The organism is Nonomuraea sp. NPDC049028 (assembly GCF_043197735.1).
GTDB lineage: Bacteria > Actinomycetota > Actinomycetes > Streptosporangiales > Streptosporangiaceae > Nonomuraea.
The window spans coordinates 220,364-333,671 of sequence record NZ_JBICTR010000005.1 but is presented as its reverse complement, the minus strand read 5'-3'; the positions used below and the strand labels follow the sequence as shown (position 1 = coordinate 333,671).

102 protein-coding genes, 1 tRNA gene, 1 pseudogene and 2 riboswitches (2 of these 106 cut by a window edge) are annotated in these 113,308 nt (G+C 69.0%); of the genes and pseudogenes, 37 read left to right on the top strand and 67 right to left on the bottom strand.

Going from position 1 to position 113,308, the window contains the following annotated elements; all coding sequences use genetic code 11:
- On the top strand, nt 1-345 hold the end of the coding sequence (locus ACGFJ2_RS21110; RefSeq protein ID WP_357938868.1) for a DUF2293 domain-containing protein. The gene continues 699 nt to the left of window position 1, outside the view; only the last 345 of its 1,044 coding nucleotides appear in the window; its start codon lies beyond the left edge, outside the window; it ends in the stop codon at nt 343-345.
- An 11-nt stretch (nt 346-356) separates the two neighbouring features.
- Nucleotides 357-731 (top strand): MmcQ/YjbR family DNA-binding protein, encoded by a 375-nt coding sequence (locus ACGFJ2_RS21105; RefSeq protein ID WP_357938866.1) that lies wholly within the window; start codon nt 357-359, stop codon nt 729-731.
- Nucleotides 732-746: 15 nt separating this feature from the next.
- Here ACGFJ2_RS21105 and ACGFJ2_RS21100 read toward each other — a convergent pair whose 3' ends face one another.
- The 4 genes from ACGFJ2_RS21100 to ACGFJ2_RS21085 form a co-directional block, all read right to left on the bottom strand.
- Nucleotides 747-1,910, bottom strand: a complete 1,164-nt coding sequence (locus ACGFJ2_RS21100) for a serine hydrolase domain-containing protein (protein ID WP_393470594.1) — start codon at nt 1,908-1,910, stop codon at nt 747-749.
- A gap of 161 nt (nt 1,911-2,071) precedes the next feature.
- On the bottom strand, nt 2,072-3,265 hold the full coding sequence (gene kynU / locus ACGFJ2_RS21095; RefSeq protein ID WP_393470591.1) for a kynureninase: 1,194 nt from the start codon (nt 3,263-3,265) through the stop codon (nt 2,072-2,074).
- A gap of 4 nt (nt 3,266-3,269) precedes the next feature.
- Nucleotides 3,270-4,382, bottom strand: coding sequence for an ABC transporter substrate-binding protein (locus ACGFJ2_RS21090; protein ID WP_393470588.1), 1,113 nt, complete (start codon nt 4,380-4,382; stop codon nt 3,270-3,272).
- A gap of 70 nt (nt 4,383-4,452) precedes the next feature.
- The gene (locus ACGFJ2_RS21085) at nt 4,453-5,250 is read right to left on the bottom strand and encodes a 2-keto-4-pentenoate hydratase (RefSeq protein ID WP_393470585.1); all 798 of its coding nucleotides are present in this window, start codon (nt 5,248-5,250) and stop codon (nt 4,453-4,455) included.
- A 143-nt stretch (nt 5,251-5,393) separates the two neighbouring features.
- Here ACGFJ2_RS21085 and ACGFJ2_RS21080 point away from each other — a divergent pair, with 143 nt between their 5' ends.
- From ACGFJ2_RS21080 to ACGFJ2_RS21065, 4 genes are all read left to right on the top strand, one after another.
- On the top strand, nt 5,394-6,101 hold the full coding sequence (locus ACGFJ2_RS21080; protein WP_393470582.1) for a dienelactone hydrolase family protein: 708 nt from the start codon (nt 5,394-5,396) through the stop codon (nt 6,099-6,101).
- A 179-nt stretch (nt 6,102-6,280) separates the two neighbouring features.
- Complete coding sequence (locus ACGFJ2_RS21075) at nt 6,281-6,700, top strand: VanZ family protein (protein ID WP_358176170.1); 420 nt, start codon at nt 6,281-6,283, stop codon at nt 6,698-6,700.
- Between the two features lie 150 nt (nt 6,701-6,850).
- The gene (locus ACGFJ2_RS21070) at nt 6,851-7,603 is read left to right on the top strand and encodes a GntR family transcriptional regulator (protein WP_393470579.1); all 753 of its coding nucleotides are present in this window, start codon (nt 6,851-6,853) and stop codon (nt 7,601-7,603) included.
- A gap of 118 nt (nt 7,604-7,721) precedes the next feature.
- Nucleotides 7,722-7,961: a hypothetical protein gene (locus ACGFJ2_RS21065; RefSeq protein WP_357938852.1), complete on the top strand. Its 240-nt coding sequence runs from the start codon at nt 7,722-7,724 to the stop codon at nt 7,959-7,961.
- Nucleotides 7,962-8,325: 364 nt separating this feature from the next.
- Here ACGFJ2_RS21065 and ACGFJ2_RS21060 read toward each other — a convergent pair whose 3' ends face one another.
- Complete coding sequence (locus ACGFJ2_RS21060) at nt 8,326-9,399, bottom strand: hypothetical protein (protein WP_393470576.1); 1,074 nt, start codon at nt 9,397-9,399, stop codon at nt 8,326-8,328.
- A gap of 147 nt (nt 9,400-9,546) precedes the next feature.
- On the opposite strand from ACGFJ2_RS21060, the gene ACGFJ2_RS21055 reads away from it, so the two are divergent.
- On the top strand, nt 9,547-10,068 hold the full coding sequence (locus ACGFJ2_RS21055) for a gamma carbonic anhydrase family protein (RefSeq protein ID WP_357938848.1): 522 nt from the start codon (nt 9,547-9,549) through the stop codon (nt 10,066-10,068).
- On the opposite strand, the gene ACGFJ2_RS21050 is transcribed toward ACGFJ2_RS21055, so the two are convergent.
- Complete coding sequence (locus tag ACGFJ2_RS21050) at nt 10,040-10,942, bottom strand: hypothetical protein (RefSeq protein WP_393470573.1); 903 nt, start codon at nt 10,940-10,942, stop codon at nt 10,040-10,042. The two genes, ACGFJ2_RS21055 and ACGFJ2_RS21050, sit on opposite strands and share 29 nt — an antisense overlap.
- A gap of 62 nt (nt 10,943-11,004) precedes the next feature.
- Between ACGFJ2_RS21050 and ACGFJ2_RS21045 the strand changes: the two genes are divergently transcribed.
- Entirely contained in the window at nt 11,005-12,618 is a 1,614-nt protein-coding gene (locus ACGFJ2_RS21045; protein WP_358176173.1) for a hypothetical protein, read from the top strand.
- Nucleotides 12,619-13,102: 484 nt separating this feature from the next.
- Here ACGFJ2_RS21045 and ACGFJ2_RS21040 read toward each other — a convergent pair whose 3' ends face one another.
- From ACGFJ2_RS21040 to ACGFJ2_RS21010, 7 genes are all read right to left on the bottom strand, one after another.
- Nucleotides 13,103-13,384 carry a metal-sensitive transcriptional regulator gene (locus tag ACGFJ2_RS21040; RefSeq protein WP_080044376.1) on the bottom strand — a complete coding sequence of 94 codons (282 nt, stop codon included), beginning with the start codon at nt 13,382-13,384 and terminating at the stop codon, nt 13,103-13,105.
- A 29-nt stretch (nt 13,385-13,413) separates the two neighbouring features.
- Nucleotides 13,414-14,484: a glycosyltransferase gene (locus ACGFJ2_RS21035; RefSeq protein ID WP_357938842.1), complete on the bottom strand. Its 1,071-nt coding sequence runs from the start codon at nt 14,482-14,484 to the stop codon at nt 13,414-13,416.
- Nucleotides 14,481-15,278, bottom strand: coding sequence for a hypothetical protein (locus ACGFJ2_RS21030; RefSeq protein WP_358176176.1), 798 nt, complete (start codon nt 15,276-15,278; stop codon nt 14,481-14,483). Before ACGFJ2_RS21030 ends, ACGFJ2_RS21035 begins: the two co-directional genes overlap by 4 nt.
- A gap of 148 nt (nt 15,279-15,426) precedes the next feature.
- Entirely contained in the window at nt 15,427-17,526 is a 2,100-nt protein-coding gene (locus tag ACGFJ2_RS21025) for a (Fe-S)-binding protein (protein ID WP_393470569.1), read from the bottom strand.
- 115 nt (nt 17,527-17,641) lie between these two features.
- Nucleotides 17,642-18,232 (bottom strand): TetR family transcriptional regulator, encoded by a 591-nt coding sequence (locus tag ACGFJ2_RS21020; RefSeq protein WP_393470567.1) that lies wholly within the window; start codon nt 18,230-18,232, stop codon nt 17,642-17,644.
- On the bottom strand, nt 18,229-18,978 hold the full coding sequence (locus tag ACGFJ2_RS21015; protein WP_357938834.1) for a class I SAM-dependent methyltransferase: 750 nt from the start codon (nt 18,976-18,978) through the stop codon (nt 18,229-18,231). The genes ACGFJ2_RS21020 and ACGFJ2_RS21015 overlap by 4 nt, the downstream gene beginning before the upstream one ends.
- 11 nt (nt 18,979-18,989) lie before the next feature.
- Nucleotides 18,990-19,799, bottom strand: coding sequence for a sugar phosphate isomerase/epimerase family protein (locus ACGFJ2_RS21010; protein ID WP_393470565.1), 810 nt, complete (start codon nt 19,797-19,799; stop codon nt 18,990-18,992).
- Nucleotides 19,800-19,854: 55 nt separating this feature from the next.
- On the opposite strand from ACGFJ2_RS21010, the gene ACGFJ2_RS21005 reads away from it, so the two are divergent.
- The 5 genes from ACGFJ2_RS21005 (at nt 19,855) to disA (ending at nt 24,072) form a co-directional block, all read left to right on the top strand.
- Nucleotides 19,855-20,553 (top strand): class I SAM-dependent methyltransferase, encoded by a 699-nt coding sequence (locus tag ACGFJ2_RS21005; RefSeq protein WP_393470563.1) that lies wholly within the window; start codon nt 19,855-19,857, stop codon nt 20,551-20,553.
- Between the two features lie 182 nt (nt 20,554-20,735).
- Entirely contained in the window at nt 20,736-21,110 is a 375-nt protein-coding gene (locus ACGFJ2_RS21000) for a MerR family transcriptional regulator (RefSeq protein ID WP_357938828.1), read from the top strand.
- Entirely contained in the window at nt 21,107-21,412 is a 306-nt protein-coding gene (gene trxA / locus ACGFJ2_RS20995) for a thioredoxin (protein WP_357938826.1), read from the top strand. Before ACGFJ2_RS21000 ends, trxA begins: the two co-directional genes overlap by 4 nt.
- 118 nt (nt 21,413-21,530) lie before the next feature.
- Nucleotides 21,531-22,949, top strand: coding sequence for a DNA repair protein RadA (gene radA, locus ACGFJ2_RS20990; RefSeq protein WP_358176182.1), 1,419 nt, complete (start codon nt 21,531-21,533; stop codon nt 22,947-22,949).
- Between the two features lie 40 nt (nt 22,950-22,989).
- Nucleotides 22,990-24,072: a DNA integrity scanning diadenylate cyclase DisA gene (gene disA, locus ACGFJ2_RS20985; RefSeq protein ID WP_357938822.1), complete on the top strand. Its 1,083-nt coding sequence runs from the start codon at nt 22,990-22,992 to the stop codon at nt 24,070-24,072.
- A 53-nt stretch (nt 24,073-24,125) separates the two neighbouring features.
- Here the strand turns inward: disA and ACGFJ2_RS20980 are convergent, their stop codons facing one another.
- Complete coding sequence (locus ACGFJ2_RS20980) at nt 24,126-24,815, bottom strand: hypothetical protein (protein WP_357938820.1); 690 nt, start codon at nt 24,813-24,815, stop codon at nt 24,126-24,128.
- 78 nt (nt 24,816-24,893) lie between these two features.
- On the opposite strand from ACGFJ2_RS20980, the gene ACGFJ2_RS20975 reads away from it, so the two are divergent.
- Nucleotides 24,894-25,769 (top strand): A/G-specific adenine glycosylase, encoded by an 876-nt coding sequence (locus tag ACGFJ2_RS20975; RefSeq protein WP_357938818.1) that lies wholly within the window; start codon nt 24,894-24,896, stop codon nt 25,767-25,769.
- 60 nt (nt 25,770-25,829) lie between these two features.
- On the opposite strand, the gene ACGFJ2_RS20970 is transcribed toward ACGFJ2_RS20975, so the two are convergent.
- The 5 genes and pseudogenes from ACGFJ2_RS20970 to ACGFJ2_RS20950 all read right to left on the bottom strand — a co-directional run.
- Nucleotides 25,830-26,768 (bottom strand): sugar phosphate isomerase/epimerase family protein, encoded by a 939-nt coding sequence (locus tag ACGFJ2_RS20970; protein WP_393470559.1) that lies wholly within the window; start codon nt 26,766-26,768, stop codon nt 25,830-25,832.
- A gap of 316 nt (nt 26,769-27,084) precedes the next feature.
- A complete protein-coding gene (locus ACGFJ2_RS20965; protein WP_357938814.1) occupies nt 27,085-29,592 on the bottom strand; it encodes an ATP-dependent Clp protease ATP-binding subunit in 2,508 nt (835 codons plus the stop codon).
- Nucleotides 29,593-30,346: 754 nt separating this feature from the next.
- The gene (locus ACGFJ2_RS20960) at nt 30,347-30,679 is read right to left on the bottom strand and encodes an Lsr2 family protein (RefSeq protein ID WP_357653944.1); all 333 of its coding nucleotides are present in this window, start codon (nt 30,677-30,679) and stop codon (nt 30,347-30,349) included.
- Nucleotides 30,680-31,189: 510 nt separating this feature from the next.
- The gene (locus tag ACGFJ2_RS20955) at nt 31,190-31,678 is read right to left on the bottom strand and encodes an RDD family protein (RefSeq protein WP_357938812.1); all 489 of its coding nucleotides are present in this window, start codon (nt 31,676-31,678) and stop codon (nt 31,190-31,192) included.
- 108 nt (nt 31,679-31,786) lie between these two features.
- Nucleotides 31,787-32,266, bottom strand: a pseudogene (locus ACGFJ2_RS20950) (RDD family protein); the annotation flags it as partial.
- Between the two features lie 36 nt (nt 32,267-32,302).
- Here ACGFJ2_RS20950 and ACGFJ2_RS20945 point away from each other — a divergent pair.
- Nucleotides 32,303-33,187 carry a hypothetical protein gene (locus tag ACGFJ2_RS20945; protein WP_393471440.1) on the top strand — a complete coding sequence of 295 codons (885 nt, stop codon included), beginning with the start codon at nt 32,303-32,305 and terminating at the stop codon, nt 33,185-33,187.
- Between the two features lie 22 nt (nt 33,188-33,209).
- On the opposite strand, the gene ACGFJ2_RS20940 is transcribed toward ACGFJ2_RS20945, so the two are convergent.
- Nucleotides 33,210-33,767 (bottom strand): amino-acid N-acetyltransferase, encoded by a 558-nt coding sequence (locus ACGFJ2_RS20940; RefSeq protein WP_357653942.1) that lies wholly within the window; start codon nt 33,765-33,767, stop codon nt 33,210-33,212.
- 288 nt (nt 33,768-34,055) lie between these two features.
- A riboswitch (cyclic di-AMP (ydaO/yuaA leader) is annotated at nt 34,056-34,216 on the top strand.
- 5 nt (nt 34,217-34,221) lie between these two features.
- Here ACGFJ2_RS20940 and ACGFJ2_RS20935 point away from each other — a divergent pair.
- Complete coding sequence (locus tag ACGFJ2_RS20935) at nt 34,222-35,265, top strand: C40 family peptidase (protein ID WP_358176185.1); 1,044 nt, start codon at nt 34,222-34,224, stop codon at nt 35,263-35,265.
- Between the two features lie 63 nt (nt 35,266-35,328).
- Here ACGFJ2_RS20935 and ACGFJ2_RS20930 read toward each other — a convergent pair whose 3' ends face one another.
- Nucleotides 35,329-35,541 (bottom strand): LuxR C-terminal-related transcriptional regulator, encoded by a 213-nt coding sequence (locus ACGFJ2_RS20930; protein WP_357653940.1) that lies wholly within the window; start codon nt 35,539-35,541, stop codon nt 35,329-35,331.
- Nucleotides 35,542-36,118: 577 nt separating this feature from the next.
- Nucleotides 36,119-37,600 (bottom strand): bifunctional lysylphosphatidylglycerol synthetase/lysine--tRNA ligase LysX, encoded by a 1,482-nt coding sequence (gene lysX / locus ACGFJ2_RS20925; RefSeq protein ID WP_357938808.1) that lies wholly within the window; start codon nt 37,598-37,600, stop codon nt 36,119-36,121.
- Nucleotides 37,601-37,747: 147 nt separating this feature from the next.
- Here lysX and ACGFJ2_RS20920 point away from each other — a divergent pair, with 147 nt between their 5' ends.
- A complete protein-coding gene (locus tag ACGFJ2_RS20920) occupies nt 37,748-38,218 on the top strand; it encodes a hypothetical protein (protein ID WP_357938806.1) in 471 nt (156 codons plus the stop codon).
- Nucleotides 38,219-38,282: 64 nt separating this feature from the next.
- On the opposite strand, the gene ACGFJ2_RS20915 is transcribed toward ACGFJ2_RS20920, so the two are convergent.
- The 4 genes from ACGFJ2_RS20915 to ACGFJ2_RS20900 form a co-directional block, all read right to left on the bottom strand.
- The gene (locus ACGFJ2_RS20915; RefSeq protein WP_357938804.1) at nt 38,283-39,065 is read right to left on the bottom strand and encodes a type III pantothenate kinase; all 783 of its coding nucleotides are present in this window, start codon (nt 39,063-39,065) and stop codon (nt 38,283-38,285) included.
- 3 nt (nt 39,066-39,068) lie between these two features.
- A complete protein-coding gene (locus ACGFJ2_RS20910; RefSeq protein ID WP_393470554.1) occupies nt 39,069-41,591 on the bottom strand; it encodes an L-aspartate oxidase in 2,523 nt (840 codons plus the stop codon).
- Between the two features lie 116 nt (nt 41,592-41,707).
- Nucleotides 41,708-42,544, bottom strand: a complete 837-nt coding sequence (gene panC, locus ACGFJ2_RS20905; RefSeq protein ID WP_393470551.1) for a pantoate--beta-alanine ligase — start codon at nt 42,542-42,544, stop codon at nt 41,708-41,710.
- A complete protein-coding gene (locus ACGFJ2_RS20900) occupies nt 42,535-43,425 on the bottom strand; it encodes a DUF2520 domain-containing protein (RefSeq protein WP_357938799.1) in 891 nt (296 codons plus the stop codon). Before ACGFJ2_RS20900 ends, panC begins: the two co-directional genes overlap by 10 nt.
- A 247-nt stretch (nt 43,426-43,672) precedes the next feature.
- On the opposite strand from ACGFJ2_RS20900, the gene ACGFJ2_RS20895 reads away from it, so the two are divergent.
- On the top strand, nt 43,673-44,641 hold the full coding sequence (locus ACGFJ2_RS20895) for an SAM-dependent methyltransferase (protein ID WP_393470548.1): 969 nt from the start codon (nt 43,673-43,675) through the stop codon (nt 44,639-44,641).
- 97 nt (nt 44,642-44,738) lie between these two features.
- Here the strand turns inward: ACGFJ2_RS20895 and ACGFJ2_RS20890 are convergent, their stop codons facing one another.
- Together ACGFJ2_RS20890 and ACGFJ2_RS20885 are read right to left on the bottom strand one after the other, a co-directional pair.
- Nucleotides 44,739-45,929 carry a cytochrome P450 gene (locus ACGFJ2_RS20890; RefSeq protein WP_357938795.1) on the bottom strand — a complete coding sequence of 397 codons (1,191 nt, stop codon included), beginning with the start codon at nt 45,927-45,929 and terminating at the stop codon, nt 44,739-44,741.
- A gap of 9 nt (nt 45,930-45,938) precedes the next feature.
- A complete protein-coding gene (locus ACGFJ2_RS20885) occupies nt 45,939-46,664 on the bottom strand; it encodes a TerC family protein (protein WP_357938793.1) in 726 nt (241 codons plus the stop codon).
- A 102-nt stretch (nt 46,665-46,766) separates the two neighbouring features.
- A riboswitch (SAM riboswitch) is annotated at nt 46,767-46,882 on the top strand.
- A gap of 42 nt (nt 46,883-46,924) precedes the next feature.
- Here ACGFJ2_RS20885 and ACGFJ2_RS20880 point away from each other — a divergent pair.
- Nucleotides 46,925-48,211 carry an aminotransferase class V-fold PLP-dependent enzyme gene (locus ACGFJ2_RS20880; protein WP_393470545.1) on the top strand — a complete coding sequence of 429 codons (1,287 nt, stop codon included), beginning with the start codon at nt 46,925-46,927 and terminating at the stop codon, nt 48,209-48,211.
- Between the two features lie 82 nt (nt 48,212-48,293).
- Here ACGFJ2_RS20880 and ACGFJ2_RS20875 read toward each other — a convergent pair whose 3' ends face one another.
- Nucleotides 48,294-48,893: a DoxX family protein gene (locus tag ACGFJ2_RS20875; protein ID WP_393470542.1), complete on the bottom strand. Its 600-nt coding sequence runs from the start codon at nt 48,891-48,893 to the stop codon at nt 48,294-48,296.
- Nucleotides 48,894-49,013: 120 nt separating this feature from the next.
- On the opposite strand from ACGFJ2_RS20875, the gene ACGFJ2_RS20870 reads away from it, so the two are divergent.
- Both ACGFJ2_RS20870 and ACGFJ2_RS20865 read left to right on the top strand, forming a co-directional pair.
- Nucleotides 49,014-50,159 carry an NADH-quinone oxidoreductase subunit D gene (locus ACGFJ2_RS20870; RefSeq protein ID WP_357938789.1) on the top strand — a complete coding sequence of 382 codons (1,146 nt, stop codon included), beginning with the start codon at nt 49,014-49,016 and terminating at the stop codon, nt 50,157-50,159.
- Nucleotides 50,156-51,262 (top strand): acyltransferase, encoded by a 1,107-nt coding sequence (locus ACGFJ2_RS20865; protein ID WP_393470539.1) that lies wholly within the window; start codon nt 50,156-50,158, stop codon nt 51,260-51,262. Before ACGFJ2_RS20870 ends, ACGFJ2_RS20865 begins: the two co-directional genes overlap by 4 nt.
- A 54-nt stretch (nt 51,263-51,316) precedes the next feature.
- On the opposite strand, the gene ACGFJ2_RS20860 is transcribed toward ACGFJ2_RS20865, so the two are convergent.
- The 11 genes from ACGFJ2_RS20860 to dacB all read right to left on the bottom strand — a co-directional run bounded on the left by ACGFJ2_RS20860 (nt 51,317) and on the right by dacB (nt 61,030).
- Nucleotides 51,317-51,772 (bottom strand): DUF3180 domain-containing protein, encoded by a 456-nt coding sequence (locus ACGFJ2_RS20860; protein ID WP_357938786.1) that lies wholly within the window; start codon nt 51,770-51,772, stop codon nt 51,317-51,319.
- A complete protein-coding gene (gene folK / locus ACGFJ2_RS20855; RefSeq protein ID WP_357938784.1) occupies nt 51,769-52,272 on the bottom strand; it encodes a 2-amino-4-hydroxy-6-hydroxymethyldihydropteridine diphosphokinase in 504 nt (167 codons plus the stop codon). The genes ACGFJ2_RS20860 and folK overlap by 4 nt, the downstream gene beginning before the upstream one ends.
- A gap of 65 nt (nt 52,273-52,337) precedes the next feature.
- Nucleotides 52,338-52,703, bottom strand: coding sequence for a dihydroneopterin aldolase (gene folB / locus ACGFJ2_RS20850; protein ID WP_357938782.1), 366 nt, complete (start codon nt 52,701-52,703; stop codon nt 52,338-52,340).
- On the bottom strand, nt 52,693-53,136 hold the full coding sequence (locus ACGFJ2_RS20845; protein WP_214641971.1) for a nuclear transport factor 2 family protein: 444 nt from the start codon (nt 53,134-53,136) through the stop codon (nt 52,693-52,695). The genes folB and ACGFJ2_RS20845 overlap by 11 nt, the downstream gene beginning before the upstream one ends.
- Nucleotides 53,133-53,939, bottom strand: coding sequence for a dihydropteroate synthase (gene folP / locus ACGFJ2_RS20840; protein WP_357939745.1), 807 nt, complete (start codon nt 53,937-53,939; stop codon nt 53,133-53,135). Before folP ends, ACGFJ2_RS20845 begins: the two co-directional genes overlap by 4 nt.
- Before the next feature lie 187 nt (nt 53,940-54,126).
- Complete coding sequence (gene folE / locus ACGFJ2_RS20835; protein ID WP_357938780.1) at nt 54,127-54,705, bottom strand: GTP cyclohydrolase I FolE; 579 nt, start codon at nt 54,703-54,705, stop codon at nt 54,127-54,129.
- Nucleotides 54,702-56,699, bottom strand: coding sequence for an ATP-dependent zinc metalloprotease FtsH (gene ftsH / locus ACGFJ2_RS20830; protein WP_357938778.1), 1,998 nt, complete (start codon nt 56,697-56,699; stop codon nt 54,702-54,704). The genes folE and ftsH overlap by 4 nt, the downstream gene beginning before the upstream one ends.
- Before the next feature lie 225 nt (nt 56,700-56,924).
- Nucleotides 56,925-57,476 (bottom strand): hypoxanthine phosphoribosyltransferase, encoded by a 552-nt coding sequence (gene hpt / locus ACGFJ2_RS20825; protein WP_225293318.1) that lies wholly within the window; start codon nt 57,474-57,476, stop codon nt 56,925-56,927.
- 10 nt (nt 57,477-57,486) lie between these two features.
- On the bottom strand, nt 57,487-58,479 hold the full coding sequence (gene tilS, locus ACGFJ2_RS20820) for a tRNA lysidine(34) synthetase TilS (RefSeq protein WP_393470534.1): 993 nt from the start codon (nt 58,477-58,479) through the stop codon (nt 57,487-57,489).
- A 6-nt stretch (nt 58,480-58,485) separates the two neighbouring features.
- The gene (locus ACGFJ2_RS20815; RefSeq protein ID WP_357938774.1) at nt 58,486-59,562 is read right to left on the bottom strand and encodes a zinc-dependent metalloprotease; all 1,077 of its coding nucleotides are present in this window, start codon (nt 59,560-59,562) and stop codon (nt 58,486-58,488) included.
- A 46-nt stretch (nt 59,563-59,608) separates the two neighbouring features.
- Entirely contained in the window at nt 59,609-61,030 is a 1,422-nt protein-coding gene (gene dacB / locus ACGFJ2_RS20810; RefSeq protein ID WP_393470531.1) for a D-alanyl-D-alanine carboxypeptidase/D-alanyl-D-alanine-endopeptidase, read from the bottom strand.
- 72 nt (nt 61,031-61,102) lie between these two features.
- On the opposite strand from dacB, the gene ACGFJ2_RS20805 reads away from it, so the two are divergent.
- Nucleotides 61,103-61,594, top strand: coding sequence for an inorganic diphosphatase (locus ACGFJ2_RS20805; RefSeq protein ID WP_225293326.1), 492 nt, complete (start codon nt 61,103-61,105; stop codon nt 61,592-61,594).
- Nucleotides 61,595-61,599: 5 nt separating this feature from the next.
- Here the strand turns inward: ACGFJ2_RS20805 and ACGFJ2_RS20800 are convergent, their stop codons facing one another.
- The 5 genes from ACGFJ2_RS20800 to ACGFJ2_RS20780 all read right to left on the bottom strand — a co-directional run bounded on the left by ACGFJ2_RS20800 (nt 61,600) and on the right by ACGFJ2_RS20780 (nt 67,567).
- Complete coding sequence (locus ACGFJ2_RS20800) at nt 61,600-62,721, bottom strand: NlpC/P60 family protein (RefSeq protein WP_357938770.1); 1,122 nt, start codon at nt 62,719-62,721, stop codon at nt 61,600-61,602.
- Between the two features lie 57 nt (nt 62,722-62,778).
- Nucleotides 62,779-63,447, bottom strand: coding sequence for a hypothetical protein (locus ACGFJ2_RS20795; protein ID WP_357938768.1), 669 nt, complete (start codon nt 63,445-63,447; stop codon nt 62,779-62,781).
- 9 nt (nt 63,448-63,456) lie between these two features.
- Nucleotides 63,457-64,902 (bottom strand): hypothetical protein, encoded by a 1,446-nt coding sequence (locus ACGFJ2_RS20790; protein ID WP_393470526.1) that lies wholly within the window; start codon nt 64,900-64,902, stop codon nt 63,457-63,459.
- Nucleotides 64,903-65,070: 168 nt separating this feature from the next.
- The gene (locus tag ACGFJ2_RS20785) at nt 65,071-65,871 is read right to left on the bottom strand and encodes a hypothetical protein (RefSeq protein WP_393470523.1); all 801 of its coding nucleotides are present in this window, start codon (nt 65,869-65,871) and stop codon (nt 65,071-65,073) included.
- Between the two features lie 85 nt (nt 65,872-65,956).
- Nucleotides 65,957-67,567, bottom strand: coding sequence for an ABC-F family ATP-binding cassette domain-containing protein (locus tag ACGFJ2_RS20780; RefSeq protein WP_393470520.1), 1,611 nt, complete (start codon nt 67,565-67,567; stop codon nt 65,957-65,959).
- Here ACGFJ2_RS20780 and ACGFJ2_RS20775 point away from each other — a divergent pair.
- Nucleotides 67,544-67,825 (top strand): hypothetical protein, encoded by a 282-nt coding sequence (locus ACGFJ2_RS20775; RefSeq protein WP_393470517.1) that lies wholly within the window; start codon nt 67,544-67,546, stop codon nt 67,823-67,825. The genes ACGFJ2_RS20780 and ACGFJ2_RS20775 overlap by 24 nt on opposite strands.
- A gap of 15 nt (nt 67,826-67,840) precedes the next feature.
- Here ACGFJ2_RS20775 and ACGFJ2_RS20770 read toward each other — a convergent pair whose 3' ends face one another.
- The 3 genes from ACGFJ2_RS20770 to ACGFJ2_RS20760 all read right to left on the bottom strand — a co-directional run bounded on the left by ACGFJ2_RS20770 (nt 67,841) and on the right by ACGFJ2_RS20760 (nt 70,464).
- A complete protein-coding gene (locus ACGFJ2_RS20770; protein ID WP_393470514.1) occupies nt 67,841-68,281 on the bottom strand; it encodes a type II toxin-antitoxin system VapC family toxin in 441 nt (146 codons plus the stop codon).
- Nucleotides 68,274-68,486, bottom strand: a complete 213-nt coding sequence (locus ACGFJ2_RS20765; RefSeq protein WP_393470511.1) for a hypothetical protein — start codon at nt 68,484-68,486, stop codon at nt 68,274-68,276. The genes ACGFJ2_RS20770 and ACGFJ2_RS20765 overlap by 8 nt, the downstream gene beginning before the upstream one ends.
- A 436-nt stretch (nt 68,487-68,922) precedes the next feature.
- Nucleotides 68,923-70,464 (bottom strand): serine/threonine-protein kinase, encoded by a 1,542-nt coding sequence (locus tag ACGFJ2_RS20760; protein ID WP_393470508.1) that lies wholly within the window; start codon nt 70,462-70,464, stop codon nt 68,923-68,925.
- A 174-nt stretch (nt 70,465-70,638) separates the two neighbouring features.
- Between ACGFJ2_RS20760 and ACGFJ2_RS20755 the strand changes: the two genes are divergently transcribed.
- From ACGFJ2_RS20755 to ACGFJ2_RS20745, 3 genes are read left to right on the top strand one after another with little or no spacing between them, the layout of a single operon-like run.
- Nucleotides 70,639-71,808, top strand: a complete 1,170-nt coding sequence (locus ACGFJ2_RS20755) for a DUF4185 domain-containing protein (RefSeq protein ID WP_358176221.1) — start codon at nt 70,639-70,641, stop codon at nt 71,806-71,808.
- Entirely contained in the window at nt 71,805-72,818 is a 1,014-nt protein-coding gene (locus tag ACGFJ2_RS20750) for a DUF4432 family protein (protein WP_357938753.1), read from the top strand. The genes ACGFJ2_RS20755 and ACGFJ2_RS20750 overlap by 4 nt, the downstream gene beginning before the upstream one ends.
- Nucleotides 72,815-73,591 carry an SDR family oxidoreductase gene (locus tag ACGFJ2_RS20745; RefSeq protein ID WP_358176227.1) on the top strand — a complete coding sequence of 259 codons (777 nt, stop codon included), beginning with the start codon at nt 72,815-72,817 and terminating at the stop codon, nt 73,589-73,591. Before ACGFJ2_RS20750 ends, ACGFJ2_RS20745 begins: the two co-directional genes overlap by 4 nt.
- On the opposite strand, the gene ACGFJ2_RS20740 is transcribed toward ACGFJ2_RS20745, so the two are convergent.
- The 4 genes from ACGFJ2_RS20740 to ACGFJ2_RS20725 are packed head-to-tail and all read right to left on the bottom strand — an operon-like array spanning nt 73,588 to nt 76,193.
- A complete protein-coding gene (locus tag ACGFJ2_RS20740) occupies nt 73,588-73,971 on the bottom strand; it encodes a DUF6069 family protein (protein ID WP_393470503.1) in 384 nt (127 codons plus the stop codon). The genes ACGFJ2_RS20745 and ACGFJ2_RS20740 overlap by 4 nt on opposite strands.
- 23 nt (nt 73,972-73,994) lie before the next feature.
- Nucleotides 73,995-74,669 (bottom strand): VC0807 family protein, encoded by a 675-nt coding sequence (locus tag ACGFJ2_RS20735; protein ID WP_358176233.1) that lies wholly within the window; start codon nt 74,667-74,669, stop codon nt 73,995-73,997.
- Nucleotides 74,666-75,277, bottom strand: a complete 612-nt coding sequence (locus tag ACGFJ2_RS20730) for a TetR/AcrR family transcriptional regulator (protein WP_357938745.1) — start codon at nt 75,275-75,277, stop codon at nt 74,666-74,668. The genes ACGFJ2_RS20735 and ACGFJ2_RS20730 overlap by 4 nt, the downstream gene beginning before the upstream one ends.
- Before the next feature lie 55 nt (nt 75,278-75,332).
- Nucleotides 75,333-76,193, bottom strand: a complete 861-nt coding sequence (locus tag ACGFJ2_RS20725; RefSeq protein WP_393470500.1) for an oxidoreductase — start codon at nt 76,191-76,193, stop codon at nt 75,333-75,335.
- A 110-nt stretch (nt 76,194-76,303) separates the two neighbouring features.
- On the opposite strand from ACGFJ2_RS20725, the gene ACGFJ2_RS20720 reads away from it, so the two are divergent.
- The gene (locus ACGFJ2_RS20720; protein WP_357938741.1) at nt 76,304-76,909 is read left to right on the top strand and encodes a TetR family transcriptional regulator; all 606 of its coding nucleotides are present in this window, start codon (nt 76,304-76,306) and stop codon (nt 76,907-76,909) included.
- A 3-nt stretch (nt 76,910-76,912) separates the two neighbouring features.
- Here ACGFJ2_RS20720 and ACGFJ2_RS20715 read toward each other — a convergent pair whose 3' ends face one another.
- The 10 genes from ACGFJ2_RS20715 to ACGFJ2_RS20670 all read right to left on the bottom strand — a co-directional run bounded on the left by ACGFJ2_RS20715 (nt 76,913) and on the right by ACGFJ2_RS20670 (nt 101,011).
- Nucleotides 76,913-77,851, bottom strand: coding sequence for a hypothetical protein (locus ACGFJ2_RS20715; protein ID WP_393470498.1), 939 nt, complete (start codon nt 77,849-77,851; stop codon nt 76,913-76,915).
- A 171-nt stretch (nt 77,852-78,022) separates the two neighbouring features.
- Nucleotides 78,023-79,255 (bottom strand): enolase C-terminal domain-like protein, encoded by a 1,233-nt coding sequence (locus ACGFJ2_RS20710; protein ID WP_357938737.1) that lies wholly within the window; start codon nt 79,253-79,255, stop codon nt 78,023-78,025.
- Nucleotides 79,252-82,263, bottom strand: a complete 3,012-nt coding sequence (locus tag ACGFJ2_RS20705) for a hypothetical protein (RefSeq protein ID WP_393470495.1) — start codon at nt 82,261-82,263, stop codon at nt 79,252-79,254. Before ACGFJ2_RS20705 ends, ACGFJ2_RS20710 begins: the two co-directional genes overlap by 4 nt.
- Nucleotides 82,263-83,072 carry a carbohydrate ABC transporter permease gene (locus ACGFJ2_RS20700; RefSeq protein ID WP_393470492.1) on the bottom strand — a complete coding sequence of 270 codons (810 nt, stop codon included), beginning with the start codon at nt 83,070-83,072 and terminating at the stop codon, nt 82,263-82,265. The genes ACGFJ2_RS20705 and ACGFJ2_RS20700 overlap by 1 nt, the downstream gene beginning before the upstream one ends.
- Nucleotides 83,069-83,896 carry a sugar ABC transporter permease gene (locus ACGFJ2_RS20695; protein ID WP_358176239.1) on the bottom strand — a complete coding sequence of 276 codons (828 nt, stop codon included), beginning with the start codon at nt 83,894-83,896 and terminating at the stop codon, nt 83,069-83,071. Before ACGFJ2_RS20695 ends, ACGFJ2_RS20700 begins: the two co-directional genes overlap by 4 nt.
- Nucleotides 83,897-83,910: 14 nt before the next feature.
- Nucleotides 83,911-85,158, bottom strand: a complete 1,248-nt coding sequence (locus ACGFJ2_RS20690; RefSeq protein WP_393470489.1) for an ABC transporter substrate-binding protein — start codon at nt 85,156-85,158, stop codon at nt 83,911-83,913.
- Nucleotides 85,159-85,175: 17 nt separating this feature from the next.
- On the bottom strand, nt 85,176-85,877 hold the full coding sequence (locus tag ACGFJ2_RS20685; protein ID WP_357938728.1) for an FCD domain-containing protein: 702 nt from the start codon (nt 85,875-85,877) through the stop codon (nt 85,176-85,178).
- Nucleotides 85,878-86,002: 125 nt separating this feature from the next.
- The gene (locus ACGFJ2_RS20680) at nt 86,003-87,004 is read right to left on the bottom strand and encodes a T3SS effector HopA1 family protein (RefSeq protein WP_393470486.1); all 1,002 of its coding nucleotides are present in this window, start codon (nt 87,002-87,004) and stop codon (nt 86,003-86,005) included.
- 16 nt (nt 87,005-87,020) lie between these two features.
- Nucleotides 87,021-88,004, bottom strand: a complete 984-nt coding sequence (locus ACGFJ2_RS20675; protein WP_393470483.1) for a T3SS effector HopA1 family protein — start codon at nt 88,002-88,004, stop codon at nt 87,021-87,023.
- A gap of 11 nt (nt 88,005-88,015) precedes the next feature.
- Nucleotides 88,016-101,011: a hemopexin repeat-containing protein gene (locus tag ACGFJ2_RS20670; protein WP_393470480.1), complete on the bottom strand. Its 12,996-nt coding sequence runs from the start codon at nt 101,009-101,011 to the stop codon at nt 88,016-88,018.
- A gap of 131 nt (nt 101,012-101,142) precedes the next feature.
- Here ACGFJ2_RS20670 and ACGFJ2_RS20665 point away from each other — a divergent pair, with 131 nt between their 5' ends.
- The 4 genes from ACGFJ2_RS20665 to ACGFJ2_RS20650 all read left to right on the top strand — a co-directional run bounded on the left by ACGFJ2_RS20665 (nt 101,143) and on the right by ACGFJ2_RS20650 (nt 104,878).
- Nucleotides 101,143-102,126 (top strand): LLM class flavin-dependent oxidoreductase, encoded by a 984-nt coding sequence (locus ACGFJ2_RS20665; protein WP_357938721.1) that lies wholly within the window; start codon nt 101,143-101,145, stop codon nt 102,124-102,126.
- Nucleotides 102,127-102,355: 229 nt separating this feature from the next.
- Nucleotides 102,356-103,282 carry an ATP-binding cassette domain-containing protein gene (locus ACGFJ2_RS20660; RefSeq protein WP_393470477.1) on the top strand — a complete coding sequence of 309 codons (927 nt, stop codon included), beginning with the start codon at nt 102,356-102,358 and terminating at the stop codon, nt 103,280-103,282.
- On the top strand, nt 103,279-104,085 hold the full coding sequence (locus ACGFJ2_RS20655) for an ABC transporter permease (protein ID WP_393470474.1): 807 nt from the start codon (nt 103,279-103,281) through the stop codon (nt 104,083-104,085). Before ACGFJ2_RS20660 ends, ACGFJ2_RS20655 begins: the two co-directional genes overlap by 4 nt.
- Nucleotides 104,078-104,878: an ABC-2 family transporter protein gene (locus ACGFJ2_RS20650; protein ID WP_357938715.1), complete on the top strand. Its 801-nt coding sequence runs from the start codon at nt 104,078-104,080 to the stop codon at nt 104,876-104,878. Before ACGFJ2_RS20655 ends, ACGFJ2_RS20650 begins: the two co-directional genes overlap by 8 nt.
- Before the next feature lie 12 nt (nt 104,879-104,890).
- Here ACGFJ2_RS20650 and ACGFJ2_RS20645 read toward each other — a convergent pair whose 3' ends face one another.
- A complete protein-coding gene (locus ACGFJ2_RS20645) occupies nt 104,891-105,670 on the bottom strand; it encodes a DeoR/GlpR family DNA-binding transcription regulator (RefSeq protein WP_357938713.1) in 780 nt (259 codons plus the stop codon).
- A gap of 463 nt (nt 105,671-106,133) precedes the next feature.
- On the opposite strand from ACGFJ2_RS20645, the gene ACGFJ2_RS20640 reads away from it, so the two are divergent.
- From ACGFJ2_RS20640 to ACGFJ2_RS20625, 4 genes are all read left to right on the top strand, one after another.
- Complete coding sequence (locus tag ACGFJ2_RS20640; RefSeq protein WP_393470470.1) at nt 106,134-107,132, top strand: tagatose 1,6-diphosphate aldolase; 999 nt, start codon at nt 106,134-106,136, stop codon at nt 107,130-107,132.
- Nucleotides 107,133-107,147: 15 nt separating this feature from the next.
- Nucleotides 107,148-108,185: a class I mannose-6-phosphate isomerase gene (locus tag ACGFJ2_RS20635; RefSeq protein ID WP_393470467.1), complete on the top strand. Its 1,038-nt coding sequence runs from the start codon at nt 107,148-107,150 to the stop codon at nt 108,183-108,185.
- Between the two features lie 105 nt (nt 108,186-108,290).
- Nucleotides 108,291-108,416 (top strand): hypothetical protein, encoded by a 126-nt coding sequence (locus tag ACGFJ2_RS20630; RefSeq protein WP_357938707.1) that lies wholly within the window; start codon nt 108,291-108,293, stop codon nt 108,414-108,416.
- Between the two features lie 188 nt (nt 108,417-108,604).
- Nucleotides 108,605-109,042 carry a signal protein gene (locus tag ACGFJ2_RS20625; protein WP_393470464.1) on the top strand — a complete coding sequence of 146 codons (438 nt, stop codon included), beginning with the start codon at nt 108,605-108,607 and terminating at the stop codon, nt 109,040-109,042.
- A 19-nt stretch (nt 109,043-109,061) separates the two neighbouring features.
- Here ACGFJ2_RS20625 and ACGFJ2_RS20620 read toward each other — a convergent pair whose 3' ends face one another.
- Nucleotides 109,062-110,102: an NAD(P)-dependent alcohol dehydrogenase gene (locus ACGFJ2_RS20620; protein ID WP_393470461.1), complete on the bottom strand. Its 1,041-nt coding sequence runs from the start codon at nt 110,100-110,102 to the stop codon at nt 109,062-109,064.
- Between the two features lie 101 nt (nt 110,103-110,203).
- Here ACGFJ2_RS20620 and ACGFJ2_RS20615 point away from each other — a divergent pair, with 101 nt between their 5' ends.
- A complete protein-coding gene (locus tag ACGFJ2_RS20615) occupies nt 110,204-110,836 on the top strand; it encodes a TetR family transcriptional regulator (protein WP_357938701.1) in 633 nt (210 codons plus the stop codon).
- A gap of 92 nt (nt 110,837-110,928) precedes the next feature.
- Here ACGFJ2_RS20615 and ACGFJ2_RS20610 read toward each other — a convergent pair.
- From ACGFJ2_RS20610 to ACGFJ2_RS20600, 3 genes are all read right to left on the bottom strand, one after another.
- A tRNA-OTHER gene (locus ACGFJ2_RS20610) sits at nt 110,929-111,065 on the bottom strand.
- A 108-nt stretch (nt 111,066-111,173) separates the two neighbouring features.
- Entirely contained in the window at nt 111,174-111,905 is a 732-nt protein-coding gene (locus ACGFJ2_RS20605; protein WP_357938699.1) for a hypothetical protein, read from the bottom strand.
- 156 nt (nt 111,906-112,061) lie between these two features.
- A complete protein-coding gene (locus ACGFJ2_RS20600) occupies nt 112,062-112,862 on the bottom strand; it encodes an SDR family oxidoreductase (protein ID WP_393470458.1) in 801 nt (266 codons plus the stop codon).
- Between the two features lie 51 nt (nt 112,863-112,913).
- Here ACGFJ2_RS20600 and ACGFJ2_RS20595 point away from each other — a divergent pair, with 51 nt between their 5' ends.
- Nucleotides 112,914-113,308, top strand: the 5' portion of a protein-coding gene (locus tag ACGFJ2_RS20595) for a TetR/AcrR family transcriptional regulator (RefSeq protein ID WP_393470456.1). 196 nt of this gene lie beyond the right edge of the window; 395 of the gene's 591 nt are visible here — the first part of the coding sequence; it begins with the start codon at nt 112,914-112,916; the stop codon falls past the right edge of the window.

Below are 113,308 nucleotides of genomic sequence, written 5' to 3'. Positions count from 1 at the left end.
CTGCGCCGCCGCGAGCGCGACCGGGAGCGCCGGGCGGACCAGGACGTCGAATACCAGGCGCGGATGGCGGCCGAGATCGCCCGGCTCTTCCCCGGCTGCCCGCCCGCGCGGGCCCAGGAAGTGGCCGCCCACGCCGGTCAGCGCGGCAGCGGCCGGGTCGGGCGCACGGCGGCGGCCAAGGTGCTCGACGAGAACGCGATCACGCTGGCCGTGGTGGCCTCGATCCGCCACCTCGACACCGACTACGACCAGTTGCTCATGTCGGGGGTGCCGCGCATGGAGGCCCGCGAGCTGATCAGGGACCGGATCGACGCCAAGCTGGCCGAGTTCCGGCGCGTTGGGTAGCGTCCGTAGGCATGGATGACTGGCAGGACGTACGGGAGCGACTGCGGGTGTTCGCGCTCGGGCTGCCGGAGACGCACGAGGACCATCCGTGGGGCGAGACAGTCGTCAAGGTGAACAAGAAGGTGTTCGTCTTTCTCGGCATGGACGAGCAGAGCGAGAAGTGGGACCCGTCCTTCACCGTGAAGCTGCTGTCCGAGGCGCGCGGCCACGCGCTGACCGTCGAGGGAGCCGCCCCCAGCGGCTACGGGCTGGGCAAGGCCGGGTGGGTGTCGGTGCCGTTCCTGGCCGAGCTGCCCGAGACCGAGGTGCTGCTCGACTGGGTCGAGGAGAGCTACCGGGCTATCGCGCCGAAGCGGGCGATCAAGGTGCTCGACGGCGAGACCTGATCACCCGCGCCTGCCTCACTTGGAGAAGGCCGCCAGGGCGATGGCGAGGGCGCGCTGGTTCTGGCCGGAGCTCTTGGCGTCGGTGGAGTTGACCGAGTAGACGAGCGTGCGGCTCAGGTCGCGGGTGGCGCCGATGCCGGCCGCGCTGCCCCACCTGGCGCCGGTCTTGCCGTACGCCACGAGGCCGCCGGGCAGCTCCATCCTGGCCAGGCCCGAGGTGTAGACGGCGTCGCCCTTGCCGCCGTACGCCTTCACCGGCGGCACCGTGAACATCGGCTCCAGCTGCGCGGCGGGCACGACCTTGCCGCTGAACAGCGCCTTGACGAACTTCTCCAGGTCCGCGGTGGTGGAGATGAGGTCACCCGAGGCCCAGGTCGAGGTGACGCTGGTCGTGGTCATGTTCACCAGGTAGCCCGCGCCGTACTTGATCGCGTCGGGAAAGCCCTGGGGCACGGTCTGGTAGCCCTGGTTGTGCCTGCCCCGGATGCGGACCGAGGTGCCCGGCAGGTAACTGTCGGTCATGCCGACGGGCCGCAGGATCCTGGTCGTCACCTCGTGCTCGTACGAACGCCCGGTGATCTTCTCGATGAGCAGGCCGGCGACGAAGGTGTTGGTGTTCAGGTAGTGCTGCTGGCTGCCGGGCGTGAACTCGATCGGGTTCTCCACCGCCTTGGCGACGTACTCCTCGGGCGTCCACTTCTCGAACCGGGTGGCGTAGATGTCGGCGAAGTCATCGCTCACCTTGGGCGCGGGCAGCCCGCTGGTGTGGTTGAGCAGCTGGCCGACCTTGATCGCCGGGTAGTCGGCGGGCAGCAGGCCGGGCAGGTACTCCTGGACCGTGCCGCCGAGCGACAGCTTGCCCTCGGCGACGAGCTGGAGCACCACCGACACCGTGAAGGTCTTGGTGACGCTGCCCGCCCGGAACCGGGCCCCGGCCTTGGCGGGCCGCTTCGTCCGCAGGTCCGTCACGCCGGACACGCCCTGCCACGAGCCCGCCGAGCCGCTCACCCGTACGTCGGCCGCAGTGGCGTCGGCGGCGGGCAGGCCCTCGATGCTCTTCCGCAACGCCGCCGCGTTGATGGGCGGCACCCCCACCTCAGCCGCGGCCTGTGTACCCATGAAGGCCCCGGCTGTGAGGGCGGCCGAAAGGACGAGAGCGGCGGCATAGGTGCGCTTCATGGGATATCTCCAGGTGAGAGGCGGTAATTCGACTGCCTCAATCCTGTCGATCGCGCCCTCCGGCCGGATCGCCGACGCAGGCGATCTTCCGCCTCACTCCCGAGAGGGAGGCACTCGGCCGCTCAGGTGACTCGCTCAGGTGACTCGCTCAGGTGACTCGCTCAGGTGACCGCGAGCCGCTGGGCGTACTTCTCCTCCCGCCAGAGCTCCTTCTCCAGCACCTCGGCCAGGACGGCGGCGGCGTCGTACACGTCCACGAACCGGGTGTACAGCGGCGCGAAGCCGAAGCGGAGGATGTCGGGCGCGCGGAAGTCGCCGTGCACGCCCCGGTCGATGAGCGCGCGCATCACCGGATAGCCGTCGGGGTGGTAGAAGCTGACCTGGCTGCCCCGCTCGGCGGCCGCGCGCGGCGAGGCCAGCTCCAGCGAGTCGCCGACCAGGTCGATGAAGAGTGAGGTCAGCGCGACGCTCTTGGCCCGGACCTGGCGCATCGGCACCCGCTCCCACACGTCGAGCGCCGCCTCCAGCGCCGCGAACGACAGCACGTGCGGGGTGCCGACCGCGAACCTCCTGATCCCCTCGGCCGGCCGGAAGTCCCGCTCGAACGCGAACGGCTCCGCGTGGCCGTGCCAGCCGGACAGGATGTTCTCGGCGTCGGCCTGGTGGCGCGGGTTCACGTAGAGGAACGCGGGCGCGCCGGGACCGGCGTTGAGGTACTTGTAGGTGCAGCCGACCGCGAAGTCGGCCATCGAGACGTCCACCTCCATGGCGCCGACGCTGTGGCACACGTCCCACACCATCAGCGCCCCGGCCGCGTGCACCCGCTCGGTCACCGCGGCCACGTCGTGGCGGGCGCCGGTGCGGTAGTCGACCTCGGACAGCAGCACCACGGCCGCGTCGTCGAACCGGCCCTCGGCGAAGTCGCGGACCTCGTAGCCCAGTGTCCTGGCCAGCCCTTGGACCATGTAGTGGTCGGTGGGGAAGTTCCGTACGTCGGAGACGATCACCCGCCGGTCGGGCCGGAGCCGCGTCGCGGCCGCGACCGCCTGATAGATGGCGATCGAGGTGGTGTTGCCCACCACGACCTGGCCGGGGCCCGCACCGATGAGCGGGGCCAGCCGGTCGCCCGTGGTGAGCGGCTGGGCGTACCATCCCGCGTGGTTCCACCCGCCGACGAGGTGCCCGCCCCACTCGTCCTCGACGGCCTGCCGGACCCGTTCGGAGGTACGGCGGGGCAGCGCGCCGAGCGAGTTGCCCACCAGGTAGACGACGCCCTCGGGCAGCACGAACTCGTCCCTGAAGTCCCGCAGCGGATCCTCGGCGTCCAGGGCGAGGCAGCGGTCGCGATCCAGCACGCGATTACTTCCTTTCTGGGGGAATCGTGGCGATTACCCGATTGATTCCATTTTCATACCTACGCACGTACCAGTTCTGCACCGGATTGTGCGTCGTGGGGTCGAGCCGGAACGTGCCGCGCGGGCTCGCCAGGTCGCCCACCCGGCCGAGCGCCGTGGACAGGTCGCCACCCAGCGCGGCCGCCCGGTCGATGAGCCGCATGGCGTCCCAGCTCTGCAGCGCCACGGCCGACGGGTTCCGGCCCGTCTTGGCCTTCCAGGTGGCCACGAAGGCGGCGTTCTCGGGCGTGGTGAGCGCCGGTGAGTAGAGTCCGACGCTGGTCATCCCCTCGGCGTCGGCCCCGATGGCTTCGAGCACGTCCTCGTCGGCGAGGTTCTGGCAGGCCAGCAGGTCGATCTTGGTGTCATAGCCGAGCTGCTTGAAGGTCTTGGCGAACGTGACCGCCTCGCCGCCCGCGTAGAAGGCGTACAGGAGCTTGGCGTCCGGCGGGATGCGCTTGAAATAGGGCGTCAGATCCTCGCTCTTGCCGTACGGGGTGAGGATGCGCTTGAGCGGCTTGACCCCGTAGCCCTCGGTGAAGCCGTCGAGCGTCTCGGTGCCCCCCGAGTAGTCGGAGGCCATCAGCACGACCCCCGCCTTGCCGTACCGCTCGGCGGCGTACCTGCCCGCCGCGTAGCCGTGCGCGTGGTTGGTGAACGAGACCCGGAAGACGCCGGGCCCGCCCAGCTCGTCGGCGCCGGCGTTAGCGATCACCACCGGCGTGCCGGCCGCCTCCTTGACCACCGACACAGCGACCGGCGAGGCGAGCAGACCGGTGATCACGCTCACCCGATCGCGCGCGATGAGCGACCTGGCCTGCTGCTGCCCCTTCTCCGGGTTGCCCGCGTCGTCGGCGACGACCAGCGTGGCCGGTCTGCCGCCCAGCTTGCCACCGTGCTGGTCCAGGTAGAGGCGCATGGCCGCCTCCATGTCGTCGCCGAGCACGGCGTAGACCCCGGTCTGCGAGATGATCGCGCCGACCTTGAGCGTGGGATCCGGCTCCGACTCCAGCGTGGGCGAGACACCGCAGCCCGCCGCCATCAGCACCACCGCCAGTCCGAGGAGTGGCCCGCGCACCGGCGCTCCCCTCAAGCCCCGGGCCGGGAAGGACTCGGCAGCGCCCCCGGCTTCAAGACGGCGCGCGGCTTCATGAGGAGAACACCGCGCGGACCGACCCCAGGCCGTCGACGTGCGCCTCGAAGTCGTCGCCCGGCCCGATCGGCACGATGGGCCCGAGCGAGCCGGTCAGCACCACGTCTCCGGCCCGCAGCGCGCGGTCGGTCCGGCCGACCCGGCTCGCCAGCCATACGGCCGCGTTGAGCGGATGGCCCAGGCAGGCGGCGCCGGAGCCGGCCGAGACCTCCTGGCCGCCGCGCGTCATCGTCATCGCGGCCCCCCGCAGATCCAGGCCCATCAGGGAGACCGGCGTGTTGCCCAGCACGTACGCGCCCGCGGAGGCGTTGTCGGCGATCGTGTCGGCCAGCGTGATGTCCCAGTCGGCGATGCGGGAGTCCGCGATCTCGATGGCCACCAGCGCGAACTCCACCGCCCTGATCACCTCGGCCGCCGTGAAAGGCCCGCCGACCAGGTCACGGCCGAACACCAGCGCGACCTCCGCCTCGGCCCGCGGCTGCAGAAATCGCTCCACCGGGATAGGAAGCCCATCGAGGTAGGCCATGTCCGCGAAAAGCATGCCGAAGTCTGGCTCGTCGATGCCGAACTGCTTCTGCATCAGCGGGTTGGTGACACCCACTTTCCTGCCGACCACCCGCCGCCCCGCCTCCAGCGCCCGCCGCGTGTTGATCTCCTGTACGGCGTAGCCCTCGGCGGCGGTGCTGACCATGTCTCTGACGGGAGCGCACGGCTTGCCCGAGCGCGCGGCCTCGGCCAACCGGTCGGCCGCGTGGGCACGGGCGTCTACCGCCGCTGACCATTCGTCCTGCATCAGGCTGCTCCTTGGGTAGGCCGTGGAATGTCTCTAGCATCGTCTCCTCCGGCGGCTCCAGGCGCCATGCCGTACATAGCCGATCTGTGCCACACCGGCCCGTCTTGCTGCACAACTACCCGCGGATCGCCATCCTTGACTCCATGCAGAAGCGCACAGAACGCATCACGGCCCACGACGGCTCCTTCGACGTCCACGTCTGGCTGCCCGACAGCGGCAGCGGGCCCGGCATCCTGCTCATCCAGGAGATCTACGGCGTCGGGCCGTACATCGCGAAGGTGGCGGAGGAGCTGGCCGACCTCGGCTACGTGGTGGCCGCGCCCGACCTGTTCTGGCGGCTCCAGCCCAACTGGATCGGCGAGCACACCCCCGAGGGCACGGCCGCCTCGATCGAACTGGCCGGGCGCTTCGACGTCCCGCAGGCCGTGGCCGACTGCGCGCTCACCCTCGCCCGGCTGCGCGAACTGCCCGAGGTGAGCGGCGGCTGCGGGGCGCTCGGGTTCTGCCTGGGCGGCTCGCTCGCGTTCATGCTGGCCACCCAGACCGAGCTCGACGCCGTACTGTCCTTCTACGGCTCGGCCGTGCCCGAGGCGGCCGGGTTGATGGAGCGCATCAGCTCGCCTCTGCTGCTGGTGTTCGGCGGCAGCGATCCGTACATCCCGCGCGACCAGGTGGCCACGGTCGAACAGGCCGCGGCGGGCCGGGCCAACGTGCTCATGCACGTCGAGGAGGAGGCCGGGCACGCCTTCCACAACAGCGAGTCGCCGATGTTCCACCAACCGGAGCCCGCCGCACGGGCCTGGCAGGTCGCGCTCGCCTTCCTCGCCGACCACTTGCCCGCGCGCTCGTAGGCACCTATCCCGAGGGACAGGTTCCCGTACCTCGGGACGGCCGCCATCATGGTCCGATGGCTCGGACGTGGGATTTGTGGGGAACCGTCATTATTGCTGGTACCTTTGCGCTGCCATTGGCCGTACTGGCAATCTTGCTCCTCGCCCGTCACCGCGCCCGAGCGGGCCATCCGGCACCCGTGCGCACCGCCCTGGCCGACATCGGAATCGCCGTCGGAACGGCCCCCTGGGTGTGGATGATCCTCACTCCGGCAAGCGGTCAGAGCGGAGTCAGTCTCGTGCCGTTCAGGGACCTCGCCGACGTGCTCAGCGCCCCTTGGGAGACCGTGTTGGTGCAGGTGGGAGGCAATCTGCTGGTTTTCGCGGCGCTCGGCGCGCTGCTGCCCGTACGCACCGCGCGGCTGGCGTCGACGGCCCGCGTCGCCGCCGTCGCGGCCGTCGCGTCGATCACCGTGGAGGCCCTCCAGTACGGCCTGCGGCTGGGCCGTCTCTCCTCCATCGACGACGTGATCGTCAACACCGTGGGAGCCGTGCTCGCCGCGCTGATTACTCGCCGCTGGTGGGCGAGCCGAGTAGTGGCCGGGACCGTTCCAAGATAACGGTCCGCTGAAACCCCACCGACTTCACCACATGGGCATGATTCGCTCAAAAGAAGCTCGCGACCATCCCCCTTATCTGTGCGATCGTGGACAAGACGGGGCAAGTTCTCTGGAGACGCCATACGGGTTGGTGACAGAGGGTGGTCGAACGTGTCTGAAGTCCCGGTATCCCACGAACCCCCGATCTATCGACGCATCGCCGACGGTCTCCGCTCCCGGATCCTGTCCGGCGAACTGCGCGACGGGGATCGGCTACCGGGCGAGAACACGCTCATGGCCGACTACGGGATCGCCCGCGCCACCGCCAGGCAGGCGCTCGCCGTACTGATCAACGAGGGGCTGGCGGTACCGAAGCGAGGCTCGGGGGTCTACGTGCGACTGTTCAAACCGATACGCCGGCACGGCTCACGCCGGCTCTCCCGTGAGCAATGGGGTCAGGGCCGCACCATCTGGGACGCCGACACCCGCGGCCGGCCCTTCACCGTGGACGAGGTGGAGGTGGCGCGCGAGCGGGCGCGCGAGGAGGTCGCGGGCGTCCTCGAAAGCGGCGAGGTGTGGGTACGGCGGCGCCGCTACTCGGTCGACGCCCGGCCCGTGCAACTGGCCACGTCGTACTTCCCGGCCGGCCTGGTCGATGGCAGCGCCATCACCGCTCCCGACACGGGACCGGGCGGCGTGTACGCGCGGCTGCGCGATCTCGGCCTGCCACCCGCCCACTTCACCGAAGAAGTGCGCGCCAGGATGCCGGGACCGCGTGAGACCGGGCTGCTCGACCTGCCCGGCGGCACTCCGGTGATCGTGATCACCCGGACCGCCTACACCGCGAACGGCCAGCCCGTCGAGCTCAACGAGATGGTGCTGGACTCGGCGGCGTACGTACTTCAGTACGACTTCGACGCCTAGGTCAAGCAGAAATGTCAAGCGATAGGTTGACCTGTCCCTTGCGATCATTGCCTTCTCTAGAGATGTGACGCAGGCTTCAAGGAGATGGAACCTGCGCGGGTCCCGGAGGGATGATCAGATGTCCTTTGATCGGCATCTAGCCGACATCGCCCGGGAGTTCGCGCTGTGGACCATCTGGCGGAGCGACGCCGGCCGTTGGTGGGCCACGCGACATCACCCGCTCAGCGCCGCGCAGCGCGAGGCCGGGTGTGCGATGACCATCGACGCCGACGACCCGGAGAGCCTGCGCGAGCAACTCCGGGACCAGGAGAGCAGGGCCGACGAGCACGAGCCGCGAGCCGGTCCCGCGCCTCCGTGACAGCGTCGCGACGGACCGCTCCGGCGGTGCGCCGCGGACGCTCGCGAGCAGCCCGGTGCCGGGTCCAGCGACTCGGCGGCCCCGGCACCGGGCCCCCATAGGGGCCACGATCGCGGAAGCCTCCGACCCGATCGGGGGCGGGGGCTTCCGCCCGTGGGACGTGAAAAGGGCCCCGCCACATCGGGCGGGGCCCTTCGAGTTCGCCGGGCATCCGTTCTACCGCTCCCCCGTGGGGACCCCAGCCACTGTCTTCCGCCCCTGGAGGGGCATCCCTCCCAAGGGACCCCGGCCACCACGGGCCGTCACACCCGATCGAGACGGTCATGTGACGGACCGTGGTCACCGCATCAGCGCCAGCCGACGGCTACCGGCGGACGTCCGAGAGGCGGCCGATGATGTCGACGTCTGTGTCGTCGGAGACGGGCCGCTCGACCTCCGCCGTCCGCTCGGCCGGGTTGTCCTCGACGATGACCCGCACCTCATCCTGCGGCGTCGGAACGTGCTCCGGCTCGTGGACCTCCTGGAACTCCTGAACCTGGGCAACCTGGTCGACCTGCTGGGTCTCCTGGTCCTCCTGCGAAGCGGCCTCCAGAGCGGCGGGCTCGGGCGCGGTGGGCGGCTCGATGATGAGCGGGCCCGCCTTGCCCTCGGTCTGCATGAGGTCGCCGAGCACGGAGCTGATCTCGGTCAGCCTCCGTACGACCTCCGTGTGCGTGTTGCTCAGGTATTCGACGCGACGCCCCGCGTGCTCATCGAGCGAATCGGCCCGCTGCTGCGCCGACGCCAGCGTCGACTCGGCCTCGGCGCGAGCGTTCGCGAGCGTCCGCTCGGCCTCCGCGGTCGTGGACGCGACGAGCTGCTCGGCCTCCTGCTTGGCGGCCGTGAGCACGCTGTCGGCCTCGGCCCGCGCCTCGCGCAGGGTGTCCTCGGCTTCGGTGCGAGCGCTGGTCAGCTTCTCCTCGGCGTCGGCGCCCGCCTGGGCCAGCATGCGCTCGGCGGCCGCCGTCGCCTCGCCCACGCGCCGCTCCGCCTCCGACTGGGCGGAGGTGAGCATGTTGTCCGACGTCTCACGTGCCGAGGAGACCAGCCGGTCGGCCTCCGACTTGGCGGCGTCACGCACGCTGATGGCCTCGGCCTCCGCGTCCTCCTTCTTGGCGGCGGCCTCCTCCTCGCCCAGCCGGAGGATCTGCGCCAGCCTGGGGCTGAGGTCCTCGTAGCTCTGCGGCGCCTCCACCATGCGCCGTCTGGCCTCCGCCAGCTCGACACGGCCCTGTTCGGCCTGGTCGATCGCCCGCGCCAGCCGCTCTTCCAGATCTCGGACTTGGTTACGGGTACGGATCATGTAGTCGTGCACCTGACGGCGGTTGTAGCCGCGCATCACGACTTCGAAGGTGTCCTCTTGCATCAGATCGGGAATGCTCTCGTGCTGGTTTGTCATGGGGGTTACCTAAGGGTTTGCGTGAGGCGGGGGAAACCGGCGGCTTGTAAGGGTCTGGCGGCGAGACGTCAGGAATCGACTTTCCTGCCATCTGCCCACGTCCGCAACCGGAACACCAGACCTGGGGCGGGAATTACGATGTGACGGGTGTACATCGCAGCATTGGACAACGGAGCAGTCCCGGACATTCATCCCGAGGCGTACATCGCGCCGGGCGCCGTCGTGGTGGGCAGGGTTCGGGTGGGCCGGGCGTCCAGCATCTGGTACGGCTCCGTTCTCCGGGGTGACGACGAGCGGATAGAGATCGGCGAGGAGTGCAACGTACAGGATCTGTGTTGCCTCCATTCTGACCCAGGCGAGCCGGCGGTCCTGGAGCACCGGGTCAGTCTCGGCCACAAGGCCATGGTGCACGGCGCCCATGTCGAGGCCGGCGCGCTGATCGGCATCGGCGCGATCGTGCTCGGCGGCGCCCGCGTCGGCGCGGGCACCTTGGTCGCGGCCGGCGCCCTGATCGGTCCGGGCAAGAAGATCCCGGCCGGGGTGCTGGTCGCCGGGGTGCCGGGGAAGATCGTGCGCGAGCTCACCGACGACGACCGGGCGAGCTTCGCCCGCACGCCGGACAACTACCAGGCCAAGGCGCTCAGGCACCGGACGGCGTCAGCACTTTGATCAGGACGTCGTCCGGCACCGAGGCGGTGTTGAGCGCGTCCGCGTAGTCGGGCAGCTCAGGCCGGAGGAACCGGACGAAGTCGACGGTCATCTTGACGTCGGGCGTGCCCTTGACCTGCTGGGCGTTGCCCTTGGCGGGGTCCTTCTTGAGGGTGTTGTAGCTGTTCCAGTCGGTGTAGGCGGTCATGCCCCACTGCAGCACCTCGGGCAGCTGGGCCGGCCAGCGCTGGCCGACCTTCCAGGCGCCGCCGTCCTCCTTGTACAGGGCCACCGCGACGGTCCCGACCCTGGCCAGGACGAGCTCCACCCAGCCGGTCTTGACCTTGGCCTCCTTCGGCGCGGAACTGCCGTTCCTGGTGTACGTCATCTCCAGCTGGCCGCTCGTGTCGGCCGTGCCGGTGGTCAACGACAGCCAATTCGCGCTCCCGTACGAGTTGGGCACCCTGGCCATCAGGCCGCCGAGCGAGAACTTCCGCGTGGGCGTGGCGCCCTTCTTGCCCTCGACCTTGAGCCGCGCGTGCATGACGATGTCCCCGGCGAGCTCCTGGTAGACGAACGGGCCCCGGAAGCCGTCGAACCAGGCGGAAACCTTGGGCTCCAAATACAGCGAGCCCTTGGTGGTCGTACTGACATCGAGTTTGGCGATCCGATCGAGGTCCTTTTCGGTGTCGCTCAGCTTGCTCCACACCGCCAGATTCTTGGCGGTGTCGAACTCGTCCGACGCCGAGCCCACCTCTCCGCCGGGCTTGGGGGGTAAGGCCTCCTTCAGGGTCAGGACGCCGGGGCCGGTGGGGGACGGCTGCACCGAGGTGGCCGTACCGCACCCGGCGAGCGCACCCACGACCGACAGAACCCCTACTAGCGTTGCCCTCATAGCGGACATTCTGCCGGGTAAAGCCCGTTGTTGATTCAGATCGGACCAGTACGATGGCCGCCGTGCGGTCCTGGAATGCGTTCACCGCCGTCGAGGCGACGGTCCGCGCGATGGTCGCCGACCCGCGCTGGCCGGGCCTCCCCGTGCCCGATCGCGCCCAGGTGATAGCGGCCAGAGCCCTGGTGACGCCCGAAGGGGACCGGTGGCTGTTCGGGGCGCACGCGCGCTGGTATCTGCACGACCCAGCCGACGGCCGCTGGCACCTGTCGCCGCCGCCCAGGGACGCTCGTACGCGCGACGCCCGGCACCCCGCCGCGGTGCTGCCCGTCCGGGTGATCCCCCGAGGGCCGGACTTCGCCGCCGAGCCGGGCTCCACGCAGGCGTTCGTCGGCCCCGACGTGCCCGCCGGGCTCACCGATCAGATCCGGCAGCTGCTGCGGGCCGAGGAACGCCGGTCGGAGCGCGACTATCCGTTGAGCGCCTTCGACGCGATCTTCGCCAGAGACGTGCCGAGCACGGTCGCCGCGATCTGGGGAACGATCATGTGGTGCGCGTACGCGCCCGCCTTCGACGGCAACGAGCGGCTCATCACGGCCTTCGGCGAATACCTGCGGCGGCCGCTGCCCGGCGACGAGTGGGTGCGCTGGCTGCCCGCGCCGCCGCTGCTCGACCTCGTCACGCTCGTCTCCGAGCGGCTGCGCGCCGGGCACTCCCGCGCCGCGCTCCGGCTGGCCGCCACGATGGCCGACACGGCCCAGATCCTGCTGTCCGACCCCCGCTTCAGGCCGCGCGCGCTGGCGCTGCTCACGATGGTGGAGCCCACCCTCCGGCAGCCGCACCTCGACGACCGCGCGGCCCTGCGCGACGACCACACGGTAAGGCAGGCGTGGCTCGACCGGCTGCCGGAGCGGCTGGGCCGGGCGGCGCTGGTGGAGACCGACCCCGAGACGCACTTCCGCCACATGGTCTACGACCTGCTGGAGGCGCTGGACTTCACCACCGAGCCGTCCCGGGCGGCGGCGGCCTTCCTGGCGGACCTCTCCGACTCGCGGGGGCTGCTTCCCGGGTTCCTGGACCACCGGTTGCGGCGGGCGTACGAGGAGCTCGCCCGGGCGGGGCTGACGAACACGTCGGCGGCGGAGACCACCCAGCCCGAGGGCTTCCCCACGCAGGCGCCGTTGCCCTATCCATGGCGCGCCGGGCCGCCGGAGACGGGCGCCTACGCGGCCGTACCGAGGACGGGCGCGCACGCCATACCCGAAACGGGAGCTCACGCTCTCCCCGGAACAGGCGCGCACGCCGTACCCCAGACGGGAGCCCACGCCCTGCCAGGAACGGGCGCGCACGCCATGCCAGGAACGGGCGCGCACGCCATGCCCGAGACAGGGGCCCACGCGCTCCCTGGAACGGGCACACAGGGCGCGCAGGGGTCGCCGGGCTTCGGTGTGCCGCGGGCGTCTGAGGCGGAGCGGCCCGTGCGGGAGGGGCTGCGGGCGTCAGGCTCCGGTGTCGAGCCGCCCGATCGGGCGGCCGCGGCGGCCGTGCTGGGGGCCGCGTACGCCGTCGGGCTGGCGTGGGGCCGGGTCACAGGAGCACGGGTGCCGGAGCGCGGGTTCGCGGGAGCGGCGGCGCTCGTCCACCGCTTGATCCCCGAACGCGATGACTTCCCCTTCTAAACCACTAATACCGATATTTCACCCTAACCCCACCTATATCGTTCTAAGACTTGAGGCAACGCACCATTAGCTGAATTGTGATCTCGGATTGGGGAAATGATCCCCGTGGGGCTCAGGTGGCGTTGAAAGGAATGACTCCGATGGGCCATGTCGCCGGAAGGGCCCCCGCCGTAACCTCGTAGAGGGTGTGGGCTGCGGAAGGAAGGACGACGCGGTGGGGCACGACGACCTGGACTCTCGGGTCCACGACCGTGTCGCGTTGGACGAGATTGCGCTCTACGCCGAGGTGCTCACCGCCGTCGCTATCAGCGAGCGGCGGCTGACCTTGGACGAGCTCGACGACGCGCTCGGATTGCGGACTTCGGCGAGCCGCTGAAGACCATCACTAATGACCTAGTCCCGGATCCCGTGGGGTCCGGGACGGTCGTTTTTGGGGATGGTTAACCACGGCACAACATGACTAGTCAGTTGAGCCCGCCATCTCCTACGAACGGACGAGACGCGCGATCGCCGCTGACGCCTCTTTGACCTTCGCCTCCGCCTCGGGCCCGCCGGTGTTGATGGCGTCGGCCACGCAGTGCGAGATGTGCTCCTCAAGCAGCCCGAGAGCCACCGCCTGCAACGCCCGCGTCGCCGCGGACACCTGGGTCAGCACATCGATGCAGTAGGCATCATCGTCGACCATCCGCTGCAGGCCCCTGATCTGCCCTTCGATGCGCCTGAGCCGCGTCAGATATGCCTGCTTGTCTCCGCTGTACCCATGCATGCTCCTAAGGTACCCGGAAGCGGAATCACTCAGCGGAGGTCACTGATCAGTTTCTCCCACTGTTCGCCCACTCCAGTCGCCTCGTGCCGGATGGCCGTCTCCAGAGCGCCCGCCGCGAGCGAGCGGCGCCGGCGCTCGTCGTCGATCAGCGCGAGCAGCGCGGCCGCGAACATCTCCAGCCCGCCGTCGGCCGCCGGCACCAGCACCCCGTTGTAGCCGGTGGCCACGAACTCGTTCGGCCCCCTGGCGCCGTCGAAGGCCACCACCGGCACCCCGCAGCCCATGGCCTCCAGCACGGTCATGCCGAGATCGGCGGTGCTCGAGGTGTTGGCCACGATCGACGCCTTGGCGAACTCGCCCGCCAGGTCCGGCGTGACGCCCATGAAGTAGACGTGGTTGTGCAGGTCGAGCTCGCGGACGAGAGCGCGCAGCCGCCGCTCCTCGGGGCCGCCGCCGTACAGTCGCAGCTGCCAGTCCGGCCGCTTGTCGGCGATGGTGGCGAACGCCCGGATCAGCCTGTCGTACGCCTTGACGGGCTCCCAGCTGCCGCCCGCCGCGACGATGCGGTTGTCCATCCGCGAGCGCGGCCACGGGCCGTCGGGCAGGGCGTCCGGCACGGCGTGTACGGGCGTCCCCTCGCCCAGCAGGCTGCCCCATTCCTCCTGCGCGCTCTCCGTGGCCGTGACGACCGCGTCGAGACGCGGATAGAAGCGTTTGACGGGTCCGGGTATCGCCGGGTTCGTCCACTCCCGGGCGAGCTTGAGCGTCTCCCGTGGCGCGTGTCTGGCCGCCTGGACGCTCAACCCCGGCCTGGTGGTGATGAGGACATCGGTCTTGAGGCCGCGCAGCACCCGCCAGAGCGCCACCTCGGTGCGTACCTGCCCCCTTGGCAGCAGGTGCCTGACGCCGGGCCGGACGTCGACCACGGGGCGCAGAGCCACCTTCGGGCTGACGGGGAAGAACGGCTTGTCCTTGTGCCGCCTGAGGCTGATCACCTCGACATCGTGCTGGCGGTCGGCAAGGGCGGTGGCGAGGTTGAGGGTGGAGCGCACCTCGCCGCGCATGGAGTACGCGGACGAGACGACGATGCTGACCTTCACCGGCCCACCTCGATCCGCAACTCGTCCTCGGCGGTGTAGGCGGGTCGGACGGCCACCCCGTCGACCTTGGCGGACGGGTAGTGCAGCCGGCGGCGCTTGCCGTCGATGTCATCGAGCCGGGCACCCAGGGCCATGGGCGTCGGCACCCCTTCGACCTCCAGCGACGGCTCCCAGACGCCCGAGGACTCCGGATCGGCCTCGACGACGTCGACCAGGGAGAACGCGGCGTGGAAGCGCACCCCCTGCACGGTGGCCGCCGTGCGGATGGTCGTACCGGCGGGCTGCTCGCGCTGGAGCGCCAGCCTGGCCTCGTGGCGCGAGTCGTCGTTCTCCAGGCCGGTGTAGGCGAGCAGGCCCATCACCTCGAACCGGCCCTCCCTGAACCAGATCGAGCGCACCTCCGCCGCCGGCTCGGCGTCGGCGACCTTCAGCGCCAGGAACCCGTTACGGGTGCGATAGGAGCGATAGGCGAGAGTCCGCTTGCACAGGGCGTAGGCGTCGAGGTGGTCGAGCGAGAAGCCCGGATCGATACTGCGCAGCCGCGAACGTTTGCCGTCGCGGCGCAGATAGGCGTCCCAGCGGCCGGGACTGAGCATCAGCGGCGCCAGCGACACCGCCAGGCTGGCCTCCCGCGTCCTGGCCCCCGGCGTACCGAGCAACACGTCCCGCTCGACCCCCGTCGTACGGTGCCTGAGCACGAGCTCTGTGCCTTCTCTCAGCGGCTCCTCGATCGCGAGTCGCAGGGAGAGCACGTCGGCGAGCGTGACTTCCGCGTCTGTGACGACGACGCGCATCACGAGCCCCCTCCCCGTCGAATGAAGCCATGCGTCGTTGAGGTTACCGTGATTTTCCCGTTATGTGGATGGCAGTTTTCCGCCACTTGGGCCCCCTGACGTGCGGAACTCCTCTACAAGCGCTGTAGAGGAGTCCGACATTCCCCCGTCAGGAGCCGCTTTTAACCGATTTGATCAGGAGCTGGGCCACGTCCACGACCTCGAGGGACTCCTTCGCCTCGCCGGTGTTCTTCTTCTCGTTGATGGCGTCGCCGAGCATCACCATGCAGAACGGGCAGGCGGTGGAGACGGTGTCAGGATTCGTGGTCAGCGCCTCGTCGACCCGCTCGGTGTTGATGCGCTTGCCGATGCGCTCTTCCATCCACATCCGGGCACCGCCGGCGCCGCAGCAGAAACCGCGGTCCTTGTGCCGGTGCATCTCCTGGGTCTGAACACCGGGCACCTTCGACATGATGTCGCGGGGCTGGGAGTAGACCTTGTTGTGACGGCCGAGGAAGCACGGGTCGTGGTAGGTGATCTTCTCCTCGATCGGCGTGATCGGGGTGAGCAGGCCCTCGTCGACCAGCTTGGCCAGCAGTTGCGTGTGGTGTACGACCTCGTAGGTGCCGCCGAGCTGCGGATATTCGTTGGCCAGGGTGTTGAAGCAGTGGGGGCAGGTGGCGACGATCTTCTTGACGCCCGCCTCGTTGAGCGTCTCGATGTTCTGCTGGGCGAGCATGTTGAACAGGTATTCCATGCCCAGGCGGCGGGCCGGGTCGCCGGTGCACGCCTCCATCGGGCCGAGCACGGCGAACTTCACGCCCGCGATGTGCAGCAGCTCCGCGACGGCCTTGGTGGTCTTCTTGGCCCGGTCTTCGAGGGCGCCCGCGCAGCCGACCCAGAACAGGTATTCGGCGTCCTCGGGCATCTTGTCCTCGACCAGCTCGACCTCGAAGTCCAATTCGGAGATCCAGTCGGCCCGCTTCATCTCGGACATGCCCCAGGGGTTGCCCTTGTTCTCCAGGTTCTTGACCATCACCCCCGCCTCAGACGGGAACGACGACTCCACCATCACCTGGTAGCGGCGCATGTCGAGGATGTGGTCGATGTGCTCGATGTCGACCGGGCACTGCTCGACGCAGGCGCCGCAGTTCGTACAGGACCACAGGACGTCAGGGTGAATCACGCCCTCCTCGCCGACCAGCGGCTTGTTCAGCAGCGCCAGTACGTCGGTGTCGGCGTGCTCGGTGGAGGCGGCCATCAGGTAGGGGGCCACCTTGAAGGCGTGGTCGCGCTGGTCGAGGATGAGCATCTTCGGCGACAGCGGCTTGTCGGTGTTCCACGCGGGGCACTGCGACTGGCAGCGACCGCACTCGGTGCAGCTGTAGAAGTCGAGGAAGCCCTTCCAGGTGGTGTCGCCGATCTTGCCCCGGCCGAGCCGCTCGGGGTCCAGGTCCTCGTCCTCGAAGTCCACTGGCTTGCCGTCGACGCGCAACTCGGGCGCGGCGCCCAGGCCGTCGGGGCGGCGGGAGAACAGCACGTTCAGCGGCGCCGTGAAGATGTGCAGGTGCTTGCTGTGCACCACGATGACCAGGAACACCAGCATGAAGCCGATGTGCAGCAGCAGCGCGATCTCCTCCAGCACGGAGCTGGCCGGCAGGATCTTGCCCAGGGCCAGCGACGCAAAGGCGCCCGAGGAGTAGGGGAAGTTGCCATTTGCCGCCGCCGCGCCACGGGCCAGGAACAGCGTCCAGATGATGTTGAAGATCATGAACAGGACGAGCCAGGCGCCCCCGAGGTGGGAGCCGGAGAAGCGGGATTTGCGGCCGAGCGTCTTGGGAGAGTTCTTGATCCGGATGGCGGCGAAGGTGATCAGGCCGAGCAGGCAGGCCACCGCGATGAAGTCCTGCAGGAACCCGAGCACCGCCCAGGTGCCGATGAGCGGGATGTGGAAGTCGGGCTCACCGGTGATCGCGCCCTGGATGATGGCGCCGTACGCCTCGATGTAGACGGTCAGCAAGATGAAGAACGCCCACATCACGAAGAAGTGCGCGACGCCGGACGGCGTCCACTTGAGCAGCTTCTTCTGCCCGAACACCTCCACCAGCTGAGTCTTCAGCTCATCGGCCGCGTGCGTCTTCGCGTACTCGATCCGTTCGGGCGCGGGCGGACCCACTGTGGCGAGTTTGTACAGGAACAGTGTCCTGCGGCCCGCCACGGCGACCGCCAGGACGGTCATGACGAGCCCGATGATGGCCACCCAGAGCACGGGACCTCCCACTGACGATGTTGGCTGCCAGCGTACGGTTACGTCACCGGCCAGGCACTTCCGGAATCCTACTGACTAGTAACCTTATGACCGGTGGCGCGCCCAGAACAATGCTCTACCCCGTCAAGTAGCGCTGTATCGTCGGGGCCAGCAGTTCGACCAGTTCCTCGGGATCGGCGCTCGCCAGCGGCTCCAGCTTGAGCACGTAACGGCCCATGACGACGCCGAAGATCTGCCCGAAGGCGGCCTCGATCCGCAAGGGCGGCACCTCGAGCCGGTCGGCGACGCGGAAGAGCAGGGCGTTGGTGATGAATTCCCGGAACATCATCTCGGCCTGCTGGTTCGTCATCGCCGACCGGATCAGCGCGATCATCGGCTCACGCGTCTCAGGCTGAGCCGTCACCGTCAGGAGCAGCCGGACGAGCCGCTCCCCGATCTCCTCGCGCGGGCCGTCGAGCAGCAGCGGCACGACCTGTTCGGGACTGACCGGCAGCCGCATCGCCGCCGCGAACATGCCTTCCTTGGTGTCGAAATAGTGGTGCACCAGGGCGGGATCGACCTTGGCCTCCCTGGCGATGCCGCGCACGGTCGCCTTGTCGAACCCCTTCTCAGCGAAGACACGGCGGGCCGCGGCAAGAATTTCCCCTCGTGTGTCCGCCGCCCCCGGCCGCCGCCCCGGTCGGCGCTTTGTAGGTTCAGTCGTCACCGGCCAACCACCAGGTAGACGCGCATGGGCACGTGCATGACGCCCTCTGGGAAGACCTTGCGCAGCTCCGTCCGCTGGCGCGCGACGAGCTCGTCGGCGGCCTCCGGGGACAGCGCCGCCATGTAGGAATGCGAGCGGAGATCCAGCAGAAAGTCCTCGATGCCGATCAGCCTGGTCCAGGCGATCCAGCGCTCCTCGACCACGTCCAGGGCGGCGGCGATGGGCGGCACCGACCACTCCTCCAGCGCCTGGCCCCAGTAGGTCGGGCACGCCTCCGCCAGCCGTACCTCGTAGGCGGCCAGCCAGTCGGCCTGGGCGGCGTGGGCGAAGTTCCAGCAGCCCACGATGGCCCCCTCGGGCCGCAGCACCCGCCTGGCCTCGGCGATCGAGATCACCGGGTCGAGCCAGTGCCAGGACTGGGCGTACGTGACCAGATCGGCCACCCCGTCCGTCAGCGGCAGCGCGTTGCCATCGGCCAGCACCGCGACCGTGCCGCCGTCCTCGACCTTCGAGTGCAGGCGGGCCAGCATCGCCGCGCCCGCGTCCACCGCGATCACCCGTGAGCCGCGGGCCCGCAGCGCGCGCGTCAGGATGCCGGTGCCGGCGCCCACGTCGACCGCCGTCGCGCCGGCGAACTCGACACCGGACACCTCCGACAGCGCGTGGTACATCTCGTCCGGGTACGTCGGCCGGGCCGCGTCGTAGGCGTCCGCGACGCTGTCGAACACCTTGCCCAGTTTCCTCATCGGTCCGACGCTCATCGGACGGCCGCCAGGTAGAGGCGGGCGAAGGCGAGGGCCTCGGCCAGATCGTCGATCCGCTCCGTACGGCTGGCCGCCTTGCGGGTGTTGATCTCCAGCACGACCAGGCCGCCGTAGCCGGACTTGGCCAGCCGTTCCAGCATGGGCGCGCACGGCTGGTTGCCCCTGCCGGGTACGAGGTGCTCGTCCTTGTTCGTCACGCCGAGGCCGTCGGCCAGGTGCAGATGCGCGAGACGGTCGCCGAGCTTGGTGGCCATCTCCATGGCGTCGGTGCCCGAGACGGCCGTGTGCGACAGGTCGAGCGTGACGTGCGGGAAGTCGTAGTCGGTCGGGTTCCAGTCGGGCGAGTAGGGGACCACGTCGTTGCCCCTGGCCTTGAGCGGGAACATGTTCTCCACCGCGAACGTGACCCCGGTCTCCTCACGCATGCGGGCCAGCCCGGCCTCGAAGTCGCGCGCGTATTCGCGCTGCCAGCGAAACGGTGGATGCACCACGACCGTCGAGGCGCCGAGCCGCTCGGCCGCCTTCTGGGCCTTGACCAGCTTGGCCCAGGGATCACGGCCCCAGACGCGCTGCGTGACGAGCAGGCAGGGGGCGTGAATGGCCAGCACGGGGAGTTCGTAATGCTCCGAGAGCCGCTCGATCACGTCGATGTCCTGGCTCACGGGATCGGCGCCGACCATGATCTCGACCCCGTCGTAACCCAGGCGCGCGGCCAGCTCGAACGCGTCGGGGGTGCGTTCTGGATATACCGAAGCGGTGGACAATGCGATCTTCGCACTGGGCACTCGGATGACGTCAGCCACGTTGCCAGCCTAAGCCGGTGACGCCGATCTGGCGCGCGAGCCCTACGGTTGGACCATGCCACGGATCGCCAAAGGCGCCATCCCCAGCCCCAACATCTGGAACTCTCCCCAGGTCTACGAGCTGGAGAATCGCGCCGTCGACCCTGACGGCGCCGCCAACGCGGCGATGCGCGCCCTGCGCTCCTGGGACGGCGCCACGGTGCTCGACATCGGCTGCGGCACCGGCTACCACCTACCGGCCTTCGCGGCCGAGGCGGCGAAGGTGATCGGCGTCGAGCCCCACGGCGACCTGGTCGCGCTCGCCCGCCGCCGCTGCGCCGCGCTCCCCTCCGTCGAGATCCACGCCGCCACCGCGCAGGCCCTGCCGCTGCCCGACGCGTCCGTGGACGTCGCGGTGGCGCGGTGGGCCTACTTCTTCGGCCCCGGCTGCGAGCCCGGCTTACGGGAGCTCTCCAGGGTCGTACGGCGGGGCGGCACGGCCTTCGTCATCGACCTGGACGCCACCCGTGGGGCCTTCGGCAGGTGGTTCCAGCGCACGGTGCCCACCTACTCCGCCAGGGCGGTGGAGTCCTTCTGGGACCGCCACGGGTGGCAGCGACAGCCACTCGACCTACGGATGGCCTTCTCCCGCCGCGCCGACCTGGAGGCGGTGCTACGCATCGAGTTCACCCCCGAGGTGGCCGCCCAGGCGATCGCCGAGACTCCCGGCCTCGAACTGCCCTATCCGAATGTGCTGCGCTGGCGCTCGTACTGATCGGTGAGGCCTGATTGGTGCGGCGTCCACGAACGTCCGCCGGGTCCCCGTTCCCTCCAAAAGGACACCAACCACCACGGACCGCCACAGGGACCGAGACGGTCGTGTGACGAACCCACCTGGGGGCCGCCGCACCAAGACCGCTTGACATTGACGTCAGTGTGAACGTTTACCGTGGAGGCATGCGCATCGGAGAGCTGGCCGAACGGACCGGGGTGAGCACCCGATCACTCCGCTACTACGAGGAGCACGGGCTGCTCACGGCCAGACGCGGTTCCAACGGCTACCGCGACTACGCGGAGGAGGACATCAAGCTGGTGTCCGAGATCCGGGCGCTGCTGTCCGTGGGATTCACGCTGGAGGACACGCGGCCCTTCGTCGACTGCCTGCGCTCCGGCCACAGCACTGGCGGCTCCTGCAGCGAGTCGGTCGCGGTCTACCAGCGCAAGCTGGCCCAGATCGACGACGAGATCCGCGTCCTGCTCGCCCGCCGCGCCGAGGTCGCCGCCCAGCTGGGCGCGGCGTGCCCTGGTTGCGTTCTTAGAGGAGAGAAATGATCGAGCTGACCACCGCGAATTTCGAGGAGAAGGTGCTCAAGAGCGACCAGCCGGTGCTCGTCGACTTCTGGGCCGAATGGTGCGGCCCATGCCGCATGGTCGCCCCCGTACTCGCGGAGATCGAAGCCGAGCACGGTCTGACCATCGGCAAGCTCAACAGCGACGAGAACCCCGAGATCTCGGCCCGCTACGGCGTCATGGGGCTGCCCACGATGCTGCTGTTCGAGAACGGGCAGCCGGTCAAGCAGGTCGTCGGCGCCAAGCCGAAGCGCATGATCGAGGCCGAGCTGGGCCTGACCTGACCATCCATATTTGGCGACGAAGAATGCCGGGGCTGACCCGCACCTGGTGATGAAGAAGGCAGGCATGACCACCCGTACCTCGTGAAGATTGTCGGCGCGGCCCGCTAGCCTGCTCCACATGGTCAAGTCTGCGCAGAAGCCCGGATACCGCTGCGCCGAGTGCGGGTGGCGCACCACGAAGTGGGTGGGCCGGTGCGGCGAGTGCCAGGCGTGGGGCACGGTCGATGAAGAGGGCGCGCGCGCCGGGGTGCACGTCGTCCAGGCCGGCGCGACGACCGCCCCGGCGATACCGATCGGCCAGGTCAAGGCCGAGATGGCGGCCGCGCGCACGACCGGGGTGAGCGAGCTCGACCGGGTGCTCGGCGGCGGGCTGGTGCCGGGGGCGGTGGTGCTGCTGGCCGGCGAGCCCGGCATCGGCAAGTCGACGCTGCTGCTCGAGGCGGCCGCCCGGATCGCCGAGCGCGACACCGTGCTGTACGTCACGGGCGAGGAGTCGGCGGCCCAGGTCCGCTTGCGGGCCGACCGCATCGGCGCCATCCGCGACCACCTCTATCTCGCGGCGGAGACCGAGCTGTCGGCACTGGTCGCGCACGTCGACAAGGTCCAGCCCAAGCTGCTGGTCGTCGACTCGGTGCAGACGGTCGGCTCCGCGCAGGCCACCGGCGTGCCGGGCGGGGTGACGCAGGTGCGGGAGGTGGCCGCCAATCTCGTACGGCTGGCCAAGGAGCGCAACATGGCCACCGTGCTCGTCGGCCACGTCACCAAGGAAGGCTCGATCGCCGGTCCGCGCACCCTTGAGCACCTGGTCGACGTCGTGCTCAACTTCGAGGGCGACCGCCACTCCCGGCTGCGGATGGTCCGCGCGATCAAGAACCGGTTCGGCCCCACCGAGGAGGTCGGCTGCTTCGACCTACACGAGCGCGGCATCGAGGGCATCACCGACCCGAGCGGGCTGTTCGTTTCGCGGCGCAGCCAGCCGGTGCCGGGCACCTGCGTGACGGTCACGGTCGAGGGCACCCGGCCGCTGCCCGCCGAGGTGCAGGCCCTGGTCGCCCGCACCGAGGCGCAGCAGCCCAGACGCAGCTCCTCGGGGCTCGACACCTATCGGGTGCAGATGATCCTGGCTGTGCTCGAACGCCGGCTCAACGCCAAGCTGGGGGGCTGCGACGTGTTCACCGCGACCGTCGGCGGCATCAAACTGGCCGACCCGGCGATCGACCTGTCGGTGATGCTGGCGGTGGCCAGCGCGGCCGGCGACAAGCCGCTGCCGGCCGGTCTGGTGGCCATGGGCGAGGTGGGGCTGTCCGGCGAGTTGCGCCCGGTGAAGGACGTCCGGCGGCGGCTGAGCGAGGCCGCCAGGCTGGGGTTCAAGCGCGGGCTGGTGCCCGCCGGCTCCCTCGACCAAGGCACCAGCCGGCGCGGTGGGCAGCGGGATGGGCAGCGGTCACTGGTGCCCGTCGGACCGGTGGCGTTCGCGGCGGGCTTCGAGGTGGTCGAGGTGGAGAACGTCTGGGACGCACTCACGCACGTCACATAGCGCGGCTAAGCTTGGCTTGACTATTCGACACGGGGGTCAGGTGCCAAACGACAGGAGTCTCGACGACCGCCGTCGCGAAGCCCTGGCCTCTGTGGCCCCGGGCACACCACTGCGCGACGGCTTGGAGCGGATCCTGCGCGGTCAGACCGGCGGCCTGATCGTGCTCGGCTACAACAAGGTGGTCGAAGAGGTGTCCAGCGGCGGATTCGAGCTCGACGTCGAGTTCTCCGCCACGCGGCTGCGCGAGCTGGCCAAGATGGACGGCGCGATCGTGGTGGGCAACGGCCAGCGAATCGTCCGCGCCGCCGTGCACCTGGTGCCCGACCCTGGCATCCCGACCGACGAGTCGGGCACCCGCCACCGCACCGCGCAGCGGGTCGCCCGCCAGACCGGCCTGCCGATCATCGCGATCAGCAAGTCGATGCGGATCATCGCCCTCTACCTCGACGGCATTCGCTACGTGCTGGAGGAGTCGGCGGCCATCCTGTCCAAGGCCAACCAGGCCCTCGCCACGCTCGAACGTTACAAGCACCGCCTCGACGAGGTCTCCGGCACGCTGTCGGCCCTCGAGATCGAAGACCTGGTGACGGTCCGTGACGTGGCCGCCGTCGCCCAGCGCCTGGAGATGGTCAGGCGCATCTCCGACGAGATCAAGGGCTATGTGGTCGAGCTCGGCACCGACGGCCGGCTCCTGTCACTGCAGCTCGACGAGCTGGTGGCGGGCGTCGACTCCGAGCGGGAGCTGGTCGTCCGCGACTACCTCCCGGCCCCCGCCGGCCGTCGGCACCGGCGCCTCGCGGAAGCCATGCACGACCTCGACCAGCTGTCGGGCGAGGAGCTGCTCGACCTCTCGACGGTCGCCCACGTGCTGGGACACAGCGGCGACGAGACGCTCGACAGCCCGGTCAGCCCGCGCGGGTTCCGCCTCCTGGCCAAGGTGCCCCGCCTGCCCGCCACCGTGGTCGATCGGCTGGTCAACCACTTCGGCGGGCTGCAGAAGCTGCTGGCGGCCAGCATCGACGACCTCCAGGCGGTGGGCGGCGTCGGTGAGTCCCGGGCACGCAGCGTCCGCGAGGGGCTTTCCCGCCTCGCGGAATCCTCCATCCTGGAGCGCTACGTCTGACAGGGTCACCCTGCTCCGTGGGCCTGCTCGGTGGGCCTGCTCGGTGGGCCTGCTCAGCGGAGGTGGAAGACGCCCATCTGGCTTTTGAGCTTGCCCATGCGCACCACGGCCACGTAGGTCCCCGGCAGGGCGGCCGGCGGGTCCGTACGGCAGTCGCTGCTGGAGCGGCGCCGATTCCAGTCGAGCGAGCGCACCCACGGAACCCCGCGCTGCAACTGCTTGATCTCGGTCGCCTCACCGCTCACGCAGTCGGAGGTCGACCAGATCCGGTCCTCCCCGGAGGTGATGCGCACCTCCATGGAGCGCGGACCCACGTCGGCCAGGCACATGACGGGGCCGGTGTTGACCAGGCTGATGAGGAAGTTGGGCTGGGCACCCGCCGGGTAGACGTCCTGCTTGCCCTGCATGCTGAGCACCAGATCGGCCTCAGCGCAGGGCTCGCCCGGCCGCTTGGGCCGGGTCATGGGCGTGAGCGTGACCTTGCTGGGGCTCGGTGTGGGCGACACCGAGACCGTGGGGGTGGCCGTGCCCATGGTGAGGGTGCGCAGGCCGTCGAGCAGTGGATCCGTCGACGGCGAGGCGCTCGTGGAGGTCTGCGCGCTGGAGGGACGCTGCGGCCCACTCCCCCCGCTGGAACACGCCCAAGCGACAACCGCCACCACGACGAGAACCGCTACCAGCACGCTCATGCGCCGTCGCCAGTAGACGTCTCCGCTGCCGTCACCCATCGTATCCGGATCCATACTCACAGCATGGTAATCCATTGGCCACGGAGGGTGACGACACGCCGCTGGTCGCCATCTCGGCATAGCCTAGGGCGCGTGGTTGAGCCGAACCTCCTACACGTCCCCGTTCTGGAGTGGTACGAGGACAACGCCCGAGACCTCCCGTGGCGTACCCCCGACGCGACACCCTGGGGTGTGCTCGTCAGCGAGATCATGCTGCAGCAGACCCCGGTCGTCCGCGTCCTGCCCATCTGGCACGAGTGGATGGACCGCTGGCCCACCCCGAAGGCCCTGGCGGCCGAGCTCCCCGGCGAGGCCGTACGCCACTGGGGCAGGCTTGGCTACCCGCGCCGGGCGTTGCGGCTGCACGCGTGCGCGAAGGCCATTACCGAGGAGCACGACGGCGAGGTGCCGTCAGATCACGCGACCCTGCTGGCGCTGCCCGGCATCGGCGAGTACACCGCCGCCGCGGTCGCCAGCTTCGCGTACGGCGGGCGGCACGCGGTCCTCGACACCAACGTCCGGCGCGTGTTCGCGAGGGCGGTACGGGCCGAGGAGTACCCGCCGACGGCCACCTCCGCCGCCGAGCGCCGCCTGGCCGAGACCCTCCTGCCCGAACTCGGCGCCGCCCGCTGGGGCGTGGCCGTCATGGAGCTCGGCGCCCTGGTCTGTACGGCTCGCACGCCGCGCTGCGCCGACTGCCCGATCGCCCAGCTGTGCGCGTGGCGCCTGGCCGGCAAACCACCGCATGCCGGGCCGGCCCGCAAGGGCCAGACGTACGCGGGGACGGACCGGCAGTGCCGGGGCCGCCTGCTGGCCGTACTGCGAGCCGCCCACGGCCCGGTGCCCAAGGCGGCGCTCGACGTGGTGTGGGACGACCCGGTGCAACGGGAGCGCGCCCTGGACGGCCTGATCACGGACGGCCTCGCCGAACACCTCGACGACGGCACCTACCGCCTGCCCCACTCCTGACCGGTCGCCCCGGCCGCCTCGGACAGCTGGCCCACGAGGTCGGCGGGCACCCGGCCGGGGCTACGCGGCGAGTTGCAGGCCCAGGCCGGTCAGGCTGGTGCGGGCCCAGTCGAGCTGTTCGGCCAGCAGGGACACCAGCGCCCCCGGCCCCTTGGCGCGGCCCGGCACCGCCAGGTTGTGCGTCTCGACCTCGATGTGCGCGCTCCCGCTCACGGCCCCCGACAGCATCGCCGCCATCGTGTCGTACAGCACCGCGCCCGTGCTGGGCGTATCCCCCGTGTGGTTGTGCACGTGCCCCAGCTTGACCACCGGCGCGCCCGCTGCGGCCAGGCCCCGCAGTGCCGCGCCGGGCTCCTCGTCGCCGCAGGCCAGGTGGCAGGCGTCGAGACAGACGCCCAGGTGCTCGGAGTCGATCCCGCACACCCGCTCCAGCGCCTGCTCCGTCGTCTCCAGCACGCAGCCGGGCCAGGGCTCGAAGCCGACGCGGATGGTCTTGCCGGTGACGCTGTAGATGCCGCGCAGCTCCCTGGCCAGTCGTTCGAGCCGCCGGGTGGCGATGGCGTGCAGGTCGGCGGGCCAGTCGTGGCGCCAGCCGATCGGGATGGTGGAGATGCTGCCGAAGCGTACGTCGTCGGGCAGCAGGAACGCGAGGATCTTGGCCAGCGCCATCGTGTAGCGGTAGCGCTCCGGCTTGGCCCAGTCGGGGCCGGGCACCTCCAGATTGCGCCCGCCGGTGCCGTTGAGGCTCACCACCTCCAGACCGCGCTCCTCCAGCGACCTGCGCAGCCGTACGAGCTCGATGCGGTCGGCGGTCAGGTGGTCGGCCACGCCGGGCGAGAGCCACAGCCCGACGCCCATGCGCTCCACCCCGAGCCGCTTGCGCACCGGCACCGCGTAGCGGGTCAGGTGGGCGATCAGGTTTTCCAGGTCCTCCGCCGGGTGTACGCCTGCGTTGTAGGCGAGGTGCACCAGCGTTCCGTCTTGGTGACGCAGACGCATTTAATCCTCCACGGCTTGCATGGTCGTTCCCGTCGCCCGCTTTGGGGATCATGCGGACCTGTCGAGCATGCCTGCTGCCGGGGGGCGCACGCGTCCGCCCTGAGTTGATTCCCTAGTACTCCCCAGGGAGCAGCCCTCATCCTGAAAACGCCGCCTTGGGGACGACTTGGACGAGACTTGGCATTGCTCTACGCAGTGTAGTACTACTCCCGGTGGCGGTGTACCCAGGTTTCCAAAAATTCGGCAACGACGCAGAAACGACGTAACCCCCGTGTGATCCCTCACACGGGGGTTACTAGGTCGAACTTGGGCGCCGTCAGTTCTTGATCGGCGCCGCGATCGCCGCGGCCGAGTCGGGGACCTGGCTGGACGACGCGTCTTCACCGGTGAAGATGAACTTCGCGTTGTCGCCTTCGCCCTCGATCGTGACCTTGACGATCTGCCCCGGACGGAGCTCGCCGTACAGGATCTTCTCCGACAGCGAGTCCTCGAGCTCGCGCTGGATGGTCCGGCGCAGCGGCCGGGCACCCATGACCGGGTCGTAACCACGGTCGGCCAGCAGCTGCTTGGCCTCGGGCGAGACGTCGAGCCCCATGTCGCGGTCCTTCATCCGGGCGTCGACCTGAGCGAGCATCAGGTCCACGATCAGGATGATCTCCGCCGGCGTCAGCTGGTGGAAGACCACGATGTCGTCGACACGGTTGAGGAACTCGGGCCGGAAGTGCTGCTTGAGCTCCTCCTGGACCTTGGCCTTCATCCGCTCGTAGTTGGAGTCGGCGTCGTTGGACTTGGCGAACCCGACCCCGATGCCCTTGGAGATGTCGCGGGTGCCGAGGTTGGTGGTCATGATGATGACCGTGTTCTTGAAGTCGACCACCCGGCCCTGGGCGTCGGTCAGGCGACCGTCTTCCAGGATCTGCAGCAGCGAGTTGAAGATGTCGGGGTGGGCCTTCTCGATCTCGTCGAACAGGACCACGGAGAACGGCTTGCGCCGCACCTTCTCGGTGAGCTGGCCGCCCTCCTCGTAGCCGACGTAGCCGGGAGGCGAGCCGAACAGCCGGGAGACGGTGTGCTTCTCCATGAACTCCGACATGTCCAGGCTGATCAGAGCGTCTTCGTCACCGAAGAGGAACTCCGCCAGCGCCTTGGACAGCTCGGTCTTACCGACACCGGACGGGCCGGCGAAGATGAACGAGCCACCGGGACGGCGCGGGTCCTTCAGCCCGGCGCGGGTGCGCCGGATCGACCTGGACAGGCCCTTGATGGCGTCGTCCTGGCCGATGATCCGCTTGTGCAGTTCCTCCTCCATGCGGAGCAGGCGCTGCGACTCCTCCTCGGTCAGCTTGAAGACCGGGATGCCGGTGGCCGTCGCCAGGACCTCGGCGATGAGCTCCTCGGTGACCTCGGCCACGACGTCCATGTCGCCGGCCTTCCACTCCTTCTCGCGCCGCTCGCGCTTGAGCTGGAGCTGCTTCTCCTGGTCACGGAGCGCGGCCGCCTTCTCGAAGTCCTGCGCGTCGATCGCGGACTCCTTGTCCCTGCGGACGTTGGCGATCTTCTCGTCGTATTCGCGCAGGTCCGGCGGAGCGGTCATCCGGCGGATGCGCATCCGCGAACCGGCCTCGTCGATGAGGTCGATCGCCTTGTCGGGCAGGTAGCGGTCGCTGATGTAGCGATCGGCCAGCTGCGCGGCGGCCACCAGCGCGCCATCGGTGATGGACACCCGGTGGTGCGCCTCGTAACGGTCGCGCAGACCCTTGAGGATCTCGATCGTGTGGCTGAGCGAGGGCTCGGCCACCTGGATCGGCTGGAAGCGCCGCTCCAGAGCGGCGTCCTTCTCCAGGTATTTGCGGTATTCGTCGAGGGTCGTGGCGCCGATGGTCTGCAGCTCGCCACGCGCCAGCATCGGCTTGAGGATGCTGGCGGCGTCGATCGCGCCCTCGGCCGCGCCCGCGCCGACGAGCGTGTGCAGCTCGTCGATGAACAGGATGATGTCGCCGCGCGTGCGGATCTCCTTGAGCACCTTCTTCAGGCGCTCTTCGAAGTCGCCGCGGTAGCGCGAGCCCGCCACCAGAGCGCCGAGGTCAAGGGTGTAGAGCTGCTTGTCCTTCAGCGTCTCGGGCACCTCGCCCCTGACGATCTTCTGTGACAGGCCCTCGACGACGGCGGTCTTGCCGACGCCGGGCTCGCCGATCAGAACCGGGTTGTTCTTGGTCCTCCGGGAGAGGACCTGCATGACCCGCTCGATCTCCTTCTCACGGCCGATGACCGGATCCAGCTTGCCCTCGCGGGCGGCCTGGGTCAGGTTGCGGCCGAACTGGTCGAGCACCAGGGAGGTCGACGGGGCCGACTCCTGCGGGCCGCCCGCGGCGGCCGGCTCCTTGCCCTGGTAACCGTGGAGCAACTGGATGACCTGCTGCCTGACACGGTTGAGATCGGCTCCAAGCTTGACCAGCACCTGGGCGGCCACACCCTCACCCTCACGGATGAGCCCGAGCAGGATGTGCTCGGTGCCGATGTAGTTGTGACCCAGCTGCAAAGCCTCACGGAGCGACAGCTCAAGAACCTTCTTGGCCCGCGGGGTGAACGGAATGTGCCCCGACGGAGCCGACTGGCCCTGGCCGATGATCTCCTCGACCTGCTGACGCACTCCTTCAAGGCTGATGCCCAGGCTCTCCAGAGCCTTGGCGGCTACGCCCTCACCTTCATGGATCAAACCAAGAAGAATGTGCTCAGTGCCGATGTAGTTGTGGTTGAGCATCCTGGCCTCTTCTTGGGCCAAGACGACAACCCGCCTTGCTCGGTCGGTGAACCTCTCGAACATCTCGTCGCTCCTCACAGAGCGGTCAGTCAGGCCGGTAAATCCGGTCCCGTCATCCCGCATGCTAGCCCTGGCTCGGCGAACCGTGCCCACTGCCACTGACACGCTCTATAGCAGAGACGTTCCCCGGGAGCAGGGCGTTCACCCTCTATCCAACTACCGATCGGGGGTTACGTGTTCCCGATACGCCGCAAGCGAACGATGTTTAGGACGCTTCCGTGAAGCGCCTGGAATTGGTCGCCACGGCGCCGGCAGATCAACATGGATCGGCTTGCGGCCGGTGCCGGGGAGAGAGCCCGCCCGCGCATCGCCCATGCCTGATCCGTGAGCCATACGCAAACATCCTATGTAAGGAAGCGCGCCCGCCGCCAATCGATCGTGGTACGGCACCCGCGGGTCGCGGAATCTCGATCGTGCCACGGCACCCGGCAGGCCGCGAAATCCCGATCCCGGCACGGCACACGCGGCCACGAAATCGCCGGTCCGGTCAGCGAGGTTACCGATCCGGGCCATCGCGGTTACCGATCCAGAGCGTCGCCGCACCGGGGAGCCCACACCGGGGCTGGAACGCACCATGCCAGAAAACCGCCCGGAATCGACCGAGCGGGCAGCCCAAAATGATCACATATGGGCGATTAGAAGATCGCCGTCACGAACCGTCCAGCATTTGAGAAGCAGCTATAAATGATCATGCGCTTATGGCGTTCGCCGGGGTTCTTAGGCGAGCGGCATAAGCGCATGGTCAGGAGATGGCTCTCTAGTGAGCTTGTTCGTACTTCTCCACCACGGTAGAGGCGATTCGGCCACGCTCGCTCACCGGCAGACCGTGAGCCTTGGCCCACTGCCGGATCTCCGAGCTCTTCTCGCGGCTCATCGCACGCTGCCCGCCGCGACCGCGCCGACGCGTGGTCACGGCACCGGACCGACGAGCGTGCTGTACGAAAGGCGTGAGCGCGTCCCTCAGCTTCTTGGCGTTAAGGTCGCTCAGGTCAATCTCATAGGAGGAGCCGTCAATAGCGAAGCTGACCGTCTCATTGGCCTCGCCCCCATCGAGGTCATCGATGAGAATCTCCTGGATCTGCTTGGCCATCTACGCAATCCTTTCGCGGAGCATTGTTTCATTCGCCAGGGCAAACATATACCCGGAAAGGCGCGGAGACAATTCAGCGCTACAGAGATTCTGCTGAGCGGCGGCTCAGTTGTGGTTCTCGGCCTGATCCTGGGGGTTTGGACGGCGTCCGGCGGCCTCGGATCGGACCAACTTCACTACGCCAAAGATGAAGGCGGCGCCCACCACCACCGGTGGGATCAGCGCTGACAATACGTCGGTAAGGGCCTGCATTCGTCCTCGCCTCCACAGCGGACGGGGGTTTCGATGGGCGCTTTATCCACAAGCGGCCTGGGCATGAGCGCCCCTCATGCCTCACGAGGTGGACAACCGCCCGCACCCGACCATAGTGGTACACGGATGCCGTCCATGTGCCATGTGCGCCAACATCCGGCAACCCGGACGCCCCATAGCCTAATGCCAGTCTCTCCAGGCTCCTTACCGGATCAAGCGAAAATTTTGCGGAAAGACTTCTGTCCAGGCCCACAAGGCTCAGCGGAGATCTTTGATCACCCGCGTTCCGGCGAGCCGGTCGTGCGGCCCACGCTGCAGCGGCTTGTCGATCAAGATGAGGATCCCGACGCCGAAGACGAAGATTCCGGCCAGCACATTGAGCACCGGAATGCCCATGACCATCGCCGCTCCCGGATAGACCAGGGCTCGTTTCAGCAGAGCACCGCGCCGAAGGCCGCTCGGTTCGAGGCGAATCCTCATGATCGCCTTGCCGAACGTACGGCCGCTCATGGAATGCGCGGCCCAGTCATAGACCGTATATCCCAGCCCACCGAGCAGCCAGGCGAACACGCCGGGCAACCGGCTGTCGAACGCCTCCAGCAACCCGACAGTTCGGAAGCCACCCCACAGCGCGACGAACAGAATGTAATAGAAGACACCGAAGACGAGGGCTTCAATGAGCCGGGCGGCCAGGCGTTCCCACCATTCCGCGGGGACGGCGTCACTCCACGGCGGCAACCCGGTCATAACCCACCTCGCCCCTTCGGCGAACCGACCGCTACCCATTTTGCTGCCGCCCGCACATACAAAACAGAGGCTGACCGCTGGCCAGCCTCTGTTTCGCGTCCGCGAAGACTACTTGATCTTCACAACCACCGTGTTGCTGAACTTGTCGGCGAACGTCTGCTGCAGCGGCTTGTCCCAGAGCTGGGAGGCACCGTTCAGCGCGACGACGATCCCGCCGAGCAGCGACCCGACGAACGGGATGACGCCGAGGATGTATCCACCCCAGGTGCCACCGGCCCGCTTGAGCGCCACGTCGTTGGGCAGGCCGCCCGGAGGCAGCATGGTGCCCGTGGGCACGATCTTGATCCCCATGACCATCTTGCCGACCGTCTGGCCGCTCATCTTGGTCATGAAGAACTCGTAGGCGACGTACACCGCCGTCATCACGATGGCCACCACGATGCCGTAGAGCGTCGGGCCCATCAGGCCGGTCGTGACGCCGGTCGCGGAGTTGTAGCCGGCGAGCAGGATGGCCCCGAAAACGAGACCGATCACCCAGTTCGCGATGCCGAAGATGACACCGTCGATGATCCTCGCCACGAGCCGCTGCCACCACTCGGCGAGCGGGGCCGGGGCGCCGGGCGGTTGGACCCCGTGCGGCTGCGGCTGCCCGTAGCCGGGCTGCTGGCCGTACTGGGGCTGCTGACCGTAGCCGGGCTGGCCGTACTGCTGCTGCTGACCGTAGTCCGGCTGGCCGTACTGCTGCTGGCCGTAGCCGGGTTGCGACGGCTGCTGCTGGCCATAGCCCGGCTGGGACGGCTGCTGCTGCCCGTAACCGGGCTGCTGGCCGTAATTGGGCTGCTGGCCATAGCCGGGCTGCTGGCCCGACGGTGGCTGCTGGCCGTACTGCTGCTGGCCGTAGCCGGGTTGCGACGGCTGCTGCTGCCCGTAGCCCGGCTGGGACGGCTGCTGCTGCCCGTAACCGGGCTGCTGGCCGTATCCAGGCTGGGATTGCGGTTGCTGACCGTAACCGGGTTGCGATTGCGGCTGCTGACCGTAGTTGGGCTGGCCGTACTCGGGTTGCTGACCCGAAGCCTGCTGCTGACCGTATCCGGGTTGCTGACCGTAGCCGGGCTGCTGGCCGTAGTCCGGTTGCTGACCGTAGCCGGGCTGCTGCCCGTACTGCGGCTGTTGTCCGTACTGCGGTTGCTGCGGCTGCTGGCCGTAGCCCGGCTGCTGCTGACCGTACTGCGGCTGTTGGCCGTAGCCCGGCTGCTGCTGCCCATAGTTGGGTTGCTGACCGTAGGCGTCGTCCGCCCGGTAGCCAACGACCGTCGCATCCGGGTCGGGCTCGCCATAGGGACGGCCCGTGTTGTGATGTCCGTATTCAGATCCGCCAGGCGCAGAGTTCTCGCCGGATTCGTCCTGTGGATACGGCGGCTGTCCGGTGCTCACCGTGTCACCTCGCTTCGAGTGCGCATGTGGCACGTGTCAGGACACATGCCTGTGCTGCCCAACGTATCGACATAGGTATCAACAATCACCTTTCCCATTAGTCAAGGTCCGCGTCACCCGATGTCAGGTGGAGAAGCATGCGGGTGTTCCCCAGGGTGTTGGGCTTGACGTGTTCGAGGTCGAGGAACTCGGCGACACCCTCGTCGTACGAGGCCAGCAGCTCCGCATAGACCTCGGGTGAGACCGGAGTGCCCTGTACGGGGCGGAATCCATGCCTCGCGAAAAAATCCACCTCAAAAGTCAGACAGAAAACCCGGCGCAGGCCGAGTTCCCGGGCCGTTTTGATCAAGGAAGAGACGATCCGGTGCCCGATTCCGAAGCCTCGGAACTCCGGATCAACGGCCACCGTGCGAATCTCCGCGAGATCCTCCCAAAGCACGTGCAGCGCGCCACAGCCGACCACTTGGCCGCCGCGCTCGGCGATCCAGAACTCCTGCACGTCCTCGTACAGAGTGACGGTGGCCTTCTCCAGAAGCCGGGGCCCGGCGCCCGCGTAGGTGTCGACCAGGAGACGGATCGTCCTGACATCCGGCGTGCGAGCACGCCGGACGACGACTTCCGTGTCCGGGACTGTCACTTCGGCGACCTGCTCCATGGGTCTCCAGCGTACAGATCCGATTACGGCCTCCCCGTAACTCTGACGTCTCTCCCATCTCATGACATCTCGTGGTTGATCGAGCACGATGAGGGATCCCTTGGCCCTCAGGCTTCCATGCCTTGACGAACTTGGTGCAAAAAGGACATAAAGTTTGTCCTGCACCGGCAAGCACGAGATCACCTCGTGACCCTTCGGTTGTGAAACCTCTACAGACTTGGCAGTTCTGGTTGAGCACGAACCCGGAGTGCACTAGTGTCCAGCGACGATGTCACCCACGCGAGCCAGCGTGGAGACGCGCCCAATCCCCGTAAGGGGAGCCGGGGACCCGCCGGTGGCGACCTCATCCCGACGCCACCACCCATGGGGTGAATCCGAGCGAGTCGTTCGGTAGGGCTGCTCCGGCCCGAACCCGTCAGCTAACCCGGTAGGCGCCGATGAGAGGAGCTGGTTGGTGAAGCAGACCCGCGATCGCGAGACGAAGCCGGCGGGCGCTCAGGCCCGCCCTTCTGAGCTCCGGAAGATCCCCACCCGGTTGGGTGTCATCGCGGCGACCATCGCCACCCTCCTCTTCGCCGTACCCGTCGGCTCCGCCGTCGCCGATCCCAAGCCCTCGCTGAAGGACCTGTCCAAGCAGGCCGAGGAGCTCCACACCCAGATCGAGACGCTGAGCGAGGAGTTCAACGGCCAGCGGGAGAAGCTCAAGACCGCCAAGAAGTCGGCTGAGGCGGCCAAGAAGACGCTGTCCACCAGTGAGGCCGATCTGGCCGCGAAGCGCGCCAAGGCCGCGCTGCTGGCCCAGAACGCCTACATCAACGGCGGCTTCGGCCAGGCGCTGGCATTCGGCACCTCCGACGACCCCGAGAGCTTCCTCGACCGGGCGGCCACCACTTACGCGCTGGAGCAGCAGCAGGGCTTCGAGGTCAACCAGGTGACCACGGCCAGGCAGGCCGCCGAGCAGGCAAGGGCCAGCGCCAAGACGCGCATCGACGAGGTCGAGAAGATCGTCGAGGGCCTCGGCACCAAGCGCGACAAGATCACCAAGCTCGTCGCCAAGGTCGAGAGCAGTCTCTTCAAGCGGGCGATCGGCGAGGCGGGCCGTCCCGGCACCCGGGCCACGCGGGTCGACCTGCCGGTCATCGGCGCCGGCAAGGCCGCCACGGCCGCCAGGTGGGCGCTCACGCAGCAGCTCAAGCCGTACGTCTGGGGCGCCGAGGGGCCGACCTCGTACGACTGCTCCGGCCTCGTGATGGCGGCCTACCAGCGGGTGGGCATCTCACTGCCGCACTACACCGGCGACCAGTGGACGGCCGGACGGCACATCTCCAAGGAGGAGCTGCGCGCCGGCGACCTGGTCTTCTTCTATGGTGACCTGCACCACGTCGGCATCTACATCGGCGGCGGCATGATGGTCCACGCGCCGCAGACCGGCGACGTCGTACGCATCGCGTCCATCGCCCGCCGCCCGTTCGCGGGCGCCGTACGCATCGCCGACTGACCTCCGGACACCACGACAAGCACTCTGACAGCTGGGGCCCGGGCGGCTGGGCCGGTCGAACGGTCAGATGAGCTGGCGGCGGGCGGCCCAGGCCACGGCCTCGATCGCGGTGGCGACGCCGATGCGGTCGCAGATACCCCGAAGTCTCCGGCGTACCGTGCGTCCACTGATATCCAGTCGTCTGCCAACCCGATCAACCGTGACCCCCTTGGCAAGCTCCGCCAGCAACGCCAGATCCGCGTGGCTAAGCTCGACGCTCTCAGTGAGCACATACATCGGGAGCCCTCCCCCCAACAGCAGAACTCGAGACGTCTATGTCCGAGCAGAGCTGCAGCTCGTCTCGCAGACGGTAAACGCATTCTGGAAAGGTCGTCAAGCCAGCGGATACCGCCCTCTGACCATCGCCATTGACATGATCGGCTGTATGTGAAGTACTCGCCATATGTCGGCACACTTCGGGGCCCGATGAGGGATCACAGGCGCCCTTACAACGGCTCCAGCCCGCTCCCCAAGAGCGCCGCGAACCTGCTGAGCGCCGAATCCGTAAAACGCGAATATTCTTCGCATTCAATATGCGAAATATCGGAAATGTGGCTGCTTAGGGCAGTCTTTTGTACCCCCGCGCCGCCGGGTCAGCAGCGCCCGCCAAAGACCATGAACGGTTCATGCGCCAGAGGGAGAAGCCACTCGGCGCAGGCGGCCGGGAGATGCCCGCTCCCCGCGTTAAGGGACTGGCGAACGCCGCCGCCCGCGTTCTCCTACTCGCCGCAGGAGATCGGGCCGCTGTCAACCCGACAGCGGCCGGTACGGCCCGGCGTGGGAGCCGGGCCGACACTCTTCGGCGGCAGCCGGGTCAGTGGGTCGGCTTGACCAGTGGGAACAAGATCGTTTCCCGGATGCTCTTGCCGGTGAAAGCCATGATCATCCGGTCGATCCCGGCCCCCATGCCACCCGTGGGCGGCATGGCGTACTCCAGCGCCTGCAGGAAGTCCTCGTCCAGCTGCATGGCCTCCGGGTCGCCCCCGGCGGCCAGCAGCGACTGCTCCACCAGGCGCCGGCGCTGCTCGACCGGGTCGACGAGCTCGGAGTAGGCGGTGCCCAGCTCGGTGCCGAACCCGATGAGGTCCCACTTCTCGGTCAGCAGCGGGTTGTCGCGGTGCTGGCGGGTCAGCGGGGAGGTCTCCAGCGGGTAGTCCATGACGAACGTCGGCTGGATGAGCGTGTGCTCGACGAGGGCCTCGAAGATCTCCTGGACGAGCTTGCCCTGGCCCCACTTCGGGTCCCAGTGGATCTCACGCCCGTCGGCGAGTTTCCGGACCTGCTCCAGCGGGGTCTCCGTGGTGATCTCCTCGCCGAGCGCCTCGGACACCGCCCCGTACAGGGTGATGCGCGGCCACTCGGGGATGCCCAGGTCCACCTCGACGCCGTCGTGGACGACCACAGAGGTGCCCAGAGCGGCCACGACGGCCTTCTGGTACATCCGCTGGGTCAGGTCGGCCATGTCGTTGTAGTCGAGGTAGGTGCCGTACGCCTCGATCATGGTGAACTCGGGGTTGTGCGTGGAGTCCGCGCCCTCGTTGCGGAAGTTGCGGTTGATCTCGAAGACCTTCTCGATGCCGCCGACCACGAGCCGCTTCAGGTAGAGCTCGATCGCGATGCGAAGGTAGAGCTCCATGTTGTACGCGTTGATGTGGGTCTTGAACGGCCGGGCCGCCGCGCCGCCGTGGATCGGCTGCAGCATGGGCGTCTCGACCTCGAGGTAGCCCTCCTCGTGCCAGAAGTCGCGCACCGCGCGCACCGTGGCGCTGCGGACGCGGGCCATCTCCCGGGCCTCGTCGTTGACGATGAGGTCGACGTAGCGCTGGCGTACGCGGGCCTCGGGGTCGGTGAGGCCGACGTGCTTCTCCGGCAGCGGGCGCAGGCACTTGGCGGTGATCTGCCAGCGGTCGGCCAGGATCGACAGCTCGCCGCGGCGGGAGGTGATGACCTCGCCCTCCACACCCACGTGGTCGCCCAGGTCGACGTCGCGCTTCCAGGCCGCCAGCGACTCCTCGCCGACCTTGTCGAGCGAGATCATCACCTGCAGGTCGCCGCTGCCGTCGCGGAGTGTGGCGAAGCAGAGCTTGCCGCCCACGCGGTTGAGCATGACGCGGCCCGCGACGCCGACCTTGTCACCGGTCGCGGTGTCCGGGTCGAGGGCCTGGTATTTCTCCCTGACCTCCGCGTTGGTCGCCGTGCGGGGAAAGGTCACCGGGTAAGGATCGACGCCCTCACTGCGAAGGCGGTCGAGCTTCTCCCTCCGGATGCGCATCTGCTCGGGAAGTTCGTCGCTCACAGCATCAAAGAGTAGGGGATATGGCGAACTGCAAGGGCTCGTCACCTCTCTGCAGGGTGACTGCAAGAGCTCTCCCGTACCAATGACACATCGAGCTCAGGGGGGAACCGGCAAGGCGCCGGCCCAGGGGGAGCTCAAGGAGAGATCATGATGAAGAAGCTCGCGACCGGCCTCGCCGCCGTCGCCGCCACGAGCGCGCTGGCCTTAGCGCTGCCCTCGGCCGCCAGCGCCAGCACCGCGGACTCCGACTCCTGGGGCCCGGTTTACTCGCAGCACTACCAGGCCAAGGCCTCCGGCTGGGTCAGTGTGGACTGGAACGACGACGACCACGAGTCGAACACGATCACCGTCAAGGGCAAGCTCTGGGACCTGGACCACCGCAGCTACGACGAGGGCGGCAAGTGCGCGTACGTGAAGTTCCAGGCCAGCGACTTCGACGACAACTGGTCGACGGTCTACACCAAGAAGTACTGCGGCTACCCGGCCTTCAAGCGCTTCTCCTTCGACAGCGACGACGTCTCCAGCCTCCGCGTGAAGGTCTGCCAGATCGACCTCCACGGCTCCTACCCGCGCAACTGCGGCAGCTGGAGCGACCTGTACACCGGCGACTCCGAGTAACCGGCCAGGTAGCGACAGTCCACGAACGCAAGCGGCCCCCTCACCCGAGCGGGGGGCCGCTTGTTCATGTCGTGTTCCGGTTGTAGATCAGCCGCAGGCCGATGAGCGTCAGCCACGGCTCGTGCACGTCGATCGAGCGTGACTCGCCCACCACCAGCGCCGCGTGCCCGCCGGTGGCCACCACGGTCACCTCGTCGGGGTCGTCGGCCAGTTCGGCCGTCATCCGCTCCACGATGCCGTCGACCTGGCCCGCGAAGCCGTAGATGATGCCGGCCTGGAGCGCCTCGACGGTGTTCTTGGCGATGACCGAGCGCGGCCTGACCAGCTCCACCTTGTGCAGCTGGGCGCCCGCCGCCGCCAGGGCGTCGACGGAGATCTCGATGCCGGGCGCGGTGACCGCGCCGATGTACTCGCCCTTGGCCGACACCGCGTCGAACGAGGTCGCGGTGCCGAAGTCGACGATGACGCAGGGGCCGCCGTACTGGTCGATGGCCGCCAGTGCGTTGACGATGCGGTCGCTGCCGACCTCCTTGGGGTTGTCCATGCGGACGGGCACGCCGGTACGTATGCCCGGCTCCACGATCACCGCGGTCACGTCGCCGTAGTAGCGGCGGCACATCTCGCGCATCTCGTTGAGCACACTCGGCACGGTCGAGCAGATCGCGATGCCGCTGACATCGGCTCCCTTGAGCAATGGAGACTGGGCGAGCAGCCCTTGGAGCACGACCGCGATCTCGTCGGCGGTGCGGCGGGCGTCCGTGGCCAGCCGCCAGTGCTCGATGACTTCCTCGCCCTCGAACAGGCCGAGCACCGTGTGCGTGTTGCCGACGTCGATCGTTAGCAGCATCGATTACCCCCGTAGATCCAGTGCGATGTCGAGGGCCGGCGCCGAGTGCGTGAGCGCTCCCACCGCAAGGTAGTCAACGCCAGTTTCGGCCACAGCACGGGCCGATTCCAAGGTCAACCCTCCACTAGCCTCAAGCTTCGCCCGATTTCTCACGATGTGGACGGCTTGGGCGGTCTCCTCGACCGTGAAGTTGTCGAGAAGGATCTCCTCGGCGCCTTCTTCGAGCACCGGGCCGAGCTGGTCGATCCGGTCCACCTCCACCTCGATCGGCAGCTCCGGATAGCGCTCTCTCACCGCGCGGAACGCCTCGGCCACGCCGCCGGCGGCCACCACGTGGTTGTCCTTGATCAGCGCCGCGTCCGACAGGGACATCCGGTGGTTGACGCCGCCGCCGCAGCGCACCGCGTACTTCTCCAGCGCCCGCAGTCCGGGCAGCGTCTTGCGGCTGTCACGCACCCTCGCCCGGGTGCCGCTGACCGCCTCGACCCACCTGCCGGTCAGTGTCGCGATGCCGGACAGGTGCGTGAGCAGGTTGAGCGCGGTGCGCTCCGCCGTCAGCAGGCCCCTGACCGGGCCCTCCACGGTCATCAGTACGTCGCCCGCCCGGACGCGCTCGCCGTCCTTGGCCCGCCGCTCCGTACGGGCCGCGCCCAGCCGGACGAACACCGCCTCGGCCACGGCCAGCCCGGCGACGATGCCGTCCTTGCGGGCCACCACGTCCGCGACCGCGCGCTGCTCCGCCGGAATGGTGGCCAGGCTCGTCACGTCGCCCGCCTCCTGCAGGTCCTCGGCGAGCGCCCGGTCGATCAAGGCGTCGATCTCCGCCGGATCCAGCCCGGCGGCGGCGAGCTCCTGCGCCAGTCGCGGCGGCGTGGTGTCGCCGTGCGGCGTGTACGTCATCTGGGGCCCCTCCTCGGTCAGGGTCACGTCCAGGTGGCCCAGCCAGTCATTGTCGTCTCGGTCGGGGAAGTCCTCGCGCCAGTGCGAGCCGCGGGTCTCCAGCCGGGCCCGGGCGGCGCCGACCAGCACGGTGGCGACGGTCAGCAAGTTCGTGGCCTCCCACGACTCCGTACACGGCTGGACCTGGACCGGGGTCCAGCGGGCGTCGCGGAGCGCCCGCGCCGTCTCCGCGAGCGACTCGCGGCTGCGCAGCACGCTCGCTCCCCCGCTCATGCGGGCCTGGACCTTGGTACGGATCCGCGGGTCGGCCAAGCCCGTGGCCGCCCGGCTCGCGACCACCTCGCCCGGCACCTCTTCCGGCTGCACCGACGCGTGGATGTCCGCGGCGATGCGTTCGGCGAAGACCAGGCCCTCCAGCAGCGAGTTGGACGCGAGCCTGTTCGCGCCGTGCACGCCCGTGCACGCGACCTCGCCGCACGCGTACAGGCCCTCGATGGAGGTACGGCCGTGCAGATCGGTCCTGACCCCGCCGCTGGCGTAGTGGGCGGCCGGGGCGACGGGGATGGGCTCCGTGGCCGGGTCGATGCCGTGCTCGCGGCAGACCGCGTAGATCGTGGGGAAGCGGGTCTTCCACCGGTCCGCGCCGAAGTGGCGGCCATCGAGGAAGACGTGGCTCTGCCCGCTCTCGCGCATCGTCCGCATGATGGCCTTGGCGACGACGTCGCGCGGCGCCAGGTCGGCCAGCTCGTGCACGCCGTTCATGAACGCGCGGCCCTCGTGGTCGACCAGGAAGGCGCCCTCACCCCTGACCGCCTCGGAGATCAGCGGCTGCTGCCCGGTCGACTCCTCGCCGAGCCACAGCACCGTGGGATGGAACTGGACGAACTCGATGTCGCGTACCACGGCCCCCGCCCTGAGCGCGAGCGCGACGCCGTCGCCGGTGGAGACGACGGGGTTCGTGGTGGCCGCGTACACCTGCCCCATGCCGCCGGTGGCCAGCACGACCGCCCGCGCGTGCACCGCGCCCACGCCGTCGCGGGCACCCTCGCCCATGACGTGCAGTGTCACGCCCCTGGCCCGGCCGCGCGCGTCCGTCAGCAGGTCGAGGACCAGCGCGTGCTCGATGACCTCCACCGCGCCCGCCCTGACCGCCTCGGCCAGCGCCCGCTGCACCTCGGCCCCGGTGGCGTCGCCGCCCGCGTGCACGATCCTGTCGCGCCGGTGGCCGCCTTCCCGGGTGAGCTGGAGCTCGCCGTCGGGGGTCCGGTCGAACCGGGCGCCGCGCTCCATCAGCCGCCGCAGCGCGCCCGGCCCCTCGGTCACCAGCGTCCGTACGGCCCGCACGTCGCACAGGCCCACTCCGGCGATCAGCGTGTCGCTCAGGTGCTCGTCGGGACTGTCGCGCGGGTCGAGCACCGCCGCGATCCCGCCCTGGGCCCACCGGGTCGACCCGGACGAGAGTACGTCCTTGGTGACGACGAGGACCTTGGCCGCGGGATCCAGCTCGGCATAGCGCAGGGCCACGGTCAGCCCCGCGATGCCGGAGCCCACGACGACCACGTCCGCCTCGGCGATCCAGCCGGGATCGGGGGCCGTCAGTCGGAGGGGAATCGCCGGTGCACTCATGGAGTCTCCTCATTGAGGCGATTTCGTCAACATGACGATAACCCACGGGCGAAGGTGGTGCCTCCGGGGGGTGGCTCAGTCCTCCAGGTACGCGTAGAGCTGTGGCGATGCCTCTGTCAGGCCGGATCGAGCGACATGACGGCGTTGTCGATCAGCCGGGTGGTGCCGACCTTGGCGGCCACCGCCAGCACCGCCTCGCCCCGGTAAGACTCGCTCACCTCGGCGAACGTGGCCGGATCGACGAGCACCAGATAGTCGAGCGCGAGTTGGGGAGCCGCGCCCTCGAGCACGGCCAGCGCCGCCGCCCGGATCCTGGCCGGGACGGACTCCGCCGCGCCCGCCCGCAGGGCCCTGGAGAGCGTCAGGGCGACCTGCCGCTCGTCGGCGGACAGGTAGCGGTTGCGGCTCGACAGCGCCAGGCCGTCGGGCTCGCGGACGGTCGGCGCGCCGACGATGTCGATCGGCAGGTCGAGGTCGGCGACCATCCTGCGGATCATGGCGAGTTGCTGGGCGTCCTTCTGCCCGAAGACCGCCACGTCGGGCTGGACGAGGTTGAACAGCTTGAGCACCACCGTGAGCACACCGTCGAAGTGGCCGGGCCGGACGGCGCCCTCGACGATCGTGCCCATCTCGCCCGACTGGACGCTGACCTGGCGGCCGGCGGGGTACATGTCGTCGGCCGACGGGGCGAAGACGACGTCCACGCCTTCGGCCCGGCACGCCTCCAGGTCCGCGTCGAACGTCCGCGGATAGCGGGAAAAATCCTCGTTTGGCGAAAATTGCAGAGGATTGACGAAGATGCTGACCACGACGTGGTCGGCGCGTACGCGGGCCTCGCGGATCAGGGAGCGGTGACCCTCGTGCAGCGCACCCATGGTGGGCACCAGCGCGACGCTCCCCTCGCCGCGCGCTTTGACCAGGTCGGTGCGGTTCTTGGCGACGATCAGGTCCATATGTTGCCTCCGAGCGCGTCGAGCAGGCGCTCGGCCTCTTCGGGCTTCAGCAGCCCCGCGGCGAGCGCGCGGTCCGCCGTGAGCCTAGCGAGGGCGATGTAGGCGTCGGCCGCCTCGGGTGCCGCCAGGATCAGCGCGTCGACATGCTTGCGTACGGTGCCCGCGTCGCCCCGCACCACGGGACCGGTCAGCCCGGCGATGCCGAGCCGCAGCACGTTGTCGAGCGCCGCGCCGAGCAGCGGGCCGAGCATGATGCCCGGATGCTCCACGCCGATGCCCCGCAGGAGCTCCTGCGACTCGGCGATGAGCGTGACCATGTGGTTGGCCGCCCCGGCCAGGGCCGCGTGGTAGAGGGCACGGTCGGAGTCGGCGATCCAGACCGGCTCGCCGCCCATCTCGATGACCAGCGCCTCGGCGATGGGCCTGAGCGTGTCGGGCGCCGTCACGCCGAACGAGATGCCGGTGATGCGGTTGAGGTCGTCGTCCCGCCCGGTGAACGTCATCACCGGGTGGAGCGCGAGCGGCAGTGCGCCCGCCCTGGCGGCCGGCTCCAGCACCGACAGCCCGTACGCGCCGCTGGTGTGCACGAGCAGCTTGCCCTGGAGGTCCGCGCCGGTCGACGCGAGACCGTTGACCAGATCGGGCAGCGCGTCGTCGGGCACGGTGAGCAGGATCAGCCCAGCCGTCTTGACGACCTCCTCGGGCCGCGTCGGCCGTACGCCGAGTCGCTCCGCCGCCCACCGGTGCGAGGCGTCGGAGACCCCGCTGGCGGCGACCACGTGGTGCCCGGCCTGCGCCAGTGCGGCACCGAGCACCGAACCCACCTTGCCCGCGCCCAGCACGCCCACGGCCAGCCGCGCCGGCCGATCCCCTGCGTCCATGACGTCCACCCCTGTCGACCCTGATGGCACTGCCGCCCAGAGTAACGGCCGCTCGCGACTACGTACGTGACCAGGCTTTTGCCGCATGTTGAGTTACCCACAAAAGGGACAAGGGCATACAAAACCTGCACCCCCTGTCGGAAGAGATGAGGAGAGGGGTTCATCTCGTGGTGGCGGGCGCCGAGTTGACGACCCGACGCCCGCGTTGATCTACGGGGGGGGCTTACTTCGTGAGATAGTCCAGGGCATGTGGCTCACGTGGCGCGCCGCGATGCAGTACGCGCTGTACGGCGAGGACGGTTTCTACCTCCGCGAGCGCCCTTCGGGCCACTTCCGTACGTCGGTCAGCGCCTCGGCCGCCTTCGCCGACGCGGTTCTGGCCCTGCTCACCCAGGTCGACGCCGACCTCGGCGCCCCCGACACCATCGACCTGGTCGACATCGGCGCCGGAGAGGGCGCCCTGGTGGCCCGCGTGCTCGACGCCGCCGAGCCCGGGCTGCGCGCCAGGCTCAACATCACCGCCGTCGATCTCTCGCCCAGACCCGACGACCTGCCCAAGAGCATCGACTGGCGCCCCCGGATCCCCTCCGTCATCACCGGGCTGGCGATCGCCAACGAGTGGCTGGACAACGTCCCGCTCGACGTGGCCGAGCAGACGGCCGACGGGCCGCGGCTGGTCCTGGTCGACACCGAGACGGGTGAGGAACGGCTGGGCGACCCGGTGCCCGACTCCGACCGCGCCTGGCTCGACCGGTGGTGGCCGTCGCTGGGCCGCATCGGCTCGCGCGGGGAGATCGGGTGCCCGCGCGACGCCGCGTGGGCGGCCGTGGTGACCCGGCTCAGGAGGGGTCGCGCGGTGGCCATTGATTATGCACACCCTGTGGATAACCGTCCGTGCCATGGCACACTCACCGGCTACCGAGATGGTGCGGTCGTCGCGCCCATCCCCGACGGCACCTGCGACATCACCGCTCACGTGGCGCTCGACGCGTGCGCGGAGGCCGGTCGGCGGGCCGGTGCGATATCCACAGGCTTGTCCACACAGCGCGATGCGCTAAGGGCTCTGGGGGTCACCGGCACGCGTCCGCCCATCGCTCTCGCGCATGCCGATCCGACGGCTTATCTCCGAGCCCTGGCCCGCGCCTCGGAGGAGGGCGAGCTGATCGACCCGAGAGGGCTCGGCGGCTTCGGCTGGCTCGTCCAGGAACGCCGGTGACCCGTCGGCGAAGGACCTCAGCCACGACGGACCGGCTGCTTCCGCTCCCCCGGAGGGGGTTCCTGCCTAGGGACCCCAGCCACGACGGACGGCCGCGCTAACCCGTCGTCAGGTCGAGGGACTTCAGGCCGCGGATGACGTAGCCCGGCTTCCATTCCGGCTCGCTGGCGAGTTCCAGCTTCGGCGCCCGCTCCAGCAGGGCGCCGAACGACTCGATCAGCTCGATGCGGGCCAGCGGCGCGCCCAGGCAGAAGTGGATCCCCGCCCCGAAGGAGATGTGCGGGTTGTCCGGCCGTCCCACGTCGAGCCGGTCAGGGTCGGCGAACACCGTCTCATCGCGGTTGGCCGAGCCGAACAGCAGCGCGACCTCGGCCCCGCGCGGGATCTCGACCCCGTGCACCTCGATGTCCTCCAGGACCCACCGCTCGAACATCTGCAGCGGCGTGTCCCAGCGCATCAGCTCCTCGACGGCCGTGGGCAGCAGGCTCCGGTCCTCGCGCAGGCGTACCAGCTCGGCGGGGTTCCTGAACAGGGACCACCAGCCGTTGCCCGTCACGTTCACGGTCGCCTCGTGTCCGGCGTTGAGCAGCAGCACGCACGTACCGACCAGCTCGTCCTCGGTGAGCTCCTCGATCGCCGCGAGCGCGCTGATCAGGTCGTCGCCCGGCCGTACGGCACGCTCGCGGGCCAGGTCCGCGAGGTAGGCGGCGAACTCCGCCGCCGCCTTGGCGGCCAGGTGCTGCGACTCCATGCTCGGGTTCAGCTCGTACATCCGGCAGATGTCGGCCGACCAGGGGCGCAGCAGGTGCCGGTCCGCCTCGGGTACGCCGAGCATCTCCGCGATGACGGTCACCGGCAGCGGCTCGGCCACCTCGGCGATCAGGTCGCCGCCGCCCTTCTCGACGAACGCCCCGACCAGCCCCTCGGCGATGGCCCTGACCCGGGGGCGCAGCGACTCGACCATGCGCGGGGTGAACGCCTTGGAGACCAGCCGGCGCAGCCTGGTGTGCACCGGCGGCTCGACGTCGAGCATGCCGGCCCTGGTCACCCGCCAGAACGGCTCTTGGAACGCCGGCTCCTCCGGCCTGCCGAACTCCTCGTGCGTGGCCACGTGGAGGTAGGAACGGCCCAGCCGGCGGTCTCTGAGCAGCGCGTTCACGTCCGCGTGCCGGGAGATCAGCCACTGCCCCGTCGGCTCGAAGTAGCTGACGGGGGCGTCACGCCTCAGCTCCGCGTACGCGCCGTAGGGGTAGGCAACAAAATCCGGATTCCAGGGATCGAAGCGCACTTTTTCATCTTATGAGGAGGCTTGCTTGGCGTGCCTGCTCCGCATCCGGATGTTGAGCAGCTCCACGATCACCGAGAACGCCATCGCGAAGTAGATGTAGCCCTTGGAGATGTGCTGGCCGAGCCCCTCGGCGATGAGCACCACCCCGATCAGCACCAGGAACGCCAGAGCCAGCATCTTGATGCTCGGATGCTTGTCCACGAACCTGCTGATCGGCCCGGACGCGAACAGCATGACCAGCACCGCCACGATCACCGCGGCGATCATCACGCCGAGCTCGTCCACCATGCCCACGGCGGTGATCACCGAGTCGAGCGAGAACACCACGTCCAGCACCATGATCTGCACGATCACCGAGGCGAACGAGGTGACGGCCCGTCCCTTGCCGCCCTCCTCCTTCAGTTCCATGCTGTGCCCGATCTCGGTGACGCTCTTGGCCAGCAGGAACAGGCCGCCCAGCAGCAGGATCAGGTCGCGCCCCGATATCCCGTGGCCGAAGACCTCGAACAATGGCGTGGTCAGCCGGACCACCCACGACAGCGCCAGCAGCAGGAGCAGCCGGCTGATCAGCGCCGCGGCCAGGCCCATGACGCGGGCCCGGTCGCGCTGCTCCGGCGGCAGCTTCCCGGCCAGGATGGAGATGAAGATGATGTTGTCGATACCGAGAACGATCTCTAGTGCGACCAGGGTGAAAAACCCGATCCAGATCTGAGGGTCGGCCACCCAGTCCAGCATTAGGTACTCCTCACAGCAGGGGTTTCAGTTACCAACGAGGCAGGGGCCGCATAAGTTCGCGGTTGCGATTCATGGCCGGGTGTCGGTTATAGTGCGGATGTAGGTCATGAGTGCCAGCGCACAGCCCCGGCTTGCTGGCCGGCAACCCTCGCGTCCGCGGCGGGGTGCCCCGGGTGAAGACCTGGTCCGCCACGAGGTGTGGTGGGCAAGCGCGGGCTCGCTGGGTGTTCCGGGGGTCCGATGGCCCCAGGAGGTTCGCCGTGTCCACGTTGACGATCTTCAGCTCCCTGCCCGCTCAGGCCACCGACGCGCCGGCTGCCGAGCGCGCCCGTCCGATCCCCGCCGTACTGGGCGCCGATCTGGAAGTACCGGTCAAGGGCGGCAGGCTGGTGACGTACGCCAACCTCGACTACGCGGCGAGCGCCCCCTGTCTGGAGCCGGTCAGTGCCGCCGTCACCGCCGCGCTCCCGGCCTACTCCAGCGTGCACCGCGGCGCGGGCTACGCCTCCCAGCTCACCACCGCCCGCTACGAGCAGGCCCGCCACACGGTCAGGGCCTTCGTCGGCGCCCGGCCCGACGACGCCGTGATCTTCACCCGCAACACCACCGACGCGACGAACCTGCTGGCCCGCTGCCTGCCTGAGGGCACGACCGCGGTCGTGTTCGACACCGAGCACCACGCCTCCCTGCTGCCCTGGAAGCGGTCCGTACGGCTGGCGCCGCCCGCCTTCCCCGGCGAGGCCGTCCGCGCCGCCGACGAGGCGCTGGCCGGGATCGACGGCCCCAAGCTGCTCGTGGTCACCGCCGCCTCGAACGTCACCGGCGAGCTCTGGCCCATCGCCGCCCTGGCGCACATCGCGCACCGCCACGGAGCCCGCATCCTGGTGGACGCCGCCCAGCTGGTGCCGCACCGGCGGCTCAACCTGACCGCGCTCGACCTCGACTACGTCGCCTTCTCCGGGCACAAGCTCTACGCGCCCTTCGGGGCCGGGGTGCTGGTCGGCCGCCGTGACTGGCTCTCCTCCGGCGAGCCGTACCTCAAGGGCGGCGGCGCCGTACGCTCCGTCGACGAGGACATCGAGTGGCACGAGGACGCCGAACCGCGTCACGAGGCGGGCACCCCGAACGTCCTGGGCGCCATCGCCGTGGCCGCCGCCTGCGACGCGCTCAGCGCGACCGGCTGGACCGAGCTGGTGCGCGAGGAGGAGCGGCTCATCGCCCGGCTCCGGTCCGGCCTGGCCGCGATCGAGGGCGTGCGCGAGCTGTCGCTCTGGGGGCCGGACCAGCCGCGCGTGGGCATCGTCTCGTTCGTCGTGGACGGGCACTCGGCGCGCGAGGTGGCCGAGGCGCTGTCGGGTGAGTACGGCATCGGCGTGCGTGACGGCAAGTTCTGCGCGCACCCGTTCGTCCGGCACTTGCTCGGCACCGCGGACGGCGGCTGCGAGGACGACACGGCCTCCGCGGTCCGCGCCTCGATCGGCATCGGCACCACGGAGGAGCACGTGGACCGCCTCGTAGACGCCCTCCGCGACCTCGCCGCCCGCTGAGGTCACGGACGCGGCACGACAGCCGCCGCGTCGCCGCCCGCTGAGGTCGCGCGATGGCGAACCTTCGCGCGGCGGGTTGAGGTCAGGCGCTCGGTGAACGTCCGCGTGACGGCTCGTCGGCGACGACGTCATCGACGTTCCGCATGTCACCGCCCCGGGCGGTCGGTGGCACCGGCCTGGGGGCGGTGTCCGCCTCCGATGGGGCCTCCGGCCTGATGGAGGTGGCCGGCGCGTGGCCGGCGAGATCCTGCTCGGCCGCGCGACGCTCGGCGCGCCGCCGGTAGCTGTTGTGCAGGATGCCGTCGATGCCGAGCCGGCCGCCGCCCACAGCCACGAGCAGCAGGCAGGCCACGGCCAGCGCGCCGGCGAGCTCCCAGCCGCCGTTCTGGATCAGGACGCCGTGGGCGCCGTGGACGAAGATGATCGCGCCCAGCATGTCGACCACCAGCCCGAGGGCCGCCAGCCGGACCAGCAGGCCGATGATGAGCAGGACCCCGCCGACGGTCTCGACGAGAATGGCGAACCCGGCCGAGAGCCACGGCAGCGGTATTCCCATCTGGTTGAAGGCGGCGGCCGTGACCGGTACCCCGATCTGCATCTTCTGCCACCCGTGGGTCACGAAGATCACGCCGATCGCCACCCGCGAGATCAGAGCGGCAAGATCGAAAAGAATTCTTTGCACGGTTTTCTCCCCCCGTTCCCGATGTTCCTCCCCGGTCCAGTGGGCGGAATGCGCCGATATAGGGTTCCTTGACCTCTTCCTGTGCTGGATCACCACGACTGCCGGTGGCAGCATTGCCATATGACGGAACGCGTGGTCGGGATCGGCGTCGGGGCGAAAGAGCTGGCCACCGAGGACATGATCCTCAACATCGGCCCACAGCACCCGTCGACGCACGGGGTGCTCAGGCTGCGGCTCACCCTCGACGGCGAGCGCATCGCCACGGCCGAGCCGATCATCGGTTATATGCACCGGGGCGCGGAGAAGCTGTTCGAGGTCCGCGACTACCGGCAGATCATCATGCTGGCCAACAGGCACGACTGGCTGGCCGGGTTCGCCAACGAACTGGGCGTGGTGCTGGCCGCCGAGCGCATGCTGGGCATGGAGGTGCCGGTACGGGCCGTGTGGGCGCGTACGCTGCTGGCCGAGCTCAACCGGGTGCTGAGCCACCTGATGTTCCTCGGCTCGTACCCGCTGGAGCTGGGCGCGATCACCCCCATCTTCTACGCCTTCAACGAGCGCGAGCGCATCCAGGCCGTGATGGAGGAGATCTCCGGCGGCCGGATGCACTACATGTTCAACCGGGTCGGCGGGCTGAAGGAGGACCTGCCGTACGGCTGGCTGGACCGGGTGTCGGAGACCGTCGCCGAGACCCGGCGCCGGGTGCCCGACATCGAGAATCTCATCCTCAACAACGAGATCTTCCTGGCCCGTACCAAGGGTGTCGGCGTCCTGACCCGCGAGCAGATCCTGCAGTACGGCGTGAGCGGCCCCATCGCCCGCGCCTCCGGCGTCGACCTCGACCTGCGGCGCGACCAGCCGTACCTGGCCTATCCCGAGCTGCCGGTGAAGGTGGTCACGCGCGGCGCGGGCGACTGCCACGCCCGCTTCGAGATCCTGCTCGACCAGCTCAGAGTCTCGCTGGACCTGGCCGACGCGTGCGTCGACCGGCTGCGCTCGCTGCCGCCGGGTCCCATCAACCAGCGGCTGCCCAAGGTGCTCAAGGTGCCGGAGGGCCACACGTACGCCTGGACCGAGAACCCGCTCGGCATCAACGGCTACTACCTCGTGTCCAAGGGGGACAAGACTCCATGGCGGCTCAAGCTGCGCTCCGCGTCTTACAGCAACATCCAGGTGCTCCGGGAGATGCTGCCCGGGCATCTGGTGGCCGACATGGTGGCGATCCTCGGCTCGATGTTCTTCGTCGTGGGTGACATCGACAAGTGACCGACGTCGCGACTCCGCAGCGGGACAAATATGTCGACTGGCTGCGCGCTCTCAGTCTGATCGTGGTGGTGGTGTGGCACTGGGCGTTCACCATCCTGCAGTGGAAGCCCGAGGGCCCCGAACCGACCAGCCCGCTCGGCTTCACCTCGGGGCTGTGGATACTCACCTGGCTGCTTCAGGTGCTGCCGCTCTTCTTCTACGTCGGCGGCCACGTACACCTGCTGTCGTGGAGCCGCGCCCAGGCCCGCGGCATCGGCATCGGCCGGTTCGTCTGGCGGCGCATCCGCGCGCTGGCCGCCCCCGCGCTCGTGCTGTCGGGCGTGTGGCTCACCATCGGCGCGGTCGTGACCTGGGTGTTCCACGTCGAGTGGATGTGGCGAGTGGTGCTGCTCGTGCTCAGCCCGCTCTGGTTCCTCGGCGTCTACCTGGTGCTGATCGCGCTGCTGCCCGTGGCGTTGTGGCTGCACCGCCACTACGACGTGCTGGCGCTCATCTGGCTGGGCGGCGCCGCCCTGGTGATCGACGTGGTCCGCTTCCGGTACGGCGTCGAGTGGGTCGGCTGGCTGAACATGATCATCGTCTGGGGGCTGGCCCACCAGGCCGGCTTCTTCTACGACCGGATCGTCATCCTGCCCAGGCGCTATGACGTGGGGGTCCTGTGGACCGGACTGTTCGCCCTGTTCGGCCTGGTCTACTCGGGCATCTACCCGGGCTCGATGGTCGGGGTGCCGGGTGACAAGTGGTCGAACATGGCGCCGCCCACCTTCGTCATCGTGGCGCTGCTGCTCTTCCAGATCGGCCTGGTGGAGGTGTTGCGGCCGTCGATGGAGCGCGTCCTGGAGAAGCCCGGGTGGCGCCGGGTCAACGGCACCATCAACCGCTACGCCCTGCCGCTGTTCCTCTTCCACACCACAGGGATGGCGATCGCGCTGGGTCTGCTGTGGTGGTTCTTCGGCACGCTCGGCGGCGAGGTGCCACCGGACCTCAGATGGTGGCTGGAACGCCCGCTCGCCATCCTGGGCCCGCTGATCTGCACCCTCCCGGTCATCTACCTCTTCGGCCGCAAGCGGGCTCCTGCCGAACAAGTGCCGGACAAGAGTTGACCATGGCCGCTAGCTTGAGCCCATGACGTCCGACATCGAGCACGCTGTCACGCTCTACCTGGGCCGCTGATCCTCCGGGTCCTTCGGGATGCGGCAGGCGTGTTCCAGGAAGAGGGCGGCGCAGATCAGCACCACGAACGCCAGCAGCGAGCCCACCGCGATGAAGAACTCGAACCGCGGCGTCTCCCTGGTGAACAGCTGGACCGTGTGCAGGACGAACCCACCGAAGACACCCGCGAACACCGCACCCACATAGGCCGATGCCTTGCCCAAGGCCGCCAGCCGGGCCACCGCCAGCGGCTCGACCGGCTTGGTGTCAGGTTTGCGGTCGATCCGGGCCTTCGTCACCCATCCGCTGTAGGCCTCTCCGAGGGCCAGCAGCAGGACGGTGGGGATGGCGGTCCACGGCACGATGGGCAGGTCGGCGTAGAACTCCCTGACCACCATCCAGGCGACCAGCGCCACGACGACGATGATGCCGACCAGCAGGCCGGGGCGAGTGGGCCTCAATCCGGGCTCTGCAGCTTGAGGTCAGCACGCAGCCGTACGCCGCTCTGGTCGAGGTCCGTGAGCAGGTCGGCGACCTGGCCCTGGCCGGGCAGCACGCCGTCGGGGTCCACGTCCGCCCACGGGACCAGGACGAAGGCCCGCTCGTGCGCGAGCGGGTGCGGCAGCGTCAGGTCGGGATCGTCGGAGACCGTGTCACCCACGACGATCAGGTCGATGTCGAGCGTGCGCGGACCCCAGCGTTCCTTGCGCTCCCGCCCGAAGGCGTTCTCGACGCCCTGCGCCCGCTCCAGCAGCGCCTGCGGTTGGAGCGAGGTCTCGGCGATGACGATCGCGTTGAGGTAGGGGCGCTGCCCGGCGGGACCGCCGACCGGGTCGGTCTCATAGACGGGCGAGCTCGCGACGAACTCCAGCCCCGGTGCGTCGAAAAGGGTGTCGATGGCGTCCTGCAAGGTCTGGAAGCGCCGTCCGAGATTGCTACCGAGAGACAGTACGACGTTCACGTGCTACTCCTCTCGCTCACCTACTGCTCACCACGTTCTGCTCACCACGTTCTGCTCACCAAAGTTCATTCGCGACTCCGATGGATGGTGACGACCACGTCGTCGAACGGCAGCGGGATCGGTGCCGCGGGCTTGTGCACACTCACCTCGACCGACTCCACCAGGCCGGCGGCCAGGCACACGTCGGCGAGGCGCTGCGCGAGCGTCTCGATCAGCTCGACCGGCTCGCCTTCCACCACGGCGACCAGCGCCTGGGCGAGCTCACCATAGTGGACCGTCTTGCCGAGGTCGTCGGAGGCGGCGGCGGGGGCGGTGTCGAGGAACAGCGTCGCGTCGACCACGAACTCCTGCCCGAGCTCACGCTCGGCCGCCAGCACGCCGTGCCGGCCCCGGGCCCGCAGGCCCTTCAGCGCGATGCGATCAGACCTCAAGCTCGCCTTCCTCCTCGTCATCGTCACCCTGGAGCACCGGCGAACCGTGATGCATCCACAGCCGCCAGCCCTGCGCCGTGCGCACGTAGACGTTACTGGCCACCACCTTGCCGGCGGCGAAGCTGGACTCGCCCTCCTCGCCGGCGGTGAGGATGTTCTCGACGCAGGTGAGCACGGCCACATCGCCCAGCACGGTGGTGTTGACGTCGGTCAGCACGAACTGGATGTAGGTGGTGTTGGCCATGATGAGCGCCCAGGAGCGCAGCACCTCGGACCGCCCCGAGAGCAGGGTCCAGCCCGGATGTACGCAGCTGACCTGCTCGTCGGCGGAGTCCTCGGCCCAGATCTCGGTCATCTTGTCGAGGTTGGCGTCCTCGATCGCGAGATAGAAGTCCTGGTTGACCGTCTCGATCGCGGCGGTGTCGACACTCATGTGTTGGCTCCGGGTCTCTTCCATGCGGCGGCCACGCGCACGGCATCGGCATTGGGACCTACTTCGTGCACTCGTACGCACCAGGCACCGGCGTGCGCGGCCAGCGCCGTCACGGCCACCGTGGCGTCGTCACTGCCGCTGAACGGGCGCGGCGTGCCGTCGGCGTCGGCGAGCAGCCGCCCCAGGAACCGCTTGCGCGAGGCCCCGATCAGCAGCGGATAGCCGAGCTCGGCCAGCTCCCCCATCCCGGCGAGCAACTCCCAGTTGTGCGCGGGGTTCTTGGCGAAGCCCAGCCCGGGGTCGAGCACGATCTGCTCCTCGGACACGCCCTCGGCCAGCACCAGGTCGACCCGCTTGGCGAGCTCCTCGCGCACCTCGGTCACGACGTCGTCGTAGACGGCCCGGCGGTCCATGTCATGGCTGTGGCCGCGCCAGTGCATGACCACATAGTCGACGCCGGTGGCGGCCACCACGCGCGGCATCTCGGGATCGGCCAGGCCGCCGCTCACGTCGTTGACCAGCCTCGCCCCCGCCTCCACCGCCGCCTTGGCGACCTCGGCCCGCATGGTGTCGACGCTGACCGCCACTCCCTCGGCGCTGAGCGCCCTGATCACTGGCACGACGCGGGCCAGCTCCTCGTCGAGCGGCACTCTGGCGGCGCCGGGGCGGGTGGACTCGCCACCCACGTCGACGATGTCGGCCCCCTCACCGACCAGCTCCAGTCCGTGCCGGATAGCGGCCGCCTCGTCGAACCACAGGCCCCCGTCGGAGAACGAGTCCGGCGTGACGTTGACCACGCCCATGACGAGGCACCGCGCCTCTGCTCCGACAACCATGCCCCAAGCCTAGGCGGTCGTGGTTGATGGGGTCTGTGGAGGGTGCCCACACACAAATAACAATCCGATCAGTGCCATAGGCCCGCTGACTGGTGCTTATCAGGGCAGCTGCCTATCGGTGCAGGGTCAGCGCCCCAGGCTGACCGGCTGGCGCTTATCGGTGCAGGATCAGCGCCATCGCCTCGGCGCGGGTCTTGTCGCTCGTACGGAAATCGCCGCGCACCGCCGAGGTCACCGTCTTCGCGCCCGGCTTGCGGACCCCGCGCATGGTCATGCAGAGGTGCTCACACTCCACCACCACGATCACCCCGCGCGGCTCCAGCACGCGCATCAGCGCGTCGGCGATCTGCGAGGTCATCCGCTCCTGCACCTGCGGGCGGCGGGCGAAGACGTCCACCAGGCGGGCCAGCTTGGACAGCCCGGTCACCTGGCCGCGCTCGTTGGGGATGTAGCCCACGTGGGCCACCCCGTGGAAGGGCACCAGGTGGTGCTCGCAGGTGGAGTAGACCTCGATGTCCCTGACGAGCACCATCTCGTCGTGGTCGACGTCGAAGACCTTGTTGAGCACGCCCTCCGGCGTCTGTCCGAGGCCGGAGAACTGCTCGGCGTAGGCCCGGGCCACCCGAGAGGGCGTGTCGAGCAGGCCGTCACGGTCGGGATCCTCGCCGATGGCGTAAAGGATCTCGCGGACGGCCTTCTCGATCCGGCCCAGGTCTACGTCTTGCGAACTCACGCACTGTCTCCAGAGGGCAGCGCGTCCTGGTGACTGGCGGCGGCGAGCGAGCCGTTGGCCGACTGCTCCTTCGGGGTCAGGATCGGCGGGCGGTCCGAGGGGAGCCGCTTGCCGTAGCCCGCGTAGGACGGGCGGTGCTCCTTGACCACGACCGGGGCGAAGACCTCCAGCACCTGGTCGCGGGAGAGCGTCTCCTTCTCCATGAGCTGCAGCACCAGGTTGTCGAGCACGTCGCGGTATTCGACCAGGATGTCCCACGCCTGGTCGTGCGCCGTCTCGATCATTCGGCGGACCTCCTCGTCGATCGTCGAAGCGATCTTCTCGGAGTAGTCGCGCTCGTGACCCATCTCGCGGCCCAGGAAGACCTCGGCCTGGCCGGAGCCGAACTTACGGGCACCGAGCTGCTCGCTCATGCCGTATTCGGTCACCATGCGGCGGGCGACCGCCGTGGCCTTCTCGATGTCGTTGGAGGCGCCGGTGGTGGGCTCGTGGAAGACGAGCTCCTCCGCCGCGCGACCGCCGATGAGCATCGCGAGCTGGTCCATCATCTCGGACCTGGTGGCCAGGAACTTGTCCTCCATCGGCAGCGTCATGGTGTAACCCAGGGCGCGGCCACGGGACAGGATCGTGATCTTGTGGACCGGGTCGGAGTTGGGTAGCGCGTGCGCCACCAACGCGTGACCGCCCTCGTGGTAGGCGATCATCTTCTTTTCCTTGTCGGACATGACCCGCGACTTGCGCTCGGGTCCTGCCATGACGCGGTCGATCGACTCCTCGAGGATGTCCATCGAGATCAGCTTCTTGTCGGCGCGCGCGGTGAGCAGCGCCGCCTCGTTGATCACGTTGGCCAGGTCGGCGCCGGTGAACCCGGGCGTGCGACGGGCGATGACGTCGAGGTCGACCGCCGGCTCGAACGGCTTGCCGCGACCGTGGACCCTGAGGATGCCCTTGCGGCCCTCCAGGTCGGGGCGGTCGACGGTGACCTGCCGGTCGAATCGGCCCGGACGCAGCAGCGCCGGGTCGAGGATGTCGGGCCGGTTGGTCGCGGCGATGAGGATCACGCCGCCCTTGACGTCGAAGCCGTCCATCTCGACGAGCAGCTGATTGAGCGTCTGCTCGCGCTCGTCGTGACCGCCGCCCAGGCCCGCGCCGCGGTGCCGGCCGACGGCGTCGATCTCGTCGATGAAGATGATCGCCGGCGCGTTGGCCTTGGCCTGCTCGAACAGGTCGCGGACCCGCGAGGCGCCGACGCCGACGAACATCTCGACGAAGTCGGAGCCGGAGATCGAGTAGAACGGCACGCCGGCCTCACCCGCGACCGCGCGGGCGAGCAGCGTCTTGCCGGTGCCGGGCGGGCCGTACAGCAGCACGCCCTTGGGGATCTTCGCCCCGATCGCCTGGAACTTGGCCGGGGCCTGCAGGAACTCCTTGATCTCCTGGAGCTCCTCGATGGCCTCGTCGGCGCCCGCGACGTCGGAGAAGGTGGTCTTGGGGGTGTCCTTGGTGATCAGCTTCGCCTTGGACTTGCCGAAGCTCATGACCCGTGAGCCGCCGCCCTGCATCTGGTTCATGATGAACAGGAAGATGAGGACGATGAAGACGATCGGCAGGAAGCTCACCAGGATGCTGACCAGGAAGTTCTCCTGGGGCACCTCGGTGGTGAAGCTCTTGGTCGTGCCCGCCTGAACCTGCGCCTGCAGCTCTTCGGTCAGCTTCGGCCCGTAGCCGGCGACCCAGTCAGACTGGATCATGTTGGTCGCCGTGTCACCCGGCCTGACCGTGATCGGCTTGATCAGCGTCAGCTCGATGCGCTGATCCTTGTCGACAATCTTGGCGTTGCTTACATTGCCGGTGCGAATCTGCTGGAGGACTGTGGACGTGTCGGCCTGCTTGAAATTGCCGCCGCCGCTCCAGAGCTGGGTGACGAGCAGGAGCAGCACGACGATGCCCAGGATCCACAGCAGTGGCCCACGTGTAAATCGCTTGAGATCCATCCGATGCGGAACCCCTTGCGGGCCCGTCCCTTCCTGACCATGGCCTGGAACCCCGGGAATTCCCGGGGCCGCGGCATCCGACGCCGCGACTTCTGACTACCCGAAGGGGACGCTTGGTCACCCTCCCGGAGTCAGAAGGTACACCGGGGAAGCGCGCGGAGGGACCGCCCGCTACACCGGTCTTGCCCTACCAACGTACGTCAGGTGGCGCGGTGTTCCCGGCGGCTACTTGTAAACATGGGGAGCCAAGGTGCCGATGAAGGGGAGATTGCGGTAACGCTCCGCGTAGTCGAGGCCATAACCAATGACGAACTCGTTGGGGATGTCGAAGCCGACGTACTTGACGTCGATCGGCACCTTTACCGCGTCGGGCTTGCGCAAAGCGGCGCAGATCTCCAGCGAGGCCGGGTTGCGCGACTTGAGGTTTTCCAGCAGCCAGTGAAGGGTCAGCCCCGAGTCGATGATGTCCTCGACGATCAGCACGTGGCGGCCCATGATGTCGGTGTCGAGGTCCTTCAGCACCCGCACGACACCGGACGATTTGGTGCCCGCGCCGTAGGACGACACGGCCATCCAGTCCATCTGGACGGGCACGTGCAACGCCCTGGCCAGGTCGGCCATCACCATGACCGCGCCCTTCAACACGCCCACGAGCAGGAGCTCCGTGCCCGCGTAGTCGGCGTCGATCCGCCCGGCAAGCTCTTTCACCTTGGCCTGGAGCTCGTCCTGAGGAATCAGGACTTTCTCGAGGTCCTTGCCCATATCGGCAGCGTCCACCTGTGGTTCCTTACGGGATGGGACTGATGGCGAGTATCAGGGTGTCATACCGCCGCACAGCGGCCAGACCCCCGGGTAGATCCACGGCCTTCTGCCCGCGCCACGCCGTGATGAGCCGGTCGACGGCACGCACGTGGGTCGCGGAGAGGGCTCCGGACGGCGTTCCCGCCGCGATGGCCGCCCGCCGCAGGACCCGCCGCCTGACGGCGCCTGGGAGGCGTTCCAGTTCGGGTACGGACAGCGTCACCGAACCGGCGATATCGCTTAGAGCGCAATTCTGATATGCCGTGTCGGCCCATTCGTCAAGGGCGTCGGCGTCGTCCCGGGCCAGATCGGCGGTCCTGGCGAGCGCGTCGGCCACGCCGGGCCCCAGCTCCGACTCCAGCAGCGGGAGCACCCTGGTCCTTACCCGTACGCGGGTGTAGCGGGGATCCTCGTTGTGCGGATCGTCCCAAGGGCTGAGGCCGAGCGCCGCGCACGCGGCGACGGTGGTGGCACGGGAGAGGGACAGCAGCGGCCTGCGGTAGCGGCCGGTCACCGGGGCCATGCCGGACAGCGATCTGAGCCCGCTACCCCTGGCCAGGCCGAGCAGCACGGTCTCGGCCTGGTCATCCCTGGTGTGGCCGAGCAGCACGGTCGCGGCCTGGAGCCGGTCGGCCGCCTCGGCGAGCGCGGCGTAGCGGGCGTCTCTGGCCGCCGCCTCCGGGCCGCCGGACGTGCCGACGTCGACGGTGAGGATCTCGGCCTGGTCGAGGCCCAGGGCCGGGGCCAGCGCGGCCACCGTCTCGGCACGGGCGGCGGAACCCTCCTGGAGCTGGTGGTCCACCGTCAGCAACCCGGCCTTCAGGCCCGCGCGCGGCGCGACGAAGCCGAGCGCGGCGGCGAGCGCGAGGGAGTCGGCTCCCCCGCTGCACGCCGCCAGCACGAGCGCGCCGTCACCGATGTCAGCCAGCGCCTCGCGGACGGCCCTTCGGACGTCCGCGACGGCCGGGTGCGGGCCCATGACGAGTCAGGCGGGCAGGGCGTTGCTGCCGATGACGCGGCGTACCCAGGCGCTGGGGTCGGTGATCTCGGGTGTCGTCGGCAGGGTCTCGGGCGAGGTCCAGACGCGGTTGAAGCCGTCCATGCCGACCTGGTCCACCACCGCGCGGACGAAGGCCGAGCCCTCGGCGTACTGCTTCATCTTGACCTCGATGCCCAGCAGCCGGCGGACCGTACGGTCGAGGCGCGAGCCGCCCTCGCGGCGATGGGCGAACTTGGCGCGAATGTCGGCCACCGACGGCACCACCGAAGGGCCGACGGCGTCCATGACGTAGTCGCCGTGCCCTTCGACCAGCGTCATCACGGCCGTGAGCCGGTCGAGGATCTCCTTCTGGCCGGGCGACTGGATGGCGTCGATGAGGTTGCCCTCGCCGCCGCGCACCACGTCGGCCACCGTGTCGGCAGCGCTGCGCAGCCGCTCCAGCAGCGTGCCCAGATCGAGGTCGGAGGCCAGCAGGAACTCGGTCATCTGCGAACGGATGTATTCGCGCAGCCACGGCACCCCGGTGAACTGCACGCGGTGCGTCTCCTCATGCAGGCACACCCAGAGGCGGAAGTCGTGCGGGTCGACGTTCATCTCGCGCTCGGCGTGCACGATGTTGGGCGCGACCAGGGTCAGACGCCCGGCCGGCTCGCGGCCCGTCGGGTCCGGCGGCAGGAACAGCTCATACTGGCCGAGCACCCGCGAGGCGAGGAAGGCGAGCACCGCGCCCACCTCGACGCCGGTGATGCGGGAGCCCACGGCCGTGACGATCGCCGGCGGCGGGTTGGCCCCGGCGCCGACCCGCTCGGTGAGCGGTTCGAGCACCACACGGAAGCCCTCGACGTTGGCCTTGATCCAGCCGGGACGGTCGACGATGGTCGCCGCCTGCGGCGCGGTCTCAGTGTGAATCTTGGTGAACTCGCGTACGTGCCCTTCGGCCTCACGCGACAGCGCACGGAGCTCGGTGACGGCCTGCCTGGCCTCCTCCCGGCTCACCTGAGGACCGGGGCGCACCAGGCGCGTGCCGGTCGTGACGGCCAGATCCCAGTCGATCACCTGCATACCGTCCACCGTACGTGGTTCTCTTCTCGCCCGCGAAGACCTGCCCTCATGACCTTGCGACGATGGCCGCGAGTCTGTCCAGTACTGGCTCGGCGGTGCTCGGGACGCGATCGGCCAGGAAGGCGAAGGTGACCAGCCGCCCTTCCTTGGTGGTGGCCATGCCAGCGAGGGTGTTGACGTTGTTGAGGGTGCCGGTCTTGGCGCGTACGAGGCCGACCTGGCCCTTGCTGTCGCCGCCCGTGAAGCGTCTGCCGTTGCCCAGGGTGCCGGAGAATCCGGCGATCGGCATGCCGGAGGCGATCGGGTGCAGGTCGGGGTGGGACGCGGCGGAGGCGACCGCGATGACCCGGGCCATCGCGTCGGCGCTGATGCGGTTGCGCGCGGACAGGCCGCTGCCGTCGAAGACCTGTACGCCCTTGGCCGCGCCGAGCCGTTGCAGCACCCCGACCACCGCCTTGGTCGCGCCCTCGAAGGACGCCGGCTGCCCTTCCTTGATGGCGATGTGCCTGGCCAGCGCCTCGGCCAGGTCGTTGTCGCTGAACGTCAGCGTGTGCTCGACCAGCGCGTAGAGCGGTGCCGAGTCGACCCGGCCGAGCTCGGCGGCCCCGGCGGGCGCCTTGCCCGGTCGTACGGACTTGGCGACGCCCACGCCGTACTTGGTCAGGAGGCGGGCGAACGCGGCGGCGGCGTACTGCGGCGGGTTGGACACGCGCGGCTGCCTCGCGGCGGGGTCGCGCCGCCCCTCGTCGATCGCCAGCGCGTAGACCGGCGCCACCTCGCCGTCGGGCACGTAGCCCGGCTTCCATCCGGGTGCCAGCGTGGAACCGGTGAACAGGGAGGTGTCGTAGGAGAGCGTGACCTTGGTGACGCCCTTGGCCTTGAGCGCGGCGGCGGTGCGCGAGGCGAGCGTGGCGAGCGACGCCTGCTTGGGATAGGACAGGGACTTGGCCGACGGCCCGGCGAGCGTCGGATCTCCGCCGCCCACCAGCACGATCGAGTTGGCCGACTGGCCCTGCGTCACCCGGGTGGACAGACGGGTGTCGGGGCCGAGCGCGGCCAGCGCGGCCGTGCAGGTGACCAACTTTGTGGTGGAGGCGGGAGTGATGCCGACGTCGGGGTTGGCGGCGAATACCTGCTCGCCGGTGGCGGCGTCGAGGACCACCGCGCCCACCCGAGCGCCCAGCGCTTCGTCACCCAGGGCGCGGGTGAGCTGCTGGGTCAAAGTACGCTTAGTAGTGAGAGGTCCGTCTCCGGCCCTCACCTGGAGTTGGGCCAGCACCGGCCCCGCGGTGACCACGGAGACGGGGGGAGACCCTTGAGGAGACGGTGTCGGCTCGGTCGGTGACGATCCCCTCGTCAGCGCGCCCAGGCTGAAGTCATTGGTCATCGCATAGAGGCCGATGACGATGGTCAGCACCTGGAGCATGGCGAGAGTGGTCAGCATCACCCACCGCTCGTGCCGCGCCACGTCGCCTGACCTCTCTCCTGGTGTTCGCCTACGAGACATTAACGCCCACTCGGCGTGAGCGGAGGAACCGCGGTGGAGTTCGACGTTGTCGTTGAGATTCCCAAGGGACAACGGAACAAGTATGAAGTGGACCACGAAACCGGTCGCATCAGGCTTGACCGGCTGCTGTTCACCTCTACGCAGTACCCCGCCGACTACGGCTTCATCGAGCACACCCTCGGTGAGGACGGCGACCCGCTCGACGCGCTGGTGCTGCTCCAGGAGCCGACCTTCCCGGGCTGTTACATCAGCTGCCGCGCGGTGGGGATGTTCCGGATGACGGACGAGAAGGGCGGCGACGACAAGGTTCTGTGCGTCCCGGCCACCGACCCGCGGATGGAGCACATTCGCGACATTCACCACGTGCCGGAGTTCGACCGGCTGGAGATCCAGCACTTCTTCGAGGTCTACAAGGACCTGGAGCCCGGCAAATCCGTCGAGGGCGCCAACTGGGTGGGCCGGATGGAAGCCGAGGTCGAGATCAAGCGCTCCTTCCAGCGCGCCAAAGACGAAGGCCATAGCTGAGTAGGTCACTGAGGACGGGTGGCACCCACCAGGTCCCCTCGCCACATGGAGGCGACCCGCACTACGTCGCCGGTCTGTGGCGCGTGCACCATCAGCCCGTCGCCCACGTACATGCCGACGTGGTGGATCGTGCTCGGGTCGCTGGTGACGTAGCCGAAGAACAGCAGGTCGCCGCGGCGCAACTGGTCGAGCGGCACGTGCGGGCCCGAGGTCCACTGCGTGCCGGTCCAGTGGTCGATGCCGACGCCCGCCTGCTCCCAGGCTCGCATGGTCAGGCCCGAGCAGTCGAAGCTGTCCGGGCCATCGGCCGCCCACACGTACGGCTTGCCGAGCTGGGTCAGCGCCCAGTTGGCCGCGACGTCGCCCATGAGCGACCCGGACGCGTGCAGCCCGCCGCTGAGGCGCGCCTGCGCCAGCGCCGCCTCCCGCCGCCTGGCCAGCAGGTTAGCGTGGGTGCGCGCGGCGTCGACCCGCCGCTGCCACGCGGCGCGCTCGGCCTCCAGCCCTCTGGTCTCACGCTTCTGCGCGGCGACGGCCGCCTCCGCGGCGACCTTCGCCTGCCTGGCGCGCTCGGACACGGCCTGGTGCTCGGCGTACGCGTCGGCCGCCGCGCTCCGCAGGATGGCGGAGACCTCCTGGGCGTCGCGCATCCGGTCGAGCACCGCGCCCTGCTCGCCGCTGAGCTGCTCCAGGACGCTCGCCCGGTGCAGGAAGCCGTCGGTGTCGCCGATGTCGGTCATCATGCCGAGCATCGGCGTGATCATGTCGAGCCCGCTGTAGCCCTGCGCCGCGAGCAGCGCGACGGGCGCGCGGGCCTTCTCCACCTCGGCGTCGGCCAGCGCCAGCCGGGCCTGGGCCTGGTCGCGGGCCCGCCTGGCGCGTTCGAGGTGGACGAGCTCCCCGTTGTACGCCTCCACCAGCCGCTCCGCCCCGGCCGCCAGGTCGTCGAGCCGTGACTGGGCCTCGGCGAGCCGCGCGCTCGCGGTGCCCAGTTGCCGCGTACGATCCCGTACGGCGTGGCGGGCCTGCGTCACCTTCCGGCGGGACGGCCCGGGGGCCGCGTCGGCCGGCGGGCACAGGGTGACGACCAGGCAGACTGCCATGAGTCCGGCTCTGAGGGCGTGCATAGTGCACACAGTTCCCGCCTGTCACTCTGCGTAATCCTGGTCACTTTCGTAACATCGTCAACGCAGGCGGAACAGGCGCTCTATCCACGGCCGCACACCGACCGGGATCGGGCTCGTACCCCGGGGATAGGTGAAGACCGGCGTCTGCGTGCCGTAAGCGGCGTGCAGCTCGGCCGCCCGGCACCAGTCGGCGCCCGCCCGAGCCGCGGCCCAGGCGGCCGCGATGGCCGGGCGGGACTCCGGATGGCGGTCGAAGGTCTGGTAGAGGGTCATCGTGGCGGCGGCGGCCACCGACCCGTCGCCGGGGTAGGCGGTGCCCGCCAGGTAGGGGGCGGCGACCCGGCCGCCGTGGCAGGTGCCGAGCGCCCAGGTCCAGTTGGCGAGTACGAGGCCGAGCACGGGCTCCGGCACCGCGGCGGCGGCCGCGTACAGGCGCTCCTGGCGCTGACCGGTCAGGCGGCGTGAGGACCAGAGCCAGCCGAGCTCGGCGGGCGGGCCGCCGGGCGGCTCGCTCCCGGAGAGCCAGGACAGGACGGCGAGGCCGCGGGCGGTGCGCAGGCGGCACAGTTCGAGGACGTCCCGGAGCATGCGGGGGCCCTGATCGAGCCAGGTGGGCCAGGCGACGTGATGGCTCCTGGCCATCAGCTCGGCCCGCTCCTCGCTGACCGGCAGGGGGCAGACCCGGCAGCCCAGTTGAGGGTCCTCGCGCAGTTGGTACGCCTCCATGCAGGGGCCTCAGCCGGCCGGGACGGTGGCGGGCGGCGTCGCGGTCGGCGTCTGTGCCGGCGTCTGGCCGGGTGTCTGGGCCGGTGTCTGTGCCGGTGTGACGATCGGCGGGGCGACCGGTGTCTGGGTCGGTGTCGCGGCGGGCGTCGGGAGGTCGTTGGGGCGGGGTGTGCGGGAGTGCTTGTGCGGGTGTCTGCCGGGCTGCTTGTCCGGCTCCCTGCCCGGGTGCGCGCCCGGCTCCCCGGGCTCGGCGGACTGGTGGTCGGGGGTGGGGGTGACCTGGTCGGACTGGGGCTCGGGCGTCTCGGGGGCCTTGGACGAGGCGGAGCTCGCCGGGTCGCCGATGGTGGGCACGGTGCCCGTTGACGGCGTCGCCGTCGGGGGCAGGGAACCCAGTGGGACGGTCGCCGTGCTGTCCAGGATGGGCTCGACGCTGATCCGCGGGTCCTGAGGCTCGGGCTGCCAGGGCAGCCTGATGCCCGGCGGCTCGCCGGGCGCGGGGAAGGCGGCGGACGCGAGGCCCGGCACTCCGCCCTCGACCCCGAACTGCTGGAAGATCATCATTATCGCCGCCACGGTCGCGACCGCCGCCATCGCGCCAGCCAGCGCCTGAGGCCACCTCCGAGCGTTCTTGCGCGGGGCAACGGGAAACCCGGCGGCGTCCAGCGCCCCCGAGCGCCGGGCCACGTAGCGGCGGTAGGGCTGGAGTTCGGGGTCGGCGAAGCAGCTCATCACCCTGACCGCGAGCGACTCCGGCAGCGGGATCCGGGGCAGCAGCTCGAAGACCTTGGCCGCCGACACCTGGCGCGTGCGGTGGGGGGAGCAGGTCAGGCAGCCCGCGAGGTGCCCGACCAGCCGCGCGCGCGTCTCTGGCGTCAGCCTGCCGGAGAAGCCCTTGAGGATGCCGGCCCGTGCCGCGCAGTCGTAGGGGCTCTTCCTGGCCAGGAGCTCCGCCGTGATCGCGTCGCGCAGTCGTTCGCGCGCCTCCTCCTGGGCCGCCTCGACGTGGCGCGCCGCGACCCCCAGCACCGCGGCGAGCTCCGGGGTGGGCAGCTCATGCCTGGCCGACAGCTCCAGCACCTCACGGTCGTCGTGGGACAGGCTCTGGATCGCGTTCCAGGCCACGACGCGCAGGTCGGCGTCGGCCGGATTGTCGGGGGGCGGAGCCTGCGCCAGGGCCTCGTCGGCGTTCGGCGGCTCGGCCATCCGCCGTCGCAGGCATTCGGCGCGGGCCAGGGCGTACAGCCATGGCCGCAGGCGGCCGGGATCGGCCAGGGAACCGGCGTGGGCCTCCGCCGCGATCATCGTGTCGCGGAGCGCCACCTGGGCGCCGTCGGAGCTGAGGAGAAGGGACCAGCAGTATTTGTGGATGCCCTCGGCGTAGGCGTCGTAGAGCGCGGCGAGGGCACCCGGGTCATGGGCGCGGAGTGACTCGACCAGGGCGCGGTCATTCATATGACTGAAGGTAATGGATTAGTAACTAGTAGTTCCACTCCTTCTGTGGGAATGAAGCCTTTGCCGACGACACTCCGCCTAAGGAATTTGTTGCGCTCGGCCTGGTTTGCAGCTAATGGCCACTCTGTCCGATTTATCGGCTTATTTGATTGATATTTGATGAGCAATTCACTGCTGGTGCTCGGTCATGGCCTGACTGCCGCGGTCTATCGCGAACGGCTCGGTGGTCGGCTTGATCGTGTGCAGCGGCACCGCGCCACCGAGCGCCAGGTCCTCGAAGGGGCGGCCGGTCGAACCCCAGGTCCGGGCGGTCACATCGGTCTTGGCCACCACGCTGCCCGCGGGCAGGCCGCCCACGGTCAGGATGAAGCGCGGCGGGCTGCCCGCCTTCACGTCGTCGACGAACGTACTGCCGCCGCCGAGGAGTTTGCCCGCCTTGTCGCGCAGCAACACGTTCACCACCAGGCTGCTGGCGGGCAGCTGATAGGGATTGTCGACATAGCCGGTAATAAGATAAGAACGGTCCTTTTGCCGGAGCGTCTGCACCCGCGAAACGGGAAACTCCTTGAACGCCGACGCGATGCGAGCGGCGGGCCGCCACTGGGCGGGGCGATAGTCGATGGTCACCTTGGCCGGCTTCTGGGGCGCGTTGACCTGGCCGGTGAAGGCCAGCGAGCCGCCCGGCGGCACGGCGTCGAGCGACTGGTCCATCCGGACCACCTCGGTGCCGGCGGCGTCACGCCCGACGATCGTCGCCACCACATGCTCGCCGAAGTGCCACGGGTTGGCGTTGGTGAGGATTCCTGCCCAGTTCACGGCGTAGCCGTCGGACGACTTGACGACGTTCGACACCTGTTCCTTGAGGACGAGGGGCTTGAGCTGCTGTTTGGACGGTTCCTCGCTGGAGCACCCGGCTAGGCAGATCGCCCCGAGTGCGAGGAGGCTGACGGTTCGGCTACGCGGGATCACTTTGCCGTGATAGCCGGTCTATGGGCACGGCAGGGGCGGGACACGCGCCTGCCGTACCAACTCTTTATGGAGCTCTTTAACGCGTTCAGCGGGGACGGACGACCCTGGCCTCATCCCAGACCGGTTCGGAAGCCTCGTAAACGGTGCCATCCGCGCCGAACACCAGGAAGCGATCGAAATCCGCCGCGAACCAGCGGTCGTGCGTGACCGCCACCACCGTACCCGCGAACGCGTCCAGACCCGCTTGGAGCGCTTCGGCACTGGCCAGGTCGAGGTTGTCGGTCGGCTCGTCGAGCAGCAGCAGCGTCGCGCCGGACAGCTCCAGCAGCAGGATCTGCAGCCGCGCCTGCTGACCGCCCGATAGCGTGTCGAACCGCTGCTCCGCGATCTGCCCGGCCAGCTCGTAGCGGGCCAGGACCTTCATGGCCTCGTTCTTCAGCCTGGCGTGCTCGGTCATGACGATGTCCACCGGCGAGCGACCCAGCAGGTCGGGCCGGGCGTGCGTCTGGGCGAAGTGACCCGGGACCACGCGGGCGCCGAGTCTGGCGACGCCGGAGTGGCCGATCTGCTCGCCCGCGAGCAGCCGCAGGAAGTGGGACTTGCCCGAGCCGTTGGAGCCGAGCACCGCGATGCGCTCGGCGTACCAGACCTCCAGGTCGAACGGCCGCATCAGGCCGGTCAGCTCCAGGCCCTCGCAGATGACCGCGCGCTTGCCCGTGCGACCGCCTTTGAGGCGCATTTTGATGTTCTGGTCGGCGGGAGCCTCCTCGGGCGGCCCCGCCTCCTCGAACCTGCGCAGCCGGGTCTGAGCCGCGTGGTAGGCGGGGGCCATGCCGTCGTTGTACCTGGCCTTGTTCTTCAGCATGATGACCAGGGCCTTGAGCTTGGCGTGCTCCTCGTCCCAGCGCCTGCGCAGCTCGTCGAGGCGCTCGTTGCGGGCCTTGCGGGCCTCCGCGTACGTGGCGAAACCACCACCATGGATCCAGATATTTCCGGACTCGACGGTGACGATCCGGTCGGCCGCGTTGGCCAGCAACTGCCGGTCGTGGCTGACCAGCAAGACCGTCTTGGGGGTCTCCCTGAGCGCCTGCTCCAGCCACTCCTTGCCCGGCACGTCGAGGTAGTTGTCGGGCTCGTCGAGCAGCAGCGTCTGGTCCGGTCCGCGGAGCAGCGCTTCGAGCACGAGCCGCTTCTGCTCGCCGCCGGACAACGTCGCCACATCACGATATTTCACGTTGTCGTACGGCACACCGAGCGCGGCCACCGTACACGTGTCCCAGAGCACCTCGATGTCGTAGCCACCGGCGTCGGTGTAGTCGGTGATGGCCTGCGCGTAGCGCATCTGCGCCTTCTCGTCGTCGCGCTCCATCATCACCAACTCGGCCCGCTCCAGCCGCGCGGCCGCCTCCCGCACGGCCGGCGGAGCGACGCTCAGCAGCAGATCGTGCACCGTGCTCCCGTCACGCACACTGCCGATGAACTGCCGCATCACCCCCAGCCCACCGGAGCTGGCCACACTCCCCGCCACCGGCTGCAGGTCCCCGGCGACGAGCCGCATCAGCGTGGTCTTGCCCGCCCCGTTGGGCCCGACCAACGCGGCCTTGACGCCTTCGCCGATCCGGAAGGACACGTCGTTGAGCAACGGCCGCCCGTCGGGCAGTACGTATGTCAGATGTCCTACTTCGACGTGCGCCACGGCGATTCCCTTCGCAATTCCCCCGCGCAGGGTATCTACCGAGAACTCCGCACAGCACCTCCTTTTACTCCCCCGGCCTGGCGGCGCTTCGCGCGGGACGTCAGGGAAGGCGGCTCCAACGCTGTCGGTGAGCTGCTCGCCTGGTTATACCTCCACCCGGAGAAGGAGTACTCAACCACCGATCTCGCCGCATGGACCGGAACGTCGCAGTCGACGGTGAGCAGAGAAGCGGACCGGTTCGCCGCGGCCGGCCTCTGATGACCGCGAACGAGGTCAGATCTCTCCCAGGCCTCGGAGCAGTTCGGTCTTCACTACGCCTTCGACCGCGTGACAGAGCTTGGCGTCCGTCGTGAGCAGGGGGACTCCACGATCGAGTGCCAGCTGGGCGAAGACGGCGTCGCACATGCGCAATGTCAGCCGTACAGCGAGCCCGGCAGCCCGCTCCAAATGGTCGGCCCCGATCGGGTGAACCGTCACGCCGAGATCATCGATGACGCGTACGGCCGTCGCGAACTCATCCGCTGTCAGGCGGCCCGCCAGAAGCCCTTTCTTCCGCAGCACGCCAGCTACCTCGATCCGGGCGAAGTCCGCTGTCTCCAACCCGACAAGATCGTCCAGGAATGCCTCCTGGATCTCGCGGGCATGCTCGAATCCGGGCTGATCGACGAACCAGCGCAGAAAGACGCCGGTGTCAACGATGTAGGCGTCAGCCACGCGACTCGTCCCGGAGTCGGTCCAACTCCTCGTCCACCCCGGTCACCCCTCGCATCCGGTTACGGATGGCTTCCAGAGCCACCGCGGCCTTCTCCCGCCTACGGGATGACGACACGTTCTCCCTGGCGAGCGCGAGCACCGGCAACACCCGGCTCTCCGGCAACTCGTCCACCAACAGATGGAGCTCCTCACGCATCGCGCTCATAGCCGCAGTGTACGACCCTGCTGCGGCCGGACACAGGATTACCTCCACCGAGTGGACGGCGACTCGCGCGGGACGTCTGAGAAGGCGGCCATCTTCGAAGGCGACAGCATGCGCTTTGTCGATTGCATAGAGTAGTTAATTTGCTATAGACGCATAGTGCCATGCATCTATGAGGCCGATCCCACCCCTTGCTGCGCTCCATGCACATCTCCGGTACAACGAGGCGTACATCACCCGAATCTCATCGACATCATGCGCCTGCTGCCGTTCGGCCGTGCGCTGGCCTCCTGGCGATCTGCGGCCGTCGTCTGGAGCGATCCGCAACTCGCTCGCGAGCTCCAAGGCTCCTTCCCCGGCGATGGGCCAGAAGTCCCCGCCCGACCAGCGGGTCATGACGGCACCTGATTTACGGCGCGGCTGACCGGAGTCAGGGCGGCTAATGCTTCTTGTTGCCGTGGGTCTTGCCGAGCTTGGCCGCCTGCTTGGCTGCCTTCTTCGCCGCCTTCTGAGCTGCTTTCTTGGCTGCTTTCTTGGCCTTCTTCAGCGCGGTGGCGGTCTTGCTAGAGGAGGTGGCCGGGGCCGGGTTGGGGCGGATGTCGGCTCGTTCGCGGCCGTCGGATGTCTCCGTGAGTCGCTGGCGAGACACAGCGTGGACCTGCGGGATGCTGGTCAGGTCGAATGCCAGGGCGGGTGCGACATCGGGTGCGATGTCGGCTGGTGTGCTTTGAGCCGGGCTGCTGGGAACGGTGTTCCACCAGGAGCCGGTGGCTATCACACTGACGATCAAGGCGGCGATCAAGGCCGTCTCGCGCCAGTGCTCGGTGATCAGCCGCCGCACCGCCTCTGACCGCCGCAGCGCCGCCGAGCGCCGCGCTGCTTCCGACTGTCGGACCACGCCTGACCGCCGGACCATGCCGGACCGCCACATCACGCCCGACTGGGGCATCGCCACCCACCCTGGCGTCGAGCCTGACAGTGACATCGTCCCTAACCGTGGCATCGTCGCTGACCGTGGCATCGCTCCCGACCAGCGCACCAGCCCTCGCGCCCTCTTCGACGAGCGCGGGCGCGGGTGCAATCTCGGGTGCGGATGGTGGGGCTCATCCGGCGCGTTCGCAGCGCGGCCCCCCGAGTACGACAGCGCCGCGAGGGCCGGCTCGCTTCGGGTGGCCACTCGCCGGAGTTGGTCGTGGGCGCGGGCCACGTCGCTGCGCTGGTCGGGGTCCTTGTCCAGCAGGCCGGCGATGGCCGGAGCGAGCGGGCCCGCCAGGTTGAACGGATAGGCGGTGCTGGTCAGTATCGCGGTCAGCGTGGCCGTCTCGGTGCTGCGGCCGAAGGGTGAGTGGCCCTCCACAGCCGTGTACAAGGTGGCGCCCAGCGACCACAGGTCGGCCTGTGGTGTGGACGGGGCGCCGCCGGCCCGTTCGGGAGCGATGTAGGCGGGGGTGCCGACGACCATGCTCGTCTGGGCGACCCGGGACTCGTCGTCCACGGTGGTGGCCAGGCCGAAGTCGGTCAGGACCGCGTGCCCGTCGTCGGTGAGCAGGATGTTGGCGGGCTTGATGTCGCGATGCAGCACCCCGGCGGCGTGCGCGGCGCGCAGGGCGTCCAGGAGTTCCAGGCCGATGCGGGTGACGGTGGCCACGGGCAGCGGGCCCTGCTCGGCGATCACCTGGGCGAGGCTGCGGGCGGGGACGAGCTGCATGACGATCCACGGGCGCTCGTCGACCAGCACCACGTCGTAGATGGCCGCAATGTGCGGATGGCTCAGCCGGGCGGCGATGCGGGCCTCCCGCATCGTCCGGCCGATCAGCTCCTCGTGCTGCGGGCCGACGATGGTGACCTCTTTGACCGCGACCTGGCGATCCAGGAGCTCGTCGTGAGCCCGCCAGACCCTGCCCATGCCGCCCCGGCCCAGCTCGGACAGCAACCGGTAGCGCCCGGCCAGCAGCCATCCCTCGTAGCGCGCAAAGGACATGGGGGCGGGTTACCCGATCATCCTCACGTCATGCCCGAAAAAAGCCACAAGATGGCTACGAAACCCCGGAAACCCCGCCTTCCACAACATTTGGATCATTGCGCCGTGAGGCCCTAGACACAAAGTGATCAAATGACTAGAACTGTAGGGAACCCCCCTCCCTTAGGACGTGTGATGACGCGATTCCGGTCCGCCCTCATCCCCCTCGCCATCGGATTGCTGAGCCTCGCGGCTGTGCCGCAGCAAGCGCTGGCCGCACCGCCCAAGCCGGTGCCGTCCATCTCCGCCACCACGACGCAGCAGGCCACCACCCGTGCGACATGCGGGCCGACGGTGCGGGGCGCGTCCGTGGACGCGAGGCTGACCAGCCTGTTCACCGCGTACGGCAACGACAACAGCCGCCTGGATGACTGGACCGGCGCCGACGGCACGTACTCGCTGAAGCTGCCCAGCGGGAAAGAGGTGTGGGTCTTCTCCGACACCTTCCTGGGCAAGATCAACCCTGACGGCAGCCGCCCGCCGGTGGTCGAGGAGGGCGGCACGACCGTCTTCCTGAACAACTCCTTCGCCGTGGAGCGCGACGGCAGGCTCTCCACGATCCACGCCGGCACCACCGAGAAGCCGACCGCGGTGATGCCCCCGCGCGACCAGAACCACTGGTACTGGGCCGGCGACGCCACCCTGGCGGGCGGCATCGTGGAGGTGACCTACCAGGAGTACGAGCGTTACGGCACCGGCGCGTGGGACTGGCGCTGGCACCGGAACGTGCTGGCCAGGTTCGCGCAGAGCCGGCTCGACCGGCCGATCAGCGTGACCGACCTGCCGTCGTCGGCCGGCGTGTCCTGGGCCTCCGGGATCCTCAAGGACGGCGGCTACACCTACGTTTACGGGGTGGAGGATCTCGGCTCGCCCAAGTACATGCACATCGCCAGGGTGTCCGGCCAGAGCCTGCTCGGGCAGTGGGAGTACCTCAAGGCCGACGGCACCTGGTCCACCAACGAGGCCGACTCGGCCCGGATCATGAGCGGCGTGGCCAACGAGTACAGCGTCACCAAGGTGGGCAACGGCTACGTGCTGATCACCCATGACACGACCGAGGTCCTGAGCTCGCACATCGTGGCCTACACCTCGTGCTCGCCGTTCGGCCCGTTCACCGGCAAGCAGGCCGTCTACACCACCCCCGAGACGAACGGGAACATCTTCACCTACAACGCCCACGCCCACCCCGACGTGGCGGGCAACGGACTCGTCGTCTCCTACAACGTCAACAGCTTCGTCAACACCGACCACTACCGGGACTCCTCGATCTACCGGCCGCGCTTCATCGATGTGACTTTCGGGTGAGTACACGGAACTGGGCGGCTCGCCTGCGGCACGTCGTGATCGACGGGCTGCGGGCGGTCGTGCTGGAGAACGAACGGCTCCGCGTGACCGTCGTGCCCGACAAGGGCGGCGATGTCATCGAATTTCTGCACAAGCCAACCGACACTGACTTCGTCTGGCTCTCGCCGCAGGGGCTGCGCGACCCGCACGACCACCTCCAGGGCGCCGCCGACGACGTCGCCCAGTTCATCGACCACTACGAGGGCGGCTGGCAGGAGATCTTCCCCAACGGCGGCGCGCCCAGCGAATACCGCGGCGCCCGGCTGGCGCAGCACGGGGAGGTCGCCGGGCTGCCGTGGCAGGCCGAGGTCGTGGCCGACTCCGAGCAGGAGGTCGCGGTACGGCTCAGCGTGCGCACCCGGCGCCTGCCGTACCGGATCGAGAAGACGTTCCGGCTGGCGGCGGGTACGGCCGCGCTGGAGATCGAGGGGCGCGCGACCAACGAGTCCGGCGTCGAGCTGCATGCCATGTGGGGGCAGCACATCGTGTACGGCCGGCCGTTCCTCAAGCCGGGCGCCCGCGTACGGCTGCCGGCGGGCGTGACGGTCATCCCGCACGAGAGCGCCATCGACGCCCACGGCCGCCGGGTCAAGGCGGGCGGGCCGTGGGAGTGGCCCGTGGTGCCCGCCGACGGTGGCGGCGAGACGGATCTGAGCGTGGTGCCGGAGCCCGGGTCGCCGAGCGAGATCGTCTACCTAACCGGATTTACCGAGGGCTGGTACGAAATTTCCGGGGATGTAGGTATTCGTGTGGAGTGGGATGCGACGCTCCTGCCGTACCTGTGGATGTGGCAGGAGGTCGGTGCGACCACCGGCTATCCCTGGTGGGGGCGGGCTTACACGGTCGGGCTCGAACCGTTCTCCAGCATGCCCACCAACGGGCTGGCCGAGGCGGTGGCGAACGGCACGGCGCTCACCCTGGGCCCACACGAGACGAAGGTGCTGAGGTTGCGCGCGGAGGTGTTGGCGTGAGTGAGTTCGATGGGAAAGTCGCTCTGGTGACGGGCGGTTCGATGGGCATCGGGCGGGCGGTGGTCGACCGGCTGGCCGACGGCGGGGCGTCCGTGGTGTTCTGCGGGGCCGACAAGGGGGCGGAGCTCGACAGCGAGCACGTGACCGGGCGGGTCGCGGACGTACGGCGGGCGGGCGACATGCGCGACCTGGTCGACCTGGCCGTGGCCAGGTACGGCGGGCTCGACATCGTGGTGACGTGCGCGGGTGTGCAGCGCTACGGCACGGTCGAGGACACGCCGGAGGACGTCTGGGACGAAGTGCTCGACATCAACCTCAAGGGCGTCTATCTGGCCTGCAAGGCCGCCATCCCCAGGATGCGGGCGCGCGGCGGCGGCTCGATCGTGGTGATGTCGTCGGTGCAGGCGTTCGCCTCGCAGGCGCAGGTGGCCGCCTACACCGCCAGCAAGGCCGCGCTGAACGGCCTGACCAGGGCGATGGCGCTCGACCACGCGGCCGACGGCATCCGGGTGAACGTGGTCTGCCCCGGCTCGGTCGACACACCGATGCTGCGCTGGGCCGCCGACCTGTGGCGTGGTGGGCTGTCCCAGGAGGAGCAGGTGGCGCAGTGGGGCCGGGCGCACCCCCTCGGCCGGGTGGGCAGGCCGGAGGAGGTGGCTGAGCTGGTGGCGTTCCTGGCGGGGCCGCGGTCGTCGTTCATCACCGGGGCCGAGCACCGGGTGGATGGTGGGCTGCTCGCCCGCAACCCGGCTGTGCTGCCTGAGCAGGCCTAGCGCGTGCGCCGGCGCTGCAGGAGGACGATGAGGACGGCCGCAGTCACCACGTGCAGCGCGGCCAGTGATGCCTTGGCCGCACCGGTGGTGCCCATCGTGAGTGGGCCGGCCAGGGACATGATGAGGAACACGGCGGCGATCCACGTCCAGATGGCGCGCGGCCGTTCCGTCACGCGTTCGAGCACGGCCAGGAGGCCCCAGCCGGCCAGGCCGGCGACCAGGGCGGCGACGATCACAGAGGCCGCGGTCACCTCTCCGGAGGTCGAGGCCAGCTCGACGCCGGCGAGGACGTGGACGACCGCCCAGACGACCAGGGCGGCGGCGGCCGCGCCGAGCACGGCCAGGATGCGGGGGACGGCCAGGGAGCGGGGGGCGGTCACGCGGGGGTCTCCTTGGGCGGGAATCACGCGAGGGTCTCCTTGAGCGGTAAGTACAGCGCGGACCAGCGGTTGTACAGGCCGGTGGGGACGAGGTAGCACGCCATCACCACCTGCATCAGCACCATGAAGACGCCGTACTGCAGACCGCCCAGGCCGGGGACGACGTCGGGCGGCAGGGTGTAGGCCATGGTCACGCGGACGGCGGCGTCGGCCAGCAGGCCGATGCCCCAGATGACCGTCGCCACCCGCCAGATCCGGCGGAAGGCGGGCAGCCGCTCCCACAGGACGTCCCAGGACTCGCGGCCCGAGCCGTCTCCCCCCTTGAGGGGACCGATGCGGCCTTCCAGGACGAAGCGAGTGAAGGCGAAGGCCAGCGGCTGCCGGCCTCGGACGCTGGCCAGGAACCACAGGCCCGAGATGGCGGTGATCCAGCCGTCCTTGGCCAACAGGAAGCGGGGGTCGTGGACGAGCAGGGAGACGGCCGCGCTGCCGACCATCATGGCCGTCATGAACAGGCCGAGCCCGTCGGGCCGGCGGCGGCGCACCAGGCTGGCGACCACGCTCAGACCGGGGAGCAGGGAGCTGATCAGCAGCGCGGAGTGATAGCTGACGTCCATCGCGCGCAGTACGTAATAGAGGCCGATGGGCAGGGCCATGTCGACGAGGACGAGCAGCAACGTCTTGGCGCGAGAGCTCACGGCGTGGCCCGGGTCGCCAGGCGGAAGAGCTCGACCAGCTCGTCCGCGTACACGTCGAGGTCCGCGCCGGGGTCGCCCTCCAGCAGGAACGGCAGGCCGTCCATGGCCCGCTGGATGGCCATCGCCATCACGCGGGTGTTGAACCGGCGGAACTCGCCCGTCTCCTGCCCCCAGAACAGCAACCGCTCGATGTGCCCCAGCGAGGCCGGGTCCATGGCCGCCTCCTGCGCGGTGGTCCCCTTCTCCGGCCGGAAGTTCAGGAAGATCTCGGTGGCCGCGCGCATCTCACGGCGGTGGTCCCGGATGAACCCGATCAGCGAGCGGATGTAGGTGTCCAGCGCGGCGCCGGGGCTGGTCTGGGCGCTGACCCGCTCGGTCATGAACGTGGCGATCCCCTCGTAGATCGTGACAATCGCCTGGCCCATCAGGTCGTCCTTGCCATCGAAGTGGTACGAGATCAGCCGCGTACTGCTGAGCCCGGCCCGCTCCGCGATGCGGGCGAAGGACGCCTGGTGGTAGCCCAGGTCGGCGATCGTCTCGATCGTGGCCGTCACGATCTGCGCCCGACGGGCAGAGGTCGTGACGGAGTCTTCCTTCCTTACTTGCATGAGTAATTTTTAACTCACGCGAGTAATTCTGGCAAGTCCTCCTCCTCCAATAGCGTCAGCCTCCGATGGCGTCGAGCTCCTCGATCGCGTCGGCCGGGAGGACCAGGCTCGCCGCGGCGATGTTCTCGCGGAGGTGGGCCACGGACGAGGTCCCGGGGATGAGGACCATCGTGGGCGAGCGCCGCAGCAGCCAGGCCAGGGCGACCTGCTGCGGCGAGGCGTCCAGGCGGGCGGCCACGTTCGTGAGCGCTTCGGACTGGAGCGGGGTGAAGCCGCCCAGAGGGAAGAACGCGGCGTAGGCGATGTTCTCGGTCGCGCATCGGTCGACGAGAGCGTCGTCCTGCCGGTTGGCGAGGTTGTAGAGATTCTGCACGGTGACGACGGGTGCGATGGCCTGCGCCTCGGTGAGCTGGGCCCCGGAGGCGGCGCTGAGACCGAGGTGGCGAATCAGGCCCTCCCGCTGCAGCTCGGCCAGGGCGCCGAACGGCTCCGCGAGCGACTCCTCGCCGGCGCCTCCTTCGGCCAGGCGCAGGTTGACGACGTCGAGGGCGTCCAGGGCGAGGCGCTGGAGGTTCTCGTGGACCTGGGCCTTGAGGTCCTCGGGCTCCAGTGCGTGATTCCAGCTGCCGTCCGGGCCACGGCGAGCGCCGACCTTGGTGACGATGCGCAGGTCCGCCGGGTAGGGGTACAGGGCCTCCTTGATGATCTCGTTGACGACGAAGGGCCCGTAGAAGTCGCTGGTGTCGATGTGGGTGATGCCCAGCTCGACGGCCTCGCGCAGCACCGCGATGGACGCGTCGCGGTCCTTGGGCGGCCCGAAGACGCCGGGCCCGGCCAGCTGCATGGCGCCGTAGCCCATGCGGGTGATGGTGAGGTCGTCCGCGAGTGTGAGAGTCCCACCGGGAAGGCTTGCCATGTCCGTACCTTTCATCTGAAATCCATCTCCAACGGTGCGGTTGCTTTTGATGCTAGCGGGGGCAAACTCCAACCGCAACGTTGCGGATGGGGTGGCGCTAGGATGTCGCCATGGCGTGGGACACCGAGGGGACGCGGCGGCGGCTCAAGGAAGCGGCGACGGTCGAGTTCGCCGAGCGCGGACCGGACGGCACGACCATGGCGCGCATCGCCGAGCGGGCCGGGATCAACAAGGAACGCCTGTACAAGTACTTCGGCGACAAGCAGGCCCTGTTCGAGACGGTGCTCACCGACGAGCTCAAGAAACTCGCCGAGACGGTGGGGCCACCCCCGGGTGACTTCGAGAACATCGGTGAGTTCGTCGGGCGCAACTTCGACTACCACGTGGCGCATCCCCATCTCGTCCGCCTGCTGCTCTGGGAGGGCTTGGCCGGTGGCCCCGTGGCCGACGAGGCGCAGCGCACCGCCTTCTACCGGGGCAAGACGCGGGCCTACGCGGCCGCCCAGCGCGCCGGGATCCTCGACGACGACGTCGACCCCGATCATCTGGCGTTCATGGTCATCGCGCTGTCCGCATGGTGGGTCTCGGCGCCCCAGCTCGCCCGCATGCTCACCGGCGCCGACGACGACGATGCGACGGAGCACGCCCGGCGCCGCGCAAGCGTGGTGCGCGCGGCACAACGCCTCGCCCGACCGCCGGGCGTCGACAGGCGGTAGTGGTCAGCGGGTCTCCTGGAAGACCTTGGACGCGCGCGCCAGGCGGCTGCCGAGGTTGGCGCGGAGGGCGGCGAAGCGGTCCGGATTGCCGACGACGATCTTCCGCTGAAGGGCGGAATCGGCGGCGAACCAGGCCGCCACCAGCCCCGACTCCCACTTGCACCTGGTGTCGGCCGTGGCGGTGCGCTTCTCCTCGGCGGTGACCGTGGGCTGATCCAGGTTCCAGCGGGCGTCGGCGATGGCGGCCTCGGCGGTGGGGTAGGCGTATCCGCCCTTGACCATGCAGGCCCGCCAGCGGGTGGCCGCCTGGACGACGGCCGGATCGGTGGCGGCCTTCTCCAGGGTCTCGGCGTCCTGGACGGCGAGCCAGGGCCAGTCGGCCGGCTCGGCGCCTCGGGTCAGGACGGCTGCGGCGCGGCTTATGCAGCCGGAGTCGGCGGTGTCGCCGTACAAGTGGGTTCTGGCGGTTTTGGAGAGGTTAGCCGCCCACTGGGGTGGTCTGCCGTGTGAGTCCGAGCGGGACAGGTGGTAGCCGGTGAGCGCGGCCTGTGCCGGGTCGGCGACGCCGTAGCGGCGGGCGTTGCCCGGATCGCCGGCCTTCACGGCGGCCACCGCGACCATGGGCGGGGCCGCCGAGACGCCGTGGCGGCGCATGCACCGCGCGACCAGCTTGGCCTGGGCGTTGGCCAGCAGGACGCGCTGCTCCGGGGTGGGCTTGTAGGCGTCGAACGGAAGCACGAGATCGGCCACCGACGCCACAGACACAGACGCAGAGTCCGGGCGCGGCGCGGCCGCGCAGGCCGTGACGACCAGCAGCAACGACGCCCCGGCCCAGAGAGCGGCGGCGGGTGGGGATGGCAGCGCTCTCCAGCGGCCGGTCTCCGGTCGCCCCAGGCGGCCGGTCTCCGGTCGGCCGCTCCGGAACCCGGCTTCGCCGTCCATGGTCAGCGACACCAGATGTCGACGGAGCTCGGGACGACCACGGTGCAGAGGGCCGCCACGACGCTGCTGATGAGCCGCACGTTGCCTCCTTGCTCGCGTGAGTACCCCCACCCTGATTCAGGGCCCGGGGGCAGCAGAAGCAGACTCACGCGAACAAGGACGATTCTTTTCCTATGTGCTGACTTCCAGGGATACGGTCGGGTCGGCGAAGCGTTCGTTCGGCACCTGGGCGTACCAGCCGGGGCGTCCCGGGTCCCGGTCGTAGGGGTATCCGCCCAGCTCCTGGTAGAGCTCGGCGTAGCGGGCGACCCGGTCCTTGTCGAGCCGGACGCCCAGCCCCGGCCCGGTCGGCACCGCTATGGCCCCGTCGGCGTAGGACAGCTTGCCGCCCTCGATCACGTCGTCGCGCAGCTGGTGGTAGTGGGCGTCGGCCGCGTACGTGAGGTTGGGCAGGACCGCGCCGAGATGCAGCATGGTCGCCAGCTGGATGCCCAGCTCCCCGGAGGAGTGCACGGCCACCCCGAGCTGGAAGGTCTCGCACACTCCTGCCGCCTTGACGCACGGCCGGATCCCGCCCCAGAACGTGGTGTCCAGCAGCACCACGTCGGCCGCCCGGCGCAGCACGTTGGAGGCGAGCTGCTCGAAGTTGACCACGACGGTGTTGGTCGCCAGCGGCACCCGGACCTGCTCGCGGATGGCCCTGAGCCCTTCCATCCCCCAGACCGGGTCCTCCAGGTATTCGTTGTTCAGTTCCTCGATGGCCCGCCCGAACCGCAGGCCCTCGGCCACCGACAGCACCGCGTTCGGGTCGTAGCGGAGCCGGTCGTCGGGGAAGGCCGCCGCCAGCGCCCGGTAGCACTCCAGCTCGAAGTCGGGCGGGAACACCCCGCCCTTGAGCTTGTGCACGGTGAACCCGTGGGCCGCCTTGAGCTGCCTGGTGTGCTCGACGAGCTGGTCCGGCGTGCGTACCTCGGCGTACCCCTCCGCCGCGTAGCGGAAGAACAGGTAGGAGGCGAACGGCACGGTGTCGCGCAGCCGCCCGCCGAGCAGGTCGCTGGCGGGTACGCCGAGATGCTGCCCGATCAGGTCGATGCAGGCGAACTCGATGGCCGCCAGGAGCTGGGTGCGGTTGTTGTAGAGCGACGCGGTCGGGTTGGCGATCTTGAACCGCAGCGCCTCCAGCTGGAACGGATCGTGCCCCTGCAAGTACGGCATGAGCGCCCGGAACGCCGCCTCGGCGCTCTCCCCGCCCCCGCCCATCTCCCCCAGGCCGATCAGCCCGTTGTCGGCCTCGACCTCGACGATCGTGCGGACGAACCGGCCCCAGTGGGCGCCGTTGCTGTGCCGGAGTGGCGCCTCCAGCGGAACGGCGACCGTGGTGGCCCGGATGTCAACGATCTTCACTCGCACGTCCCCCAAATAGCGGCCACACCGCACGCGGGCAGCCGTACCTTGACCGATTCAGCTGAGACCTCCAGGGGCCGCAGCTCCCGCTCCAGACCGGCGCTCACCAGAGCGCGCCGCAGCCTCGGCAGCCGGACCGTCGCCTCGACCGGCTCGGCGGCCAGCGACTGCAGCCGGACCACGATCTCGTTGTCGCCGTTCTGCCCGAGCGAGGTGACCAGCACGTCGGGGTGGTCGACCGAGACGAACGACTTGACCGCGTCGGGCGCGCTGGTGAGCAGCGCGCCGACGAACTGGTCCGTCAGCCCGGCCGCCGCCCGCGCGCCCAGCCGTCTGCCCTCGATCCCCGGGGCCGACATGATCGAGTAGCGGAACGTGGTCTCTCCCTGCTGCTGGGCGGGGAAGTTCGTGTCCCAGATGTTGTTCAGCGCCCAGGAGTAGACCGTGCCCGGCTCCTCGTCCAGCGTCGGCGGGAACGGCGCGTACGGCATGTGGATGGTGCCCAGCTGCACCAGCGGCGCCTCCAGCGTGGCCCAGGCGACGGTCAGCTCGGGGTCCTCGAAGGCGATCCAGTGCCTGATCGGCAGCATGTACTCGGCGGAGCCCGGCACCCGCGGCACGTCCGGCCCACCGACGCCGCCGGTCAGCTCCCAGGCCGTCGCGGGGCCCGAGGCGAACGGGAAGGCCAGGAAGACCGCCTCCTTGGCGGGCGTGCCCTGCTTGGCCAGCTGGTAGGTCAGGTCGAGCCGGGCGACGCCGTTGTGCAGCTCGATCGTGGTGCGCAGCCAGTCGACGCCCTTGCCCTGCAGCTCGACGACCAGCTTCTCGCCCACGGCGGTCCGCTGCGCCTTGACGATGGTGGCGTTCCTGCCGATCGCCCGGTCGCCGAGCAGGGTGCGGTCGTGCGCCCCGACGTGCCCGGACAGGTGGTTGAAGTGCGGGGCGGTGGCGTAGCGGTCGTAGACGTACTGGCCGAACCCGGCGGCTGCGCTGTCGTTGACCAGCTCCCGGCCGGCCGCCTTGTCGAAGATCGAGCGGATGACGCCTTCGCGGACGTCGTAGCCGACCCGGTAGAACTCGTTCTCGATCACTCCGCCCAGGTCGAGCTCGACCGGCTCGGCCGCCCGGACCTCACCTCTGACGACGTCGATCCGCGCGTAGCCGTAGCCGGGGACCTCCGGCACCACGGCGTGCAGGTGCCGCCCGATCGGCCGGGTCGGCCAGTCGGCCGGATCCACGAGCTCCTCGTGGTGCGGGATCGTCTCGCCGGTGCGCGCGTCCACGAGGGCGATCGGGACGTCCGCCGGGACCACGTCCCGGGGGAGGAACGCGCGGACGACGTCGGTCCTGCTCGCGGTCCCGGGATTGAAGACGGCGAAGGACGCGAGCGCCGACGCATCGGCCGCACCTTCGTCGGAGAGCGCCGCGCCGAACCGGCGGGCGGCGGCGTGCAGCAGGTCGGCGGCGTCGTCCTGCGCGTCGTAGGCGCCCGACGACTTGCGGGTCCACTGCAGGCCGCCCGAGTCGCCCGCCTCCTCGGCGTCCTCCCAGGGGTTGGCCGCGCCCCAGGTGTGCTCGTTGAACAGCGCCACCTTGTCGTAGGCCTCATCGATCTGCTCGGTCGCGTCGGCGCCGGCGATCGTGTGCAGCGTCTCGGCGATGCGCAGCGCGGACTGCGCCCGCCGTACGTATCCGAGGGGCCGCGCGCCGGAGCCGAGCCCGTCGGCCCACCAGTCGGTCCAGTCCCCCTCGTGTACGGCCAGGCGGTCGTGGTAGCGCTCTTCCACGTGCTCGAAGAAGTCGCTGTTGACCGCGGACCGCAGCCGGGGGAAGGCCCACTGCTCGTTCCACCTGCGCGCGATGGAGGCGGGCACGATCGAGGGTCCCGCGTTGTCGGCGTGCGCGCCCTGGACCCGCAGGTGCAGCACGTCCAGCTCGTACGGCTCGCGCGGCGCGTCAGGACCCTGCCAGCCGAACGTACCGGGACCGTAGGGGTAGCCGCGCGAGGCCAGCGCCGACAGGTAGCGCGGCAGCAGGTCGTCGGCCAGCTCGTAGGAGTCGGTGAGCCCGACCGTGTTGCCCTCCATGTACGCCATGCCGTGGGGGGTGTCGGTGAACCAGACGATCACCTCCTTGCCGCTCGGCGCCCGCCACCGGAACGGCCGGGTCAGCTTGTCGCCCCCGTGCAGGTACGGCACGGACCGCCCGGCCCAGTTGTGCGCCGCGGCGAGGTAGCGCACCCCGGCGGCGTTCAGCGCGTCGATCACGCCGACGACCGCGCCGGGCACGTCGGTGTGCATGGCCGACTTGGTGGCGAAGCCGTACTTCTCCTGGAGCCGCGTGGTGAAGCGGAGCTGCCGGTAGAGCTCCTCGGTCGAGCAGGCTTCGGTGTGCAGCTGGAACGGCAGCGCGGTCACCTCGATGACGCCGGCGCGGGCCAGCGCGGCGAACTTGGCGACCTGGTCGGCGGGCCGGGCGTCGAGCCACTTCAGCGCCGGCATCGACGACTCGACCGACCACCTGAACCTGGCGTCGTCCGGCCAGGAGGCGGTCTCCTCGGCCAGCCGGAGTGCCGCGTCGAGGTAGTCGAGGTGGTGGCGGAGCACCGTGCCCTGCGGGTCGGTGTAGCCGATGTCGAGGTGGGAGTGGTGGACGACGAACACGCTCCACTTGCGCTGGGGGGTGATCGTGATCTCCGCGGAGCCGATGAGCCCGGCGTCGTCGCGCGACTCCAGGGTCAGCACGCGGGGCGCGGTCACCTCGGGCACGAGCAGTGTGACATCGGTGCCGGAGGCGCTGTCCTCGCCCACCAGCACGTGCGTCAACGGCACGGTGCTCGTCACCCTGACCGCCTGCCGGCCGTCGTGGGTGAACAGCGGCAGCACCGCGACACGCACCTCCACTCCGCGCACGCCGATCACCGCGGTCGAGGTGTCGTTGCGCAGCGCCTGCCTGATCCCGTCGTAGTCCGGCGAGCCGAGGCTCCGCTGCAGCAACCGGCTGGTCATCAAACACTCCCTAGAGACAGGCCACGGGCGAACAACCGCTGGGTGGCGAGGAACAGCAGGACCGTCGGCAGCGAGACCATGAGCCCCGCCGCGAGGCCCACGGGCACCGGGATGCCCGCGTAGACGTCGGTCATCAGTCCGGCCAGCGCGGTCATCACCGGCCGTACGTCCTCGGTCTGCGTGAGTGTCAGGCCGAAGATGAGGTCGTTCCAGATGAAGGTGAACTCGAGGATGAACACGGCCGCCAGCGCGCTGACCGACAGCGGCAGGTAGATGCGCCAGAAGATCCGCCAGGTGGTGGCCCCGTCCATGCGGGCCGCCTCGAAGATCGAGAACGCCACTCCACTGTAGAAGTTACGCAGCACGAAAGCGGCCAACGGCACGTTGATCGCCGTGTAGACCAGGAGCAGGCCACCCCTGGTGTCGTACAGGCCGAGGTCGCTGTAACCCACGAACAGCGGCACCAGCAGCATCTGCGACGGGAAGATCGTGCCGCCGAAGATGAGCAGGAACCACCAGAAACCGTGCCGCAGCCGGAGCACCACGATCGTGTAGCCGGCCAGCGCCCCGATGAGCACGCCGAGCGTGGGCGAGACGATGCTGTAGAGCGCGGTGCTGGCCAGGCTGTCAGACAGGTTCGCGCTGTCGACGGCCCGGGCGATGTTGTCGAACAGCGCGAAGCTGCCGGACGGCTGCCACGCCTTCGACGGGTCGTACGACGCCGCGGGCCGCGCGGCGTTGACGAGCAGCAGGTAGGTCGGGCCCAGCCAGATCAGGCCGAGCACGATGAGTACGGCACGCCGGATCATCGCACCTGCCTCCTGAGGTAGAGGTAGGACGCCAGCCCCGTGACCACGGTGAGCATCACCGCGACCGAGGCGCCGTAGCCGTAGTCGCTGGCCACGAACGTGTCCTTGTACATGGTCACCGCGAGTGTCTCGGAGTTGCGCCCAGGACCACCCTGCGTCAGCACCCAGACGATGTCGAACGTCTTCAGGCTCGCCACCAGCGCCAGCCCCACCACGACCGCGGTGAGTGGCGCCATCAACGGCCAGATGACATGCCGGAACAGCGTCCATCCCGAGGCCCCGTCGATCCGCGCGGCCTCGATCGGCGCCTTGGGGATGGACTGCAGCCCCACCACGAACAACAGCGTGTTGACGCCGAGCTGCTGCCAGGTCCAGACCAGCAGCATGGCGATCGTGTTGTGCGGCGCCTTCTGCAGGAACGCGGTGTCGACGCCGAGCAGGATGTTCGCGATGCCGTCGTGCGAGAGGATCGGGCTCCAGACCATGGCCAGCCCGGCGCCGCTGAGCGCGTAGGGCAGCATGAACGGCACCCGGTACCAGACGCCGCCCTTGAGGTCGTACGACAGCACCGCCACCAGCAGGCCGAGCCCGACCGGCAGGGCCATCGTGCCGACCACCCAGATGAGCGTGTTGCCCAGGGCGGTGAGCAGTGCCGGGTCGTCGAGCAGCTTGCCGAAGTTACGCAGGCCGACCCACTCGGGCGGCGCGAGCCCGTCGTATTTGGTGAAGCTCAGGTACGCCGTCCACAGGAAGGGCACGTAGAGCAGCCCGGCGACCAACAGCGCGGCAGGAGCGACGTACCCGTGCCTGAATCGGCCGAGCATTGGGGCACGCCCGCTCACTGGTGCGTACTCCAGTAGTCGTCGGCGGCCTTCTGGATGGTCTCCAGCACTTCCTTGTACGTGCCAGGCTCGGTCACGAACTTGCTGAAGCCGTCGAGCGCGGCCGTCAGGATCGGCGGCGGCGTGGCCTCGAAGTAGCGGTTGACCAGGCGATACTTGCCGCCGCCCGCGTCCTTGGTGACCTGGCCGAGCGCCTCGTCCTTGATCGTCACCTTGGGGTTGGCGCTGACGTCGCCGCGGGTCGTGGCCCACTTGTCCTGGGCGGGCTGCGTGGTCCACCACTTGAGGTACTTCTGGCCGGCCTCGGGGTCGGCCGCCTTGGTCAGCGAGCAGAGCGGGCCGCTCTCGAAGATCATCGAGGTCTTGGGGAGCGAGGCGTTCACGTTCGGGATGGCGAAGAAGCCGTAGTCGGTGCCGGCCTTCAGATCGCGCTGGGTCATGCTGGTGTTGAACCAGGTGCCGAAGGAGACCATCGCCGCCTTGCCGTTCTTCAGCACATCGCCCGGGTCGGTTTTATCGCCGGGATTGATGAAATATCCGGCGTCGATGAGCTGCTTCCACTTCTCCATCACCTGGACCACGCCGGGGTCGGTGTACTTGGCCTTGCCCGTGGAGAGGCGGTCGTACAGGTCGGGGTCCATGCCCGCCATGAGCTGCTCGAACCAGACGAAGGAGAACAGCACGCTGGTGTGGTAGAAGGCTTTGACGTTGTTCTTCTTGAGGGTTTCGGCCACCTTGACCAGCTCGTCCCACGTGGTGGGGGGCTGCAGGCCGTACTTGTCGAAGACCTTCTTGTTGTAGAACATGCCCCAGTAGGCGACGTTCATCGGCACGCAATACTGCTTGCCGCCCACCGTGTAATAGGGGGCCAGGTCCTGCGACAGGTCGCCGGCCTTGATCGCCTCCTGCCAGATGGCCGAGGTGTCGGCCACCTGCTTCTGCTTGACGATCTCTTCCAGCATCCCGCCGGTCTGCCAGGTGAAGAGGTCGGGTTTGACGTTCGTACGGAACGACGCCTTGATGAACGCCTGATACTGGGCCGAATCGGTGTAGCCGACCGGCTTCATGCCTAAGCTGATCTGCTGCTTCGACAGAGCGCCCATCTCGTCGAAGTATTTGCTCCAGGCGCCCTTGTCGTTGTACAGCGACAGTTCGGACTTCTTCTGCGGCGCCTCGGTATTGCCGCCACAGGCGGCGAGAAAGAGAGCTGCCACGCCGAGCGTGACAACGCGTGACCGGATCATGCCCCGGCCTCCTTGTTTCATTTGGGGGGGTCTTGCAACCTCTGCTCTATTACGGTCTTGACGTCCACCAGGTGAGCCCGCATGCGCTCCTCGGCCGCCGCGGCGTCACGCGCCTCGATGGCCTCCAGAATCGCCAGATGCTCGTCGTAGTCACGGCGCCGGTCGTCGAAGAGCTGCAGGATCTCCCGCTGCTCGGGACCGTGGACGGTCAGCAGCGAGTCGACCACCTCGTGCAGCACGCTGTTGCCCGCCAGCCGGGCCGTCGCCCGGTGGAAGGTCATGTTGGTGTCGTGCAGCTCGGCGTCCTGGCCGCGCAGGTGCCTGGCGGCGGCCTCGAGCACGCGCTGGAGCGCGACCAGCTCCTCGCCGGTCGCGCGTGCCGCGGCCATCGCGGCCAGCGGCGGCTCGATGACGATGCGCGCGCCGAGCAACTCGAGCAGCTGGGCGGCGTGCATCTCCCGCATGTTGGGGTTGGGGAGCACGAGCCGCTCGATGTCGGCTCCGACGTAGATGCCGGACCCGTGCCGCATCTCGATGGCCCCGGTGGCCTCGAGTCTGCGCAGCGCCTCACGCAGGGTCGGGGTGGTGACGGCAAAGCGCTGGGAGAGCTCCCGCGTCGAGGGCAGCCTGTCGCCCGGCCGGTGCCCACCTGTACGGATGAGCTCCAGCATGCGCTCGGTCAGAGCGTCGGAAAGGCTTGGCCGCGTTACCTCGGACATATCAAGTCATCTAATCACTTTTCCTCATGGCCGTCTATGAGGAGATTAGCTTTGAGTAAAGAACCTCAGTGCTCAGGCCAGGTCGCCGCCTGGCGGGGTGCTCGCGCAGGCGGCGACCAGCGGCCTCAGGGCGTCTTGACATGCCGGTGCGGCTTCACGGGATCTATGCGCTCACTCCGGAACGCGTTGTCCACCAGCGTGGCGAACGCGGCCTCATTGGGCACCGCGTCGTTGTTCTTTATGACGTCATCGATGACGTTCGCCCGGGTCTCGGTGAAGCTGTTGTCTAATTTCTGGACGTAGTACTTCGGCTCCTCCGCCCAGGCGACTCCGGGGGTGAGGAAGGAGTAGAAGGGGGCGAACGCCGAGTCCCGGTCCCCTTCGGGGACGGCCGTCTCGATAGCCGAGACGAGCTGCTTGCCGACGTCGTCGTCGGCGGCATTCGGGTCCTTGAGCGCGTAATAGACGACCAGTTTGTCGTATTTGACGGATTTTTGGGTGTCCGCCTTGCTGGACAGGAACACCTTGAACGACCTGAAGAACGGACCGACGTTGCCGTCCTTGAACAACGGGACGAGACCGCGCACCGCCTTCAGCGCGGCCGCCTGGTTCTTCACGTTGACGATGAGGCGCCGGGCGCGGTTCGCCAGGGTTTGCGCTTTCTGCGCGCTGGGCAGCGGGTGGGCCTCGTTGGTCAGGTGGAAGTAGTCGCCGGCCCGTAGTCCCCTCCAGTTGTCCGACGCGCTCTGAGCCTCCACCTTGTAGTCGCCCTGCGTCTGGCCATTGAGCAGATTTTGGAACTCCGAGTTGCCGATCGGCGTGTTCAGGTAGCCGGGCGGACCGTCACCCATGAAGGAGTACACGCGCTTGGTCCGCGAGGTGGGGCGTCTGCGGCCGGCGCTGTTGTAGTACTCCCGGTAGGCCTTGGCGAGGAAGTTCCGGTTGATGACGGCGTCACTCGGGCGGCGGGCCGGGGCCGGCCTCGCCGGCTGGGAGACGACACTCGAGCCCGCCCCGCGCTTGGTCTTGCTCACCGACTTGACGACGCCGTGTGAGGCACCGGAAACGCCCGGAGTGGTGGAACGCTTGTTCTTCTTCTTCTTTTTCTTGAGCGTGTTCTTCGGCATCGACCGTCTCCGGGGGTCAGGGCGTCTTGGCGAGGTGGGTGTGCGGCGCGGCCGGGTTCACGCCCTTGGCCGTGAAGGCCGCGTTCACCAGGTCGATGAACGCCTCCGCGCTGCCCACCTTGTCGTTGTGCTCTATGACGTCCGCGATGATGTCGCGGCGGTTGCTGGTGAAGCTGCCTGCCTGCCTGTCCAGGAAGTACTTCGGCTCCTCCGCGAAGGCGACCCCCGGAGTGCGCGTCTTGTAGAAGGGCGCGAACGCGCTGTCCAGTTCGTCCGGCTTCACCGTGTCGGTGATGGTTTCGGCGATGCGGTCCCCGACCAGGTCCGACCCGTTCTTGTCCGCGTCGGAGGTCGCGTAGTAGATGACGAGCTTGTCGTATTTCACCTTCTTCTTCGCGGCCGCCGTCCCCGATAGGTAGATCTTGAACTTCCTGAAGTACGGCGAGACGTCTTTGTCCTTGAAGAGCGGTGTCAGGGCCTTGGCCACCTTGAGCCCGGCTGCCTGCGTCTTCACATTGACGATGATGCGCCGCGCCCGGCCCTCCAGCGGTATCTCTTTGTAGGCCTTGTTGCTGACGTGGAAATAGTCGCCTACTGCCAGCGCCTCATCCAGGAGCTTCCCGTTCTGGCTGGACACCCTGTAGTCGGGATTGTCGGCGGTGAAGTCGCGGAACTCGGCGTCCGTGACCGCGTGCTCCAGGTAGCCGGTCTCGCCTTTGCCCATGAAGGAGTACAGGCGTTTGCGCAGCTTGGCCGTCTTCGTATGGACCCCGTTGACGTAGTACCTCTGGTAGGCGTTCTCCAGGAAGGCCCGGTCCGACGGCGGGTTCACCGGCGGCTTGGGCTGTGGGGCGAGGGGCTCCAGGTCGACCAGCGAGTCCGACCGTTTGGGCTTGGTCAGCACGACCGTCCCGGCCAGCTCTTTCGCGGTGGTGGGCTCCGGGGACTGACGGGTCTTCTTCCTGGTCGTGGCCTTCTTGAGCTTGCTCAATAGCGACATGTCCGGCTCCCCTACTGAACGCTCGCCCGGTACGTGAGCACCAGGCCGAGGTTGGTGAGAGCCGCCTTGTCACCCTCCAGGACCAGCACCCACGGGTTCCCGCCGACGCTGAGACCGGGGGTGCGCAGGAGCTTGCCGTCGTTGAGCGCGAGCCTCTTGTCGCCATTGAGCAGGAAGCGCACCGAACCGCGCCCGGCCAGCTCGTACCTGGGGTAGACGCCGGTGATCTGCCGCCCGCTGATGGCGGGGAACAGCTCCGGCGTGAACGGCAGGACGAGCTGGTCGTCCTCGCCCTCCTGGAACTGGGCCCACTCGTCGGGGAACTCGCCGGCCACGTCGAAGTAGCGGGCCGACGCGTACGGCTTGAGCATGCCCTTGACCGCGTTGGCGAAGACCTCCCCGCCCTGGTCCGCGCTGTACTTGACGGTGACGACCACGTCGCTCAGACCGGCCGGAGCCGGGCCCGACAGCTGCAGCCGCCACCGCGAGACCGCCCCCGTGCCCTCGAACGGCAGGTAACGGTCGTCGTCCAGGCGCAGCTCGAACAGCCCGTTGTTCTCCTTGTACTCCTCGATGTCCGACAGCGCGATCTGCTGGCCGGAGCGCCAGTCCGGGCGCAGCGTGTCGGGTGGCGCGCCCTTCGGGTCGAGCAGGAACTTGACCGCCTTCGGGTCGGCCGCCAGGACGGTCTTGCTGTCGAGCTGCGTCAGCGTCGCGTAGACGCCGAGCGGCCCGTCCGCGCCCAGGAAGGAGACCGACAGCGTCCGGATCCGGCGCCGGAAGTGCCCGGGGAAGTCCCGGTCGAACAGCGCCTCGGTCAGCGCGAACTCGCAGCGCCCCTCGCCGCGCAGGGCCAGCAGGGCGAGCGGGTCCAGGCCCAGCAGCGAGACCTTCTTGGTGATCTCCATGCCACGGCTGTCGGTGTCGACGTACGCCTTGCCCAGCCGTTCCAGGTCGAAGCCGAGGCTGTCGCCGGCGAGCAGGCCGTTGCGCCGGCTCTCCCAGTACATCGGCTGGATGTAGCCGCCGTCGCCGTTGGTCTCGCCCCGCTCGAACTGGTAGGCCCGCTCGGCGGATCGCGCCATCTCGTACGCCAGGTTGTAGGTCTGGAAGTACAGCCCGGACATCCGCCCGGCCATCCAGTGGTAGAGCTCGGCGCCCGCGAACTTGTCCTTCATGAACGCGGCCACCGCCTCCTGGTTGGCGATGTCCTGCGTGACGACGGCGAGCTCGCGCTGGGCGATCGTCAGCTGGTGCTGGGCGCTGGTCAGCTGGTGGCCGAGCTGGGTCACGTCGCTCTTGGCCATGTTGAGCTGGAGATCCCAGTCTTGCGCCGTGCGCTGCTGCTCCGACCGCACACCGATCAGCTCGCCGAGTGTGCTGTATCCCTCGGCCAGTGTGGAGGAGACGTCGGCCACCTTGTCGAGGGCGTTGCCGACCTGCTCGCCGCCGAAGCCCGTACCGAAGATGAACGGGCCGAGCAGTGCCTGCGGCACGCCCAGGGCGATCGAGGCGGCGATCTTCAGGCCGCCCGCGACGAAGTGCGCGTCGGAGCCGCTCTTCATCCGGGCCAGCTGCTCGACCTGGAGCGCGGAGAGCCCGTCGGCGATCAGCTTCTCGTAGTGCTGGACCCGTGCCGTCGCGCCGTCCCTGCTGGCCTCCAGCTCGGCCAGGTTCTCCTCGGCGACCTTGATCTGCGCCTCCTTGATGCCGCGCGTCAGGGCGAGGATCGTGCCCTCCTGCCGGTTCTGCAGCAGGGCGAGCTCCTCCACGTCGCGCCGCTCCAGCACGTTGAGCAGGTCGTTGCCGAACTGCCGTACCTTGTCGGCAAGGTCCTGGGCCTTCCTGAACACGAAGGCGAACCGGTAGTAGGGCACCGGAGCCGCCATCCCCTGCGTGAGCTGGTCGAGCGAGGCACCAGATGCGGCGCCGCGGACCAGCGCCATGACATCGGCGGGCGGCTCGAACAGCGGCAGCGGCCGGCTGACGCCCATGATGTCGAGCGACTGCCGGATCTTCCGCAGCCGGTCCTCGACGCGGGTCCAGTACTCGAAGAAGACGCTGTTCTCGGGCACGTAGAAGTACGGGCTCGCGACGCTCCTGTGCACCTCCCCGGGCCCCTCCAGCAGCGCTCCCCCGGCGGTCAGCGCCTTCAGCTCGTCGTCCAGCTCGTCCAGCTCCTCCAGGGGGAGGTGGCGGAGGTCCTCGTAGGTCAGCGCGGCCGGCAGCGGGCGCGGGCCGAGGACGTCCGGCCGCTCCCCCAGCAGGTCGTAGGCGAAGATGTAGAGCATCCTGGCCTCGTCGACGCTCTCGGCCGTGTACTGGCGGAAGAGCAGGTCACCCCAGTCGAGCAGGTTGTCGATGTAGGCCATCACCACGGCCCGCCGGTAGGCGGACGGGCGCAGCTCGGCGATCGCGTGCGGGTCGAACGGGTCGTCCATGTACGCCTTGATCAACTTCCCACGGTCGCCCATGAGGTCGTACTGCCGCCGGAGCCAGGCGATCATGGCGATCCGCTCCCGCAGGCCGGACGTCCCCGGCAGGGCCTTCAGCGCCTTGTCGATGTCCTTCAGCCTGGTGTCCGCGAGGCCGGCCAGGAAGTCCTTGTCCTCCTGCGAGAGCTCGCCGGCCTGCTCGAACGCCGGGGCCAGCGCCGCCAGCCGGTCGAGGATCGGTTCGAGTGCGGTCGCGACGGCCGAGCCGTCGAGGCCCAGGCCGGCCAGGTCGGCGCGGCAGCTGTCGACCAGTGCCCGTAGGTCGACCGCCAGGAACGGCAGGAACCGCCAGTACCTCACCCGCTCCGTCGGGTCGAAGACGTACTCGTACCAGATTCGCGCGTCCTCGAAGCGCTGGGCGTTGTTCAGCGCCTGCGCGATGAGCAGCGGGGCGTGGAAGAAGATCTCCCAGTAGTAGATGCCGTTGGCGCTCTGGAAGTCGAGGTGCGAGCTGGACGGCGTCCCGGCCACCTGCGGGCGCACCTTGATCGTGGTCGCGTCGGAGTCGTCGAAGCTGAAGGCGGGCAGCTCGTCCGTCTCCTGGGTCTCGGGGGCCAGCAGCGCCGCCACGCCGCCGGTCAGCAGCTCCTTGTTCAGCCGGTAGGCCGTGCTCGACGTCAGCCGGACGATCTCGTGCGGCAGCCCGGCGAACTCGTACGGCCGCTGGGCCGTCGGCTCCGACGAGTAGACGACGTAGTCGGCGCCGAGGAACAGGTAGAGCTTGGCGCCGTCGAGCACGCCGGTGAACTCGGTCTGGAAGCCTTCGGGCAGGCCGCCCCAATTGCCGGCGACCGGCCGGTACGCCAGCAGTCCCGTCGGCTCCTGCCCCGCCTCCAGAAGCGCGTACTCGCTCGTGCCGAGCACGTAGCGCTGCCGGTTGCGCTGGATCACGGCCTTGACCTGGCTCTTCAGCTGCTTGGGGTAGCCGTCGTCGACGTAGTCGGGGACGGTTCCGTCCTTGGCGAGCGTGTAGCGGACCAGCTCCAGGCCGCTGGTCAGGTAGAGCTTGCCGTCGTCCACGTACGCGGCGTCGACGGACTCGGTCGTGCCTATGGCCGTGGGTATGCGGCCCAGCTCCCTGGTCGGGTAGGTCCGGCCGTCCGGGGCGAGGTAAGTGCCCGCCGTGTTGTCGAAGAAGTAGCCGCGCTCCTCGTAGGAGAACGCCGCGCCGACAGGGCCGCTCTGGGGCAGGCCCTCGGTGTTCTCGCTCAGCGGCTGCGGGGCGTCGGCGGTGTCCGCGCCGCTGAAGCGGATGTACGTCTCACCCGTGAAGACATAGAGGTGGTCGCGGTGGACGAAGGCCGAGTCCGCCACGGCGTCCTTGGGCAGTTCCCAGCGAGTGTTGATCCGCTTCACGTCGCGCAGGTTCGAGGAGTCGACATACACGTTCTCCGCGAAGGAGAGGAAGTACTCCGTGCCGTCGAGCGTGAACGCGGCGTCCACCTTCGCCCAGCGCGGCAGGTTGTCGGGGTTGGTGTCGAGCTGCTTCGGGTATCCGGCGTCGGGCGCCCCGAACGGTGCGCCCGAATAGCGGTAATACTCGGCGCCGGAGAAGACGTAGATGTGTCCGCCGCGCACGAGGACGGCGTCGACGACGCCGGACCTGAGCAGGCCGGTGCCGACGATCCCCCACCGCTCCTTGATGGGGGCCAGTTTCTCGGTGCCGAGCTTGAAGCGCTTGCCCGCGTTGTCGAAGAAGCATCGCCGGCCATCGGGCAGCTCGAACGCGGCGTCGATCCGCTTCCATTTCGGCAGCCCGTCCGGGTTGCTCCCCAGCGGGAGAAGTGGCTCCGCCCCGCTCGGCGCGGTCACCGGCCGGCACAGGAAGCTGCCGCCCTTGTGGTCGACGCTCAGCCAAGGCCGGTCCAGGGTCCCGGCCGGCATGTTGAACCGGACGGCACCGGGCTCGTCCACGGGGCTGCTGTCGGGCTCGGCGAAGATCTTGTCCAGCCGGATGGCGCGCGGGGGCTCCGCCACGCCTTCCGCGTTGACCGCGTACAGCTCGGGCGTGAGCGCGAACGCCGACCTGACCCCGGCGGCGTCGGAGCAGGTGACGATGATCGAGTCGTGCAGGCCGTCCGGCCCGCCGGGGACGGTCCTCGACGCCTGCACGTATAGCCGGACGCCGGTGATCTGCTTCGCCTGGGCGCCGTCGGCGGCCAGCAACTGCGCGGCGCCCCATTCCCCGTTCAGGTTGAGGAAGGAGTAGTAGATCTTGACGCGGTACATCGGCGGCGGGGTCTTGACGTTCTGGGTGTCGCCGGTCTTCGTGGCGTCGATGGTGGTGTCGGACGTGACCACGACCGGGACCGTCTCCACGACCGTCCAGAACACGAACACGCGGCCGAAGGCGTGCACGGGGTAGACCCGGTCGGCGTCGATCTGGACGTCCACCTTGAGCCACGGCTCCCAGGTGGCGGAGAGGTTCACGCCGTCCCTGAACTCCGCGCCCCGGTAGTAGTAGCGGCGCGGCTCGGTCCGCGTCCGGCCGAACAGGACCAGGCGCCGGGTGCCCTCGTCGGCCCCGTCCTCGGGGTAGACGTACCCGCCGGCGATGGCCAGCCTGGAGACCTCCGTGTACTCGTCCAGATACCTCTTATAGACCCGTTGTACGGTCTCCGGTGTGATCTCGCCCTGCAGCAGGTCGCTCTCCAGCGCCTTGAACGCGGGCGTCTTGTCGGAGCGCAGCTCGGGGCGCAGGTAGTTCTCGGGATAGAGGAAGACCTTCCTGTTGGCCTCCCAGAGCCGGTAGTTCTTCAGCCAGCCCCACCAGGTCTTCAGCCGCCGCCTGACCTCGTCCTCGTCGCGGCCCGGCGGGAGCGCTACCTCCTCCAGGTCGAGGAGGTAGCGGTGCACGAAGAGCTGCGTGGCCGCGATGGCCTCCCGGACGCGCGAGGTCCGGCCGGCGCCGCCCATGTCCGCGTCGATCAGGAACTTCTCGTACAGGTCGCGGGTGGATCTGAAGCCGTCCAGCCGGATGATCGCCGACGGGGCGAGGGCGTCGCGCTTGAGCAGGTTCAGCTCGTCGTGGAGCCGGCCCGACAGGGTGACCCAGTCCGCCGGGCCGCATGTCCGTTCGAGCAGGCCGGACAGGGCGGTGTTGGCGGCCTCGGGGGCCGGGGTCGCGCCGAAGACGCGGGACCAGACGTCGGTGTAGATCGTCGACGGCCCCGCGTCGAACTTGTCGGCGACCGCGAACACGTCGACCAGCTTCAGCACGAACTCGATCTCGAAGCGGTCCTCCTCCGGCGTGTCGGGCGTCAGCAGGGCGGCGTTGCGCTTGGCCCACCGCAGCTCGTCGGCGTCCCAGCCGAACAGGTCCGCCAGGTACCGGTACGGGTCCTCGACGGCCGCCGGACCGTTCAGCAGGAACGCGGCCAGGCCGTCGGGACGCGACCGGGCCAGTTCGACGAACCTGACGATGGTGTGCAGATCGCTCAGCCGGTAGTCGGCGCTGTCCGACCAGCGGTGCTTGATCGGCTGCGGGAAGGTACGGTCCACCGTGTCGTAGGCGCCCGAGTAGCGGACGTACTCGTCGTCCCTGAGCAGGTACGTCCGGCCCTCGAAGACGAAGGCGCCGTCGGGCCCCGCCTCCTCGAAGGCGGCGGGCAGGTCGCCCCAGTCGTCCTTGACGGTCCGGGGATAGCCGGTGGCGACATATTCGAGGTCATTGGGCTGGTATCGGATGTACTGCCCCTGCTTGAAGGCGTACAGCTCGCCGGTCGGCGCGGCGAAGGCGGCCTCGATGCCCGGTCCCTCGGCGAACGCGTTGCGCACCTTGCCCCACAGGCTGTTGACCGGCTGGTCCGGCTCGGCCCGGTCGGCACGCAGGTATCGGGTGCCCTTGAACAGGTACGTCCCGCCGTCGAGCCCCCGGAAGGCCGCGTCGAGCCCGTCGGCGAACGCGTCGGGCAGATTCGGCAGGTCCAGATCCTGGCTGAGCGAGCCGTCGATCGTGCGCGGGTAGCCGTCGTCGATGGTGTCGTACTCGGTGCCGGTGTAGCGGACGTACTGGTCGCCGGAGAACAGGAACGTGTGCGGACCCCTGACCAGCGCCGCGTCGACCTTCTGCCGCTCCACGAGGGCGTTGCGCACGCCGCCGAGCAGCCCGAGGTCGTAGTCGGCCTCGGCCGTCACGGACACGACGTGGCAGGCGCCGCTCACGAACAGGTACAGGTTGCGCCGGTTGGCGAGCACCGCGTCCAGCGGCCGGTCCGTCACCGCGTCCTCGAACGCCTCGGGCAGGCGGGCGAACGCCTCCTCCTGGCGCAGGTTCCCGATGATCTTCTTCGGGTAGCCGGGGTCCACGTAGCGGTAATCCGCGTTGGTGTAGCGGACGTACTGGTCGCCGGAGAACAGGAACGTGGTCTGGCCCCCGTACACACAGGCGGCGTCGACCGTGGTGAACGGGTGGAGCGCCCGGCCCCACCGCTCGCGGATCGGGGCGAGCGGCGAGAAGGCGCGGTCGGCGTAGCGGGCGTAGCTCTCCCGGAAGAAGAAGTACGTCGCGCCGTCGGTCGCGGTGAACGCGGCCCTGAGGGCGTCGCCCGGTTCCAGGCCGCGGCCGAAGTCCCGCCAGATCCGCTCTGTCGGCCGCGGGTAGGACCACCGCCCGGTCGCCTCGTCGAACTGGACGCACCGCTCCCCGTACAGCAGGAGCATGGTGCCGCCCTCGAACAGCACCGCGTCGGGTACCGCGGCGCGCTCTTCGCCGGGGACCTCCCAGAAGCCGGCGTCCGTGACCATGGGGTAGCCGTCGTCGGGCTGCCGGTAATCCTCCCCCGAATAGACCAGGTAGCGCAGCATGCCGTCGTCGTCCGGGTGCTCGAAGACGTAGGTCTTGCCGTCGCGCACGTACGCGAGCGCCACGCCGGTCAGCCCGGCCCAGTGGTCGGCGATGGGCAGTGGGTCCCCGTCGATCGTGTCGCTGGTGCCGGTGTAGGTGACGAACTGGTCCCCGCTGAACAGGTAGGTCTTCCCGTTCAGCCCGGTGAACGCCGCATCCACCGCGTTGTCCTGATAAATCGTGTTACGGGGTCGGCCCCACTCCTCCGTGAGCGGGTACGCCCGGTTCAGCCGGGTGTTGAAGCAGTTCGGGCCCTTGAACAGGTACGTGGTGCCGTCGGCGCCCTCCAGGACGGCGTCCAGGCCGGTCCTGAACTCCTCCGGCACCGGGCGCAGCGTCCGCGGCCGGACCGGCGTCGCCGTGACGGTCGTCCCCTCGATCGCGGACAGCCGCCGCCAGCCTTCCGGCCCCTCGACCAGCACCGCGCCGTCCTCGACGAAGGCGCAGCTCACCGGTGCGAGATCGTCGTAGCTCCGGTACAGCTCGCTGGAGACGACGTGGCACCGCGCCCCCCTGAACAGGTAGACGTTGCGCCGATCGGCGAAGGCCGCGTCCACGCCGTCGAGCGTGACGCTCAGGTTGCCCAGCCGCGGCTCCCGGCGCAGGTCCGCGAGGGCGCGCGGGTAACCCTCCTGCACGGTCGTGTAGTCATAGCCCTCGTAACGCACGTACTGGTTCCCGGAGAACAGGTACGTGTACGTACGCGTCACCTCGACGCCCTCGACCAGCTCCGTCGCGTCCATGACCAGCGTGGCGTCGACCCGCCCGGTCCTGGCCAGGTTGCTGACCACGTTGCCCCAGAACGCCGGGACACTCGCGGGGTAGCGGTCGTCGATCCTGGTGTAGTCGCGGGTGGAGTAGCGGGCGTACTGGTCGCCCGAGAACACGTACGTCCGGCCGTCCTTGCCGATGAAGGCGGCGTCCACCCTGCTGAAGGGGATGCTGTCCCAGTGCTCGCGCAGCGTGCGGGGCTCGGACCACCAGCGGTGCCGGTGGTCGAACACCACGAAACGCTCGCCGGAGAAGAGGTACGTCTGGCCGTCCCCGGCGCTGAAGACCGCGTCGATCGTGGTGAAGGCGGGGTCGTCCGCCAGCGCGGCGGGCAGGTTCCACCAGTTGTCGGCGACCGGCTTGGGGTAGCCGACGTCCGGCGTGGTGTAGTCCCTGGTCGAATAGCGGACGTAGAAGTGGCCCGCGTCGGCCTGCACCCGGATCCGCTTGGCCTCGCGGACGAGCGTGACGTCGATCCGCTGCTCGGTGACGACGTGCCAATCCGTGGTCGTGCCACTGACGCTCATGCCTTCCGCGAACGTCAGTCCGTGCTCCATGAACCGCCGCCGCAGCGCGGGCGACAGGCGGCCGGCGTTCAGCTCGTTCTCCTGCTCCAGCGGCACGTCGAAGAGCTCGCCGCCCGAGCCGAACAGGTACGTCTTGCCGTCCATCACGAACGAGGCGCCCACCGCGCGCAGCCCGCCCCAGTCAGCGGCGATCGCGCGCGGGTAACCGAGGTCCACGACGGAGTAGTCGGCGCCGGAGTATCTGAGGTATCTCCCGCCGCTGAACAGGTAGGTCTTCCCGTCCAGCCCGGTGAACGCGGCGTCGACCGTACCGCTGGGCAGCACGGGGGCCTGCACGCCCCAGCGTTCGGCCGTCGGGACGGCGGCGCCGTCGCCCTTGGCCGTCCGGCCGTCCTTGAACAGGTGGACGGCCCCGTCCCAGTCGGCGAAGGCCGCCTCGACACCCGACTCGAACTGCCCGGGGATGCCGGGATAGTCCGACTCGATGCGCCGCGGGTAGCCGTCGTCCACGCAGACGCCGTCGTTCTCGATGCTGCCGGAGTAGCGGATCACCTGGTTACCGGCGAAGAGGTGGACCCCGGTCGCGTCGGCGTAGGCCGCGTCCACGCGTTCGGCGCCGTCGAAGACGTTGCGGACCCGGCCCCACCGGTCGGCGATCGCCTCCTCCGTGCCCCCTACCGCGAGGTAACGCTGTCCCGTGAAGAGGTGGATCCCGCCGTCGCGGTCCTGGAAGGAGGCGTCGACCGACTTCTTGAACGCCTTGGGCAGCGGCGTGTCGTGGCCCTCCCCCTGCCACCACTCGTCGATGCCGCGCGGGTAGCCCTCGTCGACCACCGTGTAGTCCGGGGTGGTGTAACGGATGTACTGGTCGCCGGAGAAGAGGTAGGTCTTGCCGTCTTCGTCCACGAACGCGCTGTCGATCCGCTGGGGGTCGTCGAAGTTGTTCCTGACCTTGCCCCAGACCTGCTCCTTCGCCGCCCAGCGGGTGCCGCCGCGCTCCCTGACGAAGGCGTGTGAGGCGCCGTCGCCGCCGTGGCCGATGATCCACTCGGTGCCGTCGGGGTGCGCGAACGCGGCGTCCACGCCGGTCAGCCCGGTGAACCGGGTCGACAGCTCGATGAGCTGTTTCGGCCGCGGGTCGGCCAGCGCGTACGTGGCCTTCGCGTAAGTCCAGTAGCCGCCCTCCCCGAACAGGTAGATGTTGCCGTCGGAGCTGTCCAGCACGGCGTCGAACCGGTCGAGTCCCGGCGGCAGCGCCAGCGGCTCGGGGTATTTGCCGACCAGGTCCTGATCCTGGAAGGACACGGTGACCTCGGTGGAGTCCAGGCCGAGCTTGGCCGCGAGCAGCGCGAAGCGCCGGATCCGCCGGTAGGCCTGCCGGAAGTGCGGATCCGGCGGCACGGCCGTGACCTCGCCGGTCTCCTCGGCCGCTATGAGGGCCGGCGCGGCCAGCACGTCGAGCGCCTCCTGGACGCCGCCGGTCACCGAGACGCAGATCGCCTCGACGGTCGCCGCGGGCACGCCGAACGCGTCGGCGAGCACCGACCATAACGCCGCCTGCTGCTGCTCGGCCAGCCGCTCCAGCGTGTCCGTGATCTCGTCGACCGCCGCGCTGAGCTCCTTGGCCACGGGGTGCAGCAGGAAGAACAGCTCCTTGGCGTAGTCCTCCACGCCGGGCACCGTGAAGTCGAGCGCGTTGGTCGCGACGCGGAAGTACTCGAGCCGGTCCTCGGGCACGGCCAGGGCCTCGTCGAGATGCCCGGCCGCGACGAGTACGCTCACCAGGTCGGCCCGCTCCCCGTCGTCGAAGCCGAGCTCGGTGACCGCCTGGAGGTCGAGCCGGTACGGCTGCTCGTCCTTCAGGATCTCCGCGATCCGGCCGGCGACGATCACCTGCTCGGCGGGCCGGAACCCGTCCCCCAGGTCCACCTCAACGCTCTCGTCGAGCACCCGGCCCTCCTGGAGGTAGGGGCCTTCGAGGGCGTCGATCACCCGCTGGGCGATCGCGTCGTCGGCGACGTCCACGAAGTCGTCGGGCGTGAAGGCGTACGTCTCCTTCTGGAAGGCCGCGATCTGCTCCTTCATCGCGTCGAGGATGGCCCGTCGGCGCGGATAGAACTCCAGCGCCAGCCCGAAGTCGTCCAGCCGCAGCCCGGCGAGCGCGACCTTGTCGAGATAGCCGCCGTCCTCGTCGAGGTAGCCGTTGAAGCGCAGACTGGCCAACAGCGCCGCCTCGTCCACCCGCAGCTCGGCGAAGATCTCGGGATCGAGCGTGAGCCGCTCCCGCCGGAACCGCTCGACCCGGTCGAGCAGCTCGGCCAGTACGCCCGGCGCGACGTCGTCGAGATCCGCGTTGACCATGAACCGCCCGGCGTTCGCCTCGTCCGCGAAGAAGCCGGGGTCGAGGACGTCGCCCTCGCTGTCGAGGTAGCCGTTGAAGACGAGGTTGTCGTACAGCTCGGCCTGCTGCTCCTCCCTCAGATTGCCGAGGGAGGCCAGGTCGGAGGGGAAGAAGGACGCGGTGCCGTTGCCGAGGCTGTTGATCAGTTTGAACAGCGGCTCGGCGAACGAGCTGTAGTCCCTCGCCAGCCGCAGCTCCGCCACCGTCTTCGGCAGCCCGTCGGCGACGAGCGCGCCGTCACTCTGGAGGCGGCCGGCGAAGACCAGGTTGGCGAAGATCTTCGCCGTCAGCCGCTCGTCCAGCCCCAGGTCGACGAAGTCCTCCTTGACGATCACCCCGAGGTCGGTGACGGCGTCGTAGGCGGCCTGCCGCGCCTTGGTCCGGTCGAGGCGGAGCAGGCGCTCGTCCCGGTCGGAGACCACGCCGTCGTCGTACGCGGTCAGGACGTCGTGGATCACCTGGGCCGCCCGTTCGCCGAACCGGCGCGACACGAACAGCTCGGGGGTCATCGCGACCGACTCGAACCGCTGGTTGATCCCGTCGAGCACGGCCACCTGGTCGTCGTCGGCCGGCGCCCCGCCGCCGAGGATGTCGGCCAGCTCCTGGGCGCTGAACCCGCCGGCCTGCATCCAGCGCCCGACGGCGAGCAGCGTCTGCGCCAGCCACAGGCTCGACGCCACGTCCGAGCCCTCGAGGATCCGGTAGCAGTCGCGGGTCCGCGGCTCCGTACCGCCGAGGATCGGGAAGGTCGTGTACCGCTGCAGCGACGGATCGCTCTCCAGGACCTCCAGCAGGTCGAACAGCTCGCCGACGGACAGGCCGAGCGCCGCGACGAGCCGCCCGGCCCGTTGCAGCAGCGCGATCGCGGACAGCCCGATCTCCCCCCGGTCGAACGGGCTCGGCTCCAGCGCGGCGTACCTGTCGCGGTAGCGCAGGACGATGTCGACGATGTCGTTCTCGGCCGTCTCGATGGAACGTGCCAAACGGCGACGGTACTCCTTGTTGTGTGTTGCCAGGATGTCCCCGGACACCTCGGGCAGGTCCTCGAGTTCGGCCGGTTCGATCGGCACGGCCAGGCCGCACACCCCGTCGACGGTCAGCTCGTAGCCCTTCTGGAGGAACACGACCACGGCGATGGTACGCAGCGCGGCCGCGTCCAGCTGGTTGTCGCAACAGGTGGTGAGCACGCGGTCGAGGTCGGTCATGCTCAGACCGGTCTTGCGGGCCAGCCGGACGAACCTGTTGACCCGCTCGAACCACGCGAACCCGGCACCGATCAGTCGTCGGCCGTCTATGGCCGTAGGGGCCTCATTTCCCCCATTGACGAAAAACTTGGCGGGCGGCCGTTGCGGATCATCGCCCTGGTAGACCAGCTCGCGTACCTCGACCGTGGTCAGCCCGGTCGCCCGCCTGAACCGCTCGACGTCCTCCAGCGCGCTGAGCGGCTCCTCCGCGCCGAGCCCATAGTCGGCTCTGAGCTGCTCTTCCGAGGTGACCGGGACGGTCACGACCTGGACGTCCTCGGCCGAGAGCGCGAGAGACAGCCGCGCAACCACGTCGGGATCCACATCGGGAGCGAAGAGCCGGTAGAACTCCTCGGGCGCGACCTTGAGCTGGCGCAGGTACATCTTGAACTGCTCGGCCAGCAGGGAGAACGGCATCCCGAACGGGTGGCGGGCCGCGCGCAGCGTCTCGTACGGGTCGCTCCCGACGACCGTCTCCAGCACCTCGTTGACGATGTCGAGGTAGGGCGACTCGGTGAACGTGTGCTCGGCGTCGAGCGGGATCCTGGCCAGATCGGGCCGCCGCGCCAGCAGGTCGGGGTCTCGGAAGACGCCTTCCAGGAGCCGGAGGAGGTCTACGAGATAGGCGGCCGGTGAGTAGACCGACCGGGCCTCGTCGCCCTCGTAGAAGTCGAGTTCACCGAAGAGCTGCTCATAGCTGGGTAAGGCGTCGTCCCTGCGCAATGTGATCCCCCCTGTTTGGATCCCCGTGTGTGCCGCCCCATGCTCGCCTAGCCATGGGGGGAGGAATACTGGCCGCCGAGGTAACTGTTCGGTGCCGAAATAACCCAGACTCGTCGGCGGTTGCACCATTCATGGCTTTCCCGCTCTCCATCCTTGACCTTGCACATATCGGCGACGGAGAGACGGCTGGCGACAGCTTCCGCGCCAGCGTGACCATGGCCCAGCGCGCGGAGGAGTGGGGCTACCAGCGGATCTGGTACGCGGAGCACCACAACATGCCCTCCATCGCCTCATCCGCGACCAGCGTCCTCATAGCCCACGTAGCCTCACAGACCCAAACGATTCGCCTCGGGGCCGGCGGCATCATGCTGCCCAACCACGCCCCGCTGACCATCGCCGAGCAGTTCGGCACGCTCGAAACCCTGCACCCCGGGCGCATCGACCTCGGCCTCGGCCGGGCGCCGGGCAGCGACCAGCAGACCATGCGCGCCCTGCGCCGCAACCCGGCCTCCGCTGACGACTTCCCGCAGGACGTACTGGAGCTCCAGGGCTACCTGACGGGCGAATCCCGCATCCCGGGCATCGACGCGACCCCGGGCAAGGGCACTGACGTGCCGCTCTACATCCTCGGCTCGTCCCTGTTCGGCGCCAAGCTCGCCGCCATGCTCGGCCTCCCGTACGCCTTCGCCTCCCACTTCGCCCCGACCGCGCTGGAGGACGCCGTCGCGCTCTACCGGCGCGAGTTCCAGCCGTCCAGGCAGCTGGCGGAGCCGTACGTCATCGCCGGGGTCAACGTCATCGCGGCGGACACCACGGAAGAGGCGGAGGCGCAGTTCCTGGAGGCCAAGCGCAGCCGGGTGACCCGGTTCCTCGGCCGTGGCCAAACGTTCACCCCGGAGGAGGCCGACGTCATCCTCGCCTCACCGGCCGGGCAGCAGCTCCTGCAGATGGCCAAGTACTCCGGCGTCGGAACCGCCGCCGAGGTGCGGGACTACCTCGACCGCTTCGCCAAGCAGGCCCAGGCCGACGAGCTGATCGTCGTCTCCATGGCCCCCGACCGGAAGGCCTGGCTGCGCTCCCTCGAATTGCTAGCGCCGGGAACAATCGGCGGCTGACCATAGTTACATAACTCGTGGCCGGTGTGCCCAGTGTCCCCGGGCCTCACCTATTGCCTTCGCGGAATACCGTTCGGCTGGAGCCGCGTTGTGCCTTTCGCCGAGAGGCGACACGCACACCGGTACGCACTCGTAAGGCCGAGGCCCCGCCAGAACATTGGCGGGGCCTCAGCTGTTTCTCGGCCGGAAATTAGTTGCCACGCCGCATCCTTCACTGAAGGATGTCTTCATGATCAAGGTCGAGTCACTGACGAAGGTCTTCCGCCGGCCTCGAACCTTCTCCGGCCCCATGGGCACCCTGCGTACCCTCGTCACCCGCCAGTACGACGAGCGGATCGCCGTCGACGACGTCAGCTTCGAGATCCCCGAAGGCGAGGTCGTCGGCTACCTCGGCCCCAACGGCGCGGGCAAATCCACCACCGTGAAAATGCTGACCGGCATCCTCACCCCCACCAGCGGCCTGATCGAGGTGGCCGGACGGGTGCCATGGCGGGACCGGAAGGCCAACGCCAGGTCCGTCGGCGTGGTGTTCGGCCAGCGCAGCCAGCTCTGGTGGGACCTGCCGCTGATCGAGTCGTTACGCCTGGTCGGCGACCTGTACGACGTACCCGCCGACCGTTTCACCACCTCGCTGCGCCGCATGCGCGATTTGCTCGGCCTCGACGACTTCCTGGACACCCCCGTCCGCCAGCTCAGCCTCGGCCAGCGGATGCGCGGCGACCTGGCGGCCGCCATGCTCTACGAACCGCCCATCCTGTACCTGGACGAACCGACCGTCGGCCTCGACGTCCTGGCCAAGCAGGCGGTACGCGAGTTCATCTCCGACACGAACCAGGCCGGTCGCACCACGGTCGTCCTGACCACCCACGACCTGGCCGACGTCGAGGCGCTGTGCAAGCGCATCATCGTGATCGACAAGGGCCGGGTGCTCTATGACGGCGGCATCGACGCGCTCGTCACCGCCTACGCCCCGCCCCGGCGGCTGGCGATTCACCTGGCCGACGGCCAGACCCGCACCTTCGACATCGCCGGGGGCGCCTCCGTCCCCGAGTTGATCGGCCAGGTCGCCGCCGAACAGACCATCCGCGACCTGTCCATCCAGGAGCCCGACCTGGAGGGCGTGATCAAGCAGCTGTACATCGAGGGCGCGCGATGATCCGCCCCCTGATCGGCCCTTTGATCGGCCCTTTGCTCGGCATGGCCCGCATCGGTCTGCGCTTCCAGCTCGCGTACCGCAGTGACGTGATCATGACCGTGCTGACGCTGATCGCGCAGGTCTTCCTGCTGCGCATGGTCTGGACCTCGGTATACGGCGCGCAGCAGCAGGCCCAGGGCATGACGCTCCCGCAGCTCCTGGCCTACCTGAGCCTGGCCAACCTCCAGGCGTTCGCCACCACGCCGGTCATCTCGTACATCGCCCTGCTCAGGATCCGTACCGGCATGGTGTTCTTCGACCTGTCCCGGCCGACCGGCTACCTGCCGCAGCTGGCCGCCTTCCAGGCCGGACACACCTCCGGCGGTCTCCTCCTGCTGGCCCCCGCCATACCGGTGGTCCTGCTGGTCGGCTCGATCACCCCCACCGGCCAGCCGCTCGCCTACGCCGGGACCCTGCTGCTCGGCTACGCCATCTCGGTGCAGCTGTCGCTGCTCATCTGCCTGATCGGCTTCTGGACGCTTGAGACCAGCGCGATCGCGCTGCTGTACCGGCTGACCAGCCAGTTCTTCGCCGGGACCCTGGTCCCGCTGTCGTTCTTCCCCGGCGCGCTGGGCACCCTGGCCGAGGCGCTGCCGTTCAAGTACCTGGGCTATGTCCCCGCGGCCGTCTACGTGGGCCACCTGTCGGGCGCGTCTGTCCTGCACGCGCTGGCCGCCGAGGTCGCGTGGGTCGCCGGGCTCACGGTCCTGCTGTGGGCGGTATGGCAGCGGGCCCACCGCAGGGTGGTGATCAACGGTGGCTGAGCTCACCCGCACCCTGCGCCTGTACTGGCGACTCCAGCGTGCCACCATGCGCGGCGCCCTGCAGTATCGGCTCAACGCGCTGATCGGCATCGCGACCGGAGCGGTCTACCAGGGCAGCGGCTTCGCCTTCGTCTGGGTCGTCATGCACACCTTCCCCTCCATGGCCGGCTGGACCTTGCGGGAGATCGCCTTCCTGTACGGCCTGCGCCTGACCGCCCACGCGCTCTGCATGCTGCCGCTGAGCAGCCTCATCTTCATGGAATGGCTGGTCCGGGAGGGCGAACTGGACCGCGTCCTGCTCCGCCCGCTCAACCCACTCCTCCAGATCATGACCAAACGCATGGGCGTCGGCCAGGTAGGCGACCTGCTGACCGGCCTGGTCCTGTTGCTGGTGGCGGCCCCCGCCTGGAGTCCGTCCATGGCAGCTCTCTGCCTGCTGGCCGTCATGGGCGGCGCGCTGGTGGAGGCCTCGGTCCACCTGTCGCTGGCGTCCCTGTCGATGCGCATGCTGGACACCGCCGCTCTGCGCGGGTTCCTGGATGACGTGTTCAGCAAGTTCGGCTCGTACCCGATGAGTGTGTTCGGCGGGGTTACGCAGTGGTTGCTGACGTTCGTGCTGCCGGTCGCTTTTGTGGCCTACGTACCGGCGAGCGTACTGCTGGGCAAGGCAGCGTCGCTGAACGTACCCGCCTTCGTGGCGTACGGCAGCCCGTTCCTGGGCATCGCCCTGTTCGCCCTCGCCTACCGCTTCTGGTGTCACCAACTCCGGCACTACCAGAGCGTGGGCAGCTAGGACGTCGGGGCCTCATCCCACGGTGACCAGCTCCACCTCGGCGTCCTTCAATGCCACGGCGAGGTCCTCGGGCGGCGGCGCGTCGGTGACCAGGACCGATACCCGGTCAAGGCCGCAGATGTGCACGAAAGCACTCCTGCCGAACTTCGACGCGTCGGCCACCACGACGACCCGCGTGCCCGCGTCGATCATCTGGCGCATCATCTGGGCCTCTTGCAGGTTGCTGGTGGACAGCCCACCACTGGCCGAGATGCCGCCGACGCCGATCACCGCGGTGTCGGCGCTGATGCCCTGGGTGTCGGCGAAAGTCACCGGCCCAATGGTGACATTCGACGAGATACGGCAGCTGCCGCCGATGACATAGAGGTCGCGCACGGCGTCCTGCGGGATCTCGGGGGGCAGGCGCAGATTGTTCGTCACCACCGTGAGGTCACGCTTGCCGGCCAGCGCCCGGACCACCGCGAGCGTGGTCGTGCCGCCGTTGACGATCAGAGTCTCGCCGTTGGAGATGAGCTGCGCCGCCGCGATGCCGATGGCCTGCTTGGCCTGGTGGTGCACGGCCGCGCGGCGGTCAAAGGGGATGTCGGCCGTGGCCAGTTCGTCCGTGCGCATCGCGCCACCGTGGGTGCGGGCGATCAGCTGCCGCTCCGCGAGGTGGTCGAGGTCACGACGCACGGTGTCCATTGACACGGCGAAACGCTCTGCCAGCTCGGCGACGGTGGCGTGACCGCGTTCGCGGACGTGCCTCACGAGTTCGGCGCGACGCTTCGCGGGCAGTGCCGTGTCCTGCATGATTCACTCCTGCGATGCGGCTAATTGCGGCTAGTTTCAGGTTTCTGCGATTTCTTGCAACCTAACCATTGACCCATTCGCAATAACCAGCATACTGTGGAAGATGTAGGCAAGTCTGCCTGAGCGAATACGGCAGGAACCCGCAACCTTGTCATCCCCCGGACCACTGTGTTCAGACTCCTGCGTCTTAGGAGAAGCGATGACAGCCAGCAGGCCTCGGCCCTTCATGCGGCGCGCCGCACTGCGACTTGGCGGCGCAGCGGCCACGGCGCCGCTGCCGGCCTGCTGTGGTTCCCGTCAGGCGGGCCGACGCCGTACCTGGCCCATCCGGGCCCACCACGATCGGGCTCGACGACACGTTCGTCGCCGGGGTGCTGCTCTCCGACTGCCCGCACGATGAGCGGGGGAGCCGGAGCAGGCCACCGCTTGAGCCCTACGTTCAAGTAGCACCTGGAGACACCCAGTGAACTCGATCATTGATCCTGGCAAGATCCGTGGTCTGCAGCGCGTCACCAGCGCCGATGGTTATTTCCTCATCTGCGCTCTCGACCACCTGTCCGACTTCGCCGAACTGCTCGCGCCCGATCCGGCGAGCGTCACCTTCGCCGATGTCGTCGCCGCGAAGGACGCGGTCGTCCGCGCCGTGGCCCCGTCGATCTCGGCCGTGCTGCTCGACCCGTTGTACGCCCTCGGCCACCTCGTGGCCTCCGGCGCGGTGCCCGGCACCGTCGGGCTGATGTCGAGCATCGAGGACGAGGACTACCGGCACGCGGACGGACCGCGCCGTACCCGGCTGCGCGCGAACTGGAGCGCCACCCAGATCAAGATGGCCGGCGCCGACATGTGCAAGTTGCTGTGGTTCTACCGCCCCGACGGCGGTCGAGTCGTCGCCGAGCAGCAGCGGCAGCTCGTGGCCGGCCTCGTCGCCGAATGCGCCGAGCTCAGCCTGCCCCTGGTGGTCGAGCCGATCTGGTACCCGCTGCCGGGCGAGGACCCGACCACCGCCGAGTGGAAGGCCGCCCGGGTGCGCGGCATCATCGCCTCCGCCGCGACCGCCAACAAGCTCGGCGTCGACATGCTCAAAGTGGAGTTCCCCGGCTACATCGACACGGAAGAAGGACGCGAGCAGGCGGCCGCCGCCTGCGCGGAGCTGGACTCCATGGTGAGCGTACCGTGGGTCATCCTGTCCGCCGGGGTGGAATATGCCGACTTCAAGACGCAGGTCGAGATCGCCTGCCAGGCCGGCGCCGCCGGCTACCTCGCCGGCCGGTCGATCTGGCGCGACGCCGTGTCCACCCACGACCCCGCCGCCCGCGAGGAAGCCACCGCGGCGGCCAGGGCGCGACTCGAGGAGCTCAACGAGGTGACGCGGCGGTATGGGCGCCCCTTCACACCGGCCCGGCCACTCGACGTAGTGGTCAAGGAACTACCCAGCGAATGGTACCGATCATGGAACAGCTGACCTCGGAGCACATGCATGCCCAGCTTCCTTCTCCCCGCGAACACTCCGCGCTCGTTCTACCGGGGTGCCGGGCGCATCGGCCGGTTCCGCGGGATTCCGTCCGCCGATGATCCCTACTACCCGGAGGATTGGGTCGCCTCGACCACCAGCCGGCACGGAGCGGCGCCCGCGGGACTGACCACGCTGCCCGACGGCCGGACACTAGCCGAGGCCATCGCCGGCGATCCCGTGTGGTGGCTGGGCGAACAACACGTCGCGGAACACGGCGCCGACCCCGCGATCCTGGTGAAACTGCTGGACGCGGGGGAACGGCTACCGCTGCACGTACACCCCGATCGGCGATTCGCCGCCGACCACCTGGCCTCGCCGTACGGGAAGACCGAGGCATGGGTGATCGTCTCGGCCGAGCCGGAGGCGGCAGTGCATCTCGGCTTCGCCAGGGACGTCGAGCCGGACGAACTCGCCCGTTGGGTCGCGGACCAGCGAATCGATCAAATGCTCGACGCCACGAACCGCGTGCCGGTGCGGGCCGGCGACGCCATCGTGTGCCCCGCGGGTCTGCCGCACGCCATCGGAGCCGGGACCCTCATGGTGGAGGTACAGGAGCCGACCGACTTCTCCGTGCTGCTCGAATGGGAGGGCTTCGCCGTCGACGGCCCCGCCGTCGGGCACCTGGGGCTCGGGTACGACCAGGCGCTCGGCTGCGTCGACAGGAGCGGCTGGGGCGCGGACCGGCTGAACGAGCTACGCCGCGCCCGCCAACCGGCGGATGACGTCCGGCCCGGGGTCCGCCGCCTCTTCGCCGAGTTCGCCGACGAGTTCTTCGCCGCCGAGAGGCTGCGTCCCGATCCCGTCAGCGTGCTGGAGCCGGCGTACTCGATCATCGCGGTCACCGATGGCGCCGGGATCGTCACGAGCGAACATGCCCCGCCGGTCCCGGTCAAGGCCGGAGACACGCTGCTCCTCCCGTACGCGGCCGGGTGGTGCACTCTGCGCGGGGACGCCGCGGCGGTGCGCTGCAAACCAGCCCTGAAGTCCGCTGAAGGCTTGTAGGTATATTCCGGCCATGGCCGAAGGGGAATCGAACCGTTCCTGCTCATCGGTGGCACCGCGGACGACTTCTGGGACAGCACTCTGGCGCGAGAGCTGACCCCGTACGTGCTCGAGGTCAGCGGCGCCGACCACGGCATGATGCTGCCCGGCCCGCTGCACAAGTCCGCCGAGGTCCTTGGTCAGGTGACGACGGCAGTCGAAACCTTCCTCGACGACGTCATCTGGCCTTGACGGACGTCCCAGAGCCAGAAACCGCCATTTCAGTGCGAGTCGGTGTACGCAATGATTCTCAAATGCCCCCTAGATCGGTTTTACCACTTCTATTACTCCTCGGCCTCCTCTCCGCCTGTGGAACGCCCGAGCCGGTCCAAGGACGCTGGTGGACATGGGCGTCCTCCGAAAAGGAGAGCACTAACCCTGTGTCGGACCCGACCGGGAAGTTCTGCGACCGGAATCAGCCAAAGGACATCTGGTTCCTCGCCGGGACCTTCGGCGGCACCGCGCAGCGGGCCTGCCGGGTCCCTGCGGGGCGGCCCATGCTGGCCCCGCTGGTGAATCTGGCTTCCACCAGGGCCGGATGCAAGAAGTTCATGGCCGCCGCCAAAGGCAAGGCCACCCTTGACGGCAAGCCGGTCACCCCGGAACGGATGGAAGACGCCGTCGTTCACGTGACCAGCGTGGCGGACAATCCTGCGACCGGCATGGGGGGTACGACCACGTTCTACGCTTGTGGCATCTGGGCGCGCTTCCAGCCACTACCGCCCGGCCATCACACACTGAGCATTCGTGGGTCCTCCGGCGCTTTCCACACGGCCGTCGATTACACACTCACTGTCGAGACCGCGCAGCAAGCATGAACACATCCTGCTCGTTCGTTCAGGACAGGTCAGACATGTCGAGCACGAACCGGTAGCGGACGTCGTTGCGCTGGAGACGGCTGAGGGCTTCGTTCACGCGCGCAGAGGGAAGCAGCTCGATGTCGGCGGTGATACCGCGCTCGGCGCAGAACGCCAGCATGGCGGCGGTCGCGGGCCGCCCGCCGCTGCCCGCGGAGCTGAGCCTCTTCCGTCCGACGAGCAGATCGGTGGTCTGCACGGTGACCGGTCCGAGGTGTCCGAGGTGGCTGAGTGTCCCGTCCAAGGCAACCAGCCGCAGGTACGGGCCGAGGTCGTGGGGGGCGGAAATGGTGTCGATGACGACGTCGAACCGGTCCCGGTTCGCGGCCATCTGTCCCGTATCCGTGGAGTCGATGAGGTCGTGGGCGCCCAGGCGACGGGCGTCGTCGATTTTGTCCGCCGACCGGCTGATGACCGTGGTGTCGGCGCCGAGCGCCACGGCGAGTTTGACCGCGAGATGGCCCAGGCCGCCAAGCCCCGCCACGGCGACGCGGGTACCCGGTCCCACGCCGAGTGTGCGCAGCGGCTCCCAGACGGTGACGCCAGCGCAGAGCAGAGGGGCCGCGGCGGCGGGGTCGAGGCCGGCGGGGAGGGGGTAGGCGAAATGGTCGCGGACGACGTATTCGCGGGAGTAGCCGCCCAGTGTGGTCGACCCGTCGCGGCGGTCGGTGCCGCCGTAGGTCAGGGTCGGGAACTCGTGGCAGAAGTTCTCCTGGCCGGCCCGGCACATGGCGCACACACCACACGAGTCGACGATGTTCCCGACCGCGACCGGGTCGCCGACGCCGAACCGGGTGACCTCGGGCCCAATCTCGGTCACCACTCCCGTGAACTCGTGGCCCGGCACAAGGGGCACGCTCGTGTCACCAGGATGAGCGCTGACGGCATGCAGATCGGAGTGGCAGACACCGCAGTAGTCCACGCGTACCGCGATGTCGTCGGGCCGCAGGTCGCGCCGTTCAAGTGAGACCCGCCGCAGTGTCGCGGAACCCTCCGTCTGCCATCCCACCGTGCTCCTCATGTACGCCGACTCCTTCGCAAACAGACTGTTCGGTCTATCGCAGACTAACCGGCTACCGACCGCAAAACAAACCGACTGTTCTGTTTGATAGAGTGGACGGTATGGCCGATCAGCCCATGACCTCCCGTGGCGCGGCGACCCGCAGTCGCATGCTTGACGTGGCGACTCAGGAGTTCGCCGAATATGGGATCGCCGGGGCACGCATCGAGCGGATCGTGGCCGCCGCCCGCACCAACAAGGCGCAGCTCTACGCCTACTTCGGCAGCAAGGAAGGGCTGTTCGACGCCATCTTCGCCGATTCGCTGGAGCGGATCGTGAACGTCGTCCCGATCGACGCCACCGACCTCGCGGACTGGGCCGTACGCCTCTACGACGAATATCTCCGCCGCCCCGACCTCATCCGGCTGGCCACCTGGGCCCGTCTGGAACGACGTCCCGCCGGCCACCTCGTCGAGGAGGCCGACCGTCTCGACGACCACAAGCTACGCGCCATCGCCGAGGCGCAGGCCGCGGGCATCGTGAGACCGGGCGACCCCTTCGACGTGATGGCCCTGGTCATCGCGATGTCCATGGCGTGGTCGCCCGTCAGCAACGTCTACGCCGCGACGGCCGAGGAGCCGCCGGAGCTGCATGAGCAGCGCCGTACCCTGCTCCGCGAGACCGTAAGGCGCGCCGTGACGACCGTGCCCTTGAATGGCAGCGGCCCCCCGGACTACCCAAGCCGGGGGGCCTGATGTGTGCCGCCACATGTGGCGCCAGCGGCGTTTAAGAGAACGGATCAGTCCTGACGACGTGCGCTCTGCCATTGAGCCACCGGGGCACGAAGAGCCCCGAGCCGGATTCGAACCGGCATCTCAACAATCACAGTCCATCCTCGGTTGATCTGGCGCTCGACGGCGATGCTGAGGCTAGAGCGAGAATCTGAGTTTGATCGGCTGCCTCTACCATTTGGGCTACCGAGGCGCGTACCCCGGGGAGGACTCGAACCTCCACTTGAGCCGTTCGTCAGCTTCAGCTTGAGCTTCAGCTTTGCGCTTGCGCGCACCCCGCGCTCAACGGGGAGTCTTTGGGTCAGGCGAACAGATACCCGAACACGGCGTCGCCGACCTCCTGCTCATCGACGGCGGTCGCGTTGGCCTCTTCGCGGGCGTACTTGACGGCATCCTGCAGCTTCTGCACGCGGGACAGCAGCTCGTTCACGCGCTTGGCCGGCAGGGCCCCGGAGAAGGCGGTCTTCGTCCAGTAGCCGACCACGATGTCCTCGGTGAACACCTGCACCTGGGCGGGGTGCTTGTCCGTCGCCTCGGCGAGCACGTGGTTGCGCGGAACCTTCTTGGTGCGGGTCGTCTTGACCGGTTCGGTACGCCATGTCTCGGCGTTGTCGTCGAACGACCACGTCTCGGCCGGGTCGAGCGTCGGCAACTTCGACACGAACGTGTGCAGGTCGACGAGCTGCTTCTCCAGGAACAGCAGGTACGTGACCGGGGCGCCGGAAATGAGAGTCTCGCCGTCGACCACGACGTCCGCCTTGGCGGTGGCGTTGGTCCAGTCCTTGGTCGCGGTCACGTCGAACAGCCGCGTCAGCGCCTTCGCGACGTCGGCGATGATCGCCTCGGTCTTCACCTGGACGCGCGTCGACTCAGGCGGCAACTGCTCGCCCTCGTCGTCGATCGGCTGATAGGTGCGCGACAGGCCCGACAGGAGCGGCGCCTTCTGAATGGCGTGATAGGCGTCGGACACCGCGCGCTGCGTACTGGCCTTCACGCCCTTCTCTACGGCGAGGATCTGGTTCAGCTTCGCCACGGAGGGTTTCCGTTCGTTGGGGGTCGGCGGGATAGGGCAGAGCGTACAGCGATGGCGCTATGCGTACGCAACTCATATAGCTCGCTGCCCGAATAGCAAGGCCACCCCGGCTTCCTGCCGCAAATCAGGCCCTTCAGCAGTCTTGGCAGCACCGCCCTACGACAACGCCTCATCCCGTACAGCTGAGGTGGCGAGCGCTACCCGAGCCCCCAGGTGGAGCCCACCGCTGGCGTCCACCACCTGCCCGGTCACCCAGCGGGCATCGTCGGAGGCGAGAAGGGCCACCACGTCGGCCACGTCCTCGGCCCGGCCGACCCGCCCCAGCGCAGCCTGCCCCGCGAGGAACGCCGCCGCCTCAGGGGGGAACAGCGACGTGTTCGCCTCGGTCATGGTCGCACCCGGCGCGACGACGTTCACGGTGATGCCGCGCTCGCCCAGCGCCAGGGCGAGGGTACGGCTCATGGTCTCTATCGCGCCCTTGGTCATGGCGAAGGAGGTCTGCGCGGGATTGGCGATCCGGGTGACGGCCGAGGAGACGCTGATGATGCGTCCGCCATCGGCCAGCAGCGGGAGCGCGCGCTGGATGATGAAGTACGGCGCCTTGACGTTCACCGCGAAGAGCCGATCGAACTGCTCGGCCGTGTCGGTCTCGATCGGACCGGCCGGGGCGGCCGCGGCGTTGTTGACCAGGATGTCCAGGCGCCGTCCGGCCAGCCCGGCCGCCAACTCGGCGAACAACGCGTCGACGGCCCCCGCGTCCTCCAGGTCCGCGCCGGTCGGGAACGCACGCCCGCCGGCCCGTTCGATCCGCTCGACCGTCTCCTGCGCCGCTGCCGCGTCCTTTCCGTAGTGAACGGCGACGAGGGCCCCGTCGGCGGCGAGACGTTCGGCGACCGCCCGCCCGATCCCGCGTGAGGCCCCGGTCACCAGTGCCGTCTTCTCTGCCAGCCGTCCCATTGCGTACCCCGCAAACTTGTTAGTAACTATCAGCATGGTAGGTTCTATCAGGTGACAGGAGAGACGGCAAGCCTGCGTGAGCGCCGCCGGGCAGAGACCCGGCGCACGCTCCAGGCGCACGCAGTACGCCTGTTCATGGCACGGGGCTATGACGCGACCACGATCAACGACGTCGCGCAGGCGGCCGGGGTATCCGCGATGACCCTGTACCGGCACTTCGCCACCAAAGAAGACCTGGTGCTCTACGACGAGTTCGACCGGGAGACCGCAGCCGCACTGACGGCACAAGAACAGGAGGAGCCACTACGCCAGCGGATCGGCCGGGCCCTGGTGCAGACCGCCGCCATGGCCGTCAACTCCGACCGGGACCTCCTGCTCGCCCGCCTCAACCTGATGATCTCCACACCCGCCCTGCAGGCCCGTCATCTGGACAGCCAGTACGCCAC

Excerpts from the sequence above, each read along its gene's own strand:
- ACGFJ2_RS21105 (WP_357938866.1), top strand. The coding sequence starts at position 357 with ATGGATGACTGGCAGGACGTACGGGAGCGACTGCGGGTGTTCGCGCTC.
- ACGFJ2_RS21100 (WP_393470594.1), bottom strand. The coding sequence starts at position 1,910 with ATGAAGCGCACCTATGCCGCCGCTCTCGTCCTTTCGGCCGCCCTCACA.
- ACGFJ2_RS21085 (WP_393470585.1), bottom strand. The coding sequence starts at position 5,250 with ATGCAGGACGAATGGTCAGCGGCGGTAGACGCCCGTGCCCACGCGGCC.
- ACGFJ2_RS21080 (WP_393470582.1), top strand. The coding sequence starts at position 5,394 with ATGCAGAAGCGCACAGAACGCATCACGGCCCACGACGGCTCCTTCGAC.
- ACGFJ2_RS21065 (WP_357938852.1), top strand. The coding sequence starts at position 7,722 with ATGTCCTTTGATCGGCATCTAGCCGACATCGCCCGGGAGTTCGCGCTG.
- ACGFJ2_RS21060 (WP_393470576.1), bottom strand. The coding sequence starts at position 9,399 with ATGACAAACCAGCACGAGAGCATTCCCGATCTGATGCAAGAGGACACC.
- ACGFJ2_RS21050 (WP_393470573.1), bottom strand. The coding sequence starts at position 10,942 with ATGAGGGCAACGCTAGTAGGGGTTCTGTCGGTCGTGGGTGCGCTCGCC.
- ACGFJ2_RS21040 (WP_080044376.1), bottom strand. The coding sequence starts at position 13,384 with ATGCATGGGTACAGCGGAGACAAGCAGGCATATCTGACGCGGCTCAGG.
- ACGFJ2_RS21030 (WP_358176176.1), bottom strand. The coding sequence starts at position 15,278 with ATGCGCGTCGTCGTCACAGACGCGGAAGTCACGCTCGCCGACGTGCTC.
- ACGFJ2_RS21015 (WP_357938834.1), bottom strand. The coding sequence starts at position 18,978 with ATGAGGAAACTGGGCAAGGTGTTCGACAGCGTCGCGGACGCCTACGAC.
- ACGFJ2_RS21005 (WP_393470563.1), top strand. The coding sequence starts at position 19,855 with ATGCCACGGATCGCCAAAGGCGCCATCCCCAGCCCCAACATCTGGAAC.
- ACGFJ2_RS21000 (WP_357938828.1), top strand. The coding sequence starts at position 20,736 with ATGCGCATCGGAGAGCTGGCCGAACGGACCGGGGTGAGCACCCGATCA.
- trxA (WP_357938826.1), top strand. The coding sequence starts at position 21,107 with ATGATCGAGCTGACCACCGCGAATTTCGAGGAGAAGGTGCTCAAGAGC.
- radA (WP_358176182.1), top strand. The coding sequence starts at position 21,531 with ATGGTCAAGTCTGCGCAGAAGCCCGGATACCGCTGCGCCGAGTGCGGG.
- ACGFJ2_RS20980 (WP_357938820.1), bottom strand. The coding sequence starts at position 24,815 with ATGGATCCGGATACGATGGGTGACGGCAGCGGAGACGTCTACTGGCGA.
- ACGFJ2_RS20970 (WP_393470559.1), bottom strand. The coding sequence starts at position 26,768 with ATGCGTCTGCGTCACCAAGACGGAACGCTGGTGCACCTCGCCTACAAC.
- ACGFJ2_RS20965 (WP_357938814.1), bottom strand. The coding sequence starts at position 29,592 with ATGTTCGAGAGGTTCACCGACCGAGCAAGGCGGGTTGTCGTCTTGGCC.
- ACGFJ2_RS20960 (WP_357653944.1), bottom strand. The coding sequence starts at position 30,679 with ATGGCCAAGCAGATCCAGGAGATTCTCATCGATGACCTCGATGGGGGC.
- ACGFJ2_RS20955 (WP_357938812.1), bottom strand. The coding sequence starts at position 31,678 with ATGACCGGGTTGCCGCCGTGGAGTGACGCCGTCCCCGCGGAATGGTGG.
- ACGFJ2_RS20940 (WP_357653942.1), bottom strand. The coding sequence starts at position 33,767 with ATGGAGCAGGTCGCCGAAGTGACAGTCCCGGACACGGAAGTCGTCGTC.
- ACGFJ2_RS20930 (WP_357653940.1), bottom strand. The coding sequence starts at position 35,541 with ATGTATGTGCTCACTGAGAGCGTCGAGCTTAGCCACGCGGATCTGGCG.
- ACGFJ2_RS20920 (WP_357938806.1), top strand. The coding sequence starts at position 37,748 with ATGATGAAGAAGCTCGCGACCGGCCTCGCCGCCGTCGCCGCCACGAGC.
- ACGFJ2_RS20915 (WP_357938804.1), bottom strand. The coding sequence starts at position 39,065 with ATGCTGCTAACGATCGACGTCGGCAACACGCACACGGTGCTCGGCCTG.
- ACGFJ2_RS20910 (WP_393470554.1), bottom strand. The coding sequence starts at position 41,591 with ATGAGTGCACCGGCGATTCCCCTCCGACTGACGGCCCCCGATCCCGGC.
- panC (WP_393470551.1), bottom strand. The coding sequence starts at position 42,544 with ATGGACCTGATCGTCGCCAAGAACCGCACCGACCTGGTCAAAGCGCGC.
- ACGFJ2_RS20900 (WP_357938799.1), bottom strand. The coding sequence starts at position 43,425 with ATGGACGCAGGGGATCGGCCGGCGCGGCTGGCCGTGGGCGTGCTGGGC.
- ACGFJ2_RS20895 (WP_393470548.1), top strand. The coding sequence starts at position 43,673 with ATGTGGCTCACGTGGCGCGCCGCGATGCAGTACGCGCTGTACGGCGAG.
- ACGFJ2_RS20885 (WP_357938793.1), bottom strand. The coding sequence starts at position 46,664 with ATGCTGGACTGGGTGGCCGACCCTCAGATCTGGATCGGGTTTTTCACC.
- ACGFJ2_RS20870 (WP_357938789.1), top strand. The coding sequence starts at position 49,014 with ATGACGGAACGCGTGGTCGGGATCGGCGTCGGGGCGAAAGAGCTGGCC.
- ACGFJ2_RS20845 (WP_214641971.1), bottom strand. The coding sequence starts at position 53,136 with ATGAGTGTCGACACCGCCGCGATCGAGACGGTCAACCAGGACTTCTAT.
- folP (WP_357939745.1), bottom strand. The coding sequence starts at position 53,939 with ATGGGCGTGGTCAACGTCACGCCGGACTCGTTCTCCGACGGGGGCCTG.
- ftsH (WP_357938778.1), bottom strand. The coding sequence starts at position 56,699 with ATGGATCTCAAGCGATTTACACGTGGGCCACTGCTGTGGATCCTGGGC.
- tilS (WP_393470534.1), bottom strand. The coding sequence starts at position 58,479 with ATGGGCCCGCACCCGGCCGTCGCGGACGTCCGAAGGGCCGTCCGCGAG.
- ACGFJ2_RS20815 (WP_357938774.1), bottom strand. The coding sequence starts at position 59,562 with ATGCAGGTGATCGACTGGGATCTGGCCGTCACGACCGGCACGCGCCTG.
- ACGFJ2_RS20800 (WP_357938770.1), bottom strand. The coding sequence starts at position 62,721 with ATGCACGCCCTCAGAGCCGGACTCATGGCAGTCTGCCTGGTCGTCACC.
- ACGFJ2_RS20795 (WP_357938768.1), bottom strand. The coding sequence starts at position 63,447 with ATGGAGGCGTACCAACTGCGCGAGGACCCTCAACTGGGCTGCCGGGTC.
- ACGFJ2_RS20790 (WP_393470526.1), bottom strand. The coding sequence starts at position 64,902 with ATGAATGACCGCGCCCTGGTCGAGTCACTCCGCGCCCATGACCCGGGT.
- ACGFJ2_RS20775 (WP_393470517.1), top strand. The coding sequence starts at position 67,544 with ATGTCCTACTTCGACGTGCGCCACGGCGATTCCCTTCGCAATTCCCCC.
- ACGFJ2_RS20765 (WP_393470511.1), bottom strand. The coding sequence starts at position 68,486 with ATGAGCGCGATGCGTGAGGAGCTCCATCTGTTGGTGGACGAGTTGCCG.
- ACGFJ2_RS20760 (WP_393470508.1), bottom strand. The coding sequence starts at position 70,464 with ATGTCCTTTGCGCGCTACGAGGGATGGCTGCTGGCCGGGCGCTACCGG.
- ACGFJ2_RS20755 (WP_358176221.1), top strand. The coding sequence starts at position 70,639 with ATGACGCGATTCCGGTCCGCCCTCATCCCCCTCGCCATCGGATTGCTG.
- ACGFJ2_RS20730 (WP_357938745.1), bottom strand. The coding sequence starts at position 75,277 with ATGCAAGTAAGGAAGGAAGACTCCGTCACGACCTCTGCCCGTCGGGCG.
- ACGFJ2_RS20725 (WP_393470500.1), bottom strand. The coding sequence starts at position 76,193 with ATGGCAAGCCTTCCCGGTGGGACTCTCACACTCGCGGACGACCTCACC.
- ACGFJ2_RS20720 (WP_357938741.1), top strand. The coding sequence starts at position 76,304 with ATGGCGTGGGACACCGAGGGGACGCGGCGGCGGCTCAAGGAAGCGGCG.
- ACGFJ2_RS20715 (WP_393470498.1), bottom strand. The coding sequence starts at position 77,851 with ATGGACGGCGAAGCCGGGTTCCGGAGCGGCCGACCGGAGACCGGCCGC.
- ACGFJ2_RS20705 (WP_393470495.1), bottom strand. The coding sequence starts at position 82,263 with ATGACCAGCCGGTTGCTGCAGCGGAGCCTCGGCTCGCCGGACTACGAC.
- ACGFJ2_RS20700 (WP_393470492.1), bottom strand. The coding sequence starts at position 83,072 with ATGATCCGGCGTGCCGTACTCATCGTGCTCGGCCTGATCTGGCTGGGC.
- ACGFJ2_RS20695 (WP_358176239.1), bottom strand. The coding sequence starts at position 83,896 with ATGCTCGGCCGATTCAGGCACGGGTACGTCGCTCCTGCCGCGCTGTTG.
- ACGFJ2_RS20690 (WP_393470489.1), bottom strand. The coding sequence starts at position 85,158 with ATGATCCGGTCACGCGTTGTCACGCTCGGCGTGGCAGCTCTCTTTCTC.
- ACGFJ2_RS20685 (WP_357938728.1), bottom strand. The coding sequence starts at position 85,877 with ATGTCCGAGGTAACGCGGCCAAGCCTTTCCGACGCTCTGACCGAGCGC.
- ACGFJ2_RS20680 (WP_393470486.1), bottom strand. The coding sequence starts at position 87,004 with ATGCCGAAGAACACGCTCAAGAAAAAGAAGAAGAAGAACAAGCGTTCC.
- ACGFJ2_RS20675 (WP_393470483.1), bottom strand. The coding sequence starts at position 88,004 with ATGTCGCTATTGAGCAAGCTCAAGAAGGCCACGACCAGGAAGAAGACC.
- ACGFJ2_RS20665 (WP_357938721.1), top strand. The coding sequence starts at position 101,143 with ATGGCTTTCCCGCTCTCCATCCTTGACCTTGCACATATCGGCGACGGA.
- ACGFJ2_RS20660 (WP_393470477.1), top strand. The coding sequence starts at position 102,356 with ATGATCAAGGTCGAGTCACTGACGAAGGTCTTCCGCCGGCCTCGAACC.
- ACGFJ2_RS20655 (WP_393470474.1), top strand. The coding sequence starts at position 103,279 with ATGATCCGCCCCCTGATCGGCCCTTTGATCGGCCCTTTGCTCGGCATG.
- ACGFJ2_RS20645 (WP_357938713.1), bottom strand. The coding sequence starts at position 105,670 with ATGCAGGACACGGCACTGCCCGCGAAGCGTCGCGCCGAACTCGTGAGG.
- ACGFJ2_RS20635 (WP_393470467.1), top strand. The coding sequence starts at position 107,148 with ATGCCCAGCTTCCTTCTCCCCGCGAACACTCCGCGCTCGTTCTACCGG.
- ACGFJ2_RS20620 (WP_393470461.1), bottom strand. The coding sequence starts at position 110,102 with ATGAGGAGCACGGTGGGATGGCAGACGGAGGGTTCCGCGACACTGCGG.
- ACGFJ2_RS20615 (WP_357938701.1), top strand. The coding sequence starts at position 110,204 with ATGGCCGATCAGCCCATGACCTCCCGTGGCGCGGCGACCCGCAGTCGC.
- ACGFJ2_RS20600 (WP_393470458.1), bottom strand. The coding sequence starts at position 112,862 with ATGGGACGGCTGGCAGAGAAGACGGCACTGGTGACCGGGGCCTCACGC.